The organism is Azospirillum sp. UENF 211521, assembly GCF_058780535.1.
Map to the genome: position 1 here is coordinate 1018184 of NZ_JBSNCF010000001.1, position 110712 is coordinate 1128895.

A 110712-nucleotide genomic window follows, 5' to 3' on the forward strand; every position below is an offset into this window, starting at 1 on the left:
GGCCCGGTCGGTCTGGCCGGCGGCAAGAAGGTCTACATCGCCTCGACCCGCGGCGGCGTCTATTCGACCAACGCCGCGATGAGCGCGCTGGACCACCAGGAGGCCTTCCTGCGCACGGTGCTGGGCTTCCTGGGCGTCACCGACGTGACGGTGATCCGCGCCGAGGGCGTCGGCATGGGTCCGGACGCCCGCGCCAAGGCGCTGGCCGCCGCCCAGCAGGAGATCGACGCCCTGGCGACCCCGGTCGCGGCGTAAGGGGTGACTGTCCCCTCTCCCCAGAGGGGAGAGGGGAGCTTCGCGATGCGCTCGCTTTAATTGGCTCCCATCGCCTCGCTGATCCGCCGGATGGCCTCGCCCAGAGGCAGATCGAGGCGGGTGATGTTCTGCAGCTCCAGGAAGCGCGCCTCGTTCTTCGACAACTCGCCCTCGATCACCGCCCAGTGCTTGTCCGACGAGCGCTTGGCGATCTGGCGGGCGAAGGTGCGCTGGATTTCCTGATCGAAGCGGCAGCCGAGATAGAGGAAACTCCGGCCCGCCCGGCGTTCCTGCACGACGGCGGGAATCGGCGTCTGGATGTCGATCTCCGTCAGGATCTCGACGAAGTCGCTGTCGGAAATCAGGTAGTTCCCGGCCGGGGCGGCGCTGCCCGACGGCTTGTAGAGCAGGGTCTCCCAGCCCGACGCCGCGGCGGCTTCGACCTCCGCGCCGCCGGGCGCGTAGTATTTCACCCATTCGCCGACGCCCTGCGGGTGGGACAGGCCCTGGATCTGGCCCCAGCTCCGCCCCGCATCGGCGGTCAGCAGGCTTTCCAGCGTGTTGTCGTACCAGACATCGACGATCATCGGCGGGGCGGGCAGGGTGGCCAGCCACGCGTGGACCGGCGTGGCCGGAACCTCGCGCTTGAAGATCTCGTTCAGGATGCCGTCCAGTGTCTTGCGGTGACGGCGCGATTCGATGAACTGGGCGACGGCGGTCAGCTGGCTGCGGATGCGGCCCGGTGCGGCGACCTTGGCGTTCAGCCGCTGCGCCAGTTCCAGCGAGGTGCGCGGGATCGGGCAGTCGGCCTCCGGCAGCAGCGCGAAGGCGCCCGGCCCGAGATAGGGCACCACGCCCCGCGCCTTCAGCGCCGCGGCGATCTCCGCGATGATGGTGTCGGTGTCCGTGCTGTCGATGACGGCGGTGTCGGTCATGCTAACCCCGTTCGGCTGGCGTTTGCCCCCTCCCTGACCCTCCCCCGCTGGGCGGGGGAGGGGAATGGCGCAGGGGAGGGAAAATTGCTTACAAATAGATCGCCGCGCCCGCACCCGTGTTGACGGTGGCGTCCTTCAGCGTGTCCACGATGAACTGTACCTCGTCGGCGGTGACCTTGTGGTGCAGCGGCAGGGCCAGCACGCGGTCGACCGTCTTCTGGCAGACCGGGCAGTCGGCCCGGCTGGCGCCGCGCTCCTGGTAATATTGCTGGGTGTAGAGCGCCTGCCCGTAGTCCGACGCCTCGACGTCGTGCGTCGCCAAGTCCTCCAGCACCGCCTTGCGCCCCGACGCGGTGAAGCGGGTGCCGAGGTGGACGGCGTAGACCATCGGGTGCACGTCGTCGGCGCCCGGCCCCTTGTAGGGCGGCTTGATGCCCTCGAAGGAGGCCATGGCCGCCTCGTAGTGGGCGACCACCGCCCGGCGCTTCGCCAGGATTTCCGGCAGGCGCTTCAACTGGACGAGGCCGAGCGCGGCGGTCAGGTTGCTCATGCCCGCCTGGAAGGGGATGGTCCGGGTGATGACCACCGTGTTGCGGTGTTCCATCTCGCGCCGGCGCAGGTAGCGGAGCTGGTGGGCGAGGTTGCGGTCGTCGGTGACGATCATCCCGCCTTCGCCCGTCACCAGCACGCCGGGTTCGGAAAAGTCGAAGACCGCGCAGTCGCCGAAGCTGCCGACCAGCTTCCCCTTGTAGGAGGAGCCGATGGCCTCGGTCGAATCCTCGATCAGGATCAGCCCCTTGTCGGTGGCGAGCGCGCGCAGCTCGTCCCAGTGGGCGGGGTGGCCGTTGACGTTGCCGGCGAGGATGGCCTTGGTCCGCGGCGTGATCCTGGCCTCGGCCTTCGCCGGGTTGATGGTGTGCTGCCAGTAGTCGATGTCGACGAAGACCGGCTCGGCGCCGGCCAGCGCGATGGCGTGCTGCACCTGATGCCAGCCGAAGGGGGAGCAGAGAACCTCGTCCCCCGGTCCGATGCCGTAGGCCTTGAGCACCATCAGCATGGCGATGGTGCCGCTGGACACCGCGACCGCGTGGGCGCGGCCGAGCCAGGCGGCGAAGGCCTGCTCGAACCCCTCCGTCATCCGCCCGTCACAGAGGCTGCCGGAGGTGAGGATGCGGCTGATGACCGCCACCTCCGCTTCCGAAATGTCCGGGTCGATCAGCGGGATGTAGTCGCCAAGCTCCGCGTCGTCTTCGGCCGAGTTGTCCGGGGGCATCGTCATTCCGCGATCCTTATTCAATCGTCCTCGTCCCGTTGCGCGATCACCACGCCGGTCGCCGTCTCCGGCTTGTTGGTGATGAGCCAGCAATGGTTGGTGCCGTCCACGAGGTAGAGGTTGAAGCCGGGCTCCTCCCGGAAGGCGTCCTCCGCCATCACCGCGGCGTGCGCCCCGGTGACGTTGGACAGGTCCGGGTTCGCCTCGCGCACGGCGCGGACCACGGCGTCGAGCCGGGTGCCGTCCGCGAAGAGGCCGCCGGCCAGGGCGGCGATGGCGTCGATCCGTTCCGGGGACAGGGCCATGACGGTCACTCCGCGCCGCGCTTCTTGGCTTCGACGGTGATGGGCAGGCGGGTGTCCGCCGGCATCTCCGGCAGGTCGAGCGTCCAGCCGTTGGCGACCTTGACCCAGCCGCCCCACAGGCCCGGCTTCTCCATCTCGGTGATGGGCTCCTCCAGGTCCTTCTTGGCGACGTAGATCGTGTATTGCTCACCGGCCTTGCGCACCATCACCTTCATGTCACTCTCCAGTCGTCGTTCGTTTTGGGCACTCGCGGGTGTCAGGCCGCCATCCGCGCGTAGAGCGCGGGAAACTCGTTGAGGACCGATTCCACCTCCGCCGCCGTGCTGTAGCGGCTGAGGGAGAAGCGCAGGCTGGCCGCGGCCTCCGCCGGGGACAGGCCCATGGCGGTCAGGACGTGGCTCGGCTCGTTGCCGCCGGACGCGCAGGCCGCCCCCATGGAGACGGCGATGCCGGCGCGGTCGAGCCGCATCAGCAACTCCTCCGCGTCCAGCGGGCGGCCCTGCGGGTCGGCGAAACGGATGTTGCTGGTGTTGGACAGGCGGTCAGCCCCCTCGCCGTTGACCCGGCTGCCCGGCCAGGCGGCAAGAACGCCGCGCTCCAGCCGGTCGCGCAGGATCGCCATGCCGCCGGCCTCCGCCACGCTGGTGGCGGCGCGGCCGGCGGCGACGCCGAAGCCGACGATGGCCGGCACATTCTCGGTCCCGCCGCGGCGGTGGCGCTCCTGATGGCCGTGAATCAGCGGGGCGAAGGGCACGCCCTTGCGGATGAAGAGGGCGCCGATGCCCTTCGGCCCGTGCATCTTGTGGGCGGACAGGGTCAGCAGGTCGGCGTTCACCGCGTCGACCTTGATGGGCAGCCGCCCGGCGGCCTGCACCGCGTCGGTGTGGAACAGGGCGCCGCGCGCCTGGGCGATGTCGGCGGCGGCGCCGACCGGCTGGATCGCCCCGGTCTCGTTGTTCGCCCATAGGACGGAGACCAGCGCCGTGTCGGGCGTCACCGCGTCGCGCAGGTCGGCGAGCGCGATGGTGCCGGTGCCGTCCACCGGCAGGACGGTGACCCGCCAGCCCTGCCGTTCCAGATCCTTCGCCAGCATCAGCGTTGAGGGATGCTCGATCGCCGTGGTGACGATGTGGCGGCGCTCCGGACGCTCGGCGGCCAGCGCGCGCAGCGTGCCGAGCAGGGCCGTGTGGTTGGCCTCCGTCGCGCTGGCGGTGAAGAGGATGTCAGCCGCCTTCGCGCCGACCAGCGCCGCCACCCGGGCGCGCGCCTCGCCCACCGCCCGCTTGGCGGCCATGCCGGCGGCGTGCGGGCTGGAGGGGTTGCCGAACTCCCCGGACAGGTGCGGCAGCATCGCCTCCCGCACCTCGGGCGCCAGCGGGGTCGTCGCGTTGTTGTCGAGATAGATCATGGGTCCATCGCAGGCCGTGGCACGGAGGGGGCGGTCAGTCCATCACGCCGGGGACGCCGCGGCGGCGGCCGTCGGCGGGCGTGATCTCCTCCTCCAGGCAGCCGACGACGACGCCGGCCGGGAACTCCACCAGATAGACGGGGATCTGGGTGCCCTCGGCGTGGCCGATGCGCACGATGGTGCCGGGCGTGCCCTTGGGAGCCAGCAGCGCGCCATCCTCGGCGTTGGGGTGGCTGCCGTCGTTGTGCAGGTCCACCGCGGCGGTGACCATCAGGCCCCAGTCGTAGAGCGGCTCGCGGGGCGGGATGAAGCCGGGTTTCTTCGCTTCGGTGACGGCGTCGCTCATCGCGTGCTCCTCAGGCGGGAAGGTCATTGCGGGTCGTTGCAGCGGGCGTCGACCAGTTCGAGTTCCTTGGCGCGCATGCCGACGATGATGCGCTTCTCGTAAAAATCGACGCCGTAGATGTAATACATCTGCAAGTAGGTGCCGATCGACTTCACATAGCCGATGTCCCCGGTGCGGATCAGGAAGTCGCCCATCGGGCGTCCGGGGTAGGTGCCGTCGTTGCGCACGTCGCGAAGGGCGCGGACCTTCTGGCCCTCCTCGAAGGCGGGGCGGTCTTCCAGCTCGATCGTCTCGTTCGGATCGCGGGCGCGCTCGCGCATTCGGTGCTCCTTGGTGCGGGTGCGTCAGTCGGGGATCAGGTCTCCGGTGGCGGGCAGTCCGGCGCGGCGCTTCTGCGCCACGGTGCGGACGTCGTCCACCGGGTCTTCGGTCAGCGGGGCGAGGTCTTCGGGCGGCAGCCGGCTGGCGACGACGAAGCGCACGCACCAGTCGGCGTCGCGGATCAGGGCGGCCAGCTTTTCCGGAGGCAGGCGGCGGGCGACGACCATGCGCACGCGGGCGCTGTCGTCCCAGGCCATGCTCATCAGCCATTCCAGCCCGATGCGGTTGGCGACCTCCAGCCGGATTTCCGGGTCCTCGTCGTGCATCATCGCCGGCAGCATGCCCTCCGGCACGCGGCGGGCGACGCGCAGGCGCACGGAATAGTCGGGGTCGCGCATCAACGGCGAGAGGTCGGCGTCTTCCAGCCGGGAGGCGACGGCGATGCGCACCTCGCGGTCGGGGTCGCCGCGCATCTTCAGCAGCAGGCGGCGGGGCAGGCGGCGGGCGACGGCGGCGCGCACCGTCTCGTCCGGATCGTCCATCAGCCGCGGCACGATGAAGATCGGCGCGAAGCGGGCGGCGTTGGCGCGGACCTCGAAATAGGGATGGTCGAGATGCTCTCCCGCCAGATCGTCGTTCCATTGGAAGAAGCGCTGGATGCGTTTGGCGTAGCGATCCTGCACGCAGGCGCGCAACGGTTCGCAGCGGCCCTCGGCCAGACGGTCGCGATAGGCGCAGCCGTCGCAATCGACGGGGTTGCCCAGCCAGTCCAGCGCCTTGTCGATGTCGTCGCTCATGCGTCGTCCTCCGGACCGGCTTCGTCTTGGCCGGTTTCATGACGGTCGGCGGCGGCGAGCAGGCGGGTGGTTCCGAAGCGGTCCTTCGGGTCCAGGTCCCGGACCTTGTTCAGGGCCTCGCGTCCTTCGGCCAGACGGCCCAGGCGCAGATGCAGGTAGCCGACCGCGGTCAGGGCGAACAGGAACAGGCGCGGGGCCGGCTCCAGACCCGCGAAGTCCGCGTGATCGTTGCCAACCATGCGCCAGTCGGCATGGTTCAGGCCGATGGCCGCCATGGCGTGGCCGAGCATCCGCTCGCCGTAGAGCAGGGCGGTGTCCAGGTTCGCCTTGTAGAAGTGGAACTTGTAATGGCCGAGATCGACCAGCCGGTGCCCCGGCGCCAGCTCGGCGGCGCGGGCGAGGTAACGCTCCGCCGCCTCGGCGTCGGCGTGGCTGGCGGCGGCGAGATGCAGGAACCGCTCCGCCTCGGGCGGCAGGTCGCCGCCGTAGTAACGGCGGTTGAGCCAGCCTTCATCCACCTCGTCCAGCATGGCGGTGCGCTCCATGGACACCCTCTCCCGTGATGGGACGGGAGAGGGGTTTCGGGCGATCAGGCCGGGACGCAGCAGTCGGCCGGGCAGACCGAGGCGCATTGCGGGCTAGAGAACTGGCCCTTGCACTCGGTGCACAGGTCCGCGTTGATGGCGTAGGCGCCCTTCTTGAAGCTGATGGCGTTGTTCGGGCACTCGGCCTCGCAGGCGCCGCAGGCGGTGCAGTCGGAAGCCTTGATCTTGTAAGCCATGACACTCTCCTTGCAGGTGGGGCGGCTGTTGCGGTGGGCCGCCGGGTAAATCCGTGTGTTCTGGTCGGTCTCTTGGGTATCAGGCGCGCAGGGCGGTGAAGGCGCCGGTGCGGATCACCGCGTCCTGCCCCTCGCGAGCGTTGATCGCACCTTGGCCGAGACGCTCGGCGTAGTCCTTGAAGTAGGTCAATGCCGACTCCTCGATGTATTCGAAGGCGAAGCGGTCAACCGGTTCGATGCCAGCGTCCTTGAGGTTCTGCGACGGGCAGCCGCCGATCTTGGCGACGAAGACCGCGGTGCAGTCGTTGATCGCCGACAGCACGCCGCCGAGCGCGTCCTCGTCGCCCGAGCCGCCTTCGCAATACTGGTCGACGCGGCGGTGGCCGACGAACTTAGCGCCCTTCGGACCGACCTCGTAGATCTGGAATTCCTTGGCGTGACCGAAATGCTCGTTGATGCGCTCGCCGCCCTTGGTGGCGACGGCGATCAGGATCGGCTGCACTTCGGTGCCGACCGTCTCGGCGACGTCGGCCTGTGCTGCGGCCTTGGCGGCGTGACGCCCGGCGCGCTCGCCCTCGACATGCTCGCGGTAGGTGCGGGCGGCCTCCTGGTCGTACTCCACCTCGCCCATCGCCTCGATCTGGTCGATGGTGAATTCGGACCCGCGATCCTCGCCCAGCAGGCCGACCGCGTCGGCGCGGCACTGGCGGCAGTGGCGCATCAGCTTGGCCCCGCCCTCGCACTGGTCCTGCAGGACCTTCAGCTCCTGCGCGGTCGGGCCGCGCTGGCCGGTCAGGCCGAAATGCGTGCCGTGCGCCGGGTCGGAGATCAGCGGCATGATGTTGTGCAGGAAGGCGCCGCGCGACTTCACCGCCTTGTTCACGTCCATCAGGTGCTCGTCGTTGATCCCCGGGATCATGACGGAGTTCACCTTCACCAGGATGCCGCGCGACGTCAGCATCTCCAGCCCGAGCATCTGGCGCTCGTGCAGGATCTTGGCGGCGTCCAGGCCGGTCCAGCGCTTGTGGTCGTGGAAGATCCAGGGGTAGATGTGCTGCCCGACCTCGGGATCGACCATGTTGATGGTGATCGTGACGTGGTCGATGTTGTAGTTCGCGATGGTGTCCACATGGTCGGGCAGGGCCAGACCGTTGGTGGACAGGCACAGCTTCAGGTCCGGCGCCTTCTTCGCCAGCATCTCGAAGGTCTTGAAGGTGTTCTTGCCGCCCGCCGCCAGGCTGTCGCCGGGGCCGGCGATGCCGATGACGGAGAGCTGCGGGATTTCCTTGGCCACCGCCATGATCTTGCGGAGCGCCTGATCGGGGGTCAGCTTCTCGGAGACCACGCCCGGCCGGCTCTCGTTCGAGCAGTCGTATTTGCGGTTGCAGTAGTTGCACTGGATGTTGCAGGCCGGCGCCACCGCGACGTGCATGCGGGCGAAATAGTGATGCGCCTCCTCGGAGTAGCAGGGGTGGTTCTTCACCTTCTCCCACACCTCCGGCGCCATGTCGGCCGGGCCGTCCGAAGACCCGCAGGAGGAGGACGCGCAGCCGGAGGCGGCGGCGGGCGGCGCCTCGGCGGGGGCCTTCAGCTCACCCACGCCCAGGATGCTGTCGAGCGAAATAACGTTGGCCATCGTCCACTCCCTTCCCAGCCGCGCCGTCGGCGCCCTTGGTCTGGTCGTTAAAAGCAAGTTCGGGGCCAATCGGGTGATTTGTGGAGTTTCAATGGGTTATGGTGATGTGTCGGGCGTGTGGCCATGTCGGCAATCCGACAAAGGCGGACAAAGCCAAACAATGGCCGACAAACACGCCGCCTGTCGGGGACCCGACACGGGGGTAGGGGGTGTGTCTAAAATCCCCTACGCCCCTGGGGAGAGGGTTAGGGTGAGAGGGTTGCGCCTTTGCCGGACGTATCGCCACGCGCAACCCCCTCACCGGCCCTCTGGGCCACCCTCTCCCCAGAGGGGAGAGGGTTAAGAGGCCGACTGCACTGCCCTATGATGAGGGGGGTGATCACGCGCTCCCGACCTGGAAGGTCAGGACATGGTCCTCGTCCGGCCGCAGCGGCTCTCCGCCGAAGCCGATGAGCCCTCCGCCGGTCAGCTTGGTCGAATCGCGGCGCAACAGCAGGGATGGGGAGTCGCCGGTGCGAATGAAGGTGCCGTTGGTCGAATGGTCGGTCAGCAGGAAGCCGCCGCGGCTGAAGTCGATCACCGCGTGCTGGCGCGAGGTCCGGCGGGAGTGGATGCGCAGGCCGCAGTTCTCGTCGCGCCCCACCGTGATCCGCGCCAGCAGCGGAGTCAGAGTCGCCTCGGCGCCGCGTCCGGACAGGCGCAGGGACGGCAGGCCGCGCCCGCTGCCGGGGATCGATGTGGTGAAGGCGACGGTGGCGTTGTCCTCGGCCTCCGGCGCGGCATCGCCGTCGCGGATCTGGTGGACGCGCACCGGGGCAGCCTTTCCCTTCACCGCGACGCTGTTCAGAAGGCGGGCCCGCGTCCGCAGGGGCGGGGAGAGGCGGTCGACCAGATCGTCGGTCGCCAGGATTTCGCCGGGGCGGGCGATGGATTCCAGCCGGGCGGTGACGTTGCAGGCGTCGCCGTAGAGGTCGCCGGGGCCGGCGATCACCGGGCCGAAATGCAGCCCGGCGCGCAGGCGAAGCCCGAAATCGGCCTGCCGCTCCATCATGGCGAGCGCGGCGCGGGTGGCGCCGTCGCTCAGGGGGAAGCAGGCCAACAGCCCGTCGCCAAGGCTTTTCACCACCGTGCCGTCGTTCTCCCCGACGATCCGGCGCAGGCCCTCCAGCACGCGCTGGGTCAGCGCCGCCGCCTTGCGGTCGCCCGCCAACTCATAGAGCAGCGTGCTGTCGGCGATGTCCACGAAGAGGAGCGCGAGGGGCTTTTCCATAAATCCGCAGCAACCGGGGAGAGTGCGAGGAGGTTAGCATACCCTCGAACACCTGTCCCGGTTGCACAGCCTCAGTCCCTGAGCCCTGCGGGGAGAAGGGCGCCGGGTGATGAGGCCATCGTCAGAAGCGCTTGATCTCGATGTTGTACTTGCGCAGGGCGTAGCTCACCTGACGGGTCGTCATGCCGAGCAGGCGGGCGGCCTTGGCCTGCACCCAGCCGGTGCGCTCCATCGCCCAGAGCAGGCGGTCGCGCAGCGATCCCGACTCCGGCTCGTCCAGCGGCACCTCGGCGGCAGTCGGCGGAGCGGCGGCGGACGCCGTCGCGGGTGCGGGAGCCGCGGCGGCGGGCGCGCTCGGCTCGGGCAAGGGCAGCGGGATCAGGGGGACCGGAACCACCGGCTGGGCGGCGCCGCAGACCGGCGACGGACCGGCGGAACAGCCCGACGCGCAGGCCGGCCACGCACCGCCGGCGCCCGCCGGTTCCGGCACCGGGGCCGGCATGGCCGGAGCCTTTGGCGCGTTGGCCGGTGCCGGACCGCCGGGACGTCCCGGAGGAACGCGGTTGACAGCCCCCGGCCCCATGGACGGGGCGAGCCCGCCGACCGACGCGCCCAGCGTGCGGTACTGGAACAGCACCGAGGAGTTGCAGAGGTTGAGGCTGCAGGACAGGGACTCGGTGCGGATGATGCCGTCGCGCGACTGGGTGGCCGCGCGCTCGATACAGTTCTCCAACTCGCGCACGTTGCCGGGCCAAGTGCAGCGGTTCAGGATTTCCAGCGCCTCGTCCTCCATGACGAGAGCCATACCGTTGTCCTTGGCGAACTTCGCCACGAAATGGCGGGCCAGCGGGCCGATGTCCTGGCGGCGCTCGCGCAGCGGCGGCAGGTGGATGGTGACCACGTTGATGCGGAAATACAGGTCGGCGCGGAACTTGCCGTGGCCGACCGCTTCCTCCAGGTTCAGGTTGGTGGCGCAGATCAGGCGGACGTCGGTCTTGATGGTCTTGGACCCGCCGACCCGCTCGAACTCCTGCTCCTGCAGCACGCGCAGCAGCTTGGCCTGGAAGTTGGGGGAGATGTCGCCGATCTCGTCGAGGAACAGCGTGCCGCCCGACGCCAGCTCGAACCGGCCCTTGTGGTCCTTCTGCGCGCCGGTGAAGGCGCCCTTCTCATGGCCGAACAGCTCCGATTCCAGGAGCGATTCCGGCAGGGCGGCGCAGTTGACGCGGATGAAGGGGGCGTCCTTGCGCGGCGACATGTTGTGGATGGCCCGCGCGATCAGCTCCTTGCCGGTGCCGCTCTCGCCGCGGATCAGCACGGTGGACTTGAAGGGCGCCACCCGATGGACCTGGGCCATCACCTCCAGCATGTTGGGGCTGGTGCAGACCACGTCGTTGATCGGGGCGGCGATGGGGCGCAGTTCCTTCTGCATGCGGAAGGTCTCCCGCATCATGAAGCGGCGTTCCTCGGCCACGGTGCGGTGCAGCCGCACGGTCTGGCCGATCAGGTTGGCGACCATGGTCAGGAAGCGCACGTCGCTGCCGAAATGGCCCTGCGGCCCCTCGTCGGAAATGCGGTCGATGGTCAGCACGCCGACGACCACCCCCGCCGCCTTGATCGGCACGCCGACCAGCGAGGCCACCTGCTCGTCCAGGTCCTCGCGCCCGCCGGTGCGGTTCAGGAACAGCGGTTCCTCCGCCAGATTGGGGACGACGGCGGGCATGCCGGTCTTGAGGATGCGGCCGGTGATGCCTTCTCCGTCGCGGAATTCGATCTGCGCCGCGGCCTCGTTCGACAGGCCGTTCGCGGCCACGAGACGCAGCACATTGTCTTCGCCGACCAGATAGACGCGCCCGCGGTGCATCTGCAGCTGGTAGGCCAGCGCGCGAAGCACCTCGCGCAGGGTCTGCTGGAGGTCGAGAGAGGAACCGAGGATCTTGCTGACCTCATAGATGGTCAGCAGTTCCAGGTTCGACGTGGACTGGCGCATTGCACCCGGCATGATCGACACCCCCTGCTCAACCGGGACTCCGGACGTCGCGCATTGGCGCGCTCGTCGATGCGATCCCGGCACGGCGCCTTGAACCGTTCCTCCCGGGGTGGGGTGTGCGCTCGTTGCGGATCGGCGCCTTTGACCACCGGTGCGCCCGCCGCGCGTGCTTCCGTGACAAGCCGTTCGCGCTGCGGACTGTCGAAAGTTTCGGAAACTCTCGGTCGAAAGGCAAGCCCTTTTGCATATCAGTTGCTGCGGCGCACAATGACTTATGGCTGCGGCAGAACGGCGCAACCCTTGAGAAAACTGGAATTTCTACCGGAAAACAGTTAATAACTGACTGGTCAGTAATATTTTCTCCACCCTGGAGAGTCGCATGCCGGAGGATGATCCCGCCGCTCCGCGCTGGCGCCGCCGCAAGGAGGCGCGCCCCCGGGAGATCGTCGACGCGGCCCTGACCGTCTTCGGCGAGCGCGGTTTCGCGGCAACCCGGCTGGACGACGTCGCGGCGCAGGCGGGGGTCAGCAAGGGCACGCTCTACCTCTACTTCCCGAACAAGGAGGAGCTGTTCAAGGCGGTGGTCCGCGAGGCCATCCTGCCCAACCTGGACATGGCCGAACGCCTGCTGGCCGGGGCGCAGGGGCCGAGCTTCGCCCTGCTGGAAACGCTGCTGACGCTTTTCGCGACGCGCATCCTGAAGTCCCGTGCCGGGTCCATCCCCAAGCTGATCATCGCCGAGGCCGGCAATTTCCCCGACCTCGCCCGCTTCTATTACGACGAGGTGATCCGCCGCGCCTTCGCCCTGCTGGCGGCGGTGCTGGAACGGGGCATCGCGCGCGGGGAGTTCCGCCCGGTGGACGTCGACTCGACGGTCCGGCTGATCGTCGCGCCGATGCTGATGAGTGCGCTGTGGCGCTCCTCCTTCGAAGCGCTGGAGGGCCGCCCACCGGACGTGGCGGCGCTGCTGGCGGCCCATCTCGACGCGCTGCGCCGGACGCTCGCCCCGGAGGGAGGGCCATCACCATGAGCTGGATCGCCGAAACGCTGGCGGCGGCCCTGGCCGTCTTCGGTCTGGGCGGCGGGGACGCCGTGCCGTTGGCCCACGGCTATGCGGAGGGCGAGTATCTGCGCATCGCCGCCCCGGTGGCCGGGACGCTCGACACGCTGGCGGTGACGCGCGGCGGGCGGGTGGAGGCGGGCGCTCCGCTCTTCGCGCTCGACCGCACCAGCGCGCGGGCGGAGCGCGACCGGCTGACCGCCGCGCTCGCCCAGGCGCGGGCGCAGCTTGCCGATCTGCGGACCGGCCGGCGCCCCGACGAGCTGGCGGTGGTCGCCGCCCAGCGCGCGCAGGCCGAGGCCGCGCTGCGCTACTCCGAAGCGGAACTGGCACGGCAGCAAACGCTGGTGGCGCGCAAGGTCAGTTCCGACGACCGGCTGGACGCCGCCCGCGCCACCCGCGACCGCGACCGCGCGCGGTTGGAGGAGCTGACCGCGCAACTGGCCGTCTCCAACCTGCCGGCCCGGCCCGAGCAGATCCGCGCGGCCGAGGACGCCGTCGCCCAGGCCGAGGCGGCGCTGGCCCAGGCGGACAAACGCCTCGCCGAACTGGCCCCGCCCGCGCCCGAGGCGGCGCTGGTCGAGGACACGCTGTTCAATCCCGGGGAATGGGTGCCGGCGGGGGCCCCGGTGGTGTCGCTGCTGCCGCCGGGGAAGCGGAAGCTGGTGGTCTTCGTCCCGGAGCCGCTGATGGCCCGCGTCCGTCCGGGTGACCGCGTGACGGTGCGCTGCGACGGTTGCCCGCCCGGCTTGGCGGCGCGCGTGACCTATGTGGCGCCGCGGGTGGAATACACCCCGCCGGTGATCTACAGCGTCGGCAGCCGCGAGAAGCTGGTCTTCCGCGTCGAGGCGCGGCTGGAGGACGGGGCGGCGCTCAACCCCGGTTTGCCGGTGGACGTGGAACTGCCGCCATGACCGGAGACGCCGTCATCGACGTGCGCGGTCTGGTCAAGCGCTTCGGCGCCAAGACGGTGGTGGACGGCTTCTCCATCCGGGTGTCGCGCGGGCAGATCTACGGCTTCCTCGGGCCGAACGGGTCGGGCAAGACGACGACCATCCGCATGCTCTGCGGGCTGCTGACCCCCGACGCGGGGGAGGGGACCTGCCTCGGGCTCGACATCCGCCGCGAGAGCGCCGCCATCAAGCGCCAGGTCGGCTACATGACCCAGAAGTTCAGCTTCTGGGAGGATCTGAGCATCGCCGAGAATCTGGATTTCGTCGCCCGCATGTACGGGCTGCCGGACCGGCGGGCCAAGGTCGCGGCGGCGCTGGACCGGCTGGGGCTGGGCAACCGGCGGGCGCAACTGGCGGGGGAGCTGTCCGGCGGCTGGAAGCAGCGTCTGGCGCTGGCCGCCTGCATCCTGCACGAGCCGAAGCTGCTGCTGCTCGACGAGCCCACCGCCGGGGTGGACTCCAAGGCGCGGCGGGAGTTCTGGGACGAAATCCACCGGCTGGCCGCCGAGGGTCTGACCGTGCTGGTCAGCACCCATTACATGGACGAGGCGGAACGCTGCCACGCCATCGCCTACCTCGCCTATGGCCGGCTGATGACCCAGGGCAGCGTGGAGGAGGTGATCGCCAACTCGGGGCTGGTGACCTACGAGGTCGGCGCGCGGGGCGCGGGCAAGGCGGATATCGGAGGCGTCGTGGCGGCGTTGCGCGACCGTCCGGGGGTCGAGATGGTCGCCGCCTTCGGCGCCCGGCTGCATGTCAGCGGCGGCGACGGCGCGGCGCTGGAGGCGGCGCTGCGCCCCTGGTCCGGCGACCCGGGTCTGCTGGTGCGTCGGACGGAACCGACGCTGGAGGACGTCTTCATCCACCTGATGAACCGCAGCACGGACAACTTCGCATGACCGCGCCGGGGATTGAGGAAACCGGGCCGTCCCCGCGCCGTCGCAAAGGCCGGGGCGGGGACGGCGCGCGGTCATTCGACCGAGGCGGAGGTCACGCCGGTGTTCTTGTTCCAGCGCAGCGTCAGCTTGGCGATCTTGCAAAGATTCAGGTTCTGCCAGACCGCCGATTCGCCGTCGTCGTAGATCACCTTCATGTCCCACTTGCACGTCTTCTCGGCCGTGTCGAAGCTCAGTTCGAACTCTTCGCCATCGTCGAGAACGTCACGACCGAGAACGTCTTCATCCCATTTCTGGTTGTCGGACTCGCTGACATAGATGTGCTTCAGCGCATAGCCCGTTTTATTGAGGATGGTGAAATCCTGCTGCCCGGCCAGGGCGGCGCCATGAAACAGGAACAGGGCGGCCGCGGCGACGGCTCCCTTGGCAAGAATAGAGGTCATGGTATGTGTCCCGCATACGAGTTAATCCGTTTGGACATTGCTTGAGGCAATTTCAATATGTCAACGGGCCTCAAATCGCTCGCTACGGGACTGAAGTAAAGGGTTGTGTTTCATTTTTGAAATGCACGGTTCGGGAGGGTGTCGTGATGCGTTTGTCCTTCGCACGCTTCGTCGCGGTGATGGTGAAGGAGTTCATCCAGATGCGGCGCGACCGGCTGACCTTCGCCATGATGGTGGGGGTGCCGGTGCTGCAACTCGTGCTGTTCGGCTTCGCCATCAACTCCGATCCCAAGAGCCTGCCGACCGCCGTTCACGCCGCCGACTCCAGCCCCTTCGCGCGGACGCTGGTGTCGGCCATGGCGAATTCCGGCTATTTCGACGTGACGCGCGGCGCCGACAGCCCGGCGGAGCTGGACCGCCTGCTGGCGGAAGGGCGGGTGCAGTTCGCCGTCACCATCCCCGCCGGCTTCGCCCGCGACCTGCAGCGGGGCGAGCGGCCCGTGCTGCTGGTCGAGGCCGATGCGACCGACCCGGCGGCGACCAGCAACGCGCTGGCCGCCCTGACCACCATCGCCCGGCAGGCCCTGGACCCCGATCTGACCGGGCCGCTGGCCCCTCTGCGTTCCACCCCCGATCCGGTCGAGCTGCGGGTCCACCGCCGCTACAACCCGGAGGGCATCACTCAATACAATGTCGTGCCCGGCCTGATGGGCGTGGTCCTGACCATGACCATGGTGATGATGACCGCGCTGGCCGTCACCCGCGAGCGGGAGCGCGGGACGATGGAGAACCTGCTGGCCATGCCGGTCCGCCCGTTCGAGGTGATGCTGGGCAAGATCGTGCCCTTCATCCTGGTCGGCTACATCCAGGTCGTCATCATCGTGCTGGCCGCCCGGCTGCTGTTCGGCGTGCCCATCGTCGGCAGCCTGGCCCTGCTGTCCGCGGTGCTGGTGCTGTTCATCGCCGCCAATCTGGCGGTGGGATTCACCTTCTCCACCGTGGCGCGGAACCAGCTCCAGGCGATGCAGATGTCCTTCTTCTTCTTTCTGCCGTCGATGCTGCTCTCCGGCTTCATGTTCCCCTTCCGCGGCATGCCCGGCTGGGCGCAGGCGGTGGGGGAGATCCTGCCGCTGACCCATTTCCTGCGCATCGTCCGCGGCATCCTCCTGAAGGGCAACGGCCCGGCGGAAATCGCGGGGGAGGTGGCGGCGCTGCTGATTTTCCTGGTCGCGGTGACGGCCATCGCGCTGAAACGCTACCGGCAGACCTTGGACTGAGCAGTAAACGAGGACCGGACGGAGCCCGTCGTCATCGGCGCCCGGCGTCGGCGGCAAGTCGAAATCGGTTGTGACATGGGCGTGAGCCTCACCTTTCGTTAAGAAACATTGGCTCTAATCTTTCCCGATTGGCGGTCCGTGGGGGAAGATGATGCGGCGCTTGGCGATTGGCCCGATGGCCGGGATGTTCGCGGCGGTCCTGATCGCCGCCGCTTTGGCCGGCCCCGCCGAGGCCGGATCGCACAAGAAGAAGAAGCCCGCGCCGCCGGCCCCCAACTCCATCGCCTGGAGTCAGGTGAGCGGCCCCGCCCTGGGGCCGGCCCAGTCGATCGGCGGTTACGCCGCGGGCTGCATCACCGGCGCGCAGGCCCTGCCGGGGGAAGGCACCGGCTATCAGGTGATCCGGATGTCCCGCCAACGCTATTACGGCCATCCGGAACTGATCGATTATCTGAAGGGCTTTGGGCGCAAGGTGGCGGCGGCCGGGCTGGGGACCGCGCTGATCGGTGACATGGGGCAGGCACGCGGCGGTCCGATGAGCTTCGGCCACGCCAGCCACCAGATCGGGCTCGACGCCGACGTCTGGCTGCGGCTCGACCACCCGCCGATGGGCCGCAACGCGCGGGAAAGCCTGTCCGAGATCAAGTACGTCGATTACGGGCGCGTCCGCGTCACCGAGGACTGGTCGGAGCGGCAGGCCCAGCTCGTCCGCATCGCCGCCAGCGACCCGCGGGTGACCCGCATCTTCGTCAACCCGGCGATCAAGCTCGCCATGTGCCGCCATTCCTGGCCGGACCGCGCCTTCCTGCGCAAGCTGCGGCCCTGGCATGGCCACGACGGGCACATGCACATCCGGCTGGGCTGCCCGGCGGGAAGCCCGCAGTGCGAGGACCAGCGCGACATTCCCGACGGCGACGGCTGCGGCGACGAGGTCGCCTCCTGGCTCGGCTCCGTCTACCCGGTGGTGGAGAGGCACAACGGCAAGCCGCAGCCGCGCTACGTCAGCATGCCGCCCGCCTGCGCCCCGGTGCTGCGCGCCGCCGGGACGCGGGTCGCCGCCATGGACGATTCGCACGCCGAGAAGGCGTTACGGTAATGTGACGCAGGATTTTGCGCTTGCACGAACGGAAGGCCCGGATACTGTGAAAGCCGGAATGAATCCGTTCGCATCGCGGAAAAACCATGCCCGCCCTGCGAAGGAACCGGTCGTCCGGCGGTCCAGGCAACGGGGCAGGCGCGAAGGCGATGAGCGACAAGAGCGGACACGATCACGCGGGGGCTCCCCGCCTCACGCTCAAGACCCGCCTTCACGCATGGTGGGAGGGGTACGACCTCTCCGGCCTGAAGGGCCGGGGCGGCGAGGAGGACGGCAAGCCGCAGGCCGGCACCGCTCCGGCCCAGCCCGCCATCCGCGGCCATGGCCCCGGCGTGAACCGCTGGGGCAAGCCGCTGTGGAGCGCCAACCGGATCGAGGTGGCGGAGAAGCTGTGGGGCGAGGGCTTCAACACGCCCGGCGGCCATGACCACATCCCCTATCTGGTGAAGCCGCTCGGCCTGAACCCGGCGATGAGCGTTCTGGACCTGTCCGCCGGGCTGGGCGGCACCAGCCGCACCATGGCGAGCAAGTACGGCTGCTGGGTCACCGGCCTGGAGGCGTCGGAGCTTCTGGCGAAGGAGGGAATGATCCGCTCCTTCAAGGGGGGGCTGGAGAAAAAGGCCCCGATCGAAACCTACGATCCGGAGAACTTCAGCTATTCCAAGCGGGTGGACGCCATCGTCTACAAGGAGGGGATGTTCTCCGTCCAGGGCAAGGACCAGCTGTTCGACGGGATGGAGTTGGCCCTGAAGCCGCGCGGCCATCTCTTGATGACCGACTATGTGATCGACCCGTCGCTGGCCGGGGCCAAGGCCGTTCAGGTCTGGTGCGACAAGGAGCCGATGCAGCCGCATCTGTGGTCCAAGGACCAGATGGCCGCCGCCTTCGCCCAGCGGAACCTGGACCTGCGAATCGCCGAGGACATCACCGACACCCATCGTGGCCTGATCGTCAGCGCCATCCAGGGGCTGGTCGAGCATCTGGAGCGCCATCATCTGGACCATGAGACCAAGCTTGCGGTGATGGACGAGGTCGAGCTGTGGGTCCGCCGCGTGTCCGCCATCGAGGCGGGGATGCGGGTGTGCCGTTTCTACGCGCTGAAACCGGCGGAGTAGCGTCGAAACGGCCGTATTCTTCGGGAAACGCAACCGCCACGGGGGCCGTTGACAGCGGGGGTGCGCCGCACTATGGTGCGCGCCTTCGATCGAGCCGCCGACCGACCAGGATGAAGAACTATGAAGATCGTTAACTCTCTCAAGTCGATGAAGACGCGCCACAAGGCCTGCCGCGTGATCCGCCGCAAGGGCCGCGTCTACGTCATCAACAAGCAGAACCCGCGCTTCAAGGCCCGCCAGGGCTGAGATCGGCGGCCGGGTCCGCCCGGCCGACGAGTGCTGTGTTGTTGAACGCGACGCCGCGCCGTTCCCCTGGGACGGCGCGGCGTCGCGTTTTGCGTTTCCGCCATTTGTTTTGATTGAAAGACGCATCGATTCCGGACAGTTTCAAAACGCCTCTGCGACCCGGAGTTGATGGATGACCAGAAGTTTGGACCTGGGCTGCGGTCCCAATCCGAAGAACCCCTTCTCGGCGAGCGAACTGTTCGGACTCGACGTCGAGGAGCACTCCGCACCCAACATCCGGACCGCGGATCTGGCCGTGGATTCGCTCCCCTTCGAGGACGGCCACTTCGACTACGTCACCGCCTTCGACGTGATCGAGCATGTCCCGCGAATCGTCTACGCGCCGCACCGTCGCTACAGCTTCATCGCGCTGATGGACGAGATCCACCGCGTTCTGAAGCCGGACGGGCTCTTCTATGCGCAGACCCCCGCCTACCCGCACGCCGAGGCGTTCCAGGACCCCACCCACGTCAACATCATCACCGAGAACACCTTCGCCCTCTACTTCGACGACCAGCACCGTTGGGCGGCCAACTACGGCTTCCGCGGGGCCTTCCGTGTCCTGTCGCAGGAGTGGCGCGGCTTCCACCTGCTGTCGACGCTTCAGAAGGTGCCCGCTCCGGCCTGACCGGGGGCGGGCGTCAAAAGGGGGGCTGGTGCCGGCGCGGCTTCGATGCTACCTCTGAAACAGGAACGCCGCAGGAACAATCCGGGCGACCGACACGAGGGGAGGAAGGCCGGCCATGCGGATGCCCGCGCCCGACGACGGCGTCATCGCGCGCCGACGCGAAATCATCGCAGCGCTGCGGGCCATCGTGCCCGGCGAGGGGGTGATCGCCGACGAAAGCGAACTGCGCGCCTATGAATGCGACGGGCTGACCGCCTACCGCCAACTTCCCATGGTCGTGGTGCTCCCCAGCACGACGGAGCAGGTGAGCCAAGTGCTCAGAACCTGCAAGGCGATGGGGGTGAAGGTGGTGCCGCGCGGCGCCGGCACGTCCTTGTCGGGCGGGGCCCTGCCGCTGGCCGACGGCGTGCTCCTGGGGATGGGCAAGTTCAACCGCATCCTCGACATCGACGTCGCCAACCGCTGCGTGGTGACGCAGCCGGGGGTGACCAACCTCGGCATCTCCAACGCGGTGGCGCACGAGGGCTTCTATTACGCGCCCGACCCCTCCAGCCAGATCGCCTGCACCATCGGAGGCAACATCGCCGAGAATTCCGGCGGGGTGCATTGCCTGAAATACGGGCTGACCACCAACAACGTGCTGGGGCTGGAGATGGTGCTGATGGACGGCACCATCCTGCGGCTGGGCGGCAAGCATCTCGACGCCGGCGGCTACGACCTGATGGGCGTCGTCACCGGCTCCGAAGGGCTGCTGGGGGTGGTGACCGAGGTCACGGTGCGCATCCTCAAGAAGCCGGCCACCGCCCGCGCGGTGCTGATCGGCTTCCCGACCAGCGAGCAGGGCGGCGACTGCGTGGCCGCCATCATCGCCGCGGGCATCATCCCCGGCGGCATGGAGATGATGGACCGGCCGGCCATCCACGCCGCGGAGGATTTCGTCCACGCCGGCTACCCGCTGGACGTCGAGGCCCTGCTGATCGTCGAACTGGACGGCCCGGCGGCGGAGGTCGACCACCTGATCGACGAGGTGGCGGAGATCGCACGGTCCAAGGGCTGCTGCTACTCCCGGGTCTCGACCTCGGAGGAGGAGCGGCTGTCCTTCTGGGCGGGGCGCAAGGCGGCCTTCCCGGCGGTGGGGCGCATCAGCCCCGACTATTACTGCATGGACGGCACCATCCCGCGCAAGGCGCTGCCCCTGGTGCTGCACCGCATGCAGGAGATGTCCGACCGCTACGCCCTGCGGGTCGCCAACGTCTTCCATGCGGGCGACGGCAACCTGCACCCGCTGATCCTCTACGACGCCAACAAGCCGGGCGAGCTGGAGCGGGCGGAGGCCTTCGGCAATGACATCCTGCGCCTGTGCGTCGAGGTCGGCGGCGTGCTGACCGGCGAGCATGGCGTGGGGGTGGAGAAGCGCGACCTGATGACCGACCAGTTCGACGAGGTCGATCTCGACCAGCAGCAGCGCATCAAATGCGCCTTCGACCCCGACGGGCTGCTGAACCCCGGAAAGGTCTTCCCCAAGCTGCACCGCTGCGCCGAGTTGGGCCGCGTGCACATCCACAAGGGGGAACTGCGCTTCCCCGACATTCCTCGATTCTGAGCCCCCATTCTGAGGCCACCCGCATGACCGTGACCACCGTCAAGCCCGAACTCGGCAGCCCAGGCCGCCGACGCCGTGCGCTGGGCCTTATCGGAAGGAACGCCGCTGGACGTCGCCGGTTCTGGGTCCAAGCGCGGCCTCGGGCGCCCGATCCAGACCGTCTGCACCCTCGACCTCTCCGGCCTGTCCGGAGTCGTCGCCTACGAGGCGGAGGAACTGGTGCTGACCGCCAGGGCCGGCACGTCGATGGCCGCGATCCTGCCGATGCTGGCGGAGCGGCGGCAGCAGCTCGCCTTCGAGCCGCAGGACCTCGGGCCGCTGTTCGGGCGGCCGGAGGGGCAGGGGACGCTGGGTGGGGTGATATCCTGCGGGTTGACCGGGCCAAGGCGCATCAGCGCCGGCTCCGCCCGTGACCACACGCTGGGCATCGAGGGGGTGAACGGGCGCGGCGACCTCTACAAGGGTGGCGGCAAGGTGGTGAAGAACGTCACCGGCTACGACGTGCCCAAGCTGATGGCGGGGTCCTTCGGCACGCTGACCGTCCTGACCGAACTGACGGTGAAGGTCCTGCCGGCGCCGGAGGACATGAGGACGCTTCTGCTGGCCGGTCGCGAGGATGCCGCAGCCGTCGCGGCGCTGACCGCGGCGCTGCAGAGCCCCTACGACGTGTCCGGCGCCGCCCATCTGCCGGCCGCGGTGGCGGCGCGGTCCCATGTGCGGGCGGTCGCCGCGGCGGGCGGGGCGGTCACGCTGGTGCGGGTGGAGGGTTTCGGCCCGTCCGTCACCGCCCGCGTCGCCGCGCTGAAGGAGGAGTTGGGCGCCGACGCCGTGCTGGACCAGGACGAGTCGCGGGCGGTGTGGAAGGAGGTTCGGGACGTGGCGTACTTTTGCCCCTCCCCTGCGTCAGCGGGGGAGGGCCAGGGTGGGGGCGATGACTCCCGCCACGTCTGGAAAATCTCCGTCCAGCCTTCCGAAGGGCCGCGCGTGGCGGAGTCGATCCGCTGGGCGCTGGACGCGGAATTGTACTTCGACTGGGGCGGCGGGCTGATCTGGGCGGCGGTGGCGCCGACCCCGGACTCCGCGACGGCCATTCGTGGCGCCTTGGGCACCGCCGGCCACGCGACGCTGGTGCGCGCCCCCGAGGACGTGCGGGCCACCACGGAGGTCTTCCATCCGCTGGCCGAGCCGGTGATGGCGCTGAGCCGCCGGGTGAAGGAGAGCTTCGATCCCTGCGGCATCCTGAACCCCGGCCGCATGTACGCGGGAGTGTAGGCATCCATGCAGACGAACTTCACGCTGACCCAGCTCGCCAACGCCGATTACCGGGATTCGGAAGCGATCCTGCGCAAGTGCGTCCATTGCGGCTTCTGCACGGCGACCTGCCCGACCTACGTCCTGCTGGGCGACGAGCTGGACAGCCCGCGCGGCCGCATCTACCAGATCAAGGACATGCTGGAGAAGGGCGGTCCGCCCACCGAGCACCAGGTCAAGCACATCGACCGCTGCCTCTCCTGCCTGTCCTGCATGACGACCTGCCCATCGGGCGTCAATTACATGCATCTGGTCGATCACGCCCGCGCCCATGTCGAGGCGACCCACGCCCGTCCGCCCGCCGACCGGGCCGTCCGCGATCTGCTGGCCCGCGTGCTGCCCAACCCGCGGCTGTTCCGTCTGGCCCTGATTGCCGCCTGGTTCGGCAAGCCCTTCGCCGGGCTGCTGCCGGGACGGCTGGGCGCGCTGCTGGCGCTGGCCCCGAAATCGGTGCCGGGGCCGAGCCACAGCGACCGTCCGGGCACCCACCCGGCGGTCGGGCCGCGCCGCAAGCGCGCCGCCCTGCTGGTCGGCTGCGCCCAGCAGGTGCTGGCCCCGCAGATCAACGAGGCGACCATCCGCCTGCTGAACCGCCACGGGGTCGAGGTGGTGGTGGCCAAGGGCGCCGACTGTTGCGGCGCCCTGACCCATCACATGGGCAAGACCGACCTCAGCGACGCCGCGGCGCGGAAGACCATCGACGCCTGGATCGCCGAGATGGACGGTGAGGGGCTGGACGCCATCATCGTCAACACCTCGGGCTGCGGCACCACGGTGAAGGACTACGCCTTCCAGTTCAGCGAGGACGCGGAATACGCGCCCAAGGCCCTGCGCGTGGCGGCCATCGCCCGCGACGTGACGGAGTTCCTGGCGGAGATCGGCCTGTCCGCCCCGGTGATCGAGACCGGGCAGACCATCGCCTACCACTCCGCCTGCTCCATGCAGCACGGCCAGCGCATCAAGGACCCGCCGCGCCATCTGCTACGCGGTGCCGGCTTCGAGGTGAAGGAGATCCCGGAGGCGCATCTCTGCTGCGGCTCCGCCGGCACCTACAACATGCTCCAGCCGGAGATCGCCGTTCAGTTGCGCGACCGCAAGGTCCGCAACATCGAAAACACCAAGGCCGCCGCCATCGCCGCCGGCAACCTCGGCTGCATCACCCAGATCGCCACCGGCACCGGGTTGCCCGTCATTCACACGGTGGAACTGCTCGACTGGGCGACCGGCGGGCCGAAACCCAACTCGCTGAGGGACAGCCCGGCCTTCGCCGGACCGGACCGCGCGCCGGGTGCTGCGGTGCGCGCCGCGGAGTAGGTCGGCCATATCCCATCTCCCCTCCGGGGAGAGGGTTAGGGTGAGGGGGTTGTGCTTGTGCCGGATGTACCGCCATGCGCAACCCCCTCACCGGCCCTTCGGGCCACCCTCTCCCCAGAGGGGAGAGGGCTATTTTGGCTCATCCGGCCTCCTTGCGAGGGGACCCACCGACCCACTTGGACTTTTCGCGGCGTATGGCTAGGTTGGCGCCAACGGGACGATGAGGCGCTCAGTGGACAGCGGGTTTAAGGACGACAGCGACGGCGGTTACGGGATCGGGCGGCGGCTGTCGGCCTGGGGTGTGCACGCCTTCACCGGCAGCGGCGTCGTGCTGGGGCTGTTGGCGCTGCTCGCAGCGGTCAACGGCGAGGCCAAGGCGTGCCTCGGCTGGCTGGGGCTGGCGCTGGTCGTCGACGGGGTGGACGGCACGCTGGCCCGCCGCGCCTCGGTGAAGGAGGTGCTGCCGGGCATCGACGGGTCGGCGCTCGACCTCGTGATCGACTATCTGACCTACGTCGTCGTCCCGGCGGTCTTCCTCTACCGCTTCGGCCTGCTGCCCGACGGGTTCGGCGTGGCGCTGGCCGCCTTCATCATGATGACGTCGCTCTACTGCTTCTCGAACACCGGGATGAAGAGCGGCGACAACTACTTCGTCGGCTTCCCGGCGATCTGGAACGTGGTCGCCCTTTATCTGTGGCTCCTGGCGCTCGACCCGTGGATCAACACCGCCGTGGTGCTGGTCCTCGGCCTGCTGACCTTCACGACGGTCAAGTTCCTGCATCCCTTCCGGGTGCGCCGCTGGATGCGCCTGAATCTTCTGGTCAGCGGCGCGTGGCTGGCCTCCAGCGCGGCGCTGGTGGTCCTCTATCCGGACCGTCCCGACGCCGTCTGGTACGTCTGGCTGGCCAGCAGCGCCTATTACGCGGCGGTCTGCCTGTGGCGGACACTGAGCGGCCCGGCTGCGGCGTAAAACGCCTCAGGGCTTCTCGGGAGCGGTCTCCCGGTTGATGTCGTCCTTGGTGTCGCGGGCCTTCTGCTGAATTGCCGCGCCGGCGTCCTGCATCATCCGGCCGGCCTCGGCGCCGATGCCCTTGGCGGCTTCGCCCACGCGCTCGGCGGTCTGGTCCACCGCGCGCCCGATCTCCTGGCCGGTCTTCTCCGCCGACTGCTGGTCGTCGCAGGCGGCCAGCAGCGGCAGGGCCATGAGGGGAAGGGCAAGGACGGCGGTGCGAATCCCGTTACGACGAGCCATGGGATGGTCTCCACAGTTGATCCATGGAGGCGTAACGGCTCACGGGGGTGTTTGGTGCCCGCCTTCCCTCAAAAGCGGGCCCTCCATCAGAGCGGGCCCTCCATCAAAAGCGGTAGGAGGCGGTGATCGCGACGACCGGCCAGAAGCGGGCGGCACGGATCGAATCCTCGACCTCGCGGCGCTGGTCCTCCAGAACGGCGGCGATGGCCGGCGTGGTCGCCACGCCCGGGGCGCTCAGGCTGACCCGCGGCTTGCCCTGGAACAGCACGCCCAGATCCAGCCCGACGCTGAAGTTGGGGCTGAACACCGTGCCGTTGTAGCCGATGCCGGCATAGGGGGCGACGCGGTCGAAGGTCGCCTTGCCGGTCAGTTCCCCGGCCTGCTGGGGCGTGACCACCACCCCGCCGAAGCTGCGCGGGCCGGACAGCGTGCCGGTCAGGTCGGCCTTGTTGTAGTTGAGGCGGGCGCCGCCGCTGATGCGGAAGCCGGTGCCGGCCACCGGATAGACGTCGAGCACCGCGCCGAAGCTGCGCAGCTTGACGTCCAGGTCGTAATCGACGCCGGAAATGCCGCGGTCGGTGCTGAAGGTGAACATGTTGCCGCCCAGGCGCAGGCCGAACAGCGGATTCACCCGGTAGCCGGCTTCCAGCCCCAGACCCAGCGTGCTGGCCTGCGCGCCGACATGGAAGGGGGACTCGACCGGACCATCCATGGTCTGGGCGGTCGCGGCGGAGGCTCCGGCAACAGCGAGGGCGAAGGCGAGAAGGGCGGTGGTGCGCATGCGGCGTTTCCCCTGGGACGTCTCGATCGAACGGGGAACGCGGACCAACCGCAAAAGTTGCGGCCGGCGTGGGGCGCCGGCCGCGTTTCAGCTGGCTGTGGCCAAACCGCCACAGCGATGGGTCCTGAGCGTGTTCAGAACTGGTCCTCGCTCAGCGCCATGACCGTGCGGTGGGCGGTCAGGATCGGCAGCAGCAGGCCCGGCCCCTGGGCCAGGATCTGCTCGGCGTAGAAGCGGGCGGTGACCAGCTTGGCCTCCAGGAAGGGGGCGTTGGCTCCGGGCTGGCACAGCCCCTCCAGCGCCTTGGCGGCGGAGCGGGCGAGCATCCAGCCGCCGGCCACCGTGCCCCACAGCTTCAGATAGTTCACCGCCCCCGCTGCGGCGGCGCGCAGGTCGCCGTCGGCCTGGGTCTTGACCACCCAGGCCACCGCCTGCTCCAGCGCGTCCAGACCGGCGGACAGGTTGGTGCGGATCGCCTCCATGTCGTCGCCGGGGACGCTCTCCAGCTCCGCCACCGTGGCGCGCATCTCCGCGATGAAGGTCCGGGCCAACTCGCCGCCGTCGCGGCCCGTCTTGCGGAAGGTCAGGTCGTTGGCGTGGATGCCGTTGGTGCCCTCGTAGATCGGGGTGATGCGGGCGTCGCGGTAATGCTGGGCGGCGCCGGTCTCCTCGATGAAGCCCATGCCGCCGTGGATCTGCACGCCGGTCGAGGCGACGTCGCAGCCGATGTCGGTGCTCCACGCCTTCACGATGGGGGTCAGGATGTCCACGCGGGCGGTGGCGGCGGCGCGCACCGCGGCGTCCTCGTGGTGGCGGGACACGTCGAGCTGGGTGCCGGCGTAGAGCGCCAGCGCGCGGGCGGCTTCCGTCTTGGCGCGCATGTCCAGCAGCATCCGGCGCACGTCCGGGTGGCGGATGATGGCGACGCCGGAGCCCCGCGGGTCGGCCAGATCCTTGCTCTGCACGCGGCCCTTGGCGTAGTCGCGGGCCTGCTGGTAGGCGCGCTCGGCGATCGCCACGCCCTGGATGCCGACGCCGAGGCGGGCGTTGTTCATCATGGTGAACATGTATTCGATGCCGCGGTTCTCCTGGCCGACCAGGAAGCCGATGGCGCCGCCGTCGTCGCCGAAGGCCATCACGGCGGTGGGGCTGGCCATGATGCCCAGCTTGTGCTCCAGGCTGGCGCAGCGCAGGTCGTTGCGCGCGCCCGGCGTGCCGTCCGCGTTGGGCAGGAACTTCGGCACGATGAACAGGCTGATGCCCTTGATGCCCGGAGGGGCGTCGGGCAGGCGGGCCAGCACGAGATGGACGATGTTGTCCGTCAGGTCATGCTCGCCGTAGGTGATGAAGATCTTCTGGCCGGTGATGCGGTAGGTCCCGTCGTCGGCCCGCACCGCGCGGGTGCGTACGGCGGCGAGGTCGGAGCCGGCCTGCGGCTCCGTCAGGTTCATGGTGCCGTTCCACTCGCCGGCGATCATCTTCGGCAGGTAGAGCGCCTTCTGCTCGGCGCTGGCGTGCTCGGTCAGCAGATCGACGGCGCCCTGGGTCAGCAGCGGGCACAGGCCGAAGGACAGGTTGGCCGCCTGCCACATCTCGTTCACCGCGAAGGCCACGGTCCAGGGCAGGCCCTGCCCGCCATATTCCGGCTCGAAGGGCAGGCTGTTCCAGCCGCTCTCGGTGAACTGGCTGTAGGCGTCCTTCCAGCCGGTCGGCGTGCGGACCACGCCGTTCTCCAGCACCGAGCCTTCCTTGTCGCCGACCCGGTTCAGCGGGGCGAGAACGCCGGAGGCGAACTTGCCGGCTTCCTCCAGAACGGCGTCGACCAGATCGGGGGCCGCCGAATCGCAGTTCGGAAGCGCGGCGACTGTTTCGAGGCCAACCACCTCGTTGAGGACAAAGCGGAGGTCATCGACCGGAGCGGTGTAGGGAATCATGGATGGAGCGGCCTCCCGTGACCCGATTGTGCGTGCGTTTCTGCGTGCCCGATTGCGCGTGAACACGCCTTGGGCGGTTTACGTGCGCGTCACCATACCGTACCGAATGGTGCATGGCGAGCCTCGCCGTCGGGCATGAATATTGGCATCTGGGTTGCGGTGCGAACAGCGCGGCTGCGACGCAGGAGGGGAGGCTGGACTTGGCATCCCGGTTGCAAGAGTGGGGCAGCACCGCTCACAGGGGTTCCTCCCATGACCATCGCCTCCGCCCTTGCCCGTCAGGCCGAATCCGCCGTCCAGGCCGCGAAGACCAGCCGCGGGCCGGAGAATGTCGAGGCGGCGGTCCGCAACGCTAGCGCCAAGACCGGGGTCGATTTTTCCTACCTCATGGAAAAAGCTGCCGTGGAGAGCGGGTACCGGACGGACGTGAAGTCCTCCTCCTCCTCGGCGACCGGTCTCTACCAGTTCATCGACAGCACATGGCTGGCGACGATGCGCGACCATGGGGCGGACCACGGCTACGCCAAATACGCCAACGCGATCCAGACGCGCGGCGACGGGCGCCCCTATGTCACCGATCCCGACCTGAAGCGCGAGATCCTCGACCTGCGCAAGGACCCCAACGCGTCGGCCCTGATGGCCGCTGAATACACCCGCGACAACAAGGAGTATCTGGAGGACACGGTCAAAGGGAAGGTCGGGTCCACCGAACTCTACATGGCGCATTTCCTCGGGGCGGGCGGGGCCTCGAAGTTCCTGAACGCCATGCAGGACAACCCCAACCGCGCCGCCAAGGAGCTGTTCCCCGACGCCGCCTCGGCCAACAAGGCGGTGTTCTTCGACAAGGACACCGGCCGGGCCAAGTCGCTGAAGGACATCTACGACCGCTTCGCGACGAAGTTCGCGGAGTCGCCCAACGCCGACTTCGCCCCGGCCCAGACCGCCATCGACCGGGTGCGCCGCCAGGACATGCCGGACGGCTTCACCACCCAGGTACCCAGCATGCCGCAGAAGGCGCTGAACGGCACGCCGCTGTCGATCTACCATGTGCTGGCCCTGAACGCGCTGGAGACGCCGGACGAGGTGGACAGCATCTCCGGCCGGCCCGCCCGCGGCCGCCGCCAGGACGGCGAGGACAAGGACAACCGCCGCATGCGCGACCAGCCGGTCCGCACGGATCAGAACGAGCACACGGGGTTGGGACTCGGGCTGGGTCTGTCGAAGGTGGTTGGGCAGGGAACCGGGATGGCGGACACGACGACGAAGGCGGCCTGACCGGCTAACCGCGGGGCTATGCGCCCTTGAGGCGGTCGCGGGCGTCCGCCGCGATGGCCGCGAAGACCCGGCGGTCGCCGGGCAGCAGCGCGTCGGCGGTCAGCCGGCGGTGCGGCTCGAACCGCAACCCCGCCCGGCGCGCCGCCGCGGCGCTTCCCCAGAAGGCCGGCGGCCGATGGCGCAGGGCCGGGGCATGGCGCGGTTCGCGCAGCCTTACCTCCCGCAGCACGTTGGTCAGGTCGAAGTCGATCAGGAACCGCCGCCCGCCGGGGCCGGTCAGGCGAATCCAGGCGTGGAACGGGAAGGATTCCGCCTCCTGCCGCCGTTGCGCCGGATCGGGAGGACGAACGTCCGCGGGCGCCGCGGGGTAACCGAGCCAGCGTGCCCGGCCATGGGCCTCGGACTTGCGGAACGCCACGCGGCCCAGCGCGACCTCGGCCCGCCCCTGGCCCAGGGACTCCAGCAGCATCGCCCCGGCGAAGGCGTAATACTGGCAGCCGCCCAGCCGGTGGGTGTGGACCAGGTCGCGGTGCAGCGGATGGGCGGTCACCGCGTCATGCACCGCCCGCCGGATGCGCTCCCGGTCCGGCGGCAGGGCGCATGTGGCGGACGTGCCGGGCACCGGCGCCGTTTCGGCCTCGCCCAGCATCAGGCGCATCCACGCCGACATCGCGAGAAGCATCGCTTGCCCCCTGTCCATGGTCGATGGGCCGGCGTCGCCGGTTTCCGTGCCAATGTGAACAGCGCGGGTGGGGCAGGGGTTTCCTTGAGGGCAGGGAAGGTGTCAGGCGGCGCGGGCTTCGCCACGCGAAGCGCGCAACGTGGCAAGCGCTTCAGCAATCACGTCGGGATGCCGGGATGCGTATTGGATGTCGTAGCCGACCGGTTCACCGTCCTCCCCAAGATCGATGACCAGATCGCGGGCGTCATCGACCCGGCTGTCCACCCCAGGCCCGGGGCGGACCTTGACATACATGCTGTCCGTATCCGGGTCGTAGAGAACGGGGCCGTGGGGGTCGGTCATGGTTCGAAATCCCGGTCCAGAAAGGCATTGTGGACGGTCTCGCCATCCTCCAGCGTCACGACGCTAACATAAGACCGCAGATGTGTGACCCAACCCCAGTACCGCACACGGCCACTCGGCTCCCGTTGCCGCTTTACCGGGTTGGACAAAACGGCGAGCACATCCAGCGGATCGATGCCGCGCCGTTCCGGCTTTGCCATGACCACCAGGGCGAAATAGCGGGTCCGCCAGAAGGGCGGCGGCGGAAGACGGGTTGGTTCCTCCGCCACCGCGGGCGCCCCTTACGGCAGCATCTTGCCGGGGTTCAGCAGGCCCTTGGGGTCCAGCGCCGCCTTCATCGCGCGCAGCAGGTCGAACTCGACCGGGCTCTTGATGACCGGCATCTCGTCCTTCTTGAAGCGGCCCACGCCATGCTCGGCGGAGATGGAGCCGTCCAGGTCGAAGATGACCTCGTTCACGACGTGGCAGATCTCGTCCCAGCGGGCGAGGTAGGCGGCGGTGTCGGCGCCTTCCGGCTGGCTGAGGTTGAAGTGGATGTTGCCGTCCCCGACATGGCCGAAGGGGGTCGGGCGGATGCCGGGGCAGGCCGCGGCCACGGCGGCCTCGGCGCGCTCGATGAACTCGGCGACGCGCGACACCGGGACCGACACGTCGTTCTTGATCGAGCCGCCCTCGAACTTCTGCGCCTCGACGATGGCCTCGCGGATGAACCAGAGCTGGTTGGCCTGGGTCTCCGACTGGGCGATGGTGGCGTCGGTGGCCAGCTCCGCCTCGAAGGCTTCGCCCAGTGCCGCCTCGACCGTCTCGCGGAAGGCGTCGGACTGGGTGCCGGCGGTCAGCTCGGTCAGCACGTACCAGGGCGACGGCTCCGCCAGCGGGTCGATGGTGCCGGCGACGTGCTTCAGCGCGAACTCCAGGCAGCGCCGCGACATCAGCTCGAAGGCGGCGACGGCGTCGCCCGACGCCGCGCGCAGGCGGGCCAGCAGCTCGATGGCGGCGGCCGGGCTGGGCACGGCGATGAAGGCCGTCTCCGCCTGGCGCGGGCGCGGGTAGAGCTTCAGCACCGCGGCGGTGACGATGCCCAGCGTGCCCTCCGCCCCGATGAACAGGTGCTTCAGGTCGTAGCCGGTGTTGTTCTTGCGAAGGCTGCGCAGGCCGTTCCAGACGCGCCCGTCGGCCAGCACGACCTCAAGACCCAGCACGAGGTCGCGCATGTTGCCGTAGCGCAGCACGTTGATGCCGCCGGCGTTGGTGGAGATCAGCCCGCCGATCTGGCAGGTGCCCTCCGCCCCCAGGCTCATCGGCAGCAGGCGGTCCTTGTCCTTCGCGGCCTCCTGCGCGGTCTTCAGCACAACGCCGGCCTCCACCGTCATGGTGTAGTTCAGCGTGTCGATGCCGCGGATCTTGTTCATCCGCGACAGGCTGATGACGATCTCGCGCCCTTCCTCGTAGGGAATGGAGCCGCCGACGAGGCTGGTGTTGCCGCCCTGCGGGACGACCGGGATGCCGGCCTCCGCGCAGAGTTTCACCACCGCTGCGACCTCCTCGGTGCTGGCCGGGCGGACCACCGCCGGGCTGTTGCCCTTGAAGCGCCCGCGCCATTCCGACAGGTAGGGGGCCATGTCCTCCGGCGCGGTGAGAAGGCCGTTCGGGCCGACGATGGCGCGGATCTGGCCGAGGGTGGCAGCGAGGCTGGCGGCGGTCATGGGCGGACGGTCCGAGAATGGTGGCGACGGTGTTGCGAACTGATAGCGCCGAACGCCGCGATTTTCCAACAAAGGATTTTCTTATCAGATCAATATAACTTGTTGTGTTGTCACATCATAGAATCTTTTCTGCCAATAAGAAGAATTTCTTTCAAGGGCTTGCCTTGATCGTAGACTTTCTCGAAGTGTCCTGCGCTTACGTGTCCAACGTGGAGAGGGGTGATTCCCACTTTTCTACTCATTTCTGCAATTTCGTCTACGGTGTATCTCCGGTCCCGGACAATTAGCTCTGTTGGCAGCCTCTTTCCAAGATCAAACTGCTCTTTTCTGTATACAACCTTCTTTTTCTCATCAAGCACAAAGTATTCTGGATTAAATACATTTCCAGTATCCTGCATTATTTGGCTGGCCTTTAATTTCAAAAGAGGTTCCGGATCAGATACTATATCTGCTTTGTGTTTGGCAACTGTTTTTGTGTATTCAAGACTCATCACTGAAATAATTACTGCGCCTCCAAGAGTGATATGTCTTGAAATATTATCGAAAATTCTCATATTATCTACATCTTCAGGAAAAGAACCAATTACATCGTAAAGGCAAATGGCAGCATCAAATTGCCTGCCAATATCTATTGATCGACAATCTGCAGCTGCGAAATTAATGATTAGGTTATTCTCGGAAGCTTGTTCTCTAGCGAGTTTGATGGCGGAATGGGAAAAGTCTACTCCAGTGACATCAAGCCCTTGACGCGCAAGTTCAAGGCTGTGCCGACCGGTCCCGCACCCAAAATCCAATACAGAATTTCCGCTTTTTAGTTTTAGAGTCTTTAAGATGAAGTCGACTTCAGATTTGGTGTGCTTTGCCCATGAGTGGTTTTTCTTTAGAATGGCAGGGGCCATTCGATCATATGCGTCTCGCACAATGTTCGCTGCTGCCGAGATAAATGCTTCAAACTCTTGTTCCGTCCAGCGCATTTGCTTCTGCCTGTTGAAGGTCATTGCAAGCCATTCCTCTCCTTCGTCGATATTCCCAAGTATCCATGGTATTCCTTCCTTCGTAACACTGCTTAGTTTCTCTCTAACATCAGAATGATCTTGGTGAAAATTTGTGTTTATGATGCTTTCGTGATGAGTTGTTTTTGTTGGCTTATTTTTCAAATAAGGAATTGATTTTCCAACGCTTTTGAGGACAGCTTTATTTTGCCTTGCAATTGTTTTTGGCTGGCAGCGACGTTTTGTGGCTTTTTCCAAAGCGCGTATTGCATAGGGGTTGGCAGAGGCTATGCCCCAGGCGTAATGGTCTGAAAAGCCCCAAATGGAATTAAGCATCGTTTTTGCAATACCGCGGTTCTGAAAACCAGCGTGAACTACCAGTTGTGTAACCCAGGTCACAATTCTCTTTTTCACCCTTACGCGAGCGGCAAATGCATACCCGACCAAACTCTCTCCGGACCATGCCGTGACAACCCACGAATTATCTTCCGGCAAATACTCCTTTAGTTTGTTGGGGCTAAGTTTGATTCTCTCTCCAGGTTTTACACCTTGATGTGACCATGCCCCATAGTGGTCCCCAAAAAGAGATGCGCAGTTCAACAAAAGTGCTTCGTCAATATCCTTTCCTTCATGCCAATCGTATCGAATGGAAATCGTTGGTGAGTTCATTCGTAGCTCCAACCAAATAAAGTATACGTGTTTAGTGCGATTCTTGCTGTATGCTCCTTCCCGAAATCCCATTTATAGCTGGAATGAAATACTTCTTCTAGCCCCTCGGTGCCGCCGCCCGCCGCAGCCGGTCGTTGATGGCGACGCCCAGCCCCTCGTCCGGGATCGGCATCACCGCGATGGCGCGGGCGCCCTCCTGGTCGAGCGCGCGGAGATGGGCGAACAGGTTCGCCGCCGCCTCGTTCAGATCGCCCTGGAGGCTCAGGTTCAGGCGGGCCTTGCCGCCGCGGATGAAGCGGTCGGGGCCGAAGGTCAGGAATGCCTCGTCCTCCTCGGCGCTGGTGGCGTTCAGCCGCACCGGGGCGTTGGGGGCGTAGTGGCTTTCCAACTGGCCGGGCGACTTCGGGGCATCCGGGTTGCCGGCGGAAAGCTGGATGGGGCCGATCAGCCGCTCGATCTCCTCGCGCAGCACCGCGCCGGGGCGCAGCAGCACGGGCGTGTCGCCGGTCAGGTCGAGGACGGTGGACTCCACCCCGACCTGACACTTGCCGCCGGCCACCACCATGCTCACCCGGTCGCCCAGGCTCTCGATGACGTGGTGCGGGGCCGTCGGGCTGACCGCGCCGGAGCGGTTGGCACTGGGCGCGGCGATCGGCTTGCCGGCGGCCTTCAGCAGGGCCTGCGCCACCGGATGGCTGGGCACGCGCACCGCCACGCTGTCCAGCCCGGCCGACACCAGCAGCGACAGCCCGGCCTCGGCCCGGCGGGGCAGGACCAGGGTCAGCGGGCCGGGCCAGAATTGGTGGACCAGTTCCACCGCGCGCTCGTCGAGCACGGCGATGGTCTCGGCCGATTCCAGGTCCGGCACATGGGCGATCAGCGGGTTGAACTGGGGGCGGCCCTTGGCGGCGAAGATCGCGGCCACGGCCCGGTCGTCGGTGGCGTCGCCGCCGAGGCCGTAGACGGTCTCGGTCGGGAAGGCGACCAATGCGCCGCTGCGCAAAGCCTCGCCGGCGCGGGCGAGGCCGGCGGGCGTGGCGGGGATGATGTCGGGATGCTTGTCGGTCACGGGACGATTTGTAAAGCGTGGGAGGATGAAGTCAATTCGCGCGGTTGCGCCGGCTCTGTCCAAGCCTTATGACGGGTGTGCGCGATAAACAACCAAATGATGGGTGTGGGCATGGCGGGCAAGGTCTTCACCGTGGCTCAGCAGAAGGGCGGGGCCGGAAAGACCACGCTGGTGGCGCACCTCGCCATTGCCTGGATGCAGCTTGGGCGGTCGGTCGCCACGGTGGACATCGACCCGCAAGGCAGCCTGACCCGCTGGCAGGCGGTGCGGGCGGAGGCCACGGGCGGGGAGCCCGGCTTCACCCATGTCCAGATCACCGGCTGGCGCACCCAGACCGAGGTCGAAAAACTGGCCCGCGACCACGACATCGTGCTGATCGACAGCCCGCCCCACGCCCAGACGGAGGCGCGCATCGCCGTGCGCGCCGCCAGCCTCGTCATCGCGCCGGTGCAGCCCAGCCCGATGGACCTGTGGGCGGTGCAGCCCACCCTGGACCTCGCCGCGCAGGAGAAGCGCCGCCTGCTGCTGGTGCTGAACCGGGTGCCGCCGCGCGCCCGCATCGCCGACGAGCTGATCGCGCGGGTGCGCGAGTTGGTCAACCCGCCGGCGGTGGACATCGCGGAGTCGCAGATCGGGAACCGCACCGCTTACGCCGGCACTCTGCTGTCCGGCCTGTCGGTGACCGAGGCCGCCCGCAAGACTCAGGCGGCGGCGGAGATGCAGGCGCTGGCGGAAGAGATCCTGACCCGCGCCGGCTGAGTCCGGGACGCTGGCACCGAAACCGGCATGGGGGGTTGCATGGACGGCACGATACAGAGCGTTGATCTGGTCGAGCATCTGGCGGCCAACCCGCATCTCGGCCACCTCCTGCGGGGCGGCGACGGCAACCCGGTCGCGGCCGTCTTCGACCGCTGTGTTCTGAACAACCACCTGATGTTCCCGGTGACGCCGGATCTGCGCTGCTTCCGGCCGCATTTCGGCATGTTCCAGGAGATTGCCTATGGGATGGTGGGGCAGCCCCCCTCGCCGGTCTTCCTGAAGGCGCTCACCGAGCCCGAGCCGCCCGGCAAGTATCTGGCGATGGGCGGCAACGACAATTATTTCCACTGGTGCCTGGACTACCTGCCGCGTCTGGTCTTTGGCGCGATCGCCCCGGACGGCGCGGAGCGGCGGGTCATCATGGACGGCCCGCCCAACCCGTGGCAGGCGGCCTCGCTGCGCCTCTTCATGGCCGGGCTGAAGCTCGACCGGCTGGATCTGCATGTCAGCCGCAGCGATTGGAGCGGTTATTCCGATTGCCTCGTGCCGCTGCCGTTGCGGTCGCAGGCGGTGGCGATCTGGAACGTGGTGCTGAACCACGCCCGCGACGTCCTGCCGGCGCCGAGCGGGGCGAAGCGGTTGTTCGTCCTGCGGAGGAACACCACCAAGCGCTTTGCCGTGAACCAGGACGAGGTGGCCGACGCGCTGGAGCCGCTGGGCTTTCTGGCCGTCGATCCGGGAAGCCTCAAGTTCGAGGAACAGATCGCCCTGTTCAGTGGTGCGGAGCTGATCGTCGGCTGCCACGGCGCGGCCTTGACCAACATCCTGTTCGCTCCGGCGGGCGCCACCCTGATCGAGCTTCGCGGCCGCGTTCTCCAGCCCTTCTTTGGAAATCTCGCCGCCCAGCGGGGGATGCGCTATCTCGATCTGGCCTGCATCGAACGGCCTGAAAGCCATCATGACATCATCGAACGGGACTACGTCGTTCCGCTCGACGCGTTGCGCGAATGCCTTGCCGGGGTCGGCGTCGGCTGAAGCGGCGAGGGATGGCGTCCCCCACCGCATCGCGAAACGACTACAGCGCCTGAAGCGCCTTCAGCACCGCGGCGACATGGCCGGTGACCTTCACCTTGCGCCAGACGTTGCGGACGATGCCGTCCTTGTCGATCAGGAAGGTCGCGCGTTCCAGCCCCATGTACTTGCGGCCGTACATGCTCTTCTCGACCCAGACGCCGTAGGCCTCGGCGACGCCGGTCTCCTTGTCGGAGGCCAGCGTGAAGGGCAGCTCGTACTTCGCCTTGAACTTGTCGTGGCTGGCCACGCTGTCCTTGGACACGCCGATGATGACGGCGTCGAGCCCGCTGAAGTCCGGAAGCTGGTCGCGGAAGCCGCAAGCCTCCGACGTGCAGCCGGAGGTGTCGTCCTTCGGGTAGAAGTACAGGATCACCGGCTTGCCCCGCAGGGCGGACAGCGTGACGCTGCCGCCACCGTCGGTCGGCATGGTGAAGTCCGGGGCCGGGGTGCCGGCCTCGATGACGGGCGTCTGGGTATCGCTCATGGGAGTTTGGCTTCTTCGTTGGTCTCTGGGGGAGGCAGCCTTGACGCCGGTTCCTCGACCAGCGCCACGAAATGGCGGTGGGCGCGGGCGGCGATGTCCCGGATTCTGCTGTCGAGCGCGGCGAAGTCAACCGCCGGCTCCTCGTCCGGGAAGGCGGCGCGGGATAGCCCTTCCCGCAGGGTGGGCGACACCTGCCGGGGATCGAGCACGCCGTCGGTGGTCAGGCGCAGGAAGCCCTGCACCCGGCGCCACAGCTTCAGCGTCGCCGCCAGCTCCTCCGCCACCTCCGGCGCCAGCAGCCCGGCCGCGGCGGCGTTGAGCAGGGCGCGGCTGGTGGCGATGGACAGGATCTCCGGATGCGCGTGCCCGTGGCGGAGCTGGAGATACTGGGCGGTGAACTCGATGTCGATCAGGCCGCCGCGGGCGTATTTGACGTTCCACGGGTTGGTGGTGCCGAACTCCTTGTCGATGCGGCGGCGCATGTCGGCGACGTCCCGCAGCACCTTGACCGGGTCGCGCGGGCCGGTCAGCACGCCGCGGATCGCCGACTCGACCTTGCCGCCCAGCGCCGGATCGCCGCCGATGACGCGGGCGCGGGTCAGGGCCATGTGCTCCCACGTCCAGGCGTCCTTGGCCTGATAGGCAGTGAAGGCGTCCAGCGCGGTGGCGAGCGGCCCGGCGTTGCCCGACGGGCGCAGCCGCATGTCCACCTCGTACAGCCGCCCGTCGGCCATCGGGGCGGTGATGGCGTTGGTCAGGCGCTGCGTCAGCTTGATGTAGTACTCGTTGGGGGCCAGCGGCTTGGCCCCGTCCGACTGGCGGGTGCCCGGCGGCACCTCGTAGACGACAATCAGGTCGATGTCGGAGGTGATGGTGAGCTGACGGCTGCCCAGCTTGCCCATCGCCACCACCACCCAGGCGCCGCCGGGGATGCGGCCGTGGCGGGCGGCGAACTCCTCCTCCACGCGGGAGGCCAGCTCCGGCACCACCACGTCGGCCAGATCGGCGAGGAAGGGGCCGCAGCGGTCGCCGTCGGTGATGCCGCGCAGGATGTGCGTCCCGGCGCGGAAGCGCTGGTCGTTGGTCCAGCGCCGCGACAGGGTCAGCACGTCCTCGAAGTTGTGCGCCCCGGCGATGAAGCGCTGGTACTCCGGCGTCAGCCCCGCCGCGTCGGGCAGCGGGTCGAAGAAGTCGGGCGACAGCACGGCGTCGAGCAGGGACGGGTTGCGCGACAGCGTCTCGGCCAGCTGCGGCGCCGTGCCCATGATCTCCGCGACCAGGGCGAGCAGCCAGGGATTGGCGATGAACAGCGAGAACAGCCCGACCCCCGCCGGCAGCCGCTCCAGGAAGCTGTCGAACTTGACCAGCGCGTCGTCCGGGGCGGGGGTCTTGGCCAGCTCGTTCAGCATGGCCGGCACCAGCTCGGTCAGCAGCTCCCGCGCGCGGCCCGAGCGGGTGGAGCGGTAGCGCCCGCGGTGCCAGGTGGAGACCACGGCGATGACCCGGCTGGGGTCGCGGTAGCCCATGCCGGCCAGCGTCTTCACCGTGCCGGGGTCGTCGTCGGTTCCGGTGAAGACGAGGTTGCCGGGGCCGGACAGCGACGGCGCCTCCTCGAACAGCTCGGCGTAGCGGTCCTCCACCCGGCCGAGCTGTGCCAGCAGGTCGGCGCGGAAATCCTCGACCTGCCCGTAGCCGAGGAAGGTCGCAAGATGCGCCACCCCCTCGTCGTCCGCCGGGATCTGGTGGGTCTGGCGGTCGTCGGTCATCTGGATGCGGTGCTCGACCCGGCGCAGGAAGCGGTAGGCCTCCTCCAGCTCCTCCACCGCCGCCTCCGGCACGCGGCCGACCGCGCACAGCGCCTTGTTGGCCAGCAGGGTGGGGGCGATGCGCACGCGGATGTCGCGCCCGCCGAAGATCAGCTGCTGGGTCTGGGCGAAGAACTCGATCTCGCGGATTCCGCCACGGCCGACCTTGATGTCGTGGCCGTTCACCGTCACTTCACGATGGCCCTTGTGGGCGTTGATCTGACGCTTGATGGAATGGATGTCCTGGATGGCCGCGAAGTCGAGGTGGCGCCGCCACACGAACGGTTCGAGGAAACGCAGGAAATGCGCCCCCGCTTCCGGATCGCCGGCGATCGGGCGGGCCTTGATCATGGCCGCGCGTTCCCAGTTCTGCCCGACGCTGCCGTAGTAAATTTCGGCCGCCGAGACGGACACCGCCAGCGGCGTGGCCCCGGGATCGGGGCGCAGCCGCAGATCTGTACGGAAGACGTAGCCGTCCTTGGTCCGTTCATCCATAATGCGGACAAGATCGCGCGCGATACGAATGAACGTGCGGGCGAGGTTGTCCGGCTGGGGCGTTTGAACGACGGCGTCGTCGTACAGGACGATCAGGTCGATATCGCTGGAATAGTTGAGCTCGCGCGCACCAAGTTTGCCCATGCCAAGCACGATCAGGCCCGACCCGACCCATGGCCGCTGCGGTTCCGGCAGCGTCAGCGTGCCCGCCTCCGCGGCGCGGCGCAGCAGGTGGTTTGCCGCCATCCGAACCGACGTCTCGGCGATGTCGGACAGCGCGCCGGTGACGGCCTCCAGCTCCCACGCGCCGGTGATGTCCGCCATGGCGATCAGCAGTGCCGCCCGCCGCTTGGCGATGCGCAGGGCGGTCATCAGCCGGTCGATGTTGCGCTCCTCCGCGCAGTCCGCCTCCAGCCGGCGCAGCAGCGTCGCGAAGGTGGCGTCGTACCCCTGCGTCACCGTCTCGCGGACGAAGGGCAGCTCGCGCGTCAGGATCTGGCCGAGATACGGGCTGTTGCCGCACACCGCATCGATCAGCGCCCGGCCCTCGGCCGAATCGGCGTACGCCTCGGCCCAGGCGCGCAAGGCGTCGCCGGTGCTGTCGCCGTCGTTGTTGCCGTCATTGTCTGCGGCGTTCGCCGCCTCGGCGCGCCAGCGCTCCAGGCCGCGTTCGGCGAGGGCGGTGTCGAAGGGTTTCGGCAGCGTGGTGGTCATGGTCGCGGCTATCCCTGCACAAGAACTGAGCAGGAAGGTGCGCGGTCGCGCGGGTCCGGTCAACTGTGACAACGCGCGGGCCTCGTCGCCGGGACCCCGACCGTGATCCGGCGCACCGCGAAGATTCTCGCCTGGACCACCGCGGGCGCGGTCGTCGTCGTCGGCGCGGCCGGCGGGCTGTTCGCCTGGCGGCTGGCCCAGGGGCCGATCGCGCTGGACCCGCTGACTCCCTATGTGGAGCGGGCGCTGAGCGACCCGCAGGGCCGCTACCGCGTCGATGTCGGCCAGCTTGTCCTGTCCTGGGTGGACGAGGAGGAGAGCGACGGGCTGACCCGCCTCGACCTGCGGGCCATCGACGTGCACGCGGTCAACGCCGAGGGGGACGAGCTTGCGGCGGTGCCGGAGCTGGGCGTCGGCTTCTCCGTGCGCGCACTGTTCCAGGGCAAGCTGTCGCCGACCCGGCTCGACCTCGTGCGGCCGCGCCTCCAGGTGGTGCGCCGGGCCGACGGCAGCCTGGACTTCGACGTGCGCTCGCTCCCGTCCCCCGGCGCGCCGGAGAGGGAGGAGCCGGACGGCGGTCCCGACTTCGCGGGGGAGATCGTCGCCACCCTGATGCAGCCGCCGGACATCGCCCGCCCGCTGGGCCTGCTGCGGCGGCTGACCATCGTCGGCGCTGATCTGACGGTGACGAACCGGATGCTGGGCCTGTCCTGGCACGCCAACCGCGCCGACATCGTGCTGACCCGCGACGGGACGGAAATCGTCGGCGGGGCGCAGCTTCTGCTCGACCTCGACGGGCGGATGGCGGCGGTGGAAGCGTCGGGTGTCCATCGCATGGCCGACGCCGAGACCGCGCTGTCCACCCGATTCGACGGGCTGCAACCGGCGGCGCTGGCCAAGATCGGCCCGCTGCTGGCGCCGCTGTCGGCGGTGACCGTTCCTCTTGGCGGGCGCATCGACGCCACCCTGGATTCGCGGTTCGAGCCGGTGCGCTTCAGCTTCGACCTGCAGGGCGGCGCGGGGGAGGTCAGCCTGCCCGCGCTGCGGCCCGACCCCTACCATGTCGAGCGTGTGCGGCTGCGCGGCGGGCTGGACGTGCCGGGCCGGCGGGCGGAGCTGGAGCGGCTGGACCTCGCGTTCGACGGGATGGCGATGGCCGGGCGGGGCGACCTGCGGGAGCAGGGCGGGCAGCGCAGCGGCAGCCTGCGGCTCGACCTGACGGCGGGTGGCGAGCGGGCTTCGCTCGCCCTCGACGGCACGCAGGTTCCCGACAAGGGCGCGTCGGTCGCCGCAACGCTCGGCGGGCTGGTGCCCGCCACGCTGGCCGGCCTCGCCCCGGCGCTGGCGCCGCTCGCCGCGGCGCAGCTTCCCCTGTCCGGCACGGCCAGCCTGGAGCTGGACCCCGACGGGCAGCCGCGCAGCGGTCGGGCGGAGCTGACGGCCGGTGCCGGGCGCGTCGTTCGGCCGGACCTGTTCCCGGAACCGCTGCCCGTCGCCTCCGCGGCCCTGACGGTGGCCGGGGACCGCGCTTCCGGCCAGCTTGAGGTGGAGCGGCTGGCGGTCGATCTCGGCGGCCCGACCATCGAGGGGACCGCGCGGGCCACCATCGACCCGCCCGGCACGCCGGACGCCCGCCTGTCGGTGGAGGCCGCCGTGACGGCCCGCCGGGTGCCGGCCGACGAGCTGCCCCGGTTGTGGCCGCTGGGGGTGGGGAAGAACCCGCGGGAGTGGGTGACCGAGAACCTGTCGCACGGCGTCGTGCCGGAGGCGACGGCGACCGTCCGGGCCAGCGGGCCGCTGTCCGACCTCGCGGCGATCGACATGACGCATTTCCAGGCCGGCATCAAGGCCGAGGACATGACGGTGGATCATTTCCGCCCGCTGCCCAAGGTCTCCGGCGTGGGGGCGGAGGTGACCACCGACGGCAAGACCTTCACCATCCACACCAAGGGCGGGCGGATCGACGACGTTCAGCTCGGCGAGGGCACGATCGTCATCGGCGGCCTGGACACCGGCAAGGAGACCATGGACATCCGCGTCCCGGTCCGCGGGCCGGTGCGCACCATCCTGACCGTTCTGGACAGCCCGCCGCTGGGCTATCCCAGCCGCCTCGACCTCGACCCCAAGCGCACGCAAGGGCAGGCCGACGCGCAGCTCCATTTCCAGTTCCCGCTGCTGGTCGATCTGAAGGTGGAGCAGTTGAACCTGGACGTCGCGGCGAAGCTGCGCGGCGTCGGGGTGGAGAAGGTGGCCGCCGGGTTGACCGCGACCGAGGGCGACCTGACGCTGGCGCTCGACATGAACGCCATGACGGTGAAGGGCAACACCAGGCTGGACGGCATCCCCGTCACCATCGACTGGAAGGAGCAGTTCACCTCCACCGCCAAGGGGCCGCGCACCCGCATCGCCGTGAAGGGCGACGTGGACGCCCAGGACCTGCGCAGCCACGGCATCGACCTCGGCGAGCATGTCGCGGGGCCGCTGGGGGCGGACGTGCTGTTCACCGTGGACCAGCGCCGTCGCTTCGGCCTGACCGCCGGGCTGAACCTGGAGAAGACCCACCTGCGCATCGACGAACTGGGCTGGGAGAAGCGGCCCGGCGTCCCCGGCACCGGCAAGCTGGCGCTGGAATTCCAGAAGGACCGGGTGACCCGCATCACCGGCCTGTCGGTCGATGCCGGGGGCTTGCGCGCCCAGGCGGTCGTCGATCTCGCGCCGCAGACCATGGCGGTCACCAAGGTGGCGGTCGGGCAGATGTCGGTGGGCCAGACCGACCTGAAGGCCGACGTGACGGTGCATGACGGCGGCAAGAGCGGCTATTCCGGGACCATCACCGGCCAGAGCCTCGACGCCCGCGTCCTGGCCGGCAAGGCCGACCCGCCCGGCGGCAAGAAGCCGGGACCGCCCGACGAGAAGCCGCTGCCGCTCGACTTCGACCTGAAGCTGAACCGCGTCGTCTTCGGGGATGGCCGCCATCTGTCCGACGTGGCCGGGCGGATCAAGCGCGACAGCCTGTCCTGGACGGCGCTCGACGTGACGGCGAAGGCGGGGCGCGACGGGACGGTGTCCCTGCGCTATCTGCCGGGCGCCCAGGGCTTCTACGACGTCGCCATCTCGGCCAGCGACGCCGGCGCGACCTTCCGCGCGCTCGACATCAACGACCGGGTGCAGGGCGGCGCCTTGGCGATCACCGGCCGCACGGTTGAGCCGCGGGCCGACGCCGCCATCGAAGGGCGGTTGGAGCTGACCGACTACGCGCTGGTCGACCCGCCGGTGCTGGCGCGCATCCTGAACTCCATTTCCCCGTCCGGCTTCGCCGAGCTGATGGGCGGCGGCAAGGGCATCCGCTTCGGGCGGGCGGTCAGCGACTATCGCAAGGAGGGGCGCCTGCTGACCGTGAAGGACCTGCGCACCTCCGGCTCCGCGCTCGGCCTGACCCTCTCGGGGGAGGTGGACATCGAGACGGACACCGCCAACCTTCGCGGCACGATCGTGCCCATCTACGGGCTGAACCGGCTGATCGGCCAGATTCCGTTGCTCGGCGACGCGCTGAGCGGCGGCGAGGGGCAGGGCATCTTCAGCGCCACCTGGCACGTCCGCGGCCCGCTGGGCGACCCGGACGTGACGGTGAACCCGCTCGCCATGCTGGCGCCGGGCTTCCTGCGCAACCTGTTCTTCCTGGGCGAAGGCGGCGACGGCAAGGAAGCGCCCTCGCCGGGGACCTTCGTGAAGTAGGGAACGGACGGGGGCAATCTAACCCTCTCCCCTCCGGGGAGAGGGTGGCCCGAAGGGCCGGTGAGGGGGTTGCGCGTGGCGATACGTCCGGCAAAAGCACAACCCCCTCACCCTAACCCTCTCCCCGGAGGGGAGAGGGGACATCAGGGAGATTCAGCGTTGCCTCACACCGCCTTGACCAGCGCGTGGCGCTTCTTGCCGGCGCTCAGCTTGATGACGCCGTCGGCGTTCAGGTCGGCGGCGGTGGCCTTGGCGGCCTCGTCGGGGATGGCGGCGTCGTTCATCTTCGCGCCGGCGCCCTTGATGAGGCGGCGGGCCTCGCCCTTCGACGCGGCCAGCCCGGCGGACACCAGCAGGTCCACCAGCGCGACCCCGGCCTCAAGCTCGGCGCGGGGCACGTCGATGCTCGGCAACCCCTCGGCCGCGGCGCCCTGCTCGAAGGTGCGGCGGGCGGTCTCGGCGGCCTCCAGGGCGGCCGCCTCGCCGTGGGCGAGCTTGGTCACCTCGTGGGCGAGGATCTTCTTGGCCTCGTTGATGCCGGCGCCCTCCAGGGACTCCAGCCGGGCCACTTCGTCCAGTGGCAGCTCGGTGTAGAGGCGCAGGAAGCGGCCGACGTCGGCGTCCTCGGTGTTGCGCCAGTACTGCCAGAAATCATAGGCGCTGAGCTTGTCGGCGGTCAGCCACACCGCGCCCGCCGCCGTCTTGCCCATCTTGGCGCCCGACGAGGTGGTCAGCAGCGGGGTGGTCAGGCCGAACAGCTCCGCCCCGTCGGTGCGGCGGCCCAGCTCGACGCCGTTGATGATGTTGCCCCACTGGTCCGACCCGCCCATCTGGAGCGTGCACTTCTCGCGCCGGAACAGCTCCACGAAATCATAGGCCTGGAGAATCATGTAGTTGAATTCCAGGAAGGTCAGCGGCTGCTCACGGTCCAGCCGCAGCTTGACCGATTCGAAGGTCATCATGCGGTTGATCGTGAAGTGCCGCCCGATGTCGCGCAGCAGCGGGATGTATTTCAGCTCGTCCAGCCAGTCGGCGTTGTTGACCATCACCGCGTCCGTGGCGCCGTCGCCAAAGGACAGGTAGCGCCCGAAGATGCGCTTGATGCCCGCCATGTTGGCGTTGATGATCTCGTCGGTGAGGAGCTGGCGCGCCTCGTCCTTGCCGGAGGGGTCGCCGATCTTGGTCGTGCCGCCGCCCATCAGGACGATCGGCTTGTGGCCGGTCTTCTGCAGCCAGCGCAGCATCATGATCGGCAGCAGGCTGCCCACATGCAGGCTGTCCGCCGTGCAGTCGAAGCCGATGTAGGCGATGATCGGCCCCTTCGCCGCGCGCTCGTCGAGCCCGGCGAGGTCGGTGCACTGGTGGATGAAGCCGCGTTCCTGCAGCGTGCGGAGGAAATCCGATGTCAGCGTCGTCATGGCCGCGATCCGGCTGTCGTGGTAGGGTCCAGGGTCGCGTCTGTTAGCATGGAACGCGCGGCCCCACAATTCTCGGGGCTGATTCGCTGTGGGATTGGGGCCCGATGGAATGAGGCAGGACATGCAGATGGTCGTCGGGCTGATGAGCGGCACCTCCATGGACGGGATCGACGCGGCGCTGGTCCGCACCGACGGCGAGCGCCGGGTGGAGCCGCTGGCCTTCGTGACCATTCAATACGAGGACGGCTTCCGCGCCGAGCTGCGCTCCTGCCTCGGTGGCAAGGGGCCGGTGGACGCTGTGGAGCGCGCCCTGACCGACGCCCACGCCGACGCGGTGCGCCGCCTGCTGGTGGAGGCCGGGACGGAGGCCGCCGCGGTGGACCTGATCGGCTTCCACGGCCACACGATCTTCCACGACCCGGCGCAGCGCCGGACCTGGCAGATCGGCGACGGCGCGCGGCTGGCGCAGGCGACCGGCATCGCCGTGGTCGACGACTTCCGCACGGCGGACGTGGCGGCGGGCGGGCAGGGCGCCCCTCTGGTGCCGCTGTTCCACCGCGCGCTGGCCGACGCCCTGCCGCGCCCGCTGGCCGTGCTGAACATCGGCGGCGTCGCCAACGTCACCTGGATCGGCGATGGGACGGACGACGTGATCGCCTGCGACACCGGGCCGGGCAACGCGCTGGTGGACGACTGGGTGCTGTCCGGCCAGGGCGCCCGCTACGATTCCGGCGGGGCGCTGGCGGCGGGGGGGCTGGTGGACGAGGGCGCCTTGGCGGCTCTGCTCGCCCATCCCTATTTCGATCTTCCGGCGCCGAAGTCGCTCGACCGCGACGCCTTCGATCCGGCGCCCGTGCGCGGGTTGTCGGTGAAGGACGGGGCGGCGACCCTGACCGCCTTCACCGCCGCGTCGGTTGCCCGCATCGTCCCGCTCCTGCCGGCCGCGCCGCTGCGCTGGCTGGTCTGCGGCGGCGGGCGGCACAACGCGACGCTGATGGGCATGCTGGCCGACCGGCTGGGCGTGCCGGTCGATCCGGTGGAGGCGGTCGGCTGGAACGGCGACGCGCTGGAGGCCGAGGCCTTCGCCTATCTGGCGGTGCGCAGCCGCAAGGGCCTGCCGCTCAGCCTGCCGTCCACCACCGGCGCGCCCCGTCCGATGACCGGCGGGCGCTTCCACCCGCTGTAACGCCTCAGGGGAGCGCGGCCTTCATGGCACCCAGTCGAATGGCGTCCAGGCGACGGCGGCTTTGCGCCAGCGCTGCGCTGTCCAGCCGCCCGTCGCGTCCGGCGTCGATCAGGCAGTCCAGGGCTGGGAACGTCTGCTCCCAGTCGTAGGACACCAGAAGGATGTCCACCCCGGCGTTCAGCGCCGCGACGGCTCCCCGGCACAGCCCGCCGTTGAAGACCGCGCCCATGGTCATGTCGTCGGTGACAATGATTCCCTGATACCCCCAGTCTGCCCGCAGCAGACCCCCGACCACACGCCGGGACAGCGAGGCGGGCGCCAGCGGGTCCACTGTGGCAAGGGTGGCATGCCCGACCATCAGCCAAGCGTCGAGCCGTCCGAGAATTTTCCTGAAGGGGCGCCAATCCCTCCGCTCCAGCGCGTCGGTGGGGGTATGCAGGGTGGCGCCGATGATGTGGGTGTCCTCGACCACCCCACCCAGGCCGGGGAAATGCTTCAATGTCGGGGTGACGCCAGCCTGCCGCAGCGCCTCGCCATAGGCCAGTGCGACCTCCGTAACGGTGGCCGGGTTGTCGGAAATCGCGCGGCGGGCGATCTGGCTGCCGAAATCAAGCGAATGGGTCGGGTTGTCTGTTCGCAGGTCAACCACGGGGGCGAAGTTGACGGTGACGCCCAAAGCGGCCAACTCCTCGCCATGGATGGCGCCATAGGCCAGCGCCGCGGCCCGGCGCTGGTCAGCGGGGTGATCCGCCAGCGTTCCGATGGGCGGCAATGCGGTCAGCGGCGGCGAAAGGCGGGAGACGATCCCGCCCTCTTGGTCGGCGGCGATGGCCAGCGGAGGCAGTCCCGCCTCACGGCGCAGCGTCTGCAAGCGTGCGATGTCGGCGCGCAACCCCTCCGCCGAACGGGTGGCGATGTTGGAGCGGGTGACGAAAATCCCGCCGATCAGACCGTTGGCCGCCAGCGGCTCGACATCGGCCAAGGTGCCGTAGCCGATCATCAGATGACGACCGATATCGCGGGCCATGGCTTCGCGGTTGGCCAGTACCCGCTGTTTCTGCAGCAGGAAACGGCCTTCCATCGTCAACGCAACCACAGGACCCGCCGCGCAGAGTGCAATCAGGAGCCAGCCCAGCGGACGGCGGTTTTTCCGCAGCCACCAGGAGGCCAGCGCCACGCCGAGCGCTCCCGCGCACAGCACGGTCGCCAGAGCCCAGCAGCGGATGGAGAACAGGTAAGGAGTCCGGATCGCCAGGGCAGCGCAGAGCGCCAGCGCGCCGCTGAGCCATAACGCCGTCGGCACCGCCATCCTTATGGTGGACCGCGCCACGGTGTCTATGCGGCTCATGGCGTCGTGTCAGGGACGCGGGCGGCTGTTGTCGGTGCAATTGTCGGCGTGCTTGCACCAGTTGCCGAAGGTGCTGGCGAGCTGGGCGTCGCTGCAACCGGACAGCAGCAGTGCCGCGAGGCCGGCGAGGACGGTGAGCCGAAGGGTCTTCACAACGGTCGCTCCGCTCGTCGTTTCAACGCTCATTCCGCCACGGCGGCGACGGGGTTGCCCATCGCGCGGTCCAGATAGTCATCCACCTGCACCGCCAGATCGTCGCTGCGGTTGGCGAAGAAATGGTTGGCGCCCGGCACCACGCGGTGGTCGATCCGGATGTCCTTCTGGTGCGACAGCTTGGTCACCAGCTTGTTCACCGCCGCTCCCGGAACCAGCTCGTCCTTGTCGCCGTGGATGATCAGGCCGGAGGACGGGCAGGGCGCCAGGAAGGAGAAGTCGAAGAGGTTGGCCGGCGGCGAGACGGACACGAAGCCGTCGATCTCCGGACGGCGCATCAGAAGCTGCATGCCGATCCACGCCCCGAAGGACACGCCGGCGATCCAGCAGACCGGGGCGTTGGGGTTGTGGGTCTGCAGCCAGTCCAGCGCCGCCGCCGCGTCGGCCAGCTCGCCCTCGCCCTTGTCGTAGGTGCCCTGGCTGCGGCCGACCCCGCGGAAATTGAAGCGCAGGGCCGAGTAGCCGCGCTTCGTGAAGGACTGGAACAGGGTGAAGACCACCTTGTTGTTCATGGTCCCGTTGTGATGCGGGTGCGGATGCAGCAGCAAGGCCATCGGCGCGTTGGGGATCGTGCCGTGTGTGTAGCGCCCTTCCAAACGTCCGGCCGGACCGTTGATCATCACTTCAGGCATGGGAACGGCGATCCTGACGCGAATATAAGGTGATCCGGACCACCGGCGGAGCGGCGGGCGGACGCCACGGCAAGCGGACGTGGTTGCCCATGGACAAGCATGGATTTTTCGCACACAATTCTTGACCGTTTTGCTTGGTCATCATATATGCGTCGATGCGTCCTTCCAGGGCAACCCGCGCGACCGGCGAGGCACGGGTCGAGGGCTCTTGCGAAAGATCACCTCTTCCGGCAAGAGGGCGGACTATACCACGGCGGGTGTTCCGGTGTTCAAGCATCTTCGCGAAGAGATCGACGGTATCATGGCCCGCGACCCGGCCGCGCGGTCACGGGCCGAGGTCGCGCTGTGCTATCCGGGCTTCCACGCCATCGTTCTGCACCGCGTCGCGCGCTATTGCTGGGATCGCCGCTGGCACCTGATGGCGCGCGCCGTCTCGCAGATCGCCCGCGCCCTGACCGGCATCGAGATCCATCCCGGAGCCACCATCGGGCGCCGCTTCTTCATCGACCACGGCATGGGCGTCGTCATCGGCGAGACCGCCGAGATCGGCGACGACGTGATGCTCTATCATGGGGTGACGCTGGGCGGCACCTCGCTGAACCAGGGCAAGCGCCACCCGACGTTGGAAAGCGGCGTGATCGTCGGCGCCGGGGCCAAGGTGCTGGGCGCCATCACCATCGGGCGCGGCGCCCGCGTCGGCGCCAACGCCGTCGTGGTGGCGGATGTGGCGCCGGGAATCGCGGTGGTCGGCATCCCGGCCAAGGCGGTGGTGACGCGCGACCGTGTCGAGACGCAGAAGTTCATGCCCTACGGCACGCCCTGCGGCGACATCCCCGATCCGGTGGCGCGCGCGCTGAACGGCCTGCTCGATCAGGTGTCGACCCTGCGCCGGCGCGTCGAGGAACTGGAATCGGAGCGCGGCGACGCGCATAGTTCATCCGTATACGAAACATCGGGCGGTCCCAACGGGATTGTCCGACCCGACAATGGGGTGCGCGAGCCGGTGTCCGCCGACGGCGGTCCGGCGGCGTCCTGTTGAACCAAACACAAACACGAGGCTTGGCGCCGATCCGCTGAACGGTCGGGCTGGGGTGAAGGAAGGGTAAGGAGGGTAAAATGAGACTCAGCACCAAGGGACGCTATGCCGTCATGGCCATGGTCGATCTTGCTGCCACCAGCCAGGGGAGCCCCGTCGCCCTTGCCGACATCGCCGACCGGCAGGAGATTTCGCTCTCCTATCTGGAGCAGCTGTTTGCCAAGCTGCGCAAGGGCGGTCTGGTCAAGAGCGTGCGCGGACCCGGCGGCGGCTACCTGCTGGCCCATCCGGCGGACGCGACCCGGGTGTCCGACATCATCCTGGCGGTGGACGAGCCGATCCGCACGACCCGTTGCGCCAACGGCACGCCGCAGGGTTGCCGCACCAACCGCTCGCGCTGCCTGACCCACGACCTGTGGGAGGAACTGGGCAACCAGATCCACATGTATCTCAGCTCGGTCACCGTGGCCGACGTGGTGGAGCGGCGGATCATCGGCACCAGCAGCCTGACCATCCGCGGCCCGCAGCCGGCGGACGAGGGCGCGGCGGTCGCGGCGGAGTAAGGGGCGGAGTAAGGGAGAATCCTCCGGCGCCTCGATCCGATGACCCGCGTCTATCTCGACCACAACGCCTCGGCGCCTCTGAAGCCGGTGGTGAAGGCGGCGATGATCCAGGCCATGGATCTCGCCGGCAACCCGTCGTCGGTGCACGGCTTCGGCCGCACGGTCCGCCGCGCGGTGGAAGAGGCGCGCGCCCAGGTCGCCGCCCTGGCCGGGGTGCGGCCGGCCCAGGTCTTCTTCACCGGCAGCGGCACGGAAGCCAACAATCTGGCGCTGCGCGGCTTTCCCGGCCGGGCGGTGCTCCCCTCCGCCATTGAGCATGATTCGGTGCTGGAGGCGGTGCCCGGCGCCGCCCGCGTCCCGGTGGACCGCGACGGCGTCGCCGACCTCGCCGCGCTCGACCGCCTGCTCGCCGACGCAGACGGTCCCATGCTCGTTTCCCTGATGCTCGCCAACAACGAGACCGGCGTGATCCAGCCGCTGGCCGAGGCGGCGCGGACTGCCCATGCGCGCGGCGCGCTGCTCCACTGCGACGCTGTCCAGGCCGCCGGACGCCTGCCGCTCGACCTCGCGGCGCTCGGCGCCGATTTGCTGACCCTGTCGGCCCACAAGATCGGCGGCCCCGCCGGGGTGGGCGCCCTGATCCTCGCCGACGGGCTGGAGCCGGAGGCGCTGATCCGCGGCGGCGGGCAGGAGAAGCGCCGCCGCGCCGGGACCGAGAACGTCGTCGGCATCGCCGGCTTCGGCGCCGCCGCGCGCCTCGCGCGGGAGGAGCTTCCCGACAGCGCCCGCCTGACCGCCCTGCGCGACGCGCTGGAGGCGTCGGCGCTCGCCGCCGTTCCGGCCGCGCGGGTGATGGGGGCCGGCGCGGCGCGGGTCGGCAACACCAGCAACCTGCTGCTGCCCGGCGTGGCGGGGGAGACGCAGGTGATGGCGCTGGACCTCGCCGGGGTGGCGGTCAGCGCCGGGTCGGCCTGCTCCAGCGGCAAGGTAAAGCCGTCCCACGTCCTGGCCGCCATGGGCGAGGACGCCGGGAACGCCGCCTGCGCCATCCGGATCAGCCTGGGCTGGGACAGCGACGAGGCGGCGGTGGAGCGTTTCGCCGCGGCCTACGCCGCGATGGCGGCAAGGCTGGCGCGTGCCCCTGCGGCGTAATCGCCTCTCCATGAGCTCCACCTCCCGCCGCGGGCCGTGTAAGGTTGCGCGGCGCCCCGCATCTCGGTATCACCCGGCCGAAGGAACGGCGACCCGCCGGCCTCGCGGTCGACCTGTGCAGCGTTTCAACGGACGGCAAGCATGACGACATCCGATTCCGGCCCGCCGCAGTCTGCCAAGGGCGGGACTCCCAAAGGGATCGCCGGGACCATCGACGGCGATCTGGAGCCGTGCTGGCTGTGCGGCCGTTCGGTCGCCGCGCGCGCGATGTTCTGCCATTCCTGCGGGGCGGTGCAGGCGCCGCGCCCGCTCGACCATTTCACCCGGCTGGGTCTGGAGCGCCGCTTCGACATCGAGCCGGAAGCGTTGGCCCGCCAGCACGCGGGCTTCTCCCGCGCCATGGACCCGGAGCGCTTCGCGGCGCGCGGCGCGCGGCAGCAGGCCAACGCCCGCGCCCAGGCCGACGCGCTGGCCGAGGCCCACGAGACGCTGCGCGACCCGGTGCGCCGCGCCCGCTACCTGCTGGAGCTGCTGGACGCTCCCGCCGCCGCGTTGACCGCGGAGGAGGACGAGGAGGTGACGGCGCTGGCGGACCGGCTGGACGGCGCCCCGGACGTCGCCACGGTGGACCGGCTGGCCCAGGACATCGGGCAGCGCGTGGAAAGTTGCATCAAGTATCTTGCCATTGCCTTCCGCAACGGGCAGACCGACAACGCCGCGCGGATCCTCGCGCGGCTGGAGCGGTTGGAGGCGCTGGCGGCCGAATCCCGGACGCGGCGCTCCGGCCTTGCCCCGAAGACACCCTAACCACCGCCACTCGCACACCGACGCCTTTGTTCAGGAGAGCACCCCAATGCCCAAGATGACCTTCATCGAGCCGAACGGCACCCGCCACGAGGTGGACGCCCCGCTCGGCCTGTCCGTGCTCGAGGTTGCGCACAAGCACGGCCTGGACCTGGAAGGCGCCTGCGAGGGCTCGCTCGCCTGCTCGACCTGCCACGTCATCGTGGAGCCGGAGTGGTTCGACGTGCTGAACGAGGCCTCGGAGGACGAGGAGGACATGCTCGACCTCGCCTTCGGCCTGACCAAGACCTCGCGCCTGGGCTGCCAGATCATCGTCAGCGAGGAGCTGGACGGCCTGACCGTGCGCCTGCCCGGCGGCACCAACAACGCCATGCGCTGACCCACCGCCGCGGCGCCTTGCAGGGCTGCCACGGCTTGAACCCGCCACCGGGAAGCCGGCGCGCCGCCCCCTTCGCGGGGCTGCGGCGCCCCGGTTCTCCGGTGGTGAATTTTTTGGGAACCGGCCCATATAGGGCGCCATGACCTCCTACGCCAATTCCCTCGGCATCGCCAAGCGTCCCCAGGACACCCGCGTGGTCGTCGCCATGTCCGGCGGCGTCGATTCCTCCGTCACCGCCGCCGTCCTGCGGGAGGAGGGCTACGACGTGGTCGGCATCACGCTGCAGCTCTACGACCACGGCATCGCCCTGCAGAAGCCGGGCGCCTGCTGCGCCGGGCAGGACATCTACGACGCCCGTCAGGTCGCCGACCGCATCGGCATCCCGCACTATGTGCTGGATTACGAGGGCAAGTTCTCCCAGGACGTGATCGACGACTTCGCCGACACCTATCTGCGTGGCGAGACGCCGATCCCCTGCGTGCGCTGCAACCAGCGGGTCAAGTTCCGCGACCTGCTGAACACCGCCCGCGACCTCGGCGCCGACGCGCTGGCGACCGGCCATTACGTGCGCCGCGTCCAGGGGGCAGCGGGGGCGGAGCTGCACCGTGCCATCGATCCCGGCCGCGACCAGAGCTACTTCCTGTTCGCCACGACGCGCGAGCAGCTGGAGTTCCTGCGCTTCCCGCTGGGCGGCCTGACCAAGCCGGAGACCCGCGCCCTGGCCGAGCGCCACGGGCTGGAGGTGGCGGCCAAGCCGGACAGCCAGGACATCTGCTTCGTCCCCAACGGTTCCTACGCCGACGTGGTGGCCAAGCTGCGCCCCGGCTCGGTCGAGCCCGGTGACATCGTCCATGTCGACGGGCGCGTGCTCGGGCGTCACCGCGGCGTGGTCCATTACACGGTGGGCCAGCGCAAGGGGCTGGGCATCGGCGGCATCCGGGGCGAGGAGGAGCCGCTGTTCGTCGTGCGGCTGGAGCCCGGCCAGCGCCGCGTCGTCGTCGGCCCGCGCCGCGATCTGGCGCGCCGTGTGGTGACGATCCGCGAGGTCAACTGGCTCGGCCCCGCCCTGGCCCCCGGCGAGGGGCTGGAGGTCGAGGTGAAGCTCCGCTCCGCCCAGCCGCCGGCCGCGGCGGTGTGGCGCCTGGGTTCGGACGGCACCGCACAGGCCGAACTGCACGAGCCGCAATACGGCGTCGCCCCCGGCCAAGCCTGCGTCGTTTACCAGGGCGATCGGGTGCTGGGCGGTGGCTGGATTGCCGGAACAGGGGCCTGACGAAAACTTCGCAAAAAGTGAAATTTCAGCGTTGACACCCCGGCCCCCCTGGAATACATAAGCGGCCCCGGCACGAACCGCGGCGGCCAACACCGAAACGGACCGCGCTGGGAGATGATGGTAAGCACGATGGCAGCGTAGCTCAGTGGTAGAGCAGGGGAATCATAATCCCTTGGTCGGGGGTTCAAATCCCTCCGCTGCTACCATCATAAAGGCCAGTCAATCCGATGGGTTGGCTGGCTTTTTCATTTCCGGTTCATGCCCCATGAGTGCCGTTAGACTCCCGGTTAGACACGTCAGGAACCGCGGCTGTTCGGCACGGATTGTCACCGACGGTAGGGGCCTTGGAACCGCGTGGTTGTATGGACGTGCGCGAACATGTCGCGCCGGTCGGCAGGTGGCGTTCGGGTAGGGTCGGCAGGCGTGCGTATGCCTGCCACCGCCTTCCGAAAATCGAGACCCTTCATTCCGTCATGGGCGCCAAGACGAACCTGCAAGCCGCGTTGGCGAAGCATATGGCCGGGGATCTGCGTGCCGCCGAGGCGCTGTACCGGGACATGATCCGCCGCTCTCCCCGTGCTCCCGAGACGCGGCATGCCCATGGCAACCTCGGCGCCATCCATCTGGTCGAAGGGCGTTTGGAGCAAGCGGAACAGAGCTTGCGCGCGGCCTTGCGGCTTGCGCCCAACGACCCAGGCGTGCTCGGCAACCTCGGGCTCGCGCTTCGTGGGCGTGGCCGTCTCGACGAGGCGGTGTCGTGTCATCGCAAAGCGCTCAACGGCGCCCCGACCTCCACCAACGCGCTCAACAATCTGGGCGTGTCGTTGACGGAGCGTGGCGATACGGAGGAAGCGATCGCTTGCTTCGAGCGGCTTCTCGGGCTGACGCCGGGCGCCCCGGATGCATTGTTCAACCTCGGCGTCGCGCTCGAGCGGGCGAACCGGCTCGAGGAGGCCGCCCGTCATTACAGAAAGGTTCTGGACCGGGCGCCGGGGCACATGGGCGCGCTGAACAACCTGGGCAACACCCTGGGCGAACTGGGTGCCGTGGACGAGGCGCTGGATTGTTACGGTCGCGCGCTGTCCCTTGATCCCGAGAACGCCGACGCCCATTGGAACCGCGCGCTGGCGCGGTTGCTGCTCGGCGATTTCGCGAACGGATGGCGTGAATTCGAATGGCGCTGGAAAGCACCGGTCATGCAAGGCCAGCGTCGCCGGTTCAACCAGCCGGCGTGGAATGGCGGGCCGCTGACCGGCCGGACCATCCTTCTGCACGCCGAACAGGGGCTGGGCGACACGCTCCAGTTCCTGCGCTTCGTGCCCTTGCTGCGGGACGCAGGAGCGACGCGCGTCCTGCTGGAGGTCCAGCCGCCTCTTCTGTCCCTGTTGCGGGCGTCCCCGGCCGTCGAGGGCGTGGAGGTGATCCCGCGTTCCTCCGACTTCCCAGGTGGGAGCTATCTGCCACCCTTCGACCTGCACGCGCCGTTGATGAGCCTGCCGTTGCTGCTGAACCGCAGCCATCCCGCAGCGCCGGACACCCCGTTGCTGCGCGCTTCGGAGGCCGCCGCCGGCATCTGGACGGACCGTCTGACCGCCGCAGCGCCGAGCGCCCGGATCCGTTGCGGCCTCGTGTGGGCCGGGCGGCGCGAGCACGCGAACGACCGCCGCCGCTCCCTTCCGCTTGCCGCCCTTGCGCCGCTCCGGGAGGTGCCCGGAGTTCAATGGGTATCCCTGCAGGTCGGCCCGGCGGTGGCTGATCTGGCCTGCTGGCCCGACGCTCCCTTCGACGCGTCGCCCTTCCTGACCGATTTCGCGGCGACGGCGGCGGCATTGGCGTCGCTTGACCTTGTCGTCACCGTCGACACCGCCGTGGCGCATCTGGCCGGCAGTCTGGGCCGGCCGACCTGGGTGATGCTGCCTTTTGCTCCGGACTGGCGTTGGATGCTCGGACGCGCGGACAGCCCGTGGTACCCGACGGCCCGCCTGTTCCGGCAAAGCCGCGTCGGCGATTGGTCGGGCCCGGTGTCCGAAGTCGCCGGGGAGTTGCAACGACTGGCCGATGGGCGGGGCGCTCCTCAATCCTCGGTCAGCGCGTGCGCCATGGCGTCCTGCAACGGCGCCAGCACATAGTCGATGGCCCGGCGCTGGCCGGTGGCGATCAGCACGTCGGCGGGCATGCCCGGATGCAGGGCCGCCGGACCCAGCCGCTCCAGCGCGCCGGGCAGGGGGCGGACGCGGGCCACGAAGTAGGGGGCGTGGGTCGTCGGGTCGGTCAGGCGGTCGGCGGAGACGTCCAGGACGGTGGCGTCGACCGACGGCGTGCGGCGGGGCTTGAAGGCGCTGAGGCGCACCTGCGCGGTCTGGCCGGCCTTCACCACGTCGATGTCCAGCGGGTCGATGCGGGCTTCGATGGTCGGCGGGCCGCTGTCCGGAACGATGTCCATCAGCGGCTCGCCCGGCTTCACCACCCCGCCCACGGTGAAGACGGTCAGACCGACCACGCGGCCCGGAACCGGGGCGCGGATCTCCGTGCGCTCCACCGCGTCGCGGGCGGCCCGCAGGCGAGCGGCGGTCTGGTCCAGGGCGTTCTGCGCCTCCTCCATCTCCCCGGCGATCTCGGACCGGCGGGCCGTCTCCTTGGCGTGGAGCTGGGTGTCGGCGACCGTCACCGCCTGCTCGGCCAGCCGGGCGCGGGCGTTGGACTGGTCACGGGTGCCGGCGAGATCGGCCATGGCGCGCTTCAGCGACAGGACCCGCAGCTTGCGCTCCAACCCCTTGTTGAAGAGGTCGAGCACGCCGGCCAGCTCCTCCTCGATGAAGACGATCTGCTCGGCCGCCGCGCGCTCCTGGGCGCGGTGGGCGGTCACCTCGCGTTCGGCCTGAAGGCGCTGCTCGCGCAGCACGGCCATGTCGCCATCGTGGCGGGTCCAGCGGGCGGCGAACAGCTGCTGCTGCACGGCCAGGGCGCGCCGGGCGGCGGGCGCCCCGTCCACCAGCTCCGCCGGGACGGAGAAGGCGCGCTGGCCGGCGTATTCGGCGCGCAGGCGCGCCATGCGGACCAGGGCGGCGGCCTGTTCGGTGGACAACTCCTCCAGGGTGGCGCGGCTCTGCGTCCCTTCCAGGCGGAGCAGGGTCTGGCCGGCGGCCACCGTGTCGCCGTCGCGCACCGCCAGTTCGGCGACGATGCCGCCCTCCAGATGCTGGATGGTCTTGCGGTTGCCGTCCACCACCACCGTGCCCGGCGCGTGGGCGGCGCTGTCCAGCGGGGCCAGAAAGCCCCAGCCGAGCCCGGCGCCCAGCGCCAGGGCGATCACCGCGCAACCCGCCCGCACCGCCCCGCCGATGGAGGGTTCGGCGCGGCGCGGCTCCACCGGGATGGCGCTTCGGCCCAGCAGCGTGTCGGTCGTCGTCATCTCGATGTCTCCAATCAGGGGGTGGTGGCAGCGGCGACCGGCTGCGGAGTGGCGGGAGTCCCCAGGCGCCGGACCATCTCGGCCCGCGTCGCGGTCTGGTCGATCATGCCGTCGCGCAGCACGACGATGCGGTCCACCGCGTCGAGGACGCAGCGGCGGTGGGCGATCACCACCACCGCGGCGCCGCCGGCCTTGGCCTCGGCGATGGCGCGCAGCAGCGCCGCCTCGCCGGCCTGATCCAGGTTCGCGTTGGGCTCGTCGAGGACGAGCAGGCGGGGATCGCCGTAGAGGGCGCGGGCGAGCGCGATGCGCTGCCTCTGCCCGCCGGAGAGCAGGGCGCCGCCCTCGCCGATCGCCGTCCGGTAGCCGTCGGGGAGGCGGCCGATCATCTCATGCACGCCGGCCCGCCGCGCCGCCGCGGTGACCAGCGCCGGGTCGGGCTCGCCCAACCGGGCGATGGCGTCCTCCACGGTGTCGCCGAGCAGGCCGACGCCTTGCGGCAGGTAGCCGACATGCCGCCCGCAGTCGTCGCGGTGCCAGCGCCACACATTGTGGCCGTCGAGATAGACGCCGCCCTGGGTCGGCTCCAGCACGCCGACCAGCAGCCGGGCCAGCGTCGACTTGCCCGCCGCCGAGGGGCCGACGATGCCCACCGCCTCGCCCGGCTCCACCGAGAAGGAGAGGCCGCGCAGAGTCGGACGGTCCGACCCCGGCGGGACGTAGGTCATGCGGTCCAGCAGCAGGGGGCCGCTGGGGCGGGGCAGGGGGACGCCCGGCGCGGGGACCGCGTCCGCCGTGAACAGGCCGCGCAGGCGGCGCAGGCTCTCGCGGGCCGAGGACCAGTTGCGCCAGGAGTCGATCAACTGCTCGAAGGGCGCCAGCGCGCGGCCCATCAGGATCGAGGCGGCCAGCATGCTGCCCGGCGACACCTGCCGGTCCAGAACCAGCATCGTGCCGGCGGCGAGGATCGCCACCTGGGCGGTCATCCGGCAGACCTTGGCGAGCGAGGCGACGGCCTGCGCCCGTCCGGCGGTCCGGTTGACCAGTTGCAGATGGTCGTCCTGAACCGCCTGCCAGCGGCGGCGCAGATTGCCCATCATGCCCATGGCGGCGACGGCCTCCACGCCGTGCGACGCCGCCTCGACCTCGGCGCCATGGCGGCACAGGGCGCGGTTGGCTTCCGCGGCGCCCGGCATGGTCAGCAGGCGGCCGAGCAGAACTCACCCCGACCAGACAGAGGATGCTGCCGCCGCAGACGAGGCCGTAGAGCGGGTGGATCAGCGTCAGGAACAGCAGGAAGACGAGGCTGAGCGCGGCGTCGAGCGGTGCGGTGAGGCTCGGCCCGGACAGGAACTGGCGCAGCTCGTTGAGGTCGCGCAGAACCTGGGCCGGGCGGCTGGGCCCACCGCGCAGCAGGCCGCCCATCGACGCCTCCAGCGCGTCCATGGTCAGGCTGCGCGCCGCGAGATGGCCCATGGCCTGGGTCAGCCGCCCGCGGATCGCCTCGACCAGCCCGAACACGGCGAAGCAGCCCAGCGCCAGCAGCGACAGGGCCACCAGGGTCTCCACGCTGCGGCTGCCCAGCACGCGGTCGTAGACCTGCATCGTGTAGAGCGGCATCGCCAGTTGGATGAGGGCGAGAAAGACGCTGAACCCGCCCGCGGCGGCGAGGCCGGTGGCGATGCGCCGGCGGATCGCGCGCAGGGCCGGTGTGCTGGCGGTTGGGCTGCGGCGGGATTCCCGTGCGGCCATGGGAAGGGCGCTCCTGTCGTCCGGAGAAGGGAAAGGGGCGCGCCGGGAAGGACGGCGCGCCCGGGACCTCGGTCAGGCGGATCAGTAGAAGGAGATGTCGCCCATCGGGTTGTCGCCCTTCACGATCAGGTCGTGGAAGCCGGTGTCGTTGGCCGCGTTCCACGTGACGACGTAATTGCCGTCCTTCTGCCAGATGCTGTATTGGCCGTCGGCGGGCGCGCTGGTCGAGCCGGCGTAGCTGTAGCTGCCCTTCAGCCAGATCTGGTCCTCGTCCTTGAAGTCGGTGATGGTGTCGGCGTTGCCGGCGTAGATGTCGCCGCTGTCCTTCGTCTCGAAGAAGAACCAGTCGGCCCCGGCCCCGCCGGTCATCTGGTCCTTGCCCATGCCGCCGTAGAGGTCGTCGTAGGTGTCGCCGCCGCTCAGCGTGTCGTTGCCGTCGCCGCCGTAGAGCTTGTCGTACCCGCTCTCCCCGTAGAGCTGGTCGTTGCCGGTGCCGCCGTAGAGCGTGTCGGCGCCGTTGTAGCCCATCAGCAGGTCGTTGCCCGACTCGCCGTAGAGAACGTCGTTGCCGTTCCAGCCGTCCAGCGTGTCGTTGCCGGACCAGCCGAGGATGGTGTCGTTCCCGTCATAACCCTGCACGTAGTCATTGCTGACGCCGTACTTGATCATGTCGAGATAGTCGGCGTTGTTGGTGCCATAGACGTTTGCCATTGATGCGTTTCCTTCGGATCAGGGGATTGTGCCGTGCAAGGGGGAGGGGTGTTCTTCGCCGGCTTTCGTCTTGCCGGTTCGTTCCGAAGACCTCGCCCTTGCACAGTCATTCTCCCCGGATCGGGCATCCGGCACTGTTGCCCACCTCACAGTTTTTGACCGGAGGGGAAAAGGCCCGGCGGTCAGCGCCGCCGATGCAGAATCATCCCGCCATGGTGCAGCACCCCGTCGATGAAGTCGCCGTCGGCGGTGAAGCCGGTGTCGTCCCAATAGTCGATGTGGTCGCCGGTGACCCTGTAGCGGCCCTGGTACGCCTTCTCCCGGCTGCCCCGCGCCTCGACGTAGCGGTTGTTGGGGAGAAGCTCGTGGCGGACGCGGCCGTCCTCGGTCACCCACAGGCCGGCATAGGGATGATCCGCTTGCGCCACCCCGGGCCGGTCGGCGGTCTGGGCCAGCGCCTTGCGGTCGGGCAGGGCCTCGGCGCCGGAGGCGAGCAGGGCGGCGGTCAGGGTGGCGGTTCGGGCGAACGCGCGTTTCACGGCGTGCCTCCTTCCGCCGACGGGCGGCGCTCGGCGAACAGCTCCGACAGCGTGCGCGCGGCGGTGATCGCGCGGGGGAAGCCGGCGGGGACGGTCACCATGTAGATGATCTCCTTCAACTCGTCCTCCGAGACGCCGGCGTTGAGCGCGTAGCCGGCGTGGACCTTCATGAAGGCCGTCTCGCCGATGGCGGCGAAGGCGGCGACCGCGGCCAACTGGCGGGTCCGCGCGTCCAGCCCCGGCCGCGCCCAGACGTCACCCAGCGCGTAGGCCTCGGTGGCCTCCGCCAGGAAGGGGAACTCCTCGCGCATCCGTTCCAGATTGGGCTGGGTCTGGCCGTTGTTCAGGCTGCGGATCACCTCGCCGCCGCGCTTGGCGCGCTCCTCCGTGGTCAGGGCGCTGGCCAGGGCGGGGGCGGGCGTCGCCGGAACCGCGGCGAGCAACCCCGCCGCGACGAGGGCGCGCAGGCGCACAGGGGGGCGGCTGAGGGTGTCGGTGCCGTGGGTCATGCTCACATCCTCCTCGATGACGGGGTCAATGACTGGCCGTGGGGCGGAGCACGATCTCGTTGGTGTCGACGTCGTCCGGCTGCGCGATGGCGTGCAGGATCGCCCGCCCGATGGCGTCCGGCTTGATGGAGACGGCGCGGTAGCTCCGCATCAGCTCCTCGGCCTCCGGGTCGGTGATGGTGTGGGCCAGCTCCGATTCCACGACGCCGGGGCAGACGCAGGTGACGCGCAGCCGCTCGTTCTCCTGGCGCAGCCCGTCGGAGATGGCCCGCACCGCGTATTTCGTCGCGCAGTAGACGGCGGCGGTCGGTGACACGGCGAGCGCCCCGATGGAGGCGATGTTGATGATCTGGCCAAAGCCCTGGCCGTTCATGACCGGCAGCACCGCGGCGATTCCGTAGAGGACGCCGCGGATGTTCACGTCGATCATGCGGTCCCATTCCTCGACCTTCAGCGAGGCCATGGGGGACAACGGCATGACCCCGGCGTTGTTGACCAGCACGTCGATGCGTCCGAACCGCTCCTGCGCGAAGGCGGCGAAGGCGGCCATGTCCTCGCGGCTCGTCACGTCCAGCGCGCGGACCTCCGCGGTGCCGCCGCCGGCGCGGATGTCGGCGGCCAGCGCCTCCAGCCGGTCGGTCCGGCGGGCGCCGAGCACCAGCTTCGCCCCGGCGGCGCCGAGGACGCGGGCGGTGCCCTCGCCGATGCCGCTGGAGGCGCCGGTGATGAGGATCGTCTTGTCGGTGATCGGGGTCATGGTCTGCTCCTCTCCATCGATCGTTGCGGTGATGGGGAAAAGCTAGAACCACCCGGTGGAATGTTCGAGTTGCCAATCATGAACGAGCTGGTTAGCATTGCTAACCAATGAACGATCCCTTCGAAGGCATGGCGGCGTTCCTGGCGGTGGCCGAGACGCTCAATTTCCGTCGGGCGTCCGAGCGCCTGGGCGTCACCCGCTCCGCCGTCAGCCAGGCGGTCCGCCGGCTGGAGGACCGCATCGGCGTGCCGCTGCTCCAGAGGACGACGCGCAGCGTCCGGCTGACCGACGCCGGCGCGCATCTGCTCGCCGCGACGCGCCCGGCGCTGGCGGAGGTCGGCACGGCGCTGGAGACCATCGCCTCGACGCACGGCGCGCCGGCCGGCACGCTGCGGCTGGCCGTCTCGTCCATCGCGGAAAGCATCCTGGAGGGGGAGGCGCTGGCCGGCTTCCTCGACGCCTATCCTTCGATCGGCGTCGACATCCTGGTGACGGACGAGGAGTTCGACATCGTCGCTGCGGGCTTCGACGCGGGCGTCCGGCTGGGCGAGGCCATCGAGCAGGACATGATCGCGGTCCCGGTCTCCGCCCCGCAGCGGCAACTGGTCGTCGCCTCACCGGCCTATCTGGCCGGGGCCGGCCAGCCGGTCCATCCGCGCGATCTTCTCGCCCACCGCTGCATCGGCTGGCGCCCGGCGCCGGATGTGGCGCCCTACCGCTGGGAGTTCACCGAGGACGGCCGCGACTTCGACATCGCGGTGAATCCGCGGGTCGCCACCAACGACATGGGGATGATGGTCCGGCTGGCCCTGGCCGGCGCCGGACTCACCTGCGGCATGGAGGAGACCTTCCGGCCCCATCTGGAGCGCGGCGCGCTGGTCGCCGTCCTGGAGGCGTTCTGCCCACCCTTCGCCGGCTTCCACCTCTACTACCCGAGCCGCCGGACGGTGCCGCCCCGGCTGCGCGCCCTCATCGACCATTTGCGGGCGCGCAACGGCGGGCGACCGGTCCCCTGACCGCGTCCTCCCCCGGACAAAAAAAGGCGGGTGCCGGAGCCTGCAAGGCCCCGGCACCCGCCGGTCACGGCTGGCGCGTTGCGCCTGTTGTCAGGCGAACCAGGCGGCGACGTTTCCGGTCTGGCCGAGGATGGTGATGCGGTTGCCCCCGCCGACGTCGAGGGTGGTGTTGCCGCCCTCGACCCGGGCCGAGCGGATCACCGCGCCGAGGTCCATGCCGGCCTCGTAGAGGGCCAGCCGGTCGACCCCGACCTGGAAGTCCATCACCACCGAGCCGCCCGACGACCGCCCGAAGGCGAACAGGTCGGCGCCCGCCCCGCCCCACAGCGTGTCCGCCCCGCCGTCGGCGAACAGCACGTCGTTGCCCGCCCCGCCGTGCAGCAGGTCGTTGCCCGCCCCGCCGAACAGCGTGTCGTCGCCCTCCTCGCCGAACAGCGTGTCGTTGCCGTCGCCGCCCACCCCGAGGTCGTTGCCGGCGCCGAGCCCGATCAGGTCGTTGCCCGCCCCGCCCAGCGCCGTGTCGTTGCCCGCCCCGCCGCTCAGCGTGTCGTCGCCGTCGTCGCCGGCCAGCAGGTCGTCGCCGTCCTCGCCGAACAGCAGGTCGTTGCCCGAACCGCCGACCAGCGTGTCGTTGCCCTCCTCGCCGGTCAGCGTGTCGTCGCCCTCCTCGCCGAACAGCAGGTCGTCGCCCGTCCCGCCGAACAGCCGGTCGTTGCCCGTGCCGCCGCCGATCAGGTCGTTGCCCGCCCCGCCGAGCAGCCAGTCGTCGTCCTCGCCGCCGTGCACCACGTCGTCGCCGTCGTCGCCGTACAGCGTGTCGTTGCCGCCGGCGCTGGTGATCGTGTCGTTGCCGCCGCCGCCGTGCAGGATGTCGTCGCCGGCGCCCAGATGCATGTACTGCTCGTGGTCGTCGCCGTAGACGATCTGCTCGCCGTCGCCGCCGACCAGCGTGGCGTTGCCGACCACCGCGGCGAACTCGACGTTGTCGAGCTGGATGCTCACCGGCCCGGTCAGGCCCGTGGTGTTGAGCACCACCGCGGTCGGCGCCGTGCTGGCGACCCCGGTGCCGCCCAGCGTGTTGCCGGTCACCTTGGTCTGCACCGCCTGGCCGGCGGCGACGCCGGGGGCGGTGAAGTCGATGGCGCGGACCAGCAGCTGGGCCTGGGTGGAGAGCACCGAGAGGAAGCCCGAGCCGCCGCCGGTCAGGTTGCCGCGCGAGGTGGTGCCCTCGTCGGTGCGCGCCTCGATGGCGGCGATCAGGCCGCTCAGCCCGGTCAGCGCTTGCGAGGCGGTCTGGCGCTCGGCGCTGCCGGTGGCGGTGACGGCGACGCCGGTGGAGACGCTGACCGTCAGGGTGGTCTGGGTGGAGACCTCGCCGGTCCGGCGGTCGACCACCTGCTCGCGCACCACCGGGACGTCGGCGAGGTCGGGGTTGGCGGTGTTGCTGTCCTCGACGCGGGTGCTGTTGCTGGCCGCGATGGTCACGGTGGTGGTGCGGGTGCCGTCGCCGTTGGTGGTGACGGCGCCGCTGACGGTGGCGCCGTCGACCGTGGCGACCGGCGGTGGGGCGACCGGGGCGGGCTTGTCGACCGTGGCGGTGAGCTTCTGCGTCGTCGCGGTGAAGGGCACCGAGGCGTTGCCGGCCGGGTCGGTCAGGCCCAGCGTCAGGGTCAGCGTGCCGTCGCCCAGGCCGGAGAGGTCGAGGCCCTCGACGCGCGCGGTGGGCCCGCTCATCACGCCGCTGCCGGAGACCTGGCCGCCGCCGGCGGAGGTGATGGTCCAGGTGAAGGCGGCCCCGGCCTCGCCGCCGCTGATGGTGAAGGCGGCGCTGGACTGCTCGATGGCGTCGATGCTGTCGTCCTCGAACAGGACGGTGGCGGTCGGCGCGGTGGTGTCGACGGTCAGCGACCGGGTGCCGGGGGTCGAGCTGTTGCCCGCCGCGTCGGTGGCGGTGGCCGCGACCGGGTTGGCGGCGTTGGCGGTGAGGCTGAGCGTGCCGGCGGTCGGGACGGCCGTGGCGAGGTTCAGGCTCCAGGCGCCGGTCCCCGACGCGGTGGTGGTGTAGGTGGCGCCGCCCACCGTGACGGTGACGGTGCTGTTCGCCTCGGCCGTTCCGGCCAGGGTCGGGGTGGTGCTGTTGGTCAGCGCCGTGGTGACGGTGGGGGCGTCGGGCGCGGTGGTGTCGACGGTCAGGGTCTGGGTGCCCGGCGCCGAGACGTTGCCCGAGGCGTCGGTGGCGGTGGCCGAGACGGCGTTGGCGCCGTTCGGGTTCAGGCTGAGCGAGCCGGTGGTCGGCGTCGCCGTGGCGAGGTCGATGGACCAGCTTCCGCCGGTGGCGGTGGTGGTGTAGGTGGCGCCGCCGACGGTGACGGTGACCGTGCTGCCCGTCTCGGCGGTGCCGGTGAGGATCGGCGTCGTGCTGTTGCTCAGCGCCGCGCTGGTGACGGTCGGGGCGTCGGGCAGCGTGGTGTCGATGGTCAGCGACTGGGTGCCGGCCGTCGAGGTGTTGCCCGCGGCATCGGTGGCGGTGGCCGAGACCGGGTTGGCGCCGTTGGCGTTGAGGCTCAGCGAGCCGGTGGTCGGCGTCGCCGTGGCGAGGTCGATGCTCCAGGTTCCGTTGGACGCGGTGGTGGTGTAGGTCGCTCCACCCACCGTGACGGTGACGGTGCTGCCGGCTTCCGCCGTGCCGGCGAGGGTGGGGGTGGTGCTGTTGGTCAGCACGGCGCTGGTCACCGAGGGCGCGGTGGGCGCGGTGGTGTCGATGGTCAGCGACTGGGTGCCGGCTGCCGACGTGTTGCCTGCGGCGTCGGTCGCCGTCGCAGAGACGGCGTTGGCGCCGTTCGGGTTCAGGCTCAGCGAGCCGGAGGTCGGCGTCGCCGTGGCGAGGTTGACGCTCCAGGTCCCGTTGGTTGCCGTGGTGGTGTAGGTGGCGCCACCGATGGTGACGGTCACCGTGCTGTCCGCTTCCGCCGTGCCGGTCAGGGTGGGGGTGGTGCTGTTGGTCAGCGCCGCGCTGGTCACCGCCGGGGCGTTGGGCAGCGTGGTGTCGACAACCAGCGACTGCGTGCCGGCCGAAGACGTGTTGCCCGCGGCGTCGGTGGCGGTGGCCGAGACCGGGTTGGCACCGTTGGCGTTCAGGCTGAGCGAGCCGGAAGTCGGCGTCGCCGTGGCGAGGTTGACGCTCCAGGAACCATTCGTCGCGGTGGTCGTGTAGGTCGCCCCGCCCACCGTGACGGTGACGGTGCTGCCGGCCTCGGCCGTGCCGGTGAGGGTCGGGGTGACGCTGTTGGTCAACGCCGTGGTGATGGCCGGCGCGGTGGGCGCGGTGGTGTCGATGGTCAGCGACTGCGTGCCGGCCGTGGAGACGTTGCCCGCGGCGTCGGTGGCCGTCGCCGAGACGGCGTTGGCGCCGTTGGCGTTCAGGCTCAGCGACCCGGAGGTCGGCGTCGCCGTGGCGAGATTGATCGACCAGGTGCCGCCCGTCGCCGTTGTGGTGTAGGTCGCCCCGCCCACCGTGACGGTCACCGTGCTGTCGGCCTCCGCCGTGCCGGCGAGGACCGGCGTGGCGTTCTTGGTCAGCACGGCGCTGGTCACCGCCGGAGCGGTGGGCGCCGTCGTGTCAATGGTCAGCGACTGCGTGCCGGCCGTCGAGGTGTTGCCGGCGGCGTCGGTGGCGGTGGCCGAGACGGCGTTGGCGCCGTTGGCGTTCAAGCTCAGCGTGCCGGAGGTCGGCGTCGCCGTGGCGAGGTTGACGCTCCAGGTGCCGTTGGTCGCCGTGGTCGTGTAGGTCGCCCCGCCGATGGTCACGGTCACCGTGCTGTCCGCTTCCGCCGTGCCGGTGAGGGTCGGCGTGGCGTTCTTGGTCAGCACGGCGCTGGTCACCGAGGGCGCGGTGGGCGCCGTCGTGTCAATGGTCAGCGACTGCGTGCCGGCCGTGGAGACGTTGCCCGCGGCGTCGGTGGCCGTCGCCGAGACGGCGTTGGCGCCGTTGGCGTTCAGGCTCAGCGAGCCGGAAGTCGGCGTCGCCGTGGCGAGGTTGACGCTCCAGGTGCCGTTGGTCGCCGTGGTCGTGTAGGTCGCCCCGCCGATGGTCACGGTCACCGTGCTGTCCGCTTCCGCCGTGCCGGTGAGGATCGGCGTGGCGTTCTTGGTCAGCACGGCGCTGGTCACCGCTGGCGCGTTGGGCGCCGTCGTGTCGATGGTCAGCGACTGGGTGCCGGCCGAAGACGTGTTGCCCGCGGCATCCGTGGCGGTGGCCGAGACGGCGTTGGCGCCGTTGGCGTTCAAGCTCAGCGACCCAGTGGTCGGCGTCGCCGTAGCGAGGTTGACGCTCCAGGTGCCGTTGGTCGCCGTGGTCGTGTAGGTGGCGCCGCCGACTGTGACGGTCACCGTGCTGTCCGCTTCCGCCGTGCCGGTGAGGATCGGCGTGGCGTTCTTGGTCAGCACGGCGCTGGTCACCGCCGGGGCGGTGGGCGCCGTCGTGTCGATGGTCAGCGATTGCGTGCCGGCCGTCGACGTGTTGCCCGCAACGTCGGTCGCCGTCGCCGAGACGGCGTTGGCGCCGTTGGCGTTCAGGCTGAGCGAGCCGGTGGTCGGCGTCGCCGTGGCGAGGTTGATCGACCAGGTGCCGTTGGTTGCCGTGGTCGTGTAGGTCGCCCCGCCCACCGTGACGGTCACCGTGCTGTCGGCCTCGGCGGTGCCGGTCAGGACCGGCGTGGCGTTCTTGGTCAGCACGGCGCTGGTCACCGCCGGCGCGGAGGGCGCCGTCGTGTCGATGGTCAGCGTCTGGGTGCCGGCCGTCGACGTGTTGTTGGACGCGTCCTTGGCCGTCACCGAAACCGCGTTGGTGCCGTTGGCGTTCAGGCTCAGCGAGCCGGTGGTCGGCGTCGCCGTGGCGAGGTCAAGAGTCCAGGTCCCGTTGGTCGCCGTGGTCGTGTAGGTCGCTCCGCCCACCGTGACGGTCACCGTGCTGCCCGCCTCCGCCGTGCCGGCCAGGACCGGCGTGGCGTTCTTGGTCAGCGCCGCGCTGGTGACAACCGGAGCCGCCGGCGGCGTCACGTCGGCCACGCTCACCACCGCGCTGACGCCGGAGATGGTTGCGCTGCCGGTGGCGCCGCCGCTGTCGGTCAGGCCGGCGATGGCCACCGTGCGGTCGCCCAGCGTCGCCGTCGCGCTGGTGTTCTTGTAGGTGACGCCGCCGAGCAGAGCGCTCATCTGCGCGTCGCTGCGCTCCAGCCCGGTGACGGTCACCGTGGCGACGCCGCCGACCACCGACACGGTGACGCCGGCGTTGCCGCCCGCCACGCCGAGACCGGTCAGGGTGGCGGTGGCGCCGTTGGTCAGGGCGACGTCGGTGCCGCCGATGGTCAGGACCTCGGTGGCGTCCACCACTCCGCTGACGGTGAACACCGCGCCGCGGAAGCTCTGCCCCGCCTCCACCGTGGAGGCGGCGACGCCGCTGAACAGGCTGGTCGAGGCGTCCACCCCGACGCCGAAGGTCTTGGCGCCGCCGGTCGCGGCCAGGGTCGGCACGGCGTCGACGCGGATCGTCGCGGTGGCGCCGCCGGTGCTGAAGGCGTCGCCGCTGGTGTCGGCGGTGGCGCCGGCCGTGCCGCTGGTGCGGTCCCACGCCTTGAAGGTGATGGCGCCGGTGTCGGTGTTGGTGAAGCCCGAGCCGCTCGGCACGAAGCGCAGGCGGTCGGAGCCGGCGAGCAGCAGCGCCGAGCCGTTGGACAGGCCGCTGGGGATGTCGGTCCAGGCGCCGGTGCCGACCTTGTACTGCCAGGTGCCGTTGCTGTTGGTCACCCCGGTGACGGCGATGCCCAGCGGGACGACGGTGACCAGCGGGAAGGGGCTGTCGTACTCGGCGTCGGTGGCGGTGCCGGCCGAGGCGAGCAGATCGGTGACGGTGGTGCCGGTGTTGGCGGCGTCGGCGATGCCCTGGTCGATGGCGGCCAGGCTGCGGGCGTCGTTGGACAGGATCGGGCTGTCGTTGGCGCCGGTGAAGTTGAGGGTGAGCTGCTGCTCGACGGTGCGGTTGCCGTCGGAGACGGTGAAGGTGCTGGTGCCCTGCATCGGCCCGGCGGGGACGCCGTTGAGGAAGGCGGCGTCGAAGACGTAGGCGTAGTGGCCGGTCTGGCTGTTGACGTAGGCGGTGCCGCCCGGACCGGTGGACCAGGTGTCGTAGGTGACGCCGTTGCTGAGCGTGACGCTGCCGTGCTGGACCGGGGAGGCCTGCGAGCCGGCGACGGAGAAGGTCAGCGTGTCGCCTTCCAGGTCGGTGGCGGAGAGCTGGCCGTCGATCAGCGGGAAGCTGTCGGTGGCGGCGGTGTCGACCAGGGTCGGCGGGGTGGTCGGGACGGCCAGGACCGGCGGGGCGTTGGTGTCGATGCGGTCGTTGGTCTGGCTGATCGGGGTGGTGTAGGGGGTGTTGGCGTTGCTGGCGCTGTCGACCAGGACGATGTTGACCGGGATGTCCTGGTTGGCGGCGCGGTCGCCGGTGCGCTGGCCGTCGGCGGTGACGGTGAAGGTGGCGGTGTAGGTGGTGGCGCTGACCTTGGTCAGGTTGGCGAGCGCGAAGCCGTTGACCGTGCTGCCGTTGCCCAGCGTGTAGGTGTCGCTGTCCGACGCCACGGTGATCGTCACCGTCACCGTATCGCCGACCTGGGCCGGCTGGTTGGGGATCGTGACGTTGGTGATCGACGGCGGCGTCGTGTCGGCCGTGTTGTTCGTCACAGACTGGTTGGTCACGCTGGCCGCGTCCGCGCCGCCGGTAATGTTCTGGATCGCCGCCGCGTCGTCGCCGTTGGTGGGATCGGTGTAGCTGACGGTGACCGTCTGTCCGTGCTGGACCGCCTGGGCCAGAGTCAGCGTGACCGTCTTGTTGACGCTGTTCACCGCGACGGTGGAGACGGTGACCGTGCTGCCGCCGACTTTGACCTCGAAGGCGCCAGCCGCCGGGCCGTTCACCGCGTCCAGCGCGGCATCATAGGTCAGGACCAGCGACGTGCCGTCGACCGTGGCGCTCTGCAGCACCGGCGCGGGTGGGGCGAGCATCACCATCACCGAGTTCGAGATGGCGGCGGTGCTCATGTCGATCCCGACCGCCGTGGAGACGATGCTGATGGGGAATGCACCGGACGTGTCCGTGCCGGACGCCGTGATGTCGAAGGTCAGGGTGAAGACGCTGCCGATCGTAATGATGCCGGTGACCGGCATGTCGAGGCCGATGTTCGCGACCGTCCAGCCGCTGGGCGCGCTGACGCCGAACTCGACCATCGACCCCACCATGGCGATGGACTGCGTGGCCGTGATGGTGAAGGACACCTGCTTCGGCGTTCCCGCAACGAAGGACACGGTCGGGCTTGTCGGCGCGATCGTGAGACGCGCGGGCGCAGGCATCGTGTTGGCGATCGTCACCGTGGCGACCTGGTCGACGACGGTGGTGTTCTGGCCGACGGGACCGCTGTCGGTGATGGAGTGAAGGACGACGGGCCGCGTCTCGGTGGAGCCGAGCGTCACGTTGGCCGGGCCGGTGTTCTTGTAGGTGATCCCGTCGATCAGCGAGCCCATGGTGCCGTCGCTCAACGACATGCCGCTCAGCGTCACGGTGGCGACGCCGTTGGTCAGTGTGACCGCGTAGCTGCCGTTGCTGAATGTGCCCGACCCGGTGCCGAGCGCGATGTCGCTGCCACCTATGGTCAGGAACTCGGTGCTGCCGTTGCCGACGACGTTGTAGACCTTGAGGACCATGCCGGTGAAGTGTTGCCCGCCGTCGACGGTCGAGGCGGTCACCGCGCTGAAGAGGTCAAAGCCGCTGCTGCCGCTGCTCCCCATGAAGAAGGGGGTTTCGGTGCTCAGCGTGAGGGTCGGTGGGGTCCCGTTCGGGTCGGGCGTGTTGTTGGTGACCGGCTGGGCGGTGACGGTCGCGGCATCCATGCCGCCCCAGGCGGATTGAACGGCGTTGGCGTCGTCGCCCACGGTCGGGTCGGTGTAGGAAACGGTGACCGCGCTGTTGAAGGCGACCGGCTGGGCGAGCGTCAGCGTCACCGTCTTGTTCGCGCTGTCCACGGCGACGCCGCTGACGGTGACCGGGCTGCCGCCGGCCGTCACGGTGAAGGCGCCGGTCGCCGGCGGGTTGGCGGAGTCGAGCGCCACGTCGTAGGTCAGCACCAGCGATGCGCCGTTCACCGCGGCGCTCTGCAGCACCGGCGTCGCGGGCGCGCCGATGTTGACGGTGGCGGCGATGCCGGTGAGGCTGGCGCTGTTGTCGCTGCTGCCGTCGTCGGTGACGCCGGTGATGGTGATGACGCGCGGGCCGTCGGACGGCGTGGCGCTCTGCAGGGCCGCGATGTTGTTGTAGGCGATGCCGTCGATGAACGACGCCATTTCGCTGTCCGTCAGATGCAGGCCGCTGATCGTCACCGTGACGGTGCCGCCACTGGCCGTGGCGCTGGCCGTCACTCCGCCGACGGGCAGGGAGGTGGCGCCATGGTTCAGGGCAATGGTCGAAGACGACCATCCGGGAACCAGGAAGACCAGCATTTCCGACGCGCTGTCCAGGACACCGGTCACCGTGAGCGTCAGGCTGGTGAAGACTTGGCCGGAGTTGTTGGTGCTGGCCGTGACCGTCGAGAACAGGTCCGCCGCGTTCGTGTAGGTGGTGAAGGTCGTCGTGTTGCCGGTCGCCGTCAGCGTCGGCGCGGCCGCGGCCGCGACGGTGATGGTGGAGGACACGCCGGTGAGGCTGGCCGTGTTGTTGGTGCTGCCGTCATCGGTGACGCTGGTGATGGAAACGACGCGGTTGCCGGGCGTGACGATGCCGGTGAGGACGTCGCCCGCATTGACATAGGCGATGCCGTCGAGCAGCGCCGCCAGCTGGGTGCCGGTGAGGCTGAGCCCGCTCACGGTGACGGTCGCCGTGGTGCCGCTGTACGAGGTGGAGACCGTCGCCCCCGGCATCGTCGGCACGGTCACCCCGGTGGCTGGAGAGGTCAGGGAAATGGGGATGGTGCCATCGATGGACAGCCACTCGTCGTCGACGACGTTGGTGACCGTCAGGGTCACGCTGGTGAAGACCTGTCCGGTGTTGGTGCTGGCGGACACCCCGGAGAACAGGTCCACCGGCGCCGCGTTCTGGGTGAAGGTCGGCGCGTTGCCCGTCGCGGTCACGGTGGGCTCGTTGAGCTGGACCGTGAAGCTGGTTCTGAAATCCGGAATGTCGACGCCGGCCTGGTTCTGGATGGCCGTGGTGCTGTCCACCGTGTCTCCGTCGTAATAACGGAGGGAGACGAAATCTCCATTCTGGAAGATGTAGCCGTTGCCGACCTCGACGGTGACGGTGCTTCCAACGACGGCGACGCTCGAAACGCCGTAGTAGACGCCGTTGATGCGAATCTGTCCCTGCGTCGACGAGGACCCGAAGAACTGCTGGGTGGACGGGGGATTGTTGGCGTCCAGCGCCTGATCGAAGGACAGGACGACCTTGTTGGTCCCGATTTGCGCGGATGAGGAGAGGAAGGCCGGGGGGCGGGCGGACAGCACTGTGATCGAGACGTCCACCGATTGCGTGTCCAGGCCGTAGGGGGCCTGGATGACGCCGGTCAGGTCGTCACCCGCCGGGTCCTCGTAGCGGAAGGCGATGGCGTCGTTAAGCTGGAACTGGTGGCCGACGGTCAGGGTTACGAAGGTGTCGGACACCACGGCGCTGATCAGGGTGACCGCGTTGCCATTGATCAGGATGGAACCGGTGCCCGCGTTCACGGTGCCGTCGGTCGCCACGAAATGGGTCAGCAGCGGGTTGCTCGTGGTGTCCAGGCTGTCTTCGTACCGGATGGTGATGGTGTTCTCGCCGGTGTAGGCGACCACTTCATCAACGAACGGTGCGGCCAGCACCCCGCGATACCGGTCGATCCGCAGGGCTTCGGTCCGCACCGTGCCGCGCGTCCAGGCGAGGGTCCAATCGCCGCCCAGGTCCGCGGCGCCCGTCAGCGTCCGGGAGGCCGCCATGGCGGCGCCGGTGATGTCGGCCAGCGCGTCGAGGAACGCACCGCCATGGCCGCTCGCCACGTTGCAACCGTACAGCAGGATGTCGCCGTCGTCGGCAAGGCAGGAGCCGATGGCCGCCAGTTCCGCGGCGCGCGCGCCCAGCGTCGCGTCGTCAAGCCGCGCCGCGCCGAGTTGCAGGCCGCCCTCGAAGCCGTGGCACAGCACATGGAGCGCCCGGATGCCGCGGCGCCCGGCCAAGGCCTGCACCATCGCCGCCACGCCGTCGCGGCCTTCGCCGATCAGAACCATTTCCATGCCGGAGGGAAGTCCCGCCTGGAGATCCCGCCACCCGTCAAGGGCGGTGTCGATGACGGCAATCTCTGAGGCCGTGCGGAGGAAGCGACCTGAGGTGGTAACGCGCGGGGCGGCGGCGGCGGCGGGCGCTTCGGTCATGGCGGACGGTTCCTAAGTGGGAAGCAATCCGAGGTGGGCATTCCTCGAAAGAAATGGCTACCCCGTTTGATTTGACATACCCACAACCCGACGCCCTGGTCAATGAATACAACGCAAGATCATGGCATTTGACACAGCTGTTTTCTTGTCGATTGAAAGCACAAATTCACATTCTAATGTTACATATTGCGAAATATCGTGTCATTAGGAGTGTTAATGTGTTGTTAATTCCTATTATGGCGCTGATAAAATCATGCATCTATTCAATTTTTATTTCGCTGTGCCGCAAAATAGCGTGGCGCACACCAGTAAAAGTGGCGCTACGGTGAGTTGCGGTAGCAAGCAACGGTTCCGTTGAACTGCCCGGCGCATCTTGGCGTGGCGCAACGCCAGAGCGCAGCGCGACCGCTTACCCTGGGTTGGGCATCCGCCACTCTTGGCACAAAGGTGCCAAGCCGTTCGTTCTATTCACCAGAGGATCCGTGGAAATTTCCTCCGGGTGGCCTCTTCTGGCGGGCTCAGCCGGAGGCGGTCGGCTCCCGCACCCGGTCGGGGGTGAAGGGCAGGTCGCGCAGGCGCAAGCCGGTCGCCGAGCGGATGGCGTTGCCGATGGCCGCGGCGGTCGGCCCCTGCGCTGCCTCTCCGGTGCCGAGGAAGGGATCGCCGGGCCGTTCGACGATGTGGACGTCGATGCGGTCGGGCACGCTGGCGAAGCGCAGGATGGGGTAGCTGGCCCAATCCACCGAGGTGACGCGGGTGTCGTCGTAGGCGACGCGCTCGAACAGGGTCCAGCTCATCGCCTGGATGATGCCGCCTTCGGTCTGGTTGCGGATGCCGTCGGGGTTGACGATCTCGCCGCTGTCGATGGCGGCGGTGGCGCGGGTCATCCGTACCCGCCCGCTGCCGCGGTCCACCGACAGCTCCACCGCCAGCGCCAGATAGGCGGCGTGGTTCTTGTAGCGGGCAAAGGCGAAACCGTGGCCGAAGCCCGGCGCCGGCGCGGCGCCCGTCCAGCCGAAGCGCTCCGCCGCCAGTTCGACCACCCGGCGGGCACGCGGATCCTCCAGATGGCGCAGGCGGAACTCCACGGGGTCGGCGCCGGCCAGCAGCGCCAGATCGTCCATCATGCTTTCCAGCGCGAAGACGTTGGCGTAGGCGCCGAGCGACCGCAGCGCCGACACCCGCAGCGGCATGTCGGGCAGGAAATGCCAGAGGATGCGGGTGTTGGGGATGGCGTAGAGCGGGATGGCGTTGCGATCGCCGTTGCCGGCGGGGGTGATCTGCATCGCCGCCGCTTCCGCCGGGAAGGGCTCGGCCAGATGGCGCGCGGCCAGCAGGGCGCCGGCCCCGCCGGGGCGGGTGGTGTGGGTGTTCGACCAGACGTCGAAGGTCCAGCGGTCGACGCGCCCGTTCCCGTCCAGGGAGGCCGCGGCCTCGATCATCATGGCCGGGCCATAGGGCTCCCCGGCATGCTCCTGCTCGCGCATCCACTGCACCCGCACCGGGCGGCCGGGCAGCTTGCTGGCGATCAGCGCCGCGTCCGCCGCCGCGTCGTCGGCGCCGTTGTGGCCGTAGCAGCCGGAGCCCTCCGTATGGATCACCCGCACCCGATCCAAGGGCAGGCGCAGCATCTCGGCGATGGCCTTGCGGTCGGGATAGACGCCCTGGGTGTGCGACCAGACGGTCAGCCCGTCCTCGCCCATCACCGCCACGGCGCAGGACGGCCCGATGGAGCCGTGAAGCTGGTAGGGCCGGGTGAAGCGGGCGCGCAGGCTGCGCGGGCCGTCGGCGACGGGGGCGGCGTCGCCCTTCGCGTCCACCGTGCCGACCTCGCGCTCCAGCGTGCGCAGCAGGTCGGGGATCGGGGTGTCGCCGGGCAGGGTCGCCGGCTCCTCCCAGCGGGCGGCGGAGGCGAGGGCGCGCATCGCCTTGACCGCCCGGTACTCCTTGTCGGCCACCACGGCGAGGAAGTCGCCGTCGCGCAGCACGGCGATCACCCCCGGCATCGCCTCCACCCCGGCGGCGTCGAGCGCGGTCAGCCGGGCGGCGGGGCTGGGCGGGCGGACGACGCGGGCGTGCAGCATGCCCTCCGGCCGGAGGTCCTGCACATAGGCCGCGCCGCCGGTCACCTTGGCGGGAATGTCGACGCGGGGCAGCGGCCGGCCCATCACCGACAGCCGGTCCGGCGCGGTCAGCGGGGCGTCCGCCGGCACCTCCACCGTCAGGTCCAGCGACGCGGCCAACTCCCCATAGCCGAGCGTCCGCCCGTCCGGCGCCGTCACCCGCTTGTCGGCGAAGCCCAGCGCGTCGGCCGGCGCGCCGAGGCGCCGCGCCGCCTCTTGCGCCAGCAGGGCGCGGGCCTGGGCGGCGGCGGCGCGGATGGCGGTGCCGCTGTTCTGCATGGACTGGCTGCCGGCGGTGTAGCCCTCGTTTGGGGTGCGGGCGGTGTCGGCGGTGACCAGCGTGATAGCGGCAGGCGGGACGCGCAGCTCCTCCGCGGCGACCTGGAGCAGGGCGGTGCGGATGCCCTGGCCGAGTTCGGCCTTGCCGGTGAAGACGGTGATGGCGCCATCCGCGCCGATGCGCACCCAGGCGTCGAGCCGGGACGTCTGGGCGAGGCTGCCCGAAGCGGGCTTGGGAGGCCGGGCGCCACCGCCGTCCCCGGTCTGGGCGGGCAGGGGGCGGGCCAGCGACACCGTGACGACCAGGGCGCCACCGGCGGCCAGCAGGCCGCGGCGGGTCAGAGGGAGGGGGCTGTGGTCGCTCATCAGCCGGCCCTCCCGTTCGGGGCGGCGGTCTCCGCGTGGCGCATGGTGTCGGCGGCGCGGCGGATGGCGCGCAGGATGCGCATGTGGGTGCCGCAGCGGCACAGGTTGAATTCCAGCGCGCGACGGATCGCGGCGTCGTCGGCGTCCGGCCGCTCCTGGAGCAACGCCTGCGCCCGCATCATCATGCCGGGGATGCAGTAGCCGCACTGGGCCGCCTGCTCCTCGATGAAGGCGCGCTGCATGGGGCCGGGGGCTTCGGCGGTGCCCAGCCCCTCGACCGTGGTGACGGCGCGGCCCTGCATCAGCAGGACCGGCGTGACGCAGGATAGAACGGCGCGCCCGTCCACCATCACCGTGCAGGCCCCGCACTGGCCCAGCCCGCAGCCGAACTTCGCCCCGTTCAGCCCGAGATCGTCGCGCAGCACGTAGAGCAGCGGCGTGTCCGGGTCCGCCTCCACCCGCTGCGGGGTGCCGTTCACCGTGAGGTCGATCGCCATGATGGGCTTCCTTCCGTCAATCCGGGCATGCGTTCAGTCGGCGGCGCCGACGTTCTGCGGCGCCCGTTCGATGCCGTCGGCGGGGCGGACGGCGACGTGGTGTGCGCCGCTGCGCGTGTCGGCCACCAGCCGCTCCAGCCCGTCCCATGGCGGCTGGTCGCTGAAGCGCCCGCGCAGGTAACGCAGCAGGGCCACCATGTCGGCGTCGGTCAGCGCTCCGCCGAAGGCCGGCATCACCGCGCTGACGGTGCCGTCGCCGGGTGGAAGGCCGAACAGCGTGACGTTGACGATGTTCTGCGGGTTCGCGGCGTTCACCGCGGTGCTGAGCGCGAAAGGCAGTCCGCCGAAGGGCAGCGGCCGTCCGGATTCGTGGCAGGTGGCGCAGGCCGTGCGGTAGACCGCCTCGCCCCGCTCGTCGCCCCCGGCCCGCCCGGAGTCCGCAGCGGGGGGATGGGCCAGACCGTCGGCGGCGGTCGGGCCGGCGCCCGGCGGCGCCCCGGCGTCGGCGGTACGGCGCGGAACCAGAGCCCGCAGGTCTTCGCTGCGGCGCAGGCGCTCGGCGCCGGGGGGACCCATGCGGTCGGCGACGTAGGCGCCGATGGCCGCCACGTCGGCGTCGGGCAGGCCGGCGAGGTTGCCGGTGACCTCCGCCATCGGCCCGCGCGACACGCCGTGCGTCGGGTGCCAGCCGTGCCGCAGGTAGAAGGTCAGGCTGTCCGCCGTCCAGGGGACGGGCGCCGGGGAGTCCTGGTTGATGGGGTAGGCGGTCCAGCCCTCGGCCTCGCCGCCGGCCCAGGCGCGATCCTTGTCCACCGCGCCCAGCGCGTTGCGCGGGCTGTGGCAGGCGCCGCAATGGCCCAGCCCCTCCGCCAGATAAGCGCCGCGGTTCCAGACCTCCGGCTTGGCCGGGTCGGGGGTGAAGGCGCCCTCGCGGAAATAGAACAGCTTCCACCCGGCCACGGCCATCCGGATGTTCAGCGGGAAGGGAAGGTCGTTGGCCGGCGCCTCCGCCCGCACCGGCGTGCGGGTCATCAGGTAGGCGTAGAGCGCCCGGTTGTCGGCGTCGCTGACCCGCGTGTAATGGTCGTAGGGGAAGGCGGGGTAGAGATGCCGCCCGTCGCGGTCCACCCCACGGCGCATGGCGCGGGTGAAGGCCGCCTCGCTCCAGCGGCCGATGCCGGTGTCCTCGTCGGGCGTGATGTTGGTGGAATGGATGGTCCCGAAGGGCGTCGGCAGGGCGAGCCCACCGGCGAAGGACCGCCCGCCCGGCACCGTGTGGCAGGCGATGCAGTTCCCCACCGCGGCCAGCCGCGCCCCCTCCGCCACCAGCGCCGCCGGAAAGGACTCCGCCGCCGGGCGCGGCTGGGGCGGGATCGCCCTTTCCCACGCCCAGGCGACCACCCCGGCGCCGAGCGCCAGAATCACGGCGGCCCCGCCGATCAGGCCACGCCGGGTTGAGTTCCGCCGCGTCTTCCGTCGTCCCATGCGCGCACCTCCCACCCTGCGAACAGGCGGAGCGGGGGATCGTTCTGAGCGCTCACCCCTCCATGACGTCGTCGAGCGTGGCGGCGAGGTCGCCGGGCTCCACCGGCTTGTGCAGCAGGCGGCAGCCGATCTTGCGGGCTTCGCGCAACCGCTCCGGCGCGGTGTCGCCGGTGATGATGACCACCGGAACGTCCCAGCGGCGGCGGACCAGCTCCGCCACCGTGCGGCCGGTCTGCCCGCGTGGAAGGCGGTGGTCGGCGAGGACGACGTGCGGGCGGCTGCGCAGCCGCGGCAGGCGGTCGGCCAGCTCCTCGGCGGAGCCGACGGCGGTCACCCGCACCCCCCAGTGCTTCAGCAGCATGGTCATGGCGTGGCGCACCCGCTCGTCGTCCTCCACCAGCAGCACCCGACGGCCCCGCATGCGCTCCATCGGCGAGGCCGTGGCGACCGCGCTGGTCGCGGCCACGGCGATGGCGCGGGCGGCGGCGGTCAGGCGGCGGTCGGGTTCGGAGGGAAGGGCGGCGCGCGGAACGGCCACCGTGAAGACCGTGCCCCGGCCGACCTGCGACCGCAGGTCCAGCGTCAGCCCGAGCAGCCGCGCCATGCGGGCGACCAGCGGCAGGCCGAGCCCGAAGCCCTTGGCCGCGCAGCGCTCCGGATTGTCGAGCTGGTGGAACTCCTCGAAAATGGCGGCGCGGGCGTCGGGGGGGATGCCGCGCCCGTCGTCCCACACCTGGAACTCCAGCGCCTCAGGGCGCCGCCGGCAGCCGAGGAGGACGCGTCCCCCGTTCTTCCCGCCGTGGCGGACGGCGTTGGACAGCAGGTGGGTGAGGATGCGTTCCAGCAGCCGCGCGTCGGTCCGCACCGCCACGCCGCTGGGATGGACGTGCAGGCTCATACCCTCGGCCGTGGCGCTCGCCCGGAACTCCTGGCCCAGACGGCGCATCAGCGCATCGGGGCGGAACTCCGAGACCGTGACGTCCACCGCCCCCGCCTCCAGCCGGGCGAGGTCCAGAAGGCCGCTCAGCATGCCGCTCAGACTGTCGATGGAAGCTTGAAGGAGGTCGGCTGCCTCCCGCGCCGACGGGTTGCCGCCGACCGCGCCGCGCAGGATGTGGGCGTAGAGCGCCGCCGCCTGGATCGGCTGGCGCAGGTCGTGGCTGGCGGCGGTCAGGAAACGCGCCTTGGCCCGGTCGGCGCGTTCCGCCGTCTCATGGGCGCGGCGCAGCTCCTCTTCCCGGGCGGAACGGCGATCCTCGGCGCGGTGCATCCGGTCGCGCAGCCGCCCCATCTCGCGGCGCTGCTCGACCAGTTCGGCGGCCAGACGCGCGCTTTCCTCGACCAGCCGGGCGGCGTCCCGCTGGAGGCGTTCGGCGGTGCGGACCCCTTCGGCAAGGTTGCGGCTCAGCGTCCCCAGGCTTTCGCGCAGCACCTCTCCGGTGGTTGCCCCACCTTTGTCCGGTTCGTCCGAATCCGCATGTTTGGGCATATAGGTCTCCACGATGGTCCCCGCTCACCGCCGCGAAACAACTTCCGGCACATGATTTCACGTACGTCAGGTCACAACAGCGCAGAACGGGAATTGTTTTCGTGGGCATAACGATTCGCGCGCGTGCAAAGGTCCCGATCATCGCTTCAAGGGTGTCGGTTGCGGAGCAGCGACACCCCGTGCCCAAAAGGACGGCAGGTTGTCACACATGCAACGTGTTCCGGAGGCGACGAAGCGGTCAGCCGTCGGCACCGGGGCGGTCGTCGCGCTGTTGACTCCGAAGGCGCCGTTCCGGCGTCGATGCGGGCGCCATGGAACAATCAGGTGGAGTTCCAAGATGATAGGGGAAGCCGGTGACGGGGCGGGGCGGCTTTGCGCCGCCGTTTCCGTGCGCTGGCACGGTGATTGCTTTGTAATCAAACGGATGCGGGTTTCCGCCATACGGGATGTTTCTTGACCTTGTTCGCTGAGCGAACAATCTAACGTCCCTGGAGCCTGCGCGGCCCGTGGCTGGTGCATTTGGAGGCAGGTTTGATCAACCCCATGATTACAGCCACCGCCGGCTGGTCCGAGGCGGTGGAGGAGCGGGCGCAGCGTCTGCTCCGCTTTCAGGTCGGGACCGAAGGACCGGACGGCGTTCCGGTGACCGTACAGACCATGTTCGAGCGCTGCGGCTTCACGCCGGTCGCCAGCGCCCGCTTCCTGATGTGCATCCCGCCTTTGACGGCGATGCACGAGCTGACCAAGACGGTCACGCGCTTCCGCATCGACGGCGAAGCCTGCCCGGACCCGGCGGACCTTGCGAAAGCGGCGCTGTCCTTCGCCGGGCGCGCGGTCGCGGTGCATGAGCTGCACCCGGAACGGCGGTTCGTGGCGGGCCTGATCTCCACCATCCTGGGGTTGCAGGGAACCGGCCGGCGGTAGCGTCCCGTTTCTGGTGAGCGGCGGTCGCGCGCAGGACGGGCCTTGCGGTTTCGCTCGGCCCGCCGCCGCGTCCGGGCGCTGGGAATCCGTCATTCTTTAAAAGTTGTAACCGTCCTTTGGTTGCTCGTCCGCCGGACTCGCATTATCAGTGTCCGACTGTATGACCACGGACTGGTGCCACCAGTTCTGGCGGAGGAGGGGGCGGCGATGGACAGGAAGCCGGTCGATTACGGGCAGTACAGCATCCTGGTCATCGAAGATCAGCCCTTCGTGCGCCGGACCATCATGCAGATCCTGTCGCAGATCGGCTTCCGCTCGATCGCCGAGGCCGACAACGGCGAGACCGGCATGCGGGAATGCATCCGCGCCACCCCCGACGTGATTGTCTGCGACATTGACATGAAGCCGGTGTCCGGCCTGCAGTTCCTGGCCGATCTGCGGGCCAGCGCCGAGGTGAGGAACCGCCGCACGCCGGTGGTCTTCCTGACCAACCACACGGAATCCGAAATCGTGAAGAAGGCCATGTCCCTGGGCGTCAATGGCTTCGTCGTGAAGCCACCGTCCTTCGGCGCCCTGAAGGAGCGGGTGGATCGCCTGCTGGCCGCCAAGTGAGGGAGGGGATGCGGGGCCTGCGGCTTGCGGTGCTGTGCGGTCTGGCGGTGGTGCCGTTGGCCGCCTGTTCGGGGGAGCCGGGCGAGTCCGACATGCGCAAGCTGGTGGAATCGCACACCCGGCGGGCCTTGGACGGTCAGGGGCAGGGCAGCTTCCGTGGGTTCGATGGTTTCCGCAAGCAGGGCTGCGTCGACACCAAGTACCGCAACGGCGCCCCGAAGCCGGACGACAAGCAATATGATTGCTACTACGCGGCGACCTTTGCGCCGCAGCCGGGCGCGACGGCGATGACGGTCAACGGCAAGGGCCGCTTCACCCGCACCGACAAGGGCCTGACCTTCGAGGATTTGGGAGCCCAGCCACGCTGAGAAGGCGCGCTGATGAGGCAATAAGTCGGCGCTGTCCGGAAAAGGAAACGGCCGGTCATGACCCTGTCATGAACCGGCCGCGTCAGATGGTGGAAGGGGCTGGATTTGAACCAGCGTACGCTTACGCGGGCAGATTTACAGTCTGCTGCCTTTAACCACTCGGCCACCCTTCCGCTGATGCTTGACGCGACCATCGGAGACCTGCCGTTCATCGGGCCTTGCTAGGCCTTCCGTCCGGCGGGTGGCGTTATCTAACGGGTAGCGGCGCTCCGGTCAAGCGGCTTTCTTCATCCGCAGCGCATCTTTGTTCACGCCCCCTCGCCACGGGCCACGCGGGCCAGGGCGCTCAGCGGATCGCCGTCCTCCGCGCTGAAGCAGGCGCTGAAGTCGTCGCACACCTCGCAGTTCGGCGATTTGCAGAGCATCAGCCCTTCGCGCTCGCACAGCTGGCGGTAGAAGAATTTCTTCCATTTCATGTCGCCGCTGTTCAGCGCGACCAGCGACGGGAAGTGGCGGCGGAACATGGCGTTCAGCTCCCGCCGGTTGGCGAAGCCCATGTCCTGCCAGAGGTGGTTCGGCCCCAGCGCGCGGCGGGCGACGATGGCGGCCAGCCACTCCTCCTCGATGGTCCCGGCGGCGCGGTGGTCCAGCAGGAAGGCCCGCAAATCCTCCTCCTCGATGGCGTCCACACCGCTGTCCTCCGGCAGGGAGGAAAGGAGAGGGGCGAAGCCCGCCGCGTGACGGCGGATCAGCTCGGCCAGCGCTTCACGCTCCAGCCCCAGCGCGGCGGCGGGACCGCCCGGATGCTGCGCGGCCAGCCCGACGATGCGGGTGAACAGCAGCCGGTCGAGGGCCGGGCCGTCCGGAACGCCGTCCAGGGCGTCGGCGGGCGGGTGGAGCGAGAGGATCGCGGGATCGGCGATGTCGGCAATCATGGTCGGCGAACTCCCGCATCGGGGGGTTGTTCGGTCATGACCATGATGGTGGATCAAATTCCCGCAACTGCGAAGTGGTTTTTTGCGGGTGCGTTGTCGAGGCCCGCCGGGCATCCTGCTCAGCCGTTCAGGACCTCCGTCGTGAAACGCTCGAAAAAGCCGTCGATCACGCGGTCGGCTTTGGCCTTGACCAGCTTGACCGCCAGCCGGCCGACGGCCCCGCCCAGCGCCGCCGCCAGCGTGAAGGACAGCTGGGTGTGGCCGTCCACCTCCTCCAGCGTGATGCGGGCCTCGCCCTTGACCGCTCCGGCGAGGCCGCCCTTGCCCTCGGCGTAGAGGATGTAGAAGCGCGGCGCGTCCTCCGGCGCCACCCGGACGTTGCCGGCGAAGCGCGCGTTCAGCGGCCCGACCGTGGCGCGCACGCGGGCGCTGTATTCGGTGGGCGACAGCCGGTCCATCTCCTCCAGAACCGGGATGCAGCGTTGCAGCACGGCGGGATCGCAGAGCGCGGTGAAAACCCGCTCGCGCGCCGCCGGAATCCGGTACTGGCCGTTCAGTTCCATGAATCACCTGTTGTTGGTCGGGCCAGTTGTCGGGCCGGAAATGCCAAGCGATTTGGTGTATGGAAGACCCGCTTCCAAGACGCGCAATCGAGCACGGAGGGCGACACACATGCGGCAGGCCGTCACGACGCTGACCACCCGCACCCACGGCCAGGGCCTGGTCGAGGTGACCGAGCCGGTGGCCCGCTGGGTCGCCGCCCAGGGCATGGAGACCGGTCTGCTGACGGTCTTCTGCCGGCACACCTCGGCCTCGCTGGTCATCCAGGAGAACGCCGACCCCAGCGTGCGCGGCGATCTGGAGCGTTTCTTCAAGCGGCTGGTGCCGGAAGACCCGGCGCTCTACGACCACATATTGGAAGGGCCGGACGACATGCCGGCTCACATCCGCAGCGCGCTGACCACGGTGCAGCTGTCCATCCCCGTGCTGGAGGGGCGGATGGCATTGGGCACCTGGCAGGGGATCTATCTGTTCGAGCACCGCCGCCAGCCCCACGAGCGGACCCTGGCGCTGCATCTGCTGGGCGAATGAGGGGAAGGCGCCCGCGCGTCTACCCCAGCCAACCCGCGATATAGGGTTCGAGCCACCAGAAGAGAGCGACGGCGGCGACCAGCCAGATCCCGACCATCAGCGCGGCGGCGGCGTAGCTGACCGGCCGGGCGGCCAGCCGGGCGGCGGTGGCGCGGTGCTCCTCCAGCACCGCCGCCGGGATCAGACGGATGACCAGCAGGATGCCGAGCGGCACGATCAGCAGGTCGTCCAGATAGCCCAGGACCGGCACGAAGTCGGGGATCAGGTCGATGGGGCTGAGCGCGTAGGCCGCCACCGCCGCGGCGGCCACACGGGCGTACCAGGGCGTCCGCGGGTCGCGCGCGGCCAGATAGAGCGCGATCACGTCGCGCTTGATCCGCCGCGCCCAGCCCTTCGCCGTCGCCAGCATCCGGCCTGCCGTTAGCCCGCCGCCGGGGCGGGTGCCGCGGACTGGCGCAGCCGTTCCAGCAGGGTCTTGGTGGCGAAGCCGTCCGGCACGGCGCCGATCGACTGCTGGAAGCGGCGCACGGCGTTGCGGGTGTTGGCGCCGACGATGCCGTCCGCCGTCCCCGGCTCCATGCCCAGCGAGGCCAGCCGCTCCTGAAGCTCGATCCGCTCGTCGCGGCTCAGCGCCGGTTCGTGGCGCGGCCAGCTTCCCTGCACGCCGGAGCGGCCGGCGAGACGGTCGGACAGCAGCGCCACCGCCAGCGCGTAGCTGGTCGAGGGGTTGTACTTCATGATCGCCCGGAAATTCTCCCGGACCAGGAAGGCCGGTCCCTGCGCCCCGGCGAGCATCAGGACGGCGGCCCGCTCCTCCTCGCCGCCGCTCAGCTCGCCGCCGGTGACCGGCCGCACGCCGAGGCGGCGCCATTCGGACACCGGCTTGGAGATGTTGTACTCGGCCTGCTCGTAGGGGAAGCCGGCGGGCAGGGTGACCTCCTCGCCCCAGCGCTCCCCGGTGCGCCAGCCGTTGGCCTGCACGAACTTGGCGGTGGAGGCGAAGACGTCGGGCAGGCTGCCCCAGATGTCGCGCCGCCCGTCGCCGTCCTCGTCGGTGGCGTGCTTCAGGAAGATGGTCGGCATGAACTGGGTCTGGCCCATGGCGCCGGCCCAGGAGCCGCTCATCTTCTCCGGCGGGATGTCGCCGCTGTCGAGGATGCGCAGGGCGGCCAGCAACTCCGTCCGGAAGTAGCTGGCGCGGCGGCCCTCATAGGCCAGCGTGGTCAGCGCGTCGACGACGGAGAAGCCGCCGGTGAAGTTGCCGAAGTCGGTCTCGACGCCCCAGAAGGCCACCAGGATCTCCGCCGGGACGCCGGAGCGCTGGCTGATGCGGCGCAGCAGCGCGCCGTTGTCCTGGATGCGCTGGCGTCCGGCCTGGATGCGGCGGTCGTTGACCGCGCTGTCCAGATACTGCCAGGGCTGGCGGTTGAACTCCGGCTGGGAGGAATCCAGCTCGACCACCCGGTCCGACAGCTTCACGTTGGCGAAGGCGCGGTCGAAGGTCTGGGCGCGGATGCCCTGGCCGAGCGCCTCGGCGCGCAGGGCCTTCAGCCAGTCGGCGAAGCTGACGGCGGGCTGGACCGGGGCCACGCTGGCCGGGGCGGCGGCGGACGCCTTCGCGGTTCCGGACGTGGTGGTCGCAGACACGGGCGGAGCGCCCGTCGTCTGGCAGCCGGCCAGGATCGTGGTGGCGAGCAGGAGGCGGACGGGAAGGGACAGCAGGGGGCGCATGCGCTCTCGTGACCAACAGGGAAAAGCTGTGCCGGAGCCTAGGACGGACGGCCCTTTCACTCAACGGACAAGTTCCGGTGCCGGAAGCAACGCTCATCCGCCACGCGCGGGACACGCGGGCAAGAATCGACACGGATTGCACGGATCAAACCGGATTTCACGGAGCTATCCGGTTCGACTAGCCGTGCGCTTGAGGGTTTTCAGAAATCCGTGAAATCCGTGTCCGAGTCCGTGAAATCCGTGTCGGATTTTGTCATCCGACGGAGCGACGCGGCGCCCATACAGCCAGGGCTTGACCATGAACAAAACTTGAACAAACGGGCTGAAATCCCCATATCCAGGGCATTCCGAAACCAGAGACGAGACGTTCGCGGCCCGCCCCCCGGCGCGCCGCCGAGAGGGTTCGCCATGCCGTATTTTCCGACCATCGAACTCACCCCGCAGGTGTCCCTGCTGCTGGCGCGGGGGGCTCTGCGCCTGAATCCCGGCCAATGGGTGCGGGGTCCGAAGGGGCATGGCCGCTACCTGCGCACCGACCCGCGGACCGGCACCACCTATGTGAGCTGGCTGCGCCCCGGCGACGACTGGGAAACCGCGTCGCTGCGCTTCAGCCGCGCCTGCCGGAAGGGCTTCATCGGGCGCTACCGTGGCGGCTACGAGGCGGAGAAGGCGCGCCGGGAGATGGCCCGGCTGATCGTGGACGCGGACCAATCGGGTGGCGCCGCAAGGCGGGACGAGCGGCAGCCGACGCTGTTCTAAGGCGGCAACCCACGCGTCCAGGGAGAGCAGAGGCTTGGCCGAAGGGACCATCAACGCCATTCGCATCGGCTGCGCCGGCTGGAGCATCCCGAAACCCTCCGCCCCGGCCTTTCCGGCGGAGGGCACGCATCTGGAGCGCTACGCCCGCGTCTTCCCGATGACCGAGGTCAACAGCCGCTTCTACCGCCCGCACAAGCCGGAGACCTGGGAGCGCTGGGCGGCCTCGGCGCCGCCGGACTTCCGCTTTGCGGTCAAGCTGCCGCGCGCCATCACGCACGAGCAGCGGCTGAAGGACTGTGCCGGCCCGCTGACGGAGTACCTGCACGAGGTCGGGCATCTCGGCGACCGGCTGGGGCCGCTGCTGGTGCAGTTGCCGCCGACGCTGCGCTTCGAGCCGGCAGTGGCCGGCCCCTTCTTCGCGGCCCTGCGCGAGCGCTTCGCCGGCCTTGTCGTCTGCGAGCCGCGCCACCCGAGCTGGTTCGCGGCGGAACCGGACCGGCTGCTGGTCGACCACGCCGTGGCCCGCGCCGCCGCCGACCCAGCCCCGGTGCCAGCGGCGGCGGAGCCGGCGGGTTGGGACGGCTTCCGCTACTGGCGGCTGCACGGCTCGCCGGTGATGTACCGCAGCGCCTACCCGCTGGACGTGCTGGACCGGCTGGCCCGGCGCTTCCGCGACGAGGCGCGGGAGCGGCCGGTCTGGTGCGTCTTCGACAACACGGCGGACTTCCACGCGGTCGACGACGCGCTGACGCTGATGAGCCGTTTGGGTGCCTCCACAGGTCAGAGAGACAAGCCCGGCGCCTGACCGCTATCGTTGCGCGAACGCAAGCGCAGCCGGGGCGGTCGGGCATGGACGTCATTCTACTGGTGCTGATCGGGGCCATCGTCGCCCACCGGTTCAACCGCCGGCTGACGGCGCAGGAGCGCGAGATCGCCCGGCTGCGGCAGGCGCTGGAGCGGGTGCAAGGGCTGGTGACGGTCGATGCCGTGCCGGTCGAGGCTCCCGCCGCGGACGCCCCCGTCATGGCGGAGGCTCCGCCAGAGCCGCCGCCGATCCAACCGCCGCCCATCCAACCACCACCGGAGCCCACTCCACCCCCGCTGTCCGTGTGGAGCCGGCTGGAGGACGCGCTGGCCGGGCGCTGGCTGATCTGGCTGGGCGGGGCCACGGTCGCCCTGGCGGCGGCCTTCTTCATCAAGATGTCGGTGGAGCAGGGCTGGCTCGGCCCCAGCGTGCGCGTCGCGCTCGGCCTGGTCTCCGCCGCGGCGCTGATGGTCGGCGGCGAATGGCTGCGGCAGCGTGGAAGGCGGGTGGAGCCGGAGGTCCGCGATCCGGTGCCGCCGGCCTTGACCGCGGCCGGGCTGTTCACCGGCTTCGCCAGCGTCTATGGCGGCTATGTGCTCTACGACCTGTTCGCCCCGCCGCTGGCCTTCGCGCTGCTCGGCGGGCTGGCGGCGCTGGGCATGGCGCTGTCGCTGCTCCAGGGACCCTACATCGCGGCGCTGGGCCTCCTCGGCGGCTTCGCAACGCCGTTGCTGGTCTCGTCCATCGGGGGATCGGCCTGGGGGCTGTTCGCCTATCTGTTGGCCCTGTCGGGCGCCGGCATGACGGTGGTGCTGTGGCGCGGCTGGCGCTGGCTGGGGCTGGGCACGCTGGCCGGGGCGGCGGGCTGGGTGCCGGTCTGGTACGTCGGCGGCTGGAACCCCGGCGACGCCCTGCCGGTCGGGATCTATCTGCTGCTGACCGCCGGGCTGTTCCTGATGCCCGCCCTGCTGGCCGGGCCGGTCGAGGCCATGCCGCGCACCACCCTGTTCGACATGCTGCGCTGGAGGGGACGCCCGCGCGCCGACCGTCTGGCCGTCGCGGCGGTGGCGGTGCTGGGGCTGCTGATGGCGATGCTCGTCACCGTGGACGGCCATCGCACAGGCTCGCTGGTGATGCTCGCCCTGTTCGGGCTGCTCTGCGTCGCCGCGGGGCGGCGGATCGAGCGGATCGCCGGCGTCGCCTGGATCGGCGCGCTGGCGGTTCTTCTCGCCTTTGCCGGCTGGACGGTGCCGCGCTCGCCCCTGCCGCCGCCCGCCGTCACCGCCGACGGACATCCCATCGTGCCGTCGCCGGGCGAGGGGCTGCCGTTCCAATCCGGGCGCTTCCTGTGGGCGGTGGGCGGCTTCGCCCTGCTCTACGGGATGGGCGGCTTCCTCGCCCTGTGGCGGTCGACGCGGGCGGCGCTGTGGTCGTCGCTGGCGGCCTGGATGCCGGTGGTGCTTCTGGCGCTTGCCTATTGGCGGCTGGACCCGCCGCAGGCCGACACGCTGTGGCCGGTGGCGAGCCTCGCGCTGGCGGCGCTGCTGGTCGCCGGAACTGGCCCGCTGGCCCGCCACCGCCACCAGCCGGGCGTCAGTCTTGGGCTCGCGGCCTTCGCCGCCGGTGCCGCCGGAGCGCTCAGCCTCGGCGCCGTCATGATGCTGCGCGAGGCGTGGCTGACCGTGGCGCTGGCGGCCCAGGTGCCGGTGCTGGCGTGGCTGGAGCGGCGGATGGGGCTGCGCTCGCTGCGCGCGGTGATCCTGCTGGTGGCGGGTGCCGTCCTGGTCCGGCTGGCGCTGAATCCCTCCGTGCTGGAGTATGGGGAGGACGGGCTCGGCTGGATCGTCTACGGCTACGGCCTGCCGGCGGCGGGCTTCTTCCTGGCCGCCCATTGGCTGTGCTCCGCGCCGGACGGCAAGGGTGACGACGGGGTCGTGGCTCTGTTGGAGGCGGGCGGGCTGGCCTTCGTCACGCTGCTGCTGTCGTTCGGCATCCAGGCGTTGACCCGCGGCACGCTGGACGAGCCGCCCGACACGCTGCGCGAGGTGGCGCTGCACACGCTGGTCTGGCTGGCGCTGGCCCTGCTGCTGGCGACGGGGCGGCGTTGGCGGACTCGGCCGGTGGCGGTGTGGGGGCGGCGCATCCTGGCCGGGCTGGCGGCGCTTCAGGCGGCGGCGCTGCATCTGGTCGCCCTGAATCCGTTGTGGAGCGACGAGGCGGTGGGCGCGTGGCCGGTGGCGAACACGCTGCTGCTCGCCTATGGGCTTCCGGCCCTGCTCGGGCTGCTGTTCCTGTGGGCGGAGCCGCTGCCGGCCCGCCTGCGCCCGTGGGTCGGTCTGCTGCCGCTGGCGCTGCTCGGGATGAATCTGGCGCTGGAGATCCGCCACGCCTTCCAGGGGCCGGTGCTCTCCGGCCCGGACCTGCCGGACGCCGAATGGTACGGCTATTCCGTCGGCTTCCTGGTCGCGGCGGTGCTGATGCTGGTGGCCGCCCTGCGCTTCCGGCTGGGCTGGCTGCGTCACGCCGCGATGGCGCTGATCCTGGCGGTGGTCGCCAAGGTCTTCCTCAGCGACATGGCCGAGCTGGGCGGGCTCTACCGCGTCGCCTCCTTCCTCGGGCTCGGGCTGAGCCTGATCGGCGTCGGTTATCTCTACCGGCGGCTTCAGGGCACCGCGCCGCAGGGAGGGCAAACAGTCGCCTGAGCGAACGGTCGGGTTGACAGCCGCCCCCTCTCGCGCTCCGATGGTGGAAACGAACACAGAAAAGCCAGGGAGGCCCGCAGCCATGACCAACCCCATCGCCCACCCCATCCTGCCCAACGGCGACAGCGGCTTCACGGTGGAGGCCGCGTCGATGAAGTTCGGCCGCGGCATGCTGGCGGAGGCGGGGAACGATGCCAAGGCCATGGGCATGCGCCGGGTGGCCCTGTTCACCGATCCCCATGTGGCCGGGATCGCGCCCTTCGCGGCGGCGCTGGACTCGCTGAAGGCGGCAGGGCTGGACGTTGCCGTCTTCGACCGTTGCGCGGTGGAGCCGACCAGCGCGTCCTTCCTGGAGGCGGCGGACTTCGCCCGCGATGGCAAGTTCGACGGCTACGTCTCGGTCGGCGGCGGGTCGGTGATCGACACGGCCAAGGCGGCGAACCTCTACGCCACCCAACCGGCGGACTTCCTCGCCTACGTCAACAAGCCGCTGGGCGAGGGGCGCCCGGTGCCCGGCCCGGTCAAGCCGCACATCGCCTGCCCGACGACCTGCGGCACCGGCAGCGAGACGACCGGGGTCGCCATCTTCGATCATGTCGAGATGCGGGTGAAGACGGGCATCTCCTCCCGCTACCTGCGGCCGAATCTGGCGCTGGTCGACCCGGCGACTATCGACAGCCTGCCGGCGGGCGTCATCGCCTCCACCGGTTTCGACGTGCTGACCCACGCCATCGAGAGCCACACCGCGCGGTCGTACCGCTCCCGCCCGAAGCCCGACGCGGCGAACCCGCGACCGCCCTACCAGGGCGCCAACCCCTGGTCGGACATCGGCAGCCTGCAGGCGATCCGGCTCGGCGGGCAGTATCTGGAGCGCGCCGTCAACGACCCGGCGGACGAGGAGGCGCGCGACGCCCTGATGTTCGCGGCGACCCTGGCCGGTCTGGCCTTCGGCAACGCCGGGGTGCACATCCCGCACGCCATGTCCTACTCCGTCGCCGGGATGAACCACCGCTTCACGGCGCGCGGCTACGAGAAGGCGAACCCGATGGTGCCGCACGGCATCTCGGTGGTGCTGAACGCGCCGGCCGCCTTCCGCTTCACCGGTTCCGCCGAGCCCGAGCGCCATCTGCGCGCCGCCGAGGCGCTGGGGGCGGAGGTCCGCGACGTCTCCCCGGCGGATGGCGGCGCGGTTCTGGCCGCCCGGCTGATCGCCATGATGCGCGCCACCCATCTGCCCAACGGCCTGTCGGCGCTCGGCTACGGCGCGGCGGACATCCCGGATCTGGTGCGGGGCGCCATGGCCCAGCAACGGCTGCTGACCATCGCGCCGCGCCCGGTGACGGAGGAGGACCTGCGCGGGCTCTACGCCGACGCGATGACCTACTGGTGATCCGCTATGGATGGGTCGGCCATTCCCCCTTGAGCGCGATGCAGACGTTCAGCGCGAGCGAGGGCGGCTGGGTGGAGACGCTCTTCGACGCCACCGCGGTCGCCGCGGCGACCGACACGTTGCCTCCGGTGAAGCCGGTGAACGGGACGTTGATGGTGCCGCTGGTCGTGCCGGTGACCTTGGCGCCGGTGCTCGTCGAGGGGGCGTTGGTGTTGTACGGCCCCTTGATGGTGGCGCCGGCGCCGCCGTCGTCGATCGAGGTGGTGCTGAGATAGACGGTGCCCGAGGTCGGGGCCGACACCGGGTTGCCGCCGTTGGTGACGGGAACGCTGACGGTGCCGGTGAAGGGGACGATGGTCCCGGTGCCGCCCTGGGCGCCGGTGCCGGCGAAGCTGGCGCTGTGGTTGTGCGACTTCAGCGGCACCTGATCCTGGGTCAGCGTGACGGTCTGTTGGCCAAGGGCTTGGCCCAGAGGGGTTCTTACCAGTCCGGGACCGGTGCCGGCGCCGATGACGGCGCGTCCGCGCAGGTCGGGGAGGTTGAACGTGGTCTTGCCGTCGCCGCCGAAGCGGGTGCCGAGCAGCGCGAACAACGGCTGGTACTGTTGGATCGGCAGAGACTGGCCATCGGCCATGGCGAACCCCTCCGGGCACCAGTCGAACGGGACGGTGCACAACGTACCAGTGTATTGGTAGGGCGTGCAGGCCGCCGCCGGCACGCTGAAGAAAGCCATGCCGCTGGCCATCGCGGCGGCGATCGGGAGGGACATCCTGGACATGCTGTGTCCTTCGTTTCTGTAGTTTTGGGGATATCGGTGTTTTTTTAAAAGTGATCGGCTTTGTTTTTATTGTTGAGCCAATGTCTCATGGGCGGAGATGCGTCATGAGTATTATTTTTCATTAAATTTTTTCACGAATCGATGGTTAGCACCAAAGCCTGTCGAAGAGCGCTGGAACAAGGGATGGGCATGCCCGCTCCCCCAATGGGGAGGGGCATGCCCGCGAACCCTTACGGACGGTTCGGGTAGAGGCCGGTCGTCGCGATGCAGACGGTCTGCCCGATCGCCGGGGACTGGGTGGAGACCTTCTGGGTGGCACCGGCCGACGCGGGGGCGACCGCCACGGTGCCGCCGGTGATGCCGGTGTTGGGAACCGTGACGCTGCCGCTGGCCGTGCCGGCCACCTTGGCGCCCGTGCCCGGGCCGCTGGTGTTGTACGGTCCCTTCAGGGTGATGCCCGCGCCGCCGTCGTCGAGCAAGGTCTCACCGAGATAGACGGTGCCTGAGGTCGGGGCCGACACCGGGGTACCGCCGTTGGTGACGGGGACGCTGACGGTGCCGGTGAAGGGAACGGTGGTCGAGCCGCCCGAGCCGCCGCCGGTGCCGGTGAAGGTGGCGGTGTGGGTGTGCGGCTGCAGCGGCACCTGGGCCGCCGAGAGCAGAAGCTCCTGCTGGCCGACCTTGGCGCCGATGGCGATGTTCGCCAAGCCGGGGCCGGTCCCGGTGCCAATGGCGGCGCGGCCGCGCAGGTCGGGGACGGCGAAAAGATCGTTGTTGTTGCCGCCGTAGCGGTAGCCGATCAGGGCGAACAGGGCCTGGTTCTCGCGGACCGCCAGCGTGCGGCCGTCGGCCACCACATAGCCCTGCGGGCACCAGTCGAACGAGTAGGTGCAGATGGTGCCGATGTACGGTTCCACGTTGCAGGCGGCGGCGGGGGTGCTGACCAGAGCCAAGCCGCCGGTCATCGCAAAGGCGGCGGAGAGAAGGAACTTGCGCATGGTGGGTCCTCGGCGTTGAAGAGGTTCGGGTTTCGGCTACGCGATCCGTTACGGACGGTTCGGATAGAGGCCGTTGGCCACGATGCAGACGGTCTGTCCGATCGCCGGGGACTGGGTGGAGACCTTCTGGGTGGCGCCGGCCGACGCGGGGGCGACCGCCACGGTGCCGCCGGTGATGCCGGTGTTGGGAACCGTGATGGAGCCGCTGGCCGTGCCGGCCACCTTGGCGCCCGTGCCTGGGCCGCTGGTGTTGTACGGCCCCTTCAGAACCATGCCGGCGCCGCCGTCGTCGATCGAGGTGTCGCCGAGATAGACCGTGCCCGAGGTCGGGGCCGACACCGGGGTGCCGCCGTTGGTGATGGGAAGGCTGACGGTGCCGGTGAAGGGAACGGTGGTCGAGCCGCCCGAGCCGCCGCCGGTGCCGGTGAAGGTGGCGGTGTGGGTGTGCGGCTGCAGCGGCACCTGGGCGGCCGAGAGCAGAAGCTCCTGCTGGCCGACCTTGGCGCCGATGGCGATGTTCACCAGGCCGGGGCCGGTCCCGCTGCCGATGGCCGCGCGGCCACGCAGGTCGGGGATGCCGAACGTGTTCACGTTGTCGCCGCCGTAGCGGAAGCCGACCAGCGCGAACAGCGCCTGATACTCGCGGATCGCCAGGGTCCGGCCGTCGGCCGGGATGTAGTTACGGGGACACCAGTCGAACGCGAAGGTGCAGACGGTGCCGATGTAGGCCTCGTCGTTGCAGGCCGCTGCGGGTGTGCTGAACAGAGCCATGCCGCTTGCCATCGCAAGCGCGGCGGGGAGAAGAGCCTTGCGCATGATGTGTCCTTCGCGTTGGGATTGTTTTTTGTTCAGACGGATGGTTGCCATACAAGTGAATGAATTTATTTTTTCACGAACTTATTATTCCATATCCCGCTAAGGTGGTTAAACGACATTTTTATACAAATATTTTCATTTTCCGATGCCTCCTGTTCCTTGCACGCATAGCGTGCGACGGCGCCATGAGAGGCTGTCCTGCCGGCCCATGCCGCGGATCGCCGAGGAGCGCCGCAGACCCTCGGGGCACCCCCTCCGCGCGGTCCCGGCGTCCGGAACCGGATCGGATGGGGCACGTTGTTCCAAATGGGCCATCGGGTTGGAGGCTCGGGGGCGGAGGCATGGCGCCAACATCATGAAAATCATCATTTTCGGACAATCCATCAGCTCCTCCTGGGGCAACGGGCACGCCACCTTGTGGCGGGGGCTGATCAAGGCTTTGGCGCGGCGGGGCAACCGCGTCGTCTTCCTGGAGCGCGACACGCCCGAGCGGGCGCAGCACCGCGACCTGTGGGAGGTGCCCGGCGGCGAGCTTCTGCTCTACGGGCGTTGGGAGGAAGTAGCGGCGGCGGCGCAGCGCCACGCCGACGAGGCGGACGTCGCGATGGTGACCTCCGGTTGTCCGGACGGGGCGGCGGCCTCCCACCTCGTGCTGGGATCGAAGGCGCAACGCACGGTCTATTACGACCTCGACACGCACATCACCCTGTCCCGCTCCGAAACGGGGGAACGGCCGGCCTATCTGCCGCCGGACGGTCTGGGCGGGTTCGACACCGTGTTGAGCAGCACCGGCGGGGAAGCGCTCGAGGCGCTGAAGACTGAACTGGGCGCCCGGTACGTGGCGCCGCTCTACGCCTGGGTCGATCCTGACCTGCACCGGCCCGTCGACGCGGTGCCGCGCTATCTCGGCGATCTCTGCCATCTCGGAGCCTGGGTCGAGGACCGGCGGGCGGCGCTGGAGGCGCTGTTCCTCGAGCCGGCCCGGCGGTTGGGCCGGCGGCGCTTCGTCCTGGCCGGCGGCGGCTACCCGGACGACGCGTCCTGGGGCGCCAACATCCGGCGCGTCGAACATCTGCCTCCGGCGGAGCACGCGGCCTTCTTCCGCTCGTCCACCCTGACGCTGAACGTGACCCGGCGGTCCCTGAAGGCGATGGGCTGGTGCCCGTCGGTCCGGCTGTTCGAGGCGGCGGCCTGCGGCGTTCCGGTGATTTCCGACGCGTGGGAGGGGCTCGGCGCCTTCTTCGAACCGGGGCGCGACATCCTGGTCGCGCGGGAGACCGACGACGTGACCACGGCGCTGATGCTGCCGCGCGGCCATCTCGCCACCCTGGCCCAGCGCGCGCGGTCGCGCGTTCTGGAGGAGCACACGGCGGAGCGGCGCGTGCGGGAGTTGCGCTCCATTCTCGACATCAAGGGGGGCGGCGATGATTGATCCGACGTCGCCCGGTTGCCCGGGCCGCCTCTGTTGGAAGTAAGCCGCCCTGGGCGTTCTGGCCGTCCGGTCGGGTTCCCGGTTCCGAGGTCGGCAGCCCGGTGCAGGACGGCTATCCCTTCCGCGAGTCGATCCACTTCCAATACCCCGGTTACCGGAAGCCCTTTTTCGTAGAAAACAAAGAGGGGGCAATGGCAACAGGGCTGTCCCGATTCCGGCTTTTCCCCAGATCATCAAGGCGTCGGAAAGAAGAGCGAGCGTCAGACAATAAGTTTCAATGAATAACACCACAGGGACATGGGATGAACGAAGCGGTGAAGCGTAGGAACGGATCGGCGGGAGAACCTCATCCGAGCGTCGGCGTCCTGTCGGGCCTCCGTTTTGCGGAGGCGGCCCAATGGCATTGACCATCCTCACCGTGGCGTCGCCCTTCGCCCCGGTCGGCGCCGATCCGGAGAGCGACGGCACGGCGGAGCAGGTGGCCGGCGCCATCGACGCCGCCCTGGTCCGTGCCGGGCACCGCTCGGTCGTCATCGCTCCGGAGAATTCGGCGGTGGCGGGAACGCTGATTCCCCTGGCGCGCGTCCATGGCGGCGCGCATGGGCATGCGCCGGACGAGCGGGCGCAGGCGGCCGTTCTGAGGCGCGTCGCCACCGTGGTCGCCGGGGCGGTGGAAGACCACGCGCCGGATCTCGTCCACATCCATGTCCGGGACTTCGACGTCCTGCTGCCGCCGCAGGACGTGCCGGTTCTGACGACGCTTTACCAGCCGCTCGACCGTTACCGGCCGGAGGCGCTGGCGTTCCGGCGGGCGAACCTGCATCTCCAGCCGGTGTCCGCGGCGCAGGTGCGCGGCGCCTCGTCGGCGCTGTCCCTGCTGCCGCCGCTGGAGATCGGGGTGGCGGTGGACCGCCTGCACATCCGCGTGCCGAAACGCCGCTTCGCCGTCTGCCTGGGCGACATCGAGCCGGAGATGGGCTTCCACATCGCGCTGGACGCGGCGCGGCAGATCGACATGCAGCTTCTCCTCTGCGGCGGGCTGTCCCGCAACGCGGAGGACCAGCGCTATCTCCAGGAGGAGATCCGGCCGCGGCTGGACCCCAAGCGCCGCTTCCTCGGGCGGATCGGCTTCGGGCGCAAGCGCTGGATGCTCGGGGCGGCGCGCTGCCTGCTGGCGCCCAGCCTGATGTCGGAGCCGACGCCCGTCGCGGCGCTGGAGGCGCTGGCCTGCGGCACGCCGGTGGTGGCCTTCCCGACCGGCGCTCTGGCCGACCTTGTGGAGCCGGGCGTCACCGGCTTCCTGGTCAAGGACGCCGAGGAGATGGCCCGCGCCATCGAGGACTGCGAGGGCTTGGACCCCGACGCCTGCCGCGCCGTCGCCCGCGCCCGTTACTCGCTGGACGGCATGACGGAACGCTATCTGACGCGGTTCGAGGAGCTGGTGGCCGGAGGGGCGACGGCGGCGGGTGCGGGGATGGCGTAGCCCCGCCACCTGTTCCTAGGGCGCGGCGCCGTAGAGCTTCGCCATCGCCACATGGTCGGTCAGCCGTCCGTCGATCAGGCTGTGGCGGCGGGCCACCGCCTCCTCCCGGAAGCCGTGCCTGGCGTAGAAGCGCCGGGCGCGGCCGTTGTGGCCGAACACCCAGAGCGACAGCCGGTGCAGCCGCCGCGCCCGCACCCAGAGGTCCGCCGAGGCGATCAGGCGCCCACCGACGCCCGACGCCCAGAAGTCCCGGCGCACCGCCAGCCCCAGGCCGGCTTCATGGGCGGTTCGGGCGTAGGCGCCGGTCCACAGCGACAGGGACCCGGCGATGGTGCCGTCCACGACGGCCAGCAGGGTCGCCGCCCGGTCGCCGATCCTCTGTTCGGCGAGGAAGCGCCGGGCCGCCGCGACGTCGGGCAGGGATTCGGCGGCGCTGCGCATCAGGAAATGGGTCTCGCTGCGCACCGCGCGGTCGTAGGCGAGGTAGGCGGCGGCGTCCGCGGGCAGGGCGGGGCGGATCTCCAGCCGCCCGATCCGCGCCGGGGGCGGCGCGTCCACGATCGGGTCGGGCGTCAGGTCGGGCCATTCGGGAACATGCTCCGCCCCGATGAGCTTGCCCATCAGCCGCTCGCTGCGCCACGCGCCGTTGACGCGCAGCGCGTCGCGCATCAACCCCTCGTCGAGGAAGCCGAGCCGGTCATAAAGCGAGAGGGCGCGGCCGTTGCTCTCGGCCACGGTCAGTTCCAGCCGGTGCGCGCCGGTGCGCCGCGCCCAGCTCTCCGCCGCCGCGAACAGCGCGGTGGCGACGCCGCGCCCGTTCCAGTCGCGCCGCACCCCGACCGCCAGGGTCACCGCGCCGCGGTTGCGGCGGAACCGTCCGCCATGGGCGCTGAGATAGCCGACGAGCTCCGCGGGGCGGCTCCCCACGGTCTCGGCGACGAAGATCGTGGAATTGCCCAGCGCCTGGAAGGCGGCGAGATCGCGTCCCCAGAAGGGCCGCTCGCCGGGCTCGCGCAGCAGGAAATCGCTTTCGGCGTCGATCCGCGCGACCAGGGCCAGCAGGGCATGGCGCTCGCCGGGCCGGGCTTCGCGGATGGCGACGCCGCCGATGGACTGGCCGCCGATGGTCTTGATGTCCCGCATGGCGCGCAGCCTAGGCCCGCCCGCGGGCGATGGCAAAGCGGTTGTTGCCTTGCGGCCGGCGCGGCTATCGTCGCGCCATTGTCGAGACCTGGAGTTGCCATGCCCACCGTGTCCGTCCGTCCGGCCGTCGAGGCCGATTGCCCGACCATCCTCCGCTTCGTCCGGGAACTGGCCGCGTTCGAAAACGAACCCCACGCCGTGAAGGCGAGCGAGGCGGACTTCCGGCGCGACGGCTGGGGCGAGCGTCCGGTGTTCGAGGCGCTGATCGCCGAGCTGGACGGGGAGCCCGTCGGCTTCGCGCTGTGCTTTCGCAACTATTCGACCTGGGAAGGGCGGGCCGGCCTGTTCGTCGAGGATCTCTACGTCACTCCGGAGGCGCGGCGCTACGGCGTGGGCCGCAAGCTGCTGGCGACGGTGGCCAGACTGGCGGCCGAGCGGGGCTGCCGCCGTGTCGACCTGAATGTGCTGCACTGGAACCCGGCGCGCGATTTCTATCTGCGCATCGGCTTCAAACAGATGGAGGAGTGGCTTCCCTACCGTCTCACCGGCGATGCGATCGCGGCACTGGCCGCGCAGGCGGATGAGGCTTGAGGGAACGTCGGTATCTGACTGTTCCGGTGGGCTGACGGTCGGGGCTTGTCGATGGCCCCGACCTCATCGCCACCACGCTGTACTTACGCCTTGGTCCTGCGGGACCCTCAGGCGGCCTTGGCCGGCATCGCGGCGTTCAGCAGGTCCAGGTAGCCGGACCGCTCCTCGCGCAGGGTGGACAGCAGGTCGGCAAGGCTTTCGCGGACGAAGGGGTCGTTCTGGCCGTCGATCCGGTTCAGCGCCAGCTGGATGAACTCATCGACCAGGGCGATGTGAACGCGAGAGGACGAGGTAATCTGTTCGGTGGTGGTGGCGATCAGCATTTTAAAACTCCGTTTTGTCTTGTGTGTTCGTGATGTCTCTATTTGGCCATGTCCCGGTTAACGACTTACTAACGGGGGTTCCGCCGGGCTGGTGTCTTGAGGGGTAATCCCGCAACCGACAAATATAGGGTGCTTTTACCCGTTTGGATTAATACTTTTCTTTAGGCGCGCCGGTGCGGTTTTGGCGCTGTGAGACTTTTCAAGGACTTCCGGCAAAGGTCATAGCGGCCGGAGCGGCCTAGGCGGGATGGGGCGGAGCCTCAACGGCGGCCACCGCAAGCCTTAAACCGCTGCGGCGGGGCGTTAACAGGCCGCCCCGCCGGGCGGGGTACATCCTTTGCGGGAGCCCGGCATGCCGGGCGTAACCCTTTACGCGGCGCGCGGCAACCGGCCAGCGGCGTGGTCCATGCGGTCGGCGCGCTCCAGCGCCTGGGAAACCAGATCGTCGAACAAATCGTTGACCAGGGCCGACAGGCGCACCGGCGCGCCACCGAGCTGCGGCCCTTCCATCAGCAGGGAGCCTTCCTCGCCGGGGCCGATCACGCGCCAGCCCTGCGCCGTCATCTCGGCGACGCGGGTCTTGGCAATCAGGGCGCGGACATGGTCCAGGGCGACGTCGCTCATTCGAATCTCCCAGGGCTGTAGGAGGATGGCCGGGCCGGACGGCTGGGCCGTTCACGCAGAAACGGTAACGCAGGAAACGGAACGCAACAAGAACAAATTCGGCCGGACCCTCGCCCAAAGGGCATTCCGCGCGGATTCCCCTTGCCCGGCGGCCGATTCGGGAAAAAATGCCCTGACCGGAACGATGTTCGAACCGACGAGGACCTGACCATGACCGGTAAGACCGGGATGCGCACCGAGACCGACAGCTTCGGACCGATCGAGGTTGCCGCCGACCGTTACTGGGGCGCCCAGACGCAGCGCTCGCTGCGCAACTTCCGCATCGGCGGGGAGCGCATGCCGCCGGCGCTGGTGCGCGCGCTCGGCATCCAGAAGAAGGCGTCGGCGCTCGCCAACATGGCGCTGGAGGTGCTCGACCCCCGGCTGGGCCGCGCCATCGTCGAGGCGGCGGAGGAGGTGATCGACGGCACGCTGGCCGATCATTTCCCGCTGGTGGTCTGGCAGACCGGCTCCGGCACCCAGACCAACATGAACGCCAACGAGGTCATCTCCAACCGCGCCATCGAGGCGCTGGGCGGCGAGATGGGGTCGAAGAAGCCGGTCCACCCCAACGACCACGTCAACATGGGGCAGTCGTCCAACGACAGCTTCCCCACCGCCATGCACATCGCCGCGGCCGAGCAGATCCACCACGAGCTTCTGCCGGCGCTGGAGCACCTGCACGCGGCGCTGGCGGCGAAGGCGGCGGAGTTCGCCGACATCGTGAAGATCGGGCGCACCCATCTCCAGGACGCCACGCCGCTGACCCTGGGGCAGGAGTTCTCCGGCTACGCCACCCAGATCGCCTACGGGATCGAGCGGGTGAAGGCGTCGCTGCCGCAGCTCTACCGGCTGGCCCAGGGCGGCACGGCGGTGGGCACCGGCCTGAACGCCAAGACCGGCTTCGCCGAAGCCTTCGCCGAGGAGGTGGCGTCCATCACCGGGCTGCCCTTCGTCACGGCCGAGAACAAGTTCGAGGCGCTGGCGACCCACGACGCGCTGGTCGACGCCCACGGCAGCCTGAACACGCTGGCGGTGTCGCTGATGAAGATCGCCAACGACATCCGCCTGCTCGGCTCCGGCCCGCGCTGCGGCATCGGGGAGATCGCGCTGCCGGAGAACGAGCCCGGCTCCTCCATCATGCCCGGCAAGGTGAACCCCACCCAGTCGGAGGCGATGACCATGGTCTGCGCCCAGGTGATGGGCAACCAGACCACCGTCAGCATCGCCGGCGCCACCGGCCATTTCGAGCTGAACGTCTTCAAGCCGGTGATCGCCTACAACGTGCTGCAGTCGATCCGGCTGCTGGCCGACGCCTGCAACAGCTTCACCGACAACGCGGTCGTCGGCATCGAGGCGAACCGCGAGCGCATCGGACAGCTGCTGAACGAGAGCCTGATGCTGGTGACCGCGCTGAACCCGCACATCGGCTACGACAACGCGGCGAAGATCGCCAAGAAGGCGCACAAGGAGGGAACGACCCTGAAACAGGCCGGCGTGGCGCTGGGCCTGCTGACCGAGGAGCAGTTCGATCAGTGGGTGAAGCCGGACACCATGGTCAAGCCCCGGTGACCGGGGCCGCGCGCCGTCGATGAAAAAGCGCTCCGTCCTCATCGCCGGGCACCCGACCAGCGTCTCCCTGGAAGAGGAATTCTGGGAGGCGCTGAAGGGCCTCGCGCAGGCGCGGGGCATGTCGGTCAACGCGCTGATCGAGGAGATCGATTCGACCCGCAGCGGCAACCTGTCGAGCGCGATCCGCGTCTTCGTGCTGAACGCGGTGCAGGGGCGGGGGTAAGGGACAGGGTAGGGGCTCCCTCTCCCGCCGGGGCGCCCTGGACAGGCGGCGGGGGGACGGCTACACCCTTGCGCCGGACCGTCCCCTTCCCCTCGCGCCAGAGTGTCCGCCCGTGACGCCCGACATCACCTTCCTCGACACCGTCGCCTTCCTGTGGTTCCTCGCCTGCTGGGCGGGCTTCACGCTGATCCAGGACCACATGCTGGGCGGGCGCATGGTCGTCAACCAGCATCTGAAGAAGGTGCGACGCCATTGGATGGAGCGGATGCTGGAGCGCGACAACCGCATCATGGACTCGCAGCTCGTCGGCCACACCATGCAGAGCTGCACCTTCTTCGCCAGCACGAACATGCTGGTGCTGGCCGGTCTGGTCGGCGCCTTCGGCGCGGTAGAGAACGCCCACAAGCTGGTCGGCACGCTGTCCTTCACGGTGCCGACCAGTCGCGAGTTCTTCGAGCTGAAGATGCTGCTGCTCGTGGCGATCTTCACCTTCGGCTTCTTCAAGTTCACCTGGGCGCTGCGCCAGTACAATTACTGCTGCGCCCTGATCGGCTCCGCCCCGCTGCCTCCGGTGCCGGCGGAAGAGAAGACGGCCATGGCGGACAGCATCGCCGCGGCCATGACGCTGGCCGTCAAGGCGCTGAATGGCGGCATGCGCGCCTATTACTTTGCCATGGCGGCGCTGGCCTGGATGCTCGGCCCCTGGTTCTTCATGGTGTCCACCGCGGCGGTCATCGTCGTCCTGACCCGCCGGCAGGGCTTCTCCGCGACGGAGAAGGTCATCCGCGTACAGGCGGATGCGTTGGAGAAACGCAAACGGCCATGATGCACGGTTTTGGCGAGAAATAGGTTAAAATGTTCTAAATCTGCGACGTTATGGCCAATACGCTGCAGCGCAAATTAATGCTTTTGTCATAGCCGCCTGATGAACGCGTGCGTTGCAGCACGCCATGATCGAGGGGGTTGGCCATGGACATCGACACAGCGGTATCGGTCTTGAATTCGCTGGACGAGGCGGAGCGGCTCCTGGCGGAAGTCCGGCTGCATCCGGGGGCCTGCGGCGCCGCCAAGGAGTTCATGGACCGCAACCGCGAGCTGCTCGATCAGGCGCGCCACTTCATCGACGCCGCGCACGAACTGGGCTGACGCCGGTCCGGTTCGGGCGCGCCTCAGCCTTTCCTGAGGACCTTGCCGCCCGTGCCGGCCATCTTCGCCCAATCCTTGGCGAAATAGGCGAAGTCGCGGGATGGGCGGCTGTAGAGGTAGCCCTGCGCCAGCGGCACCCCCAGTTCCGTCAGAAGCTGCGCGTGCTCCGGCCCTTCCACCTGCTCCCCGATCAGCCCGAGACCGAGCTGGCCGCAGACGTCGACGATGGAGCGCAGCATCGCCATGTCGCGCCCGCTGTGCACGGCGCCGCGCACGAAATGCCCGTCGATCTTGGCGAAATCCGCCTGGAGGCCGTAGAGCGACTGGAAGGAGGTCGACCCGGCCCCGACGTCGTCCAGGCAGATGCGGAAGCCTGCGGCGCGCAGCTTCTGCAGGACCTCGTTCAGCTTGGCGATGTCGGTGACGACGACCGTCTCGGTCACTTCGAGCAGAAGCTTGCGGGCCAGATCGCCGTAGGGCTCGGTCACCGCAAGGAACTGGCGCAGGAAGATCGGGCTCATCAGCGTCTTGGCGGACAGGTTGATCGCCACGTCCGGCAGGGTCGGTTCCTTGCGGTGGGCGTGCATGGTGTCCAGCACCGACTGCGTCAGCAGCAGATCGAAGTCGTAGATCAGCCCGACATCCTCGGCGAAGGTGATGAAGTCCGCCGGTGACGGCATGCCCTCCACCCGGGTCAGCGCCTCGAGATGGTGGACGGTCCGCGTCCCGATGTCGACGATGGGCTGGTAGACGACGAAGAAGTCGCGCTTCTCTATGGTCGCGCGCAGCCGGCCGATGCGGTCCACCGCGTCGGACAGCATGCGCTTGGCCCCATCCTCCAGGCTGGAGATGGTGAACTCGCCGCCCTGGGCCGACGCGAAGGCCTGCACGGTGTAGACCAGAGCGCGCGCGGCGTCGGCGGGATCCAGCCGCTCGTCCGACACGTCCAGCGACCAGGTGCGGATGCCGCCGGGCAGTTCGCCGCCGGCGCTCTGGATGATCTGGGTGATGTGGGCCTGCACCTCCTGCCCGTCGATGTCGGAGGCGTGGACGATGCCGTAGCGGTCGGTGGCCAGTTGCCCGGCGCTGTCGCCGTTGGCGGAGATCGCCCGAAGATAGGCCTCGATCCCCTGCATCACCTCGCTCGCCGCCCCTTCCGGCAGGGCGTCGACCATCGACTGGAGCCCGTCGATCAGCAGCAGGGTCAAGGCGTTGTCCAGCCCCTTCTCCCGCGCCTTGAGGATGCGGTCCTCCAGGATGTGGCTGAAGGCGTTGCCGTCGAGAAGCTGGCCGGCCGCGGCCAGCGCCTCGTTGGTGTTGCGCGGGCCGGAGGCCAGCAGGACGGTCAGGAACAGCGAGCCGGGGCAGGAATCGAGCCGGCAGCCGCCGAGCAGCGCCGGAAAGCGGTTGCCGTCGCAGCCCTGGAAGACCACGCGCGCCGGCTTGATGCGGCCCTTGTCCTGGATGCGCTTGAACAGGACCGTGACGTACTTGCGGTCGTTGGGCGCGACGACGTCGAGCAGGTTGCTGCCGACCAGCCCTCCCACGTCGCCTTCGGTCAGGCGGCAGCGCGCCCCGGCGCTGAACAGGATGGTGCCCTTCGCATCGGTCTCGATCAGCAGATCCGCCGCGGCGAAGGCGAAGCCGACGAAGCGGTCGCGCTCGCGGTGCGACGGGCGCCGGACCTGCGTGCTGGTCTGCGGCACCGGGCGTCTGATCGAGTCATGCGCAAGCTGCATCGGCAATGGTCCGAAATTGAGAAAAAGTTTATCGAATTGCGTCATTCATTCAATGGAGACTAGCCGTGTTCCCGTTCTGAAAAAAGCGGCAAGATTTGCCCCGCCGTTCCGAACAAAAAATCGGAACGTAGAATTTTCAATGATTTAAAGAGAAATATGGTTTTGAGCCGCGCCGGATTATCGCACCCGTCGCGCGAAAAAAAGGAAAGCGGGCCGTTCCCGCACAGGAAACGGCCCGCCGTGACGCTCAAACGGGGGGAATCGACCGGGACGGTCAGGCGCGAGGACGGAGCCGGGTCACATGGCCCATCTTGCGGCCCGGGCGGGATTCCGCCTTGCCGTAGAGGTGCAGGCGGGCGCCGGGCTCCCCCATCAGATCCGGCCAGCGGTCCGCGTCGGCGCCGATCAAGTTCTCCATCTCGGCGTCCGCCACCCGCTCCACCGAGCCGAGCGGCAGGCCGCAGACGGCGCGGACGAGCTGCTCGAACTGGCAGGAATGGCAGGCGTCCATGGTCCAGTGGCCGGAGTTGTGCGGGCGCGGCGCCATCTCGTTGACCAGCACGCCGCCGTCCGGCGTCACGAACATTTCCACCGCCAGCACACCGACGAGGTCCAGCGCCTCGGCGATGCGGCGGGCGACCCGCTCGGCCTCCGCGGCCGTCGCCGCCGGGACGCGGGCCGGGGCGATGGTCGTGTCGAGGATGCCGTCCTTGTGCCGGTTCTCCACGGCGGGGTAGGCGGCCATGCGACCGTCCAGCCCGCGGGCGACGATCACCGACACCTCGCAGGTGAAGGAGACGAAGCCCTCCACGATGCCGGCGTCGGAGCCGATGGCCGCCCAGGCCTCCGCCGGGTCGCTGCCCGGCTCGATCCGCGCCTGCCCCTTGCCGTCATAGCCGAGGCGGGTGGATTTCAGGATGCAGCGCGGGCCGATCTCGGCCACCGCCGTCGCCACCTCGTCGGCGCTGCGGGCGGCGCGCCAGGGGGCGGTGCCGATGCCCAGCGCGTTGACGAAGGACTTCTCCTCCACCCGGTCCTGGGCGACCGACAGCACGGTGCCGCCGGGGTGGACGGGGGTGAAGCGGTTCAGATGCTCGACCACGGCGACCGGGACGTTCTCCCACTCCAGGGTCACCACGTCGACGGAGCGGGCGAAGGCCTCCAGCGCGTCGAGGTCGTCCCAGCCGGCGGAGGTGACGGCCGCCGCGACCTGGGCGCCGGGGCTGCCCTGCGATCCCGGCGCGTAGACGTGCGTCTTGTAGCCCAGACGGGCGGCGGCGAGCGCGGTCATGCGGCCGAGCTGCCCGTCGCCGAGCATGCCGATGGTCGAGCCGGGCGGAAGGATGCGTTGGGCCATGGTTCAGGCGGGCTCGTCGACGGGGGCTTCGGCGACGGCGGCGGTCTGGCGGGCGCGCCAGGCGTCCAGCGCCGCGGCGACCGTCGGGTCCATCAGGGCGATGACCGAACCGGCGAGCAACGCTGCGTTGATGGCGCCGGCCTTGCCGATGGCCAGGGTGCCGACCGGAACGCCGCCGGGCATCTGGACGATCGACAGCAGGCTGTCCATGCCCTTCAGCGCGTGGCTTTCCACCGGAACGCCGAAGACGGGCAGGGGGGTCATGGAGGCGGCCATGCCCGGCAGGTGGGCGGCGCCGCCGGCCCCGGCGATGACCACCTTCAGGCCGCGCTCACGGGCGGTGGTGGCGTACTCGACCAGACGCTGCGGGGTGCGGTGGGCGGAGACGATCCGGACCTCGTGCGGGACGCCGAGCGCGGTCAGCGTCTCGGCGGCGTGCTTCATGGTGGTCCAGTCCGACTGGCTGCCCATGATGATGCCGACCAGCGGCTTGCGGTCGGTGGTGGCGGCGATGGATGCGGACACGGCGCGCGCTTTCCTCTAGGTCCGGAAAGCGGCGCATTATAGAAAGCGCGCGCGCGGAGTCCAGCGCGACGCGATGCGCCGGGCCATGTACCCCGCCGAAAACCCGTCTCAGGCGATGATGTCGGGCAGCATACGGCTTTCCAGAACCATGATCTGGTCCTTGAGCGCGAGTTTGCGCTTCTTCAGACGTTGCATCTGAAGCTGGTCGAACGGCGCACGTTCGTGCAGTCGGGCGATCACGTCGTCGAGGTCGCGATGCTCGCTGCGAAGCGTGGCCAGTTTTTCCTTCAGCATCTCTTGTTCGTTCATACGCGCGGGGCCCGCTGGCTGAGCGGCGGGGACTATACCAGATTTCCGGCGCAACGGCAGTGCGAAACCACGCATTCTTCGCAGGGTTATAATCCGGTCGCCGGAATGTAATATACTCGGAGGACCAGAACCATTGCGGTGGAGCAACGTTCTGGTATGACTACCTTTCGCAGCGGTTCCAGACGACACGGGACAGTCATCCATGACAGCAGGCAAGCGCATCGGCATTCTCACCAGCGGCGGCGACTGCGCCGGGCTGAACGCGGTCATCCGCGCGGTGGTCCACCGGGCCGTCCTGACCTACGGCTGGCAGGTCCTGGGCATCAAGGAAGGCACCCAGGGGTTGCTGCAGCGTCCGGTGCAGTATCAGGTGCTCGACCTGCCGCAGGTCGACGGCAACATGATGCGCATGGGCGGCACGATCCTCGGCACGACCAACCGCGGCGACCCCTTCGCCTACCCGATGGCCGACGGCACCCAGAAGGACCGGTCGGACGAGATCATCGGCGGCTACCGCGAGCTGGGGCTGGACGCGCTGATCGGCATCGGCGGCGACGGCAGCTTCGCCATCCTGAAGAAGCTGGCCGACAAGGGCGGCTTCCAGATGGTCGGCATCCCCAAGACCATCGACAACGACCTTGGCCTGACCGAGGTGTCGGTCGGCTACGACACCGCCGTCGGTGTGGCGGTCGAGGCGCTCGACCGGCTCCAGCCGACCGCGGCCAGCCACGCCCGCGTCATGGTGCTGGAGGTGATGGGCCGCGACGCCGGCCACATCGCGCTGGCCGCGGGCATCGCCGGCGGCGCCGACGTGGTGCTGATCCCCGAGATCGCCTATTCCATCGAGAAGATCGCCCAGAAGATCAAGCAGGTGCGCTCGACCGGCCGCAACTTCGCGCTGGTCGTGGTGTCGGAGGCGGTGAAGACCGTGGACGGCACCGGCGTGCAGAAGCTGTTCCAGGGCGGCCAGAAGCGCTACGGCGGCATCGGCGACTACATCGGCGAGAAGATCGCCGAGGCGACGGGGGCGGAGACCCGCGTCACCGTCCTCGGCCACGTCCAGCGCGGCAGCATGCCCAGCCCGCGCGACCGTCTGGTCGCCTCGGCCTTCGGCGTGCACGCCGTGGACCTGATCGCGGAGGGCAAGTTCGACCGCATGGTCGCCTGGTCGGACCGCGGCGTCATCGACGTGCCGATCACCGAGGCCATCGCCAAATACGCTTGCGTGGAGCTGGACGGCGCCATGGTCAAGACGGCCCGCGGCCTGGGCATCAGCCTGGGCGATTGAGCGGGAACTCCAGGGAGGCAGGCGCGGCGATGTCGGAAAACCCGCTCTGGGACTTCGCGCTCGCCGTCTACGGGCGGCCCGGCGTGCCCGCCGCCTGCCTCGACCTCCAGGACCGGCTCGGCCAGGACGTGAATGTCCTGTTGTTCGCCGCCTGGGCGGGCATGGCCTGCAACGCCGACCTGCCGGCGGAGGAACTGGCGCGGATCGACTCCGCGGTCGCGCCCTGGCGGGACGAGGTGGTCCGCCCGCTGCGCACCGTCCGCCGCCGGGCGAAGGGCGAGGACGACGCCCTCTACAAGCGCCTGAAGGCGGCGGAGCTGGAGGCGGAGCGCGTCCAGCAGGACCGCCTCTTCGCCCTGTCCGGGCTCACCCCCGCGCCGGGCGGCGGCATCGCGCCGGCCGCGGCCAACCTCTACCGGCTGGTGCCGGAGGGCGACCCGGCGGTGATGGCTCTGCTGGCGGCGCTCGACACGCCGCCGGAGCCCTGAGGGCGACCGGCGCGGTGACCACGCGGCCCGTCCTCGCCTCCTCCCGGTTGATCCTGCGTCCCTGGCGCGACGGCGACGGCGAGGCCTTCCACGCGCTGTCGCAGAATCCAGCGGTGATGGAGCATTTGCTGCCGCTTCCCGACCGGGCGGCCAGCGACGCGGTGATCCGGCGCATCGGCGAGCATTTCGACCGGCACGGCTTCGGCTTCTGGGCGGTGGAGCGGCCCGGCCACGGCCCCTTCATCGGTTTTGTCGGTCTGGCCCGCGTGACGTGGGAGGCGCCGTTTGCCCCGGCCGTGGAGGTGGGCTGGCGGCTCGACCCCGCCCATTGGGGGCAGGGGCTGGCCACCGAGGCCGCCAATCTGGCGCTGGCACACGGGTTCTGCGCGGTCGGGCTGGACGAGATCGTGGCCTTCACCGTGCCGGCGAACCGGCGGTCGCAGCGGGTCATGGAGCGGCTGGGGATGGAGCGCGACGCGGCGGCCGACTTCGACCACCCGCGGGTTCCCGACGGGCATCGCCTGAAGCGGCACGTCCTCTACCGGATCGGGCGCGACCGCTGGTGGGCGAGGGTGAACACCGGCATGAATCCGGGAGTCAGCGGACCAGGATGAGGCTGTTGCGGTCGCCCGTCTCGTCGGACACCAGGAACGGCTTGCCGACATAGAAGGCCTGGCAGCGCTTGCCGCCGGACAGGCGGGTCAGCCCGGCTTCCCACTCCTGCCCGCGCGGCCCGAGGATGCGCAGTTTCAACTGGTCGAGCAGCGGGTAGATCTGATAGCCCTCGAGGTCCAGCGGCTCTCCCTTCGCGGAGAAGGCCTCCTGGTTCAGGGTGAGCGTCTTGCCGTTGAGGTCCAGCTTGACGTCCTGCGCCCATGGGCATCCGCCGCCGGCGGGCTTCTCGTTGGCCGCGGCGGGCATTGCGGTCAGGATCGCCGGGACCAGGGCGCAGGTCAGGGCAAGGGCGCAGACGTTCAAGGTGCTTGTCATCGACGGAATGCTTTTCATAAGCGGGAAGCGGTCCTCGCGCTGAATACCCCGGTATGTCCCAGGGCATGGGTGCAGAATAAGTTTTGCAAAAGTGAAATGCAACGCGGGGCTTCTCGTGGGTGGGTTGCGGGAACGGCAGGACTTGTGACCAATGCGTCAGCGGACCTGTCCGGTCCTTCGGCTTCCGGTACCCCTTCCACCATCAGGCACGTCCCATGGCGACGATCATCGAGGCCCTTCTGGCCGCCATCGACCATCACCAGTCGGGCCGTCTGGCCGAAGCGGCGACGCTCTACGGGCGGATTCTGGAGGCCGATCCGGAGCAGCCCGACGCCGCCCAGTTCCTGGGCGTGCTGCACGCGCAGACAGGGCGTCCGGCCGACGGGGCGCGGCTGCTGCGCCGGGCGCTGGCGCTGCGTCCCGACTCGGCGGGCGGGCACTCCAACCTCGCCGGGGCGCGTCAGACCATGGGCGACGCGGCCGGGGCGGAGGCTGGCTACGCCCGCGCCCTGAGGCTGGACCCGCTGCTTGCCGACGCCCACGCCAGCCGGGCCGCCGCGTTGCGCAACCTGAACCGGGTGCCGGAGGCCGCCCGTTCGGCGCAACGGGCGCTGGCGCTGCTCCCGGCCTCGGCGGATGCCCTGGTGAATCTCGCCGAAACGGCGCTCGCCGGTCGGCGGGGAGCGGAGGCGGAGCGGGCGGCCCGCCGCGCCGCCGTTGTGGCGCCGGGATCACCGGCGGCCCGGATGATGCTCGGCTCCGCCTGTGCCGCCCAGAAGCGCTGGGACGAGGCGGAGGCCGCCTACCGCGCGGCGCTGGACCGTGCCCCCGGCTATGGCGCGGCGTGGGGAAATCTCGGGTCGCTGCTCGCCGGGCTGGGCCGCTTCGAGGAGGCGCTGGCGGCCTTCGCCGCGGCCGAGGAGAGCGGCTTTTCCGGCCCGTCCCTGTGGTCGGCGCGCGGCAACGCGCGGCTCGCCATGGCCCGGCCGGTGGAGGCTCTGGCCGACTTCGACCGGCTGCTGGAGGTCCGCCCCGACGACGCCGGGATGCGCTGGAACCGCGGCTTCGCCCGGCTGCTGGCCGGGGATTGCGAGGGCGGCTGGCCGGAGTTCGACTGGCGCCGCCACGATGGGCGGGCGGAACCGCCCTGGCGCCGCTTCGCCCAGCCCACCTGGACCGGCGGCGACATCGCCGGGCGCACCATCCTGCTCTACGCCGAGCAGGGGTTGGGCGACACCCTGCAGTTCGTCCGCTACGTCCCGCTGGTGGCGGCGCGCGGGGCGCGGGTGATCCTGGAGGTGCAGCCGCCTTTGATGAGCGTTCTGTCTGGGCTGCCGGGGGTGGAGCGGCTGATCGCCCGCGGCGACCCGTTGCCGGACTTCGATCTGGAATGCCCGCTGATGAGCCTGCCGCGCGCCTTTGGCACCGCATTGGACACCGTGCCCGCCGCCGTTCCCTATCTGCGCCCCGACCAACAGCGCGCCGCCGCCTGGGGCGAGCGGCTGGCGGAGGGAAGGGGGCTGCGCGTCGGGCTGGTCTGGGCGGGCAACCCGCGCTTTCCCGGCGACGCGCTGCGCTCGCCCCGGCTGGCCGGGCTGCGGCCGGTGCTGGACGTGCCGGGCGTGCGCTTCTTCGGGCTGCAGAAGGGGCCGGGTCGCGAGGATTTGGAGCGGGTGCCGATGCCCTCGACCTTCACCGACCTGGGACCGGGCATCGCCGATTTCGCCGACACCGCGGCGATCATGGCCAACCTCGATCTCGTCATCTCCTCCTGCACCGGGCCGGCCCATCTGGCCGGGGCGCTGGGGGTGCCGGTGTGGGTCGTGCTGCCGCTGTCGCCGGACTGGCGCTGGATGGTGGGGCGGGAGGACAGCCCCTGGTACCCCACCGCCCGGCTGTTCCGCCAGACGCGCGTCGGCGATTGGACGGAGGTGGCCGGGCGGGTCGCCGAGGCGTTGCGTGCCGCGGCTCTTACGACTTGAGGGTGATCGTCGTCTGGGTCATCTCGTCGGCGGTGGACACCAGCTTGGAGGCGGCGGAGTAGGTGCGCTGCGCCTGGATCAGCGTGGTGAACTGCTCCTCGATCTTGACGTTGGAGCCCTCGACGCTGGCCGTGTTCAGTGACGCCCCGACGGTCTTCGGCGCGCTGGTGCCGGTCTCGCTGGTCAGGTTGCCGAAGGAGTTCAGGCGGATGGCGCCGGAATTGGCGGTGGTCCGGAACATGGTGCCGGACACGCTTTCCAGGTCGGTCGGGTTGACCACCGTCGCGTCGGGGATGCGGTAGACGTAGCGCTGCTTGCCGCCCTGGAAGTTCGCGGCGACGAAGCCGTCGGCGGTGATCTCCGACCCCTGGTAGGTGCCGGCGCGGATGCCGTTGTTGCCCTGGACGATTCCCAGATCCATGCCGGCGATGGTGGTGATGGAGTTGCTCATCTTCCCGTATGAGCCGAGATCCAGCGTCGTCTGGGCGAAGTCGCCGCCGGGATTCAGGGTCAGGGCCACTTGGCCGCCGGTGGGTCCGCCGGTCAGGGTCCCGTTGCGGGCGAAGTTCAGCGTGCCGAGCGATTTCCAGGTGGTCGGGTCGTTCACGTTGCCGTCGCCCACCGGCTTGCCGTCGGCGCCGATGACCCCGGCGTTGAAGACCTGCCACGTCGAGGTGCCGTCCTCCGCTTGCCCGGTCTTCACGAAGCGCAGCGCCATCGCCCCGTCGGCGCCGTTCTTGTCCACCATGTTCAGAACGACGCCGGTGGTGTTCGCCGTGGTGATCTCGCCGGTCACCGGGGCCTGGTCGTAGGGCAGGTTGAGGTTCAGCGACGCCTGGGTCGAGGCCTCGCGGTAGTCCTGCAGCCCGCTCAGTGAGACCGGGGTCATGCTGCTGAGGCTGCCGAAGGAGCCGGTGCCGCTGGCGGGGTCGAGCTTGAAGCCCATCAGCGCCTTGCCGGCGCCGTTCACCAGACGGCCCTCCTTGTCGGGAGAGAAGTCGCCCGAGCGCGTCAGGAAGACCGTGTCGTCGCTCGTCTGGGGGGCGGTCGCGGTCGTACCGGTCTGGGCGTCCAGATCCTGGACGAGGAAGAAGCCGTTGCCG

General features: G+C 69.6%; 101 protein-coding genes, 2 tRNA genes and 1 pseudogene (2 of these 104 only partly in view). 47 read left to right on the forward strand and 57 right to left on the reverse strand.

The genetic code is table 11. The features are described from left to right. Positions 1 to 255, forward strand: partial view of an FMN-dependent NADH-azoreductase gene (locus tag ACWPN5_RS04700; RefSeq protein WP_014239794.1) — the 3' end only. The gene continues 372 nt to the left of window position 1, outside the view; 255 of the gene's 627 nt are visible here — the last part of the coding sequence; its start codon lies off the left edge, out of view; it ends in the stop codon at positions 253 to 255. A gap of 56 nt (positions 256 to 311) precedes the next feature. Here the strand turns inward: ACWPN5_RS04700 and ACWPN5_RS04705 are convergent, their stop codons facing one another. From ACWPN5_RS04705 to nifA, 13 genes are all read right to left on the reverse strand, one after another. After that, the gene (locus tag ACWPN5_RS04705) at positions 312 to 1190 is read right to left on the reverse strand and encodes an SIR2 family protein (protein ID WP_200477597.1); all 879 of its coding nucleotides are present in this window, start codon (positions 1188 to 1190) and stop codon (positions 312 to 314) included. 88 nt (positions 1191 to 1278) lie between these two features. Further along, entirely contained in the window at positions 1279 to 2469 is a 1191-nt protein-coding gene (locus tag ACWPN5_RS04710) for a DegT/DnrJ/EryC1/StrS family aminotransferase (protein WP_492294510.1), read from the reverse strand. Between the two features lie 14 nt (positions 2470 to 2483). Next, the gene (locus ACWPN5_RS04715) at positions 2484 to 2768 is read right to left on the reverse strand and encodes a DUF6129 family protein (protein ID WP_103040295.1); all 285 of its coding nucleotides are present in this window, start codon (positions 2766 to 2768) and stop codon (positions 2484 to 2486) included. Positions 2769 to 2773: 5 nt separating this feature from the next. After that, the gene (nifT, locus tag ACWPN5_RS04720; RefSeq protein ID WP_035672252.1) at positions 2774 to 2983 is read right to left on the reverse strand and encodes a putative nitrogen fixation protein NifT; all 210 of its coding nucleotides are present in this window, start codon (positions 2981 to 2983) and stop codon (positions 2774 to 2776) included. A gap of 41 nt (positions 2984 to 3024) precedes the next feature. Beyond that, positions 3025 to 4176: a cysteine desulfurase family protein gene (locus ACWPN5_RS04725; protein ID WP_492294512.1), complete on the reverse strand. Its 1152-nt coding sequence runs from the start codon at positions 4174 to 4176 to the stop codon at positions 3025 to 3027. A 34-nt stretch (positions 4177 to 4210) separates the two neighbouring features. Next, a complete protein-coding gene (locus tag ACWPN5_RS04730) occupies positions 4211 to 4522 on the reverse strand; it encodes a nitrogen fixation protein NifZ (protein WP_014239798.1) in 312 nt (103 codons plus the stop codon). Positions 4523 to 4545: 23 nt separating this feature from the next. After that, the gene (locus tag ACWPN5_RS04735; protein ID WP_114860847.1) at positions 4546 to 4842 is read right to left on the reverse strand and encodes a nitrogen fixation protein NifZ; all 297 of its coding nucleotides are present in this window, start codon (positions 4840 to 4842) and stop codon (positions 4546 to 4548) included. A gap of 24 nt (positions 4843 to 4866) precedes the next feature. Further along, entirely contained in the window at positions 4867 to 5640 is a 774-nt protein-coding gene (locus tag ACWPN5_RS04740) for a 4Fe4S-binding leucine-rich repeat protein (RefSeq protein WP_145689087.1), read from the reverse strand. Next, a complete protein-coding gene (locus ACWPN5_RS04745) occupies positions 5637 to 6185 on the reverse strand; it encodes a hypothetical protein (protein WP_492294515.1) in 549 nt (182 codons plus the stop codon). The genes ACWPN5_RS04740 and ACWPN5_RS04745 overlap by 4 nt, the downstream gene beginning before the upstream one ends. 44 nt (positions 6186 to 6229) lie before the next feature. Continuing rightward, a complete protein-coding gene (locus ACWPN5_RS04750) occupies positions 6230 to 6421 on the reverse strand; it encodes a 4Fe-4S binding protein (protein WP_014239802.1) in 192 nt (63 codons plus the stop codon). A 79-nt stretch (positions 6422 to 6500) separates the two neighbouring features. Continuing rightward, complete coding sequence (gene nifB / locus ACWPN5_RS04755; RefSeq protein ID WP_492294517.1) at positions 6501 to 8057, reverse strand: nitrogenase cofactor biosynthesis protein NifB; 1557 nt, start codon at positions 8055 to 8057, stop codon at positions 6501 to 6503. 379 nt (positions 8058 to 8436) lie between these two features. Next, positions 8437 to 9327 carry an adenylate/guanylate cyclase domain-containing protein gene (locus tag ACWPN5_RS04760; protein WP_145689089.1) on the reverse strand — a complete coding sequence of 297 codons (891 nt, stop codon included), beginning with the start codon at positions 9325 to 9327 and terminating at the stop codon, positions 8437 to 8439. 121 nt (positions 9328 to 9448) lie between these two features. Then, complete coding sequence (gene nifA / locus ACWPN5_RS04765; RefSeq protein WP_200477602.1) at positions 9449 to 11329, reverse strand: nif-specific transcriptional activator NifA; 1881 nt, start codon at positions 11327 to 11329, stop codon at positions 9449 to 9451. A gap of 367 nt (positions 11330 to 11696) precedes the next feature. On the opposite strand from nifA, the gene ACWPN5_RS04770 reads away from it, so the two are divergent. The 3 genes from ACWPN5_RS04770 to ACWPN5_RS04780 are packed head-to-tail and all read left to right on the forward strand — an operon-like array spanning position 11697 to position 14229. Further along, positions 11697 to 12347, forward strand: a complete 651-nt coding sequence (locus ACWPN5_RS04770; RefSeq protein WP_145689091.1) for a TetR/AcrR family transcriptional regulator — start codon at positions 11697 to 11699, stop codon at positions 12345 to 12347. Continuing rightward, on the forward strand, positions 12344 to 13291 hold the full coding sequence (locus ACWPN5_RS04775) for an HlyD family secretion protein (RefSeq protein WP_492294520.1): 948 nt from the start codon (positions 12344 to 12346) through the stop codon (positions 13289 to 13291). Before ACWPN5_RS04770 ends, ACWPN5_RS04775 begins: the two co-directional genes overlap by 4 nt. Further along, entirely contained in the window at positions 13288 to 14229 is a 942-nt protein-coding gene (locus ACWPN5_RS04780) for an ABC transporter ATP-binding protein (protein ID WP_492294522.1), read from the forward strand. The genes ACWPN5_RS04775 and ACWPN5_RS04780 overlap by 4 nt, the downstream gene beginning before the upstream one ends. A gap of 71 nt (positions 14230 to 14300) precedes the next feature. Here ACWPN5_RS04780 and ACWPN5_RS04785 read toward each other — a convergent pair whose 3' ends face one another. Then, a complete protein-coding gene (locus ACWPN5_RS04785) occupies positions 14301 to 14669 on the reverse strand; it encodes a hypothetical protein (protein WP_145679097.1) in 369 nt (122 codons plus the stop codon). A 146-nt stretch (positions 14670 to 14815) separates the two neighbouring features. On the opposite strand from ACWPN5_RS04785, the gene ACWPN5_RS04790 reads away from it, so the two are divergent. From ACWPN5_RS04790 to pcsA, 9 genes are all read left to right on the forward strand, one after another. Next, positions 14816 to 15946: an ABC transporter permease gene (locus ACWPN5_RS04790; protein WP_211111456.1), complete on the forward strand. Its 1131-nt coding sequence runs from the start codon at positions 14816 to 14818 to the stop codon at positions 15944 to 15946. A 175-nt stretch (positions 15947 to 16121) separates the two neighbouring features. Then, a complete protein-coding gene (gene mepA, locus ACWPN5_RS04795) occupies positions 16122 to 17042 on the forward strand; it encodes a penicillin-insensitive murein endopeptidase (protein WP_247888749.1) in 921 nt (306 codons plus the stop codon). Between the two features lie 149 nt (positions 17043 to 17191). Continuing rightward, a complete protein-coding gene (locus ACWPN5_RS04800) occupies positions 17192 to 18157 on the forward strand; it encodes an SAM-dependent methyltransferase (RefSeq protein WP_200477606.1) in 966 nt (321 codons plus the stop codon). 120 nt (positions 18158 to 18277) lie between these two features. Beyond that, positions 18278 to 18403 (forward strand): type B 50S ribosomal protein L36, encoded by a 126-nt coding sequence (gene ykgO, locus ACWPN5_RS04805; RefSeq protein ID WP_012973122.1) that lies wholly within the window; start codon positions 18278 to 18280, stop codon positions 18401 to 18403. Positions 18404 to 18575: 172 nt separating this feature from the next. Further along, a complete protein-coding gene (locus tag ACWPN5_RS04810) occupies positions 18576 to 19070 on the forward strand; it encodes a methyltransferase domain-containing protein (RefSeq protein ID WP_145689097.1) in 495 nt (164 codons plus the stop codon). Positions 19071 to 19185: 115 nt separating this feature from the next. After that, positions 19186 to 20673 carry an FAD-linked oxidase C-terminal domain-containing protein gene (locus ACWPN5_RS04815; protein WP_492294526.1) on the forward strand — a complete coding sequence of 496 codons (1488 nt, stop codon included), beginning with the start codon at positions 19186 to 19188 and terminating at the stop codon, positions 20671 to 20673. Positions 20674 to 20748: 75 nt separating this feature from the next. Beyond that, positions 20749 to 21945: a glycolate oxidase subunit GlcE gene (gene glcE, locus ACWPN5_RS04820; protein WP_492294528.1), complete on the forward strand. Its 1197-nt coding sequence runs from the start codon at positions 20749 to 20751 to the stop codon at positions 21943 to 21945. Between the two features lie 6 nt (positions 21946 to 21951). Beyond that, complete coding sequence (gene glcF / locus ACWPN5_RS04825) at positions 21952 to 23298, forward strand: glycolate oxidase subunit GlcF (protein ID WP_492294530.1); 1347 nt, start codon at positions 21952 to 21954, stop codon at positions 23296 to 23298. A 232-nt stretch (positions 23299 to 23530) separates the two neighbouring features. Further along, entirely contained in the window at positions 23531 to 24268 is a 738-nt protein-coding gene (gene pcsA / locus ACWPN5_RS04830; protein ID WP_492294532.1) for a phosphatidylcholine synthase, read from the forward strand. 6 nt (positions 24269 to 24274) lie between these two features. Here pcsA and ACWPN5_RS04835 read toward each other — a convergent pair whose 3' ends face one another. From ACWPN5_RS04835 to ACWPN5_RS04845, 3 genes are all read right to left on the reverse strand, one after another. After that, complete coding sequence (locus ACWPN5_RS04835; RefSeq protein WP_492294534.1) at positions 24275 to 24550, reverse strand: hypothetical protein; 276 nt, start codon at positions 24548 to 24550, stop codon at positions 24275 to 24277. Between the two features lie 103 nt (positions 24551 to 24653). Continuing rightward, the gene (locus ACWPN5_RS04840; RefSeq protein WP_200477287.1) at positions 24654 to 25331 is read right to left on the reverse strand and encodes a hypothetical protein; all 678 of its coding nucleotides are present in this window, start codon (positions 25329 to 25331) and stop codon (positions 24654 to 24656) included. Between the two features lie 134 nt (positions 25332 to 25465). Next, positions 25466 to 27265: an acyl-CoA dehydrogenase gene (locus ACWPN5_RS04845; protein ID WP_492294536.1), complete on the reverse strand. Its 1800-nt coding sequence runs from the start codon at positions 27263 to 27265 to the stop codon at positions 25466 to 25468. A gap of 252 nt (positions 27266 to 27517) precedes the next feature. Between ACWPN5_RS04845 and ACWPN5_RS04850 the strand changes: the two genes are divergently transcribed. Then, positions 27518 to 28540, forward strand: a complete 1023-nt coding sequence (locus ACWPN5_RS04850; RefSeq protein ID WP_492294538.1) for a lysozyme family protein — start codon at positions 27518 to 27520, stop codon at positions 28538 to 28540. A 16-nt stretch (positions 28541 to 28556) separates the two neighbouring features. On the opposite strand, the gene ACWPN5_RS04855 is transcribed toward ACWPN5_RS04850, so the two are convergent. The 6 genes from ACWPN5_RS04855 to ACWPN5_RS04880 form a co-directional block, all read right to left on the reverse strand. Further along, positions 28557 to 29222, reverse strand: coding sequence for a hypothetical protein (locus ACWPN5_RS04855; RefSeq protein WP_492294540.1), 666 nt, complete (start codon positions 29220 to 29222; stop codon positions 28557 to 28559). 102 nt (positions 29223 to 29324) lie between these two features. After that, positions 29325 to 29564: a DUF2283 domain-containing protein gene (locus ACWPN5_RS04860; protein ID WP_492294542.1), complete on the reverse strand. Its 240-nt coding sequence runs from the start codon at positions 29562 to 29564 to the stop codon at positions 29325 to 29327. Next, positions 29561 to 29833 (reverse strand): hypothetical protein, encoded by a 273-nt coding sequence (locus ACWPN5_RS04865; RefSeq protein WP_492294544.1) that lies wholly within the window; start codon positions 29831 to 29833, stop codon positions 29561 to 29563. Before ACWPN5_RS04865 ends, ACWPN5_RS04860 begins: the two co-directional genes overlap by 4 nt. Before the next feature lie 12 nt (positions 29834 to 29845). Continuing rightward, positions 29846 to 31270, reverse strand: a complete 1425-nt coding sequence (locus ACWPN5_RS04870) for an FAD-binding oxidoreductase (protein ID WP_492294546.1) — start codon at positions 31268 to 31270, stop codon at positions 29846 to 29848. 110 nt (positions 31271 to 31380) lie between these two features. Further along, on the reverse strand, positions 31381 to 32931 hold the full coding sequence (locus ACWPN5_RS04875; RefSeq protein WP_492294548.1) for a GNAT family N-acetyltransferase: 1551 nt from the start codon (positions 32929 to 32931) through the stop codon (positions 31381 to 31383). Positions 32932 to 33028: 97 nt separating this feature from the next. Beyond that, the gene (locus tag ACWPN5_RS04880; RefSeq protein ID WP_492294550.1) at positions 33029 to 34000 is read right to left on the reverse strand and encodes an L-threonylcarbamoyladenylate synthase; all 972 of its coding nucleotides are present in this window, start codon (positions 33998 to 34000) and stop codon (positions 33029 to 33031) included. Between the two features lie 111 nt (positions 34001 to 34111). Here ACWPN5_RS04880 and parA point away from each other — a divergent pair, with 111 nt between their 5' ends. Together parA and ACWPN5_RS04890 are read left to right on the forward strand one after the other, a co-directional pair. Then, positions 34112 to 34759, forward strand: a complete 648-nt coding sequence (gene parA / locus ACWPN5_RS04885) for a ParA family partition ATPase (protein WP_145689113.1) — start codon at positions 34112 to 34114, stop codon at positions 34757 to 34759. Between the two features lie 39 nt (positions 34760 to 34798). Then, positions 34799 to 35794 (forward strand): glycosyltransferase family 61 protein, encoded by a 996-nt coding sequence (locus ACWPN5_RS04890; protein ID WP_492294552.1) that lies wholly within the window; start codon positions 34799 to 34801, stop codon positions 35792 to 35794. A 40-nt stretch (positions 35795 to 35834) separates the two neighbouring features. Here ACWPN5_RS04890 and bcp read toward each other — a convergent pair whose 3' ends face one another. Further along, positions 35835 to 36317, reverse strand: a complete 483-nt coding sequence (bcp, locus tag ACWPN5_RS04895) for a thioredoxin-dependent thiol peroxidase (RefSeq protein WP_492294554.1) — start codon at positions 36315 to 36317, stop codon at positions 35835 to 35837. Further along, positions 36314 to 39331, reverse strand: coding sequence for a bifunctional [glutamine synthetase] adenylyltransferase/[glutamine synthetase]-adenylyl-L-tyrosine phosphorylase (locus ACWPN5_RS04900; RefSeq protein ID WP_492294556.1), 3018 nt, complete (start codon positions 39329 to 39331; stop codon positions 36314 to 36316). The genes bcp and ACWPN5_RS04900 overlap by 4 nt, the downstream gene beginning before the upstream one ends. A gap of 102 nt (positions 39332 to 39433) precedes the next feature. On the opposite strand from ACWPN5_RS04900, the gene ACWPN5_RS04905 reads away from it, so the two are divergent. Next, positions 39434 to 43066, forward strand: coding sequence for a YhdP family protein (locus tag ACWPN5_RS04905; protein WP_492294558.1), 3633 nt, complete (start codon positions 39434 to 39436; stop codon positions 43064 to 43066). A 164-nt stretch (positions 43067 to 43230) separates the two neighbouring features. Here ACWPN5_RS04905 and tyrS read toward each other — a convergent pair whose 3' ends face one another. Then, positions 43231 to 44484: a tyrosine--tRNA ligase gene (tyrS, locus tag ACWPN5_RS04910; protein ID WP_492294560.1), complete on the reverse strand. Its 1254-nt coding sequence runs from the start codon at positions 44482 to 44484 to the stop codon at positions 43231 to 43233. 121 nt (positions 44485 to 44605) lie between these two features. Here tyrS and ACWPN5_RS04915 point away from each other — a divergent pair, with 121 nt between their 5' ends. After that, a complete protein-coding gene (locus ACWPN5_RS04915) occupies positions 44606 to 45670 on the forward strand; it encodes an anhydro-N-acetylmuramic acid kinase (protein WP_492294562.1) in 1065 nt (354 codons plus the stop codon). A gap of 4 nt (positions 45671 to 45674) precedes the next feature. On the opposite strand, the gene ACWPN5_RS04920 is transcribed toward ACWPN5_RS04915, so the two are convergent. The 3 genes from ACWPN5_RS04920 to ACWPN5_RS04930 are packed head-to-tail and all read right to left on the reverse strand — an operon-like array spanning position 45675 to position 47863. Next, positions 45675 to 47018, reverse strand: coding sequence for a glycoside hydrolase family 3 N-terminal domain-containing protein (locus tag ACWPN5_RS04920; RefSeq protein ID WP_492294564.1), 1344 nt, complete (start codon positions 47016 to 47018; stop codon positions 45675 to 45677). A 9-nt stretch (positions 47019 to 47027) separates the two neighbouring features. Then, entirely contained in the window at positions 47028 to 47171 is a 144-nt protein-coding gene (locus ACWPN5_RS04925) for a hypothetical protein (protein ID WP_186466172.1), read from the reverse strand. A 29-nt stretch (positions 47172 to 47200) separates the two neighbouring features. Continuing rightward, entirely contained in the window at positions 47201 to 47863 is a 663-nt protein-coding gene (locus tag ACWPN5_RS04930; RefSeq protein ID WP_014239834.1) for an alpha/beta hydrolase, read from the reverse strand. Positions 47864 to 48128: 265 nt separating this feature from the next. Here ACWPN5_RS04930 and epsC point away from each other — a divergent pair, with 265 nt between their 5' ends. The 8 genes from epsC to ACWPN5_RS04970 all read left to right on the forward strand — a co-directional run bounded on the left by epsC (position 48129) and on the right by ACWPN5_RS04970 (position 55199). After that, complete coding sequence (gene epsC / locus ACWPN5_RS04935; protein ID WP_247883374.1) at positions 48129 to 48902, forward strand: serine O-acetyltransferase EpsC; 774 nt, start codon at positions 48129 to 48131, stop codon at positions 48900 to 48902. 77 nt (positions 48903 to 48979) lie between these two features. Continuing rightward, on the forward strand, positions 48980 to 49462 hold the full coding sequence (locus ACWPN5_RS04940) for an Rrf2 family transcriptional regulator (RefSeq protein ID WP_014239836.1): 483 nt from the start codon (positions 48980 to 48982) through the stop codon (positions 49460 to 49462). A gap of 39 nt (positions 49463 to 49501) precedes the next feature. Further along, a complete protein-coding gene (locus ACWPN5_RS04945; protein ID WP_492294567.1) occupies positions 49502 to 50614 on the forward strand; it encodes a cysteine desulfurase family protein in 1113 nt (370 codons plus the stop codon). A gap of 141 nt (positions 50615 to 50755) precedes the next feature. Beyond that, positions 50756 to 51421, forward strand: coding sequence for a molecular chaperone DnaJ (locus ACWPN5_RS04950; RefSeq protein WP_145689122.1), 666 nt, complete (start codon positions 50756 to 50758; stop codon positions 51419 to 51421). A 46-nt stretch (positions 51422 to 51467) separates the two neighbouring features. After that, a complete protein-coding gene (locus tag ACWPN5_RS04955) occupies positions 51468 to 51797 on the forward strand; it encodes a ferredoxin family 2Fe-2S iron-sulfur cluster binding protein (protein ID WP_145679071.1) in 330 nt (109 codons plus the stop codon). A gap of 139 nt (positions 51798 to 51936) precedes the next feature. Then, on the forward strand, positions 51937 to 53070 hold the full coding sequence (gene mnmA / locus ACWPN5_RS04960) for a tRNA 2-thiouridine(34) synthase MnmA (RefSeq protein ID WP_145689123.1): 1134 nt from the start codon (positions 51937 to 51939) through the stop codon (positions 53068 to 53070). Between the two features lie 131 nt (positions 53071 to 53201). Beyond that, positions 53202 to 53276: transfer RNA gene (locus tag ACWPN5_RS04965), tRNA-Met, on the forward strand. 267 nt (positions 53277 to 53543) lie between these two features. Continuing rightward, positions 53544 to 55199, forward strand: a complete 1656-nt coding sequence (locus ACWPN5_RS04970; protein WP_492294570.1) for a tetratricopeptide repeat protein — start codon at positions 53544 to 53546, stop codon at positions 55197 to 55199. Here ACWPN5_RS04970 and ACWPN5_RS04975 read toward each other — a convergent pair. Next, positions 55145 to 56482 (reverse strand): HlyD family type I secretion periplasmic adaptor subunit, encoded by a 1338-nt coding sequence (locus tag ACWPN5_RS04975; RefSeq protein ID WP_492294572.1) that lies wholly within the window; start codon positions 56480 to 56482, stop codon positions 55145 to 55147. The two genes, ACWPN5_RS04970 and ACWPN5_RS04975, sit on opposite strands and share 55 nt — an antisense overlap. Positions 56483 to 56496: 14 nt before the next feature. Continuing rightward, complete coding sequence (locus ACWPN5_RS04980) at positions 56497 to 57678, reverse strand: type I secretion system permease/ATPase (protein ID WP_492294574.1); 1182 nt, start codon at positions 57676 to 57678, stop codon at positions 56497 to 56499. 278 nt (positions 57679 to 57956) lie between these two features. On the opposite strand from ACWPN5_RS04980, the gene ACWPN5_RS04985 reads away from it, so the two are divergent. Beyond that, entirely contained in the window at positions 57957 to 58079 is a 123-nt protein-coding gene (locus tag ACWPN5_RS04985; RefSeq protein WP_492294576.1) for a hypothetical protein, read from the forward strand. Between the two features lie 236 nt (positions 58080 to 58315). On the opposite strand, the gene ACWPN5_RS04990 is transcribed toward ACWPN5_RS04985, so the two are convergent. From ACWPN5_RS04990 to ACWPN5_RS05005, 4 genes are all read right to left on the reverse strand, one after another. Further along, positions 58316 to 58945 (reverse strand): calcium-binding protein, encoded by a 630-nt coding sequence (locus tag ACWPN5_RS04990; protein WP_145689127.1) that lies wholly within the window; start codon positions 58943 to 58945, stop codon positions 58316 to 58318. 182 nt (positions 58946 to 59127) lie between these two features. After that, positions 59128 to 59484, reverse strand: a complete 357-nt coding sequence (locus ACWPN5_RS04995) for an Atu4866 domain-containing protein (RefSeq protein ID WP_145689128.1) — start codon at positions 59482 to 59484, stop codon at positions 59128 to 59130. Further along, the gene (locus tag ACWPN5_RS05000) at positions 59481 to 59993 is read right to left on the reverse strand and encodes a carboxymuconolactone decarboxylase family protein (protein WP_145689129.1); all 513 of its coding nucleotides are present in this window, start codon (positions 59991 to 59993) and stop codon (positions 59481 to 59483) included. Before ACWPN5_RS05000 ends, ACWPN5_RS04995 begins: the two co-directional genes overlap by 4 nt. Before the next feature lie 25 nt (positions 59994 to 60018). Beyond that, a complete protein-coding gene (locus ACWPN5_RS05005; RefSeq protein WP_492294579.1) occupies positions 60019 to 60750 on the reverse strand; it encodes an SDR family oxidoreductase in 732 nt (243 codons plus the stop codon). A 107-nt stretch (positions 60751 to 60857) separates the two neighbouring features. Between ACWPN5_RS05005 and ACWPN5_RS05010 the strand changes: the two genes are divergently transcribed. Beyond that, positions 60858 to 61766, forward strand: coding sequence for a LysR family transcriptional regulator (locus ACWPN5_RS05010; RefSeq protein WP_145679047.1), 909 nt, complete (start codon positions 60858 to 60860; stop codon positions 61764 to 61766). Positions 61767 to 61856: 90 nt separating this feature from the next. Here the strand turns inward: ACWPN5_RS05010 and ACWPN5_RS05015 are convergent, their stop codons facing one another. From ACWPN5_RS05015 to ACWPN5_RS05035, 5 genes are all read right to left on the reverse strand, one after another. After that, on the reverse strand, positions 61857 to 72206 hold the full coding sequence (locus ACWPN5_RS05015; protein WP_492294581.1) for an Ig-like domain-containing protein: 10350 nt from the start codon (positions 72204 to 72206) through the stop codon (positions 61857 to 61859). Positions 72207 to 72724: 518 nt separating this feature from the next. Continuing rightward, a complete protein-coding gene (locus tag ACWPN5_RS05020) occupies positions 72725 to 74974 on the reverse strand; it encodes a xanthine dehydrogenase family protein molybdopterin-binding subunit (protein WP_492294583.1) in 2250 nt (749 codons plus the stop codon). Continuing rightward, positions 74974 to 75471, reverse strand: coding sequence for a (2Fe-2S)-binding protein (locus ACWPN5_RS05025; protein ID WP_145679573.1), 498 nt, complete (start codon positions 75469 to 75471; stop codon positions 74974 to 74976). Before ACWPN5_RS05025 ends, ACWPN5_RS05020 begins: the two co-directional genes overlap by 1 nt. A gap of 33 nt (positions 75472 to 75504) precedes the next feature. Continuing rightward, positions 75505 to 76956, reverse strand: a complete 1452-nt coding sequence (locus ACWPN5_RS05030; protein WP_492294585.1) for a c-type cytochrome — start codon at positions 76954 to 76956, stop codon at positions 75505 to 75507. A gap of 52 nt (positions 76957 to 77008) precedes the next feature. Further along, positions 77009 to 78445: an ATP-binding response regulator gene (locus ACWPN5_RS05035; RefSeq protein WP_492294587.1), complete on the reverse strand. Its 1437-nt coding sequence runs from the start codon at positions 78443 to 78445 to the stop codon at positions 77009 to 77011. A gap of 543 nt (positions 78446 to 78988) precedes the next feature. Between ACWPN5_RS05035 and ACWPN5_RS05040 the strand changes: the two genes are divergently transcribed. The 3 genes from ACWPN5_RS05040 (at position 78989) to ACWPN5_RS05050 (ending at position 80349) form a co-directional block, all read left to right on the forward strand. Continuing rightward, positions 78989 to 79369, forward strand: a complete 381-nt coding sequence (locus ACWPN5_RS05040; RefSeq protein WP_492294589.1) for a hypothetical protein — start codon at positions 78989 to 78991, stop codon at positions 79367 to 79369. A gap of 207 nt (positions 79370 to 79576) precedes the next feature. Further along, on the forward strand, positions 79577 to 79981 hold the full coding sequence (locus tag ACWPN5_RS05045; RefSeq protein WP_145679569.1) for a response regulator: 405 nt from the start codon (positions 79577 to 79579) through the stop codon (positions 79979 to 79981). Between the two features lie 8 nt (positions 79982 to 79989). Next, entirely contained in the window at positions 79990 to 80349 is a 360-nt protein-coding gene (locus ACWPN5_RS05050) for a hypothetical protein (RefSeq protein WP_145684321.1), read from the forward strand. A gap of 87 nt (positions 80350 to 80436) precedes the next feature. Here the strand turns inward: ACWPN5_RS05050 and ACWPN5_RS05055 are convergent. The 3 genes from ACWPN5_RS05055 to ACWPN5_RS05065 form a co-directional block, all read right to left on the reverse strand. Continuing rightward, positions 80437 to 80522, reverse strand: a tRNA-Tyr gene (locus ACWPN5_RS05055). 135 nt (positions 80523 to 80657) lie between these two features. Then, positions 80658 to 81284: a nitrogen fixation protein NifQ gene (locus ACWPN5_RS05060; RefSeq protein ID WP_492294591.1), complete on the reverse strand. Its 627-nt coding sequence runs from the start codon at positions 81282 to 81284 to the stop codon at positions 80658 to 80660. A gap of 119 nt (positions 81285 to 81403) precedes the next feature. After that, positions 81404 to 81847 carry an SRPBCC family protein gene (locus ACWPN5_RS05065; protein WP_145684325.1) on the reverse strand — a complete coding sequence of 148 codons (444 nt, stop codon included), beginning with the start codon at positions 81845 to 81847 and terminating at the stop codon, positions 81404 to 81406. Positions 81848 to 81956: 109 nt separating this feature from the next. Between ACWPN5_RS05065 and ACWPN5_RS05070 the strand changes: the two genes are divergently transcribed. Beyond that, positions 81957 to 82376: a secondary thiamine-phosphate synthase enzyme YjbQ gene (locus tag ACWPN5_RS05070; RefSeq protein WP_492294594.1), complete on the forward strand. Its 420-nt coding sequence runs from the start codon at positions 81957 to 81959 to the stop codon at positions 82374 to 82376. Positions 82377 to 82395: 19 nt separating this feature from the next. On the opposite strand, the pseudogene ACWPN5_RS05075 reads toward ACWPN5_RS05070, so the two are convergent. Further along, positions 82396 to 82788, reverse strand: a pseudogene (locus ACWPN5_RS05075) (YkvA family protein); the annotation flags it as partial. 8 nt (positions 82789 to 82796) lie between these two features. Continuing rightward, positions 82797 to 84107 carry a lytic murein transglycosylase gene (locus ACWPN5_RS05080; protein WP_492294596.1) on the reverse strand — a complete coding sequence of 437 codons (1311 nt, stop codon included), beginning with the start codon at positions 84105 to 84107 and terminating at the stop codon, positions 82797 to 82799. Between the two features lie 408 nt (positions 84108 to 84515). On the opposite strand from ACWPN5_RS05080, the gene ACWPN5_RS05085 reads away from it, so the two are divergent. The 4 genes from ACWPN5_RS05085 (at position 84516) to ACWPN5_RS05100 (ending at position 89763) form a co-directional block, all read left to right on the forward strand. After that, positions 84516 to 84866, forward strand: a complete 351-nt coding sequence (locus ACWPN5_RS05085; RefSeq protein ID WP_492294598.1) for a hypothetical protein — start codon at positions 84516 to 84518, stop codon at positions 84864 to 84866. Positions 84867 to 84900: 34 nt separating this feature from the next. Continuing rightward, complete coding sequence (locus ACWPN5_RS05090; RefSeq protein ID WP_145684335.1) at positions 84901 to 85671, forward strand: DUF72 domain-containing protein; 771 nt, start codon at positions 84901 to 84903, stop codon at positions 85669 to 85671. Positions 85672 to 85715: 44 nt separating this feature from the next. Beyond that, a complete protein-coding gene (locus tag ACWPN5_RS05095; protein WP_492294600.1) occupies positions 85716 to 88373 on the forward strand; it encodes a DUF2339 domain-containing protein in 2658 nt (885 codons plus the stop codon). Between the two features lie 82 nt (positions 88374 to 88455). Next, entirely contained in the window at positions 88456 to 89763 is a 1308-nt protein-coding gene (locus tag ACWPN5_RS05100) for a hydroxyacid-oxoacid transhydrogenase (protein WP_492294602.1), read from the forward strand. 4 nt (positions 89764 to 89767) lie between these two features. On the opposite strand, the gene ACWPN5_RS05105 is transcribed toward ACWPN5_RS05100, so the two are convergent. From ACWPN5_RS05105 to ACWPN5_RS05115, 3 genes are all read right to left on the reverse strand, one after another. After that, positions 89768 to 90541 (reverse strand): phage tail protein, encoded by a 774-nt coding sequence (locus ACWPN5_RS05105; RefSeq protein WP_492294604.1) that lies wholly within the window; start codon positions 90539 to 90541, stop codon positions 89768 to 89770. A 230-nt stretch (positions 90542 to 90771) separates the two neighbouring features. Continuing rightward, entirely contained in the window at positions 90772 to 91539 is a 768-nt protein-coding gene (locus tag ACWPN5_RS05110) for a phage tail protein (RefSeq protein ID WP_492294607.1), read from the reverse strand. A gap of 48 nt (positions 91540 to 91587) precedes the next feature. After that, complete coding sequence (locus ACWPN5_RS05115) at positions 91588 to 92310, reverse strand: phage tail protein (RefSeq protein ID WP_200477491.1); 723 nt, start codon at positions 92308 to 92310, stop codon at positions 91588 to 91590. 400 nt (positions 92311 to 92710) lie between these two features. On the opposite strand from ACWPN5_RS05115, the gene ACWPN5_RS05120 reads away from it, so the two are divergent. Next, the gene (locus ACWPN5_RS05120; RefSeq protein WP_145684347.1) at positions 92711 to 93787 is read left to right on the forward strand and encodes a CgeB family protein; all 1077 of its coding nucleotides are present in this window, start codon (positions 92711 to 92713) and stop codon (positions 93785 to 93787) included. Positions 93788 to 94184: 397 nt separating this feature from the next. After that, entirely contained in the window at positions 94185 to 95270 is a 1086-nt protein-coding gene (locus ACWPN5_RS05125) for a glycosyltransferase (protein WP_492294609.1), read from the forward strand. Positions 95271 to 95285: 15 nt separating this feature from the next. Here the strand turns inward: ACWPN5_RS05125 and ACWPN5_RS05130 are convergent, their stop codons facing one another. After that, positions 95286 to 96413: a GNAT family N-acetyltransferase gene (locus ACWPN5_RS05130; RefSeq protein ID WP_492294611.1), complete on the reverse strand. Its 1128-nt coding sequence runs from the start codon at positions 96411 to 96413 to the stop codon at positions 95286 to 95288. A gap of 99 nt (positions 96414 to 96512) precedes the next feature. Here ACWPN5_RS05130 and ACWPN5_RS05135 point away from each other — a divergent pair, with 99 nt between their 5' ends. Next, positions 96513 to 97004, forward strand: coding sequence for a GNAT family N-acetyltransferase (locus tag ACWPN5_RS05135; RefSeq protein ID WP_145684353.1), 492 nt, complete (start codon positions 96513 to 96515; stop codon positions 97002 to 97004). A gap of 107 nt (positions 97005 to 97111) precedes the next feature. Here the strand turns inward: ACWPN5_RS05135 and ACWPN5_RS05140 are convergent, their stop codons facing one another. Next, on the reverse strand, positions 97112 to 97327 hold the full coding sequence (locus tag ACWPN5_RS05140) for a hypothetical protein (RefSeq protein WP_014239900.1): 216 nt from the start codon (positions 97325 to 97327) through the stop codon (positions 97112 to 97114). Positions 97328 to 97696: 369 nt separating this feature from the next. Continuing rightward, a complete protein-coding gene (locus tag ACWPN5_RS05145) occupies positions 97697 to 97951 on the reverse strand; it encodes a hypothetical protein (protein WP_492294614.1) in 255 nt (84 codons plus the stop codon). 210 nt (positions 97952 to 98161) lie between these two features. Between ACWPN5_RS05145 and fumC the strand changes: the two genes are divergently transcribed. The 4 genes from fumC (at position 98162) to ACWPN5_RS05165 (ending at position 100931) form a co-directional block, all read left to right on the forward strand. After that, entirely contained in the window at positions 98162 to 99562 is a 1401-nt protein-coding gene (gene fumC / locus ACWPN5_RS05150; RefSeq protein WP_145684358.1) for a class II fumarate hydratase, read from the forward strand. Positions 99563 to 99581: 19 nt separating this feature from the next. After that, on the forward strand, positions 99582 to 99785 hold the full coding sequence (locus ACWPN5_RS05155) for a ribbon-helix-helix domain-containing protein (protein ID WP_109068052.1): 204 nt from the start codon (positions 99582 to 99584) through the stop codon (positions 99783 to 99785). A gap of 112 nt (positions 99786 to 99897) precedes the next feature. Continuing rightward, on the forward strand, positions 99898 to 100611 hold the full coding sequence (locus tag ACWPN5_RS05160; protein ID WP_145679551.1) for a DUF599 domain-containing protein: 714 nt from the start codon (positions 99898 to 99900) through the stop codon (positions 100609 to 100611). Between the two features lie 143 nt (positions 100612 to 100754). After that, positions 100755 to 100931, forward strand: a complete 177-nt coding sequence (locus ACWPN5_RS05165) for a hypothetical protein (RefSeq protein ID WP_186466095.1) — start codon at positions 100755 to 100757, stop codon at positions 100929 to 100931. A gap of 23 nt (positions 100932 to 100954) precedes the next feature. Here ACWPN5_RS05165 and ACWPN5_RS05170 read toward each other — a convergent pair whose 3' ends face one another. The 4 genes from ACWPN5_RS05170 to ACWPN5_RS05185 form a co-directional block, all read right to left on the reverse strand. Further along, on the reverse strand, positions 100955 to 102670 hold the full coding sequence (locus ACWPN5_RS05170) for an EAL domain-containing protein (RefSeq protein WP_211111388.1): 1716 nt from the start codon (positions 102668 to 102670) through the stop codon (positions 100955 to 100957). Positions 102671 to 102944: 274 nt separating this feature from the next. After that, positions 102945 to 104027, reverse strand: coding sequence for a 5-(carboxyamino)imidazole ribonucleotide synthase (locus ACWPN5_RS05175; protein ID WP_492294618.1), 1083 nt, complete (start codon positions 104025 to 104027; stop codon positions 102945 to 102947). Positions 104028 to 104030: 3 nt separating this feature from the next. Beyond that, positions 104031 to 104498, reverse strand: coding sequence for a 5-(carboxyamino)imidazole ribonucleotide mutase (gene purE / locus ACWPN5_RS05180; protein WP_492296354.1), 468 nt, complete (start codon positions 104496 to 104498; stop codon positions 104031 to 104033). Positions 104499 to 104660: 162 nt separating this feature from the next. Then, positions 104661 to 104846: a YdcH family protein gene (locus ACWPN5_RS05185; RefSeq protein ID WP_014239909.1), complete on the reverse strand. Its 186-nt coding sequence runs from the start codon at positions 104844 to 104846 to the stop codon at positions 104661 to 104663. Between the two features lie 217 nt (positions 104847 to 105063). On the opposite strand from ACWPN5_RS05185, the gene ACWPN5_RS05190 reads away from it, so the two are divergent. Genes ACWPN5_RS05190 through ACWPN5_RS05200 form a run of 3 tightly spaced genes read left to right on the forward strand, consistent with a single transcriptional unit; the run spans position 105064 to position 107251 of the window. Next, positions 105064 to 106149, forward strand: coding sequence for an ATP-dependent 6-phosphofructokinase (locus ACWPN5_RS05190; RefSeq protein ID WP_014239910.1), 1086 nt, complete (start codon positions 105064 to 105066; stop codon positions 106147 to 106149). 29 nt (positions 106150 to 106178) lie between these two features. After that, positions 106179 to 106637 carry a TIGR02444 family protein gene (locus tag ACWPN5_RS05195; RefSeq protein WP_200476967.1) on the forward strand — a complete coding sequence of 153 codons (459 nt, stop codon included), beginning with the start codon at positions 106179 to 106181 and terminating at the stop codon, positions 106635 to 106637. Positions 106638 to 106651: 14 nt separating this feature from the next. After that, entirely contained in the window at positions 106652 to 107251 is a 600-nt protein-coding gene (locus tag ACWPN5_RS05200; protein WP_492294620.1) for a GNAT family N-acetyltransferase, read from the forward strand. On the opposite strand, the gene ACWPN5_RS05205 is transcribed toward ACWPN5_RS05200, so the two are convergent. Then, positions 107235 to 107627: a hypothetical protein gene (locus ACWPN5_RS05205; RefSeq protein ID WP_492294622.1), complete on the reverse strand. Its 393-nt coding sequence runs from the start codon at positions 107625 to 107627 to the stop codon at positions 107235 to 107237. The two genes, ACWPN5_RS05200 and ACWPN5_RS05205, sit on opposite strands and share 17 nt — an antisense overlap. Positions 107628 to 107842: 215 nt before the next feature. Between ACWPN5_RS05205 and ACWPN5_RS05210 the strand changes: the two genes are divergently transcribed. Beyond that, positions 107843 to 109609 carry a tetratricopeptide repeat protein gene (locus ACWPN5_RS05210; RefSeq protein WP_492294624.1) on the forward strand — a complete coding sequence of 589 codons (1767 nt, stop codon included), beginning with the start codon at positions 107843 to 107845 and terminating at the stop codon, positions 109607 to 109609. Here ACWPN5_RS05210 and ACWPN5_RS05215 read toward each other — a convergent pair. Further along, positions 109599 to 110712: the 3' portion of a flagellar hook-basal body complex protein gene (locus tag ACWPN5_RS05215; RefSeq protein ID WP_492294626.1), read on the reverse strand. The gene runs 257 nt beyond the window's last position; only the last 1114 of its 1371 coding nucleotides appear in the window; the start codon falls outside the window, past its right edge — the gene reads right to left on this strand; the stop codon is at positions 109599 to 109601. The genes ACWPN5_RS05210 and ACWPN5_RS05215 overlap by 11 nt on opposite strands.

Bases quoted from the DNA above. Each gene is read 5' to 3' on its own strand.
- nifB (WP_492294517.1), bottom strand. From the start codon at position 8,057: ATGGCCAACGTTATTTCGCTCGACAGCATCCTGGGCGTGGGTGAGCTG.
- ACWPN5_RS04785 (WP_145679097.1), bottom strand. From the start codon at position 14,669: ATGACCTCTATTCTTGCCAAGGGAGCCGTCGCCGCGGCCGCCCTGTTC.
- ACWPN5_RS04845 (WP_492294536.1), bottom strand. From the start codon at position 27,265: ATGATTCCCTACACCGCTCCGGTCGATGACCTCCGCTTTGTCCTCAAC.
- ACWPN5_RS05045 (WP_145679569.1), top strand. From the start codon at position 79,577: ATGGACAGGAAGCCGGTCGATTACGGGCAGTACAGCATCCTGGTCATC.
- ACWPN5_RS05005 (WP_492294579.1), bottom strand. From the start codon at position 60,750: ATGACCCCGATCACCGACAAGACGATCCTCATCACCGGCGCCTCCAGC.
- ACWPN5_RS05110 (WP_492294607.1), bottom strand. From the start codon at position 91,539: ATGCGCAAGTTCCTTCTCTCCGCCGCCTTTGCGATGACCGGCGGCTTG.
- ACWPN5_RS05050 (WP_145684321.1), top strand. From the start codon at position 79,990: ATGCGGGGCCTGCGGCTTGCGGTGCTGTGCGGTCTGGCGGTGGTGCCG.
- ACWPN5_RS05175 (WP_492294618.1), bottom strand. From the start codon at position 104,027: ATGGCCCAACGCATCCTTCCGCCCGGCTCGACCATCGGCATGCTCGGC.
- parA (WP_145689113.1), top strand. From the start codon at position 34,112: ATGGCGGGCAAGGTCTTCACCGTGGCTCAGCAGAAGGGCGGGGCCGGA.
- ACWPN5_RS05035 (WP_492294587.1), bottom strand. From the start codon at position 78,445: ATGCCCAAACATGCGGATTCGGACGAACCGGACAAAGGTGGGGCAACC.
- ACWPN5_RS05080 (WP_492294596.1), bottom strand. From the start codon at position 84,107: ATGCGCCCCCTGCTGTCCCTTCCCGTCCGCCTCCTGCTCGCCACCACG.
- ACWPN5_RS04930 (WP_014239834.1), bottom strand. From the start codon at position 47,863: ATGCCTGAAGTGATGATCAACGGTCCGGCCGGACGTTTGGAAGGGCGC.
- ACWPN5_RS05205 (WP_492294622.1), bottom strand. From the start codon at position 107,627: ATGACAAGCACCTTGAACGTCTGCGCCCTTGCCCTGACCTGCGCCCTG.
- ACWPN5_RS04970 (WP_492294570.1), top strand. From the start codon at position 53,544: ATGGGCGCCAAGACGAACCTGCAAGCCGCGTTGGCGAAGCATATGGCC.
- ACWPN5_RS04840 (WP_200477287.1), bottom strand. From the start codon at position 25,331: ATGCGCACCACCGCCCTTCTCGCCTTCGCCCTCGCTGTTGCCGGAGCC.
- ACWPN5_RS05065 (WP_145684325.1), bottom strand. From the start codon at position 81,847: ATGGAACTGAACGGCCAGTACCGGATTCCGGCGGCGCGCGAGCGGGTT.
- fumC (WP_145684358.1), top strand. From the start codon at position 98,162: ATGACCGGTAAGACCGGGATGCGCACCGAGACCGACAGCTTCGGACCG.
- bcp (WP_492294554.1), bottom strand. From the start codon at position 36,317: ATGAGCGATACCCAGACGCCCGTCATCGAGGCCGGCACCCCGGCCCCG.
- ACWPN5_RS04800 (WP_200477606.1), top strand. From the start codon at position 17,192: ATGAGCGACAAGAGCGGACACGATCACGCGGGGGCTCCCCGCCTCACG.
- ACWPN5_RS04875 (WP_492294548.1), bottom strand. From the start codon at position 32,931: ATGAACTCACCAACGATTTCCATTCGATACGATTGGCATGAAGGAAAG.
- ACWPN5_RS04810 (WP_145689097.1), top strand. From the start codon at position 18,576: ATGACCAGAAGTTTGGACCTGGGCTGCGGTCCCAATCCGAAGAACCCC.
- ACWPN5_RS05155 (WP_109068052.1), top strand. From the start codon at position 99,582: ATGAAAAAGCGCTCCGTCCTCATCGCCGGGCACCCGACCAGCGTCTCC.
- ACWPN5_RS04860 (WP_492294542.1), bottom strand. From the start codon at position 29,564: ATGACCGACCCCCACGGCCCCGTTCTCTACGACCCGGATACGGACAGC.
- nifT (WP_035672252.1), bottom strand. From the start codon at position 2,983: ATGAAGGTGATGGTGCGCAAGGCCGGTGAGCAATACACGATCTACGTC.
- ACWPN5_RS04735 (WP_114860847.1), bottom strand. From the start codon at position 4,842: ATGCGCGAGCGCGCCCGCGATCCGAACGAGACGATCGAGCTGGAAGAC.
- ACWPN5_RS04920 (WP_492294564.1), bottom strand. From the start codon at position 47,018: ATGAGCCGCATAGACACCGTGGCGCGGTCCACCATAAGGATGGCGGTG.
- ACWPN5_RS05145 (WP_492294614.1), bottom strand. From the start codon at position 97,951: ATGAGCGACGTCGCCCTGGACCATGTCCGCGCCCTGATTGCCAAGACC.
- ACWPN5_RS05040 (WP_492294589.1), top strand. From the start codon at position 78,989: ATGATTACAGCCACCGCCGGCTGGTCCGAGGCGGTGGAGGAGCGGGCG.
- ACWPN5_RS04855 (WP_492294540.1), bottom strand. From the start codon at position 29,222: ATGCTTCTCGCGATGTCGGCGTGGATGCGCCTGATGCTGGGCGAGGCC.
- ACWPN5_RS05060 (WP_492294591.1), bottom strand. From the start codon at position 81,284: ATGATTGCCGACATCGCCGATCCCGCGATCCTCTCGCTCCACCCGCCC.
- ACWPN5_RS05120 (WP_145684347.1), top strand. From the start codon at position 92,711: ATGAAAATCATCATTTTCGGACAATCCATCAGCTCCTCCTGGGGCAAC.
- ACWPN5_RS05185 (WP_014239909.1), bottom strand. From the start codon at position 104,846: ATGCTGAAGGAAAAACTGGCCACGCTTCGCAGCGAGCATCGCGACCTC.
- ACWPN5_RS04850 (WP_492294538.1), top strand. From the start codon at position 27,518: ATGACCATCGCCTCCGCCCTTGCCCGTCAGGCCGAATCCGCCGTCCAG.
- ACWPN5_RS04815 (WP_492294526.1), top strand. From the start codon at position 19,186: ATGCGGATGCCCGCGCCCGACGACGGCGTCATCGCGCGCCGACGCGAA.
- ACWPN5_RS04990 (WP_145689127.1), bottom strand. From the start codon at position 58,945: ATGGCAAACGTCTATGGCACCAACAACGCCGACTATCTCGACATGATC.
- ACWPN5_RS05085 (WP_492294598.1), top strand. From the start codon at position 84,516: ATGCCGTATTTTCCGACCATCGAACTCACCCCGCAGGTGTCCCTGCTG.
- ACWPN5_RS04750 (WP_014239802.1), bottom strand. From the start codon at position 6,421: ATGGCTTACAAGATCAAGGCTTCCGACTGCACCGCCTGCGGCGCCTGC.
- ACWPN5_RS04730 (WP_014239798.1), bottom strand. From the start codon at position 4,522: ATGAGCGACGCCGTCACCGAAGCGAAGAAACCCGGCTTCATCCCGCCC.
- glcF (WP_492294530.1), top strand. From the start codon at position 21,952: ATGCAGACGAACTTCACGCTGACCCAGCTCGCCAACGCCGATTACCGG.
- ACWPN5_RS05190 (WP_014239910.1), top strand. From the start codon at position 105,064: ATGACAGCAGGCAAGCGCATCGGCATTCTCACCAGCGGCGGCGACTGC.
- ACWPN5_RS04745 (WP_492294515.1), bottom strand. From the start codon at position 6,185: ATGGAGCGCACCGCCATGCTGGACGAGGTGGATGAAGGCTGGCTCAAC.
- ACWPN5_RS05170 (WP_211111388.1), bottom strand. From the start codon at position 102,670: ATGCAGCTTGCGCATGACTCGATCAGACGCCCGGTGCCGCAGACCAGC.
- ACWPN5_RS05015 (WP_492294581.1), bottom strand. From the start codon at position 72,206: ATGACCGAAGCGCCCGCCGCCGCCGCCGCCCCGCGCGTTACCACCTCA.
- ACWPN5_RS04725 (WP_492294512.1), bottom strand. From the start codon at position 4,176: ATGATCTATCTCGACAACAACGCGACGACCCCGCTGGCGCCCGAGGTG.
- purE (WP_492296354.1), bottom strand. From the start codon at position 104,498: ATGGGCAGCCAGTCGGACTGGACCACCATGAAGCACGCCGCCGAGACG.
- ACWPN5_RS05070 (WP_492294594.1), top strand. From the start codon at position 81,957: ATGCGGCAGGCCGTCACGACGCTGACCACCCGCACCCACGGCCAGGGC.
- ACWPN5_RS04775 (WP_492294520.1), top strand. From the start codon at position 12,344: ATGAGCTGGATCGCCGAAACGCTGGCGGCGGCCCTGGCCGTCTTCGGT.
- ACWPN5_RS05105 (WP_492294604.1), bottom strand. From the start codon at position 90,541: ATGTCCAGGATGTCCCTCCCGATCGCCGCCGCGATGGCCAGCGGCATG.
- ACWPN5_RS05130 (WP_492294611.1), bottom strand. From the start codon at position 96,413: ATGCGGGACATCAAGACCATCGGCGGCCAGTCCATCGGCGGCGTCGCC.
- ACWPN5_RS04870 (WP_492294546.1), bottom strand. From the start codon at position 31,270: ATGACCGCCGCCAGCCTCGCTGCCACCCTCGGCCAGATCCGCGCCATC.
- ACWPN5_RS05125 (WP_492294609.1), top strand. From the start codon at position 94,185: ATGGCATTGACCATCCTCACCGTGGCGTCGCCCTTCGCCCCGGTCGGC.
- ACWPN5_RS04890 (WP_492294552.1), top strand. From the start codon at position 34,799: ATGGACGGCACGATACAGAGCGTTGATCTGGTCGAGCATCTGGCGGCC.
- ACWPN5_RS04980 (WP_492294574.1), bottom strand. From the start codon at position 57,678: ATGCCGGGCGCCGCGGAAGCCAACCGCGCCCTGTGCCGCCATGGCGCC.
- ACWPN5_RS04770 (WP_145689091.1), top strand. From the start codon at position 11,697: ATGCCGGAGGATGATCCCGCCGCTCCGCGCTGGCGCCGCCGCAAGGAG.
- ACWPN5_RS04900 (WP_492294556.1), bottom strand. From the start codon at position 39,331: ATGACCACCACGCTGCCGAAACCCTTCGACACCGCCCTCGCCGAACGC.
- ACWPN5_RS05195 (WP_200476967.1), top strand. From the start codon at position 106,179: ATGTCGGAAAACCCGCTCTGGGACTTCGCGCTCGCCGTCTACGGGCGG.
- ACWPN5_RS05020 (WP_492294583.1), bottom strand. From the start codon at position 74,974: ATGAGCGACCACAGCCCCCTCCCTCTGACCCGCCGCGGCCTGCTGGCC.
- ykgO (WP_012973122.1), top strand. From the start codon at position 18,278: ATGAAGATCGTTAACTCTCTCAAGTCGATGAAGACGCGCCACAAGGCC.
- ACWPN5_RS05030 (WP_492294585.1), bottom strand. From the start codon at position 76,956: ATGGGACGACGGAAGACGCGGCGGAACTCAACCCGGCGTGGCCTGATC.
- ACWPN5_RS05095 (WP_492294600.1), top strand. From the start codon at position 85,716: ATGGACGTCATTCTACTGGTGCTGATCGGGGCCATCGTCGCCCACCGG.
- ACWPN5_RS04985 (WP_492294576.1), top strand. From the start codon at position 57,957: ATGGCCTGGGTCAGCCGCCCGCGGATCGCCTCGACCAGCCCGAACACG.
- ACWPN5_RS05025 (WP_145679573.1), bottom strand. From the start codon at position 75,471: ATGGCGATCGACCTCACGGTGAACGGCACCCCGCAGCGGGTGGAGGCG.
- ACWPN5_RS04710 (WP_492294510.1), bottom strand. From the start codon at position 2,469: ATGACGATGCCCCCGGACAACTCGGCCGAAGACGACGCGGAGCTTGGC.
- ACWPN5_RS04760 (WP_145689089.1), bottom strand. From the start codon at position 9,327: ATGGAAAAGCCCCTCGCGCTCCTCTTCGTGGACATCGCCGACAGCACG.
- ACWPN5_RS04940 (WP_014239836.1), top strand. From the start codon at position 48,980: ATGAGACTCAGCACCAAGGGACGCTATGCCGTCATGGCCATGGTCGAT.
- mnmA (WP_145689123.1), top strand. From the start codon at position 51,937: ATGACCTCCTACGCCAATTCCCTCGGCATCGCCAAGCGTCCCCAGGAC.
- ACWPN5_RS05140 (WP_014239900.1), bottom strand. From the start codon at position 97,327: ATGCTGATCGCCACCACCACCGAACAGATTACCTCGTCCTCTCGCGTT.
- nifA (WP_200477602.1), bottom strand. From the start codon at position 11,329: ATGCCGGGTGCAATGCGCCAGTCCACGTCGAACCTGGAACTGCTGACC.
- mepA (WP_247888749.1), top strand. From the start codon at position 16,122: ATGGCCGGGATGTTCGCGGCGGTCCTGATCGCCGCCGCTTTGGCCGGC.
- ACWPN5_RS04975 (WP_492294572.1), bottom strand. From the start codon at position 56,482: ATGACGACGACCGACACGCTGCTGGGCCGAAGCGCCATCCCGGTGGAG.
- ACWPN5_RS04780 (WP_492294522.1), top strand. From the start codon at position 13,288: ATGACCGGAGACGCCGTCATCGACGTGCGCGGTCTGGTCAAGCGCTTC.
- ACWPN5_RS05165 (WP_186466095.1), top strand. From the start codon at position 100,755: ATGGACATCGACACAGCGGTATCGGTCTTGAATTCGCTGGACGAGGCG.
- ACWPN5_RS04955 (WP_145679071.1), top strand. From the start codon at position 51,468: ATGCCCAAGATGACCTTCATCGAGCCGAACGGCACCCGCCACGAGGTG.
- ACWPN5_RS05135 (WP_145684353.1), top strand. From the start codon at position 96,513: ATGCCCACCGTGTCCGTCCGTCCGGCCGTCGAGGCCGATTGCCCGACC.
- tyrS (WP_492294560.1), bottom strand. From the start codon at position 44,484: ATGACGACGCTGACATCGGATTTCCTCCGCACGCTGCAGGAACGCGGC.
- ACWPN5_RS05010 (WP_145679047.1), top strand. From the start codon at position 60,858: ATGAACGATCCCTTCGAAGGCATGGCGGCGTTCCTGGCGGTGGCCGAG.
- ACWPN5_RS05210 (WP_492294624.1), top strand. From the start codon at position 107,843: ATGGCGACGATCATCGAGGCCCTTCTGGCCGCCATCGACCATCACCAG.
- ACWPN5_RS04945 (WP_492294567.1), top strand. From the start codon at position 49,502: ATGACCCGCGTCTATCTCGACCACAACGCCTCGGCGCCTCTGAAGCCG.
- ACWPN5_RS05000 (WP_145689129.1), bottom strand. From the start codon at position 59,993: ATGACCCACGGCACCGACACCCTCAGCCGCCCCCCTGTGCGCCTGCGC.
- ACWPN5_RS04705 (WP_200477597.1), bottom strand. From the start codon at position 1,190: ATGACCGACACCGCCGTCATCGACAGCACGGACACCGACACCATCATC.
- ACWPN5_RS04835 (WP_492294534.1), bottom strand. From the start codon at position 24,550: ATGGCTCGTCGTAACGGGATTCGCACCGCCGTCCTTGCCCTTCCCCTC.
- ACWPN5_RS05100 (WP_492294602.1), top strand. From the start codon at position 88,456: ATGACCAACCCCATCGCCCACCCCATCCTGCCCAACGGCGACAGCGGC.
- ACWPN5_RS04915 (WP_492294562.1), top strand. From the start codon at position 44,606: ATGCAGATGGTCGTCGGGCTGATGAGCGGCACCTCCATGGACGGGATC.
- ACWPN5_RS04715 (WP_103040295.1), bottom strand. From the start codon at position 2,768: ATGGCCCTGTCCCCGGAACGGATCGACGCCATCGCCGCCCTGGCCGGC.
- ACWPN5_RS04740 (WP_145689087.1), bottom strand. From the start codon at position 5,640: ATGAGCGACGACATCGACAAGGCGCTGGACTGGCTGGGCAACCCCGTC.
- ACWPN5_RS04950 (WP_145689122.1), top strand. From the start codon at position 50,756: ATGACGACATCCGATTCCGGCCCGCCGCAGTCTGCCAAGGGCGGGACT.
- ACWPN5_RS04790 (WP_211111456.1), top strand. From the start codon at position 14,816: ATGCGTTTGTCCTTCGCACGCTTCGTCGCGGTGATGGTGAAGGAGTTC.
- ACWPN5_RS05115 (WP_200477491.1), bottom strand. From the start codon at position 92,310: ATGGCTCTGTTCAGCACACCCGCAGCGGCCTGCAACGACGAGGCCTAC.